The sequence below is a fragment of the uncultured Marivirga sp. genome (genome assembly GCF_963974845.1).
GTDB classification, from domain to species: domain Bacteria; phylum Bacteroidota; class Bacteroidia; order Cytophagales; family Cyclobacteriaceae; genus Marivirga; species Marivirga harenae.
In genome coordinates, this window is sequence record NZ_CAXBEQ010000008.1 from 1 (window position 1) to 115,343 (window position 115,343).

The window sequence follows — 115,343 nt, forward strand, 5'->3', positions numbered from 1 at the left end:
CCGTTAATAACACGGCCTTAACCGGATTCGGTACACATTCCCTTATGGTTTCTCTCGACCTTGCGCTATTGGGCAGACATGGTTTAGGTAGAAGATTTTTCTAAAGAAAAAAGGCAGTAAACTATAAATCTACTGCCTTTCCAATATTTAGAACTTATACAAAAATCTATTTGCCTTCTTCATATCTCTTCGATACTTCACCCCAATTAATTACGTTAAAGAAAGCTGAAATGTAATCAGGCCTCCTATTTTGGTAGTTTAAGTAGTATGCATGTTCCCAAACATCGAGACCTAAAATTGGAGTTCCGCCACATCCTACATTTGGCATAACTGGATTATCCTGATTCGGAGAAGAACAAACCTCAACTTTTCCGCCAGCATGAACACATAACCAAGCCCAACCTGATCCGAAACGAGTTGCGGCTGCGTTTGAGAACTCTTCTTTAAATTTTTCGAATGAACCATAAGCTGCATTTATAGCATCAGCCAAGGCTCCAGATGGTTCACCTCCACCATCAGGACTCATTACAGACCAGAATAAGGAATGATTAAAATGACCACCGCCATTATTCCTAACTGCATTGTTATCACTATTATTTTTGAGCAATTCTTCTAAAGATTTGCCTTCCATATCTGTACCTTCAACAGCACCATTTAATTTCGTAACATATCCATTATGATGCTTACCATGGTGGATTTCCATAGTTTTTGCATCAATATGTGGTTCTAAAGCATCTTTAGCATATGGTAATGCTGGTAATTCAAAAGCCATAATATTTATAAATTATAGGTTAAACATTTATTAAAAATTCAATTCTTATTTTTCCTCATTTTCGCAAAAAAATCATCGATCAACTTTTTACTTTCTGCCGCCAATAAACCACTTTTAACTTTAGTTTTAGGATGAATCATCTGAGGATTAATTTTGGTAAACCCCTTTTTTTCATCCTCTAAAGCATAAAAAATTTGATCTATTTGCGACCAATTCAATGCACCTGCACACATTCCGCAAGGCTCTAAACTGACATAAAGCGTACAATCTGTCAAGTATTTACCACCTAAGTGATTCGCTGCTGATGTAATAGCCAACATCTCTGCATGTGCAGTAACGTCATTCAACCTCTCAGTTTGATTATAAGCTTTAGCAATAATTTTTTTCTGGCAAACAACGACAGCACCCACAGGAATTTCTCCTTCATCGAATGCTAATTCGGCCTGACGAAGTGCTTCCCTCATATAGTGCTCGTCAGAATTAACGGTGAGTTCCATTTTATGTTTACCGGAATTTGGTGGTTTCGAACATTTTCTGTGCAATTGGCTCCCACTTAGATTTAAGGTAGGGAGGACATGAAAAGCTTATGACTACCAATCCATTTTTATGAATCGTATAAAGCAAATAGGTATAGCGTTCTTCTGCAGATCGATTTCCTTCAGCATCTGGTTTTCCATCAAATTGATAGGCCACATATTCCTTTTCATTTATAGTCACTAATTCCTTTTGGGAAAAATCAATTTCCTGAAATAAGTTAGGAATACTTGAATCGTAAAATTCTTTGAGCAATGCAACATCTCCATCTTGCCAAAAAGTAGGCGATGCGGTGATGGTAAATTCTACAGCTGATTGCTCGTCAGTCATGGCAATATCTGGAATTCTGGCCCCAAGAAATTTGGCCGAAAGTTCTTGCTCAGTCATTTTCCTAAGCTCAGTGGAAACTTCCATGCTTATGTAATCAGTAAGCTTTTGCTTTTTAAGAGTAGGCTCTTGAACAAAAAAGTACATCAAAAATATTAAACCAATTGATTTAATCATCTACTTATATTTAATAATTCAAAAAAATTATGCTCTAATTGCGATTACAGGGTCTAGTTTCGCTGCCATTCCGGCCGGTACAATTCCCGATAATGTGCCTATAATCACTGAAACTCCAACACCAAGAATTATATTACCCACGGAAAGACTCAATTCTAGACTTCCTAATGAAGCAAAACTCAGTAAATACACCAACAATAATCCAAAAAGACCTCCTAATAAGGAAAGGAATACTGCTTCAAACAAAAACTGAAATAGGATAAAAAAATTCTTGGCCCCTAATGACTTTTGAATGCCTATAATATTGGTCCGTTCTTTTACAGAGACAAACATAATATTGGCAATACCAAAACCTCCCACCAAAATCGAAAAGCTACCAATCACCCATCCTGCTAAAGAAATAACTCCAAAGATTGAGCCTATAACTTCTCCAAATGCTTCTGGTCTATTAATAGCGAAATTTGTTGCCTCTCTGGGACGTAAGCCTCTTTTCTGCCGAAGCAAACCTGTTATTTCCCCTTCTAGGTTTTTAAGTCCTTCGTCATCCGGATATCCTTTTAAGGCAATAATTGATTCTACACCAAAATTGCCTTGGCCTGAATACATTTTAAAGAAAGTATTATAGGGAACATAACAAAAGTCATCGGCACTTGGTGCATCTATGACGCTTGCCCCTTGTTTTTCCATCACTCCTATCACTCTAAATTTCAATCCTCGTAACTTAACTTCATTACCGATAGGATTTGAAGTTGGAAATAATGTTTTAGCAACCTCCGCCCCTATGATGGTTACATTTGCTCCCTTCTCAACCTCTTGCAGTCCAAAATAACGGCCTGTTTCGACAGGAATTTCAAACACGTCTTTATGCTGATATGCGACACCAGAAACTATTGCCCCACTCAAGCTATTACTTTCATGCTTTACTGTCACTCCAAATCTTTCAGCAAAAATGGTAACTGCGCTAGCCTGGTCAGAATTATTTTTCAAAAATTGATACTCACTAAATTGTGCCTTAGGTCGGTTTACATATTTCCACCAGGGATAATTATCTTCGAAAATCCAAGGAAACTTTTCTATACGAATCACATCATCTCCCAAAAAGTTAAGGCTATCTCTAATATTTTTTTCCAAAGAATCCACAAGAGTGAATACAGTAATGATGGAAAAAATCCCTACTGTTACGCCAAGTAGCGAAAGAATAGTTCTTAATAAATTGGCTCGCAATGCACTTAAAGCAAATCGAAAACTCTCCAGAAGCAGATGAATATAAATCATATGTAAATATAAAAATATAAAGCTACAAGTTTACAAAAACTATTCTTAACTTTGCCCTCTTAAATTTTTAAACCTAACCACTTAATACCGTAATATTAAGTATGAAATTATCAGAATTCAAATTCGAATTACCACTTAAATTAGTGGCACAACATCCGGCAGAAGACAGAGACTTAGCAAAGCTAATGGTTTTGCACAAAGATACCGGTGAAATTGAACACAAAACTTTTAAAGACATTGTTGATTACTTTGACGAAGGTGACATATTAGTGACCAACAACACCAAAGTATTTCCAGCTCGTCTTTATGGGAACAAGGAGAAAACTGGCGCCCAAATCGAGGTTTTCCTTTTGAGAGAACTCAATAAGGAAATGCACCTTTGGGATGTATTAGTTGATCCTGCTCGTAAAATCCGTGTTGGTAACAAATTGTATTTTGGAGATGGTGAATTAGTAGCTGAAGTTATTGACAACACCACTTCAAGAGGGCGAACTATCAAGTTTTTGTATGATGGAGATGACCAAGATTTCTACAAATTAGTAGATTCATTGGGTGAAACCCCACTTCCAAAATACATAAAAAGACCAGTAGAAGAAGCGGATCGGGAAAGATTTCAAACAATTTATGCTGAAGAAGTAGGGGCTGTGGCAGCTCCAACTGCAGGAATGCACTTCACGCGTCAGGTCTTGAAGAGAATGGAATTGAAAGGTATTAAAACCAGTCCCATTACTTTACATATTGGCTTAGGCACTTTCCGTCCTGTTGATGTGGAAGATTTAACCAAGCACAAGATGGACTCTGAAAACTTTAAGGTTCCGAAGAAAACCGCAGAATTGGTAAACGAGTCTTTGGACAGCAAGAAAAAAGTTTGTGCGGTGGGTACTACAGCTATGCGTTCAATGGAATCTTCTGTAACGGCCAATAATCATTTAAAAGAAAATGAAGGCTGGACAGATCGTTTCATATTCCCTCCTTACGAGTTTAAAATTTGCAATGCATTATTGACGAATTTCCACATGCCAGAATCTACCTTATTGATGATGGCAGCCGCTTTTGGAGGATATGAAAATGTAATGAATGCATATCAGGAGGCCATTAAGAATAAATATAGATTCCTATCATATGGGGATGCTATGTTGATTATTTAATTTGGAAATCATTAAAATGAGACTGCCATGCACAATTATTAGGGCATGGCAGTTTTATTTTTACTCAGAACAAACATTTCTTCGAAACATGCTGTTAGCCCAATAACAACAGAAAATCCAATTTCAGATGACAGTTTTACCCTACAAAGACAAGGAAACAGGCAAAAAGCAACAGGTGGCAGATATGTTCGACAACATTAGCCACAAATATGATTTCCTTAATCATTTCCTCAGCTTAGGAATCGATATCAGATGGAGAAAAAAAGCCATAAAACTTCTTAAGGAAATCCAACCCAAGCAAATTTTGGATATTGCTACTGGAACTGGGGATTTCGCAATTGAATCTTTGAAATTAAATCCAGACCATGTAACTGGTGTTGATATTTCTGAGGGAATGCTAAACGTTGGACGAGAGAAGCTTAAGAAAAGGAAATTAGATGATAGAATCACTCTAACTTCTGGAGACTCTGAAAATCTCCCATTTGAAGATAATAAGTTTGATGCAATCATCGTTGCATTTGGGGTAAGGAATTTCGAAAATCTGGAAAAAGGATTAGCAGAAATGTTTAGAGTCTTGAGACCGGGAGGAAAAGTAGTGGTCTTGGAGTTTTCTAAGCCAAAAAGCTTTCCATTTAAACAGCTATATAATTTCTATTTTAAAAATATCTTACCTACTTTAGGAAAAACAATTTCAAAAGATAACGCGGCTTATACTTATCTTCCTGAATCTGTAAAGTCATTTCCAGATGGAAAAGATTTTACTTCGATATTGGATAAGTTAAGCTTCAAAAATACAGAATGCAAACCTTTAACCTTTGGCATAAGCTCAATCTATACTGGAATAAAGTAATATTATTCGGACTAGCGATATTGATAAGTTTTCAAGCATCATCTCAAGTTTATGAGCAAGAAAACTTACCCAATTATGATAATGATTTAATTCATTACGGTTTCTATTTGGGTGGCCATACCGCTAATTTAAAGGTTAGATACAATGAAGCTTACCTGAGCAATCAGTTTGATTCTTTACATTCAGTAATACCAGAAAGTGCACCAGGATTTACTGTTGGGTTTATTTTCAATTTAAGAATTGCTCAATATTTAGATTTTAGAACTCTGCCAGGAGTAGGTTTGTATCAATATACGCTAAATTACAACACTTACGATCGAGCAGAGGAAGTTACTTATCAAGGGAAGAAAGAAGCCTTTTATGCCGAATTACCACTATTATTAAAATATAAATCACAAAGAAGAAAGAACTTCAGAGCTTACATGATTGGAGGTGCAAAACCCTCATTTGAAGTAAGCGGTAAAAGACCTTCCGAAATTAATGAAGATGTTTTACTAATCAATACATTTAATTTGGCTTTGGAAATCGGCTTTGGAATAGACATATATTACGAACTATTTAAATTCTCCCCAGAAATCCGTTTTTCAAGAGGTTTGACCAATGCACTTTTTGAAAGGCAGAATAGTTACAGCAGCCCTATTAATGAATTGGTGACAAATAGCGTATCTATCTACTTTCAGTTCCAATAAACCACTGTGTTCTTTCACTGATCTAGCCAATTCTTCATGTTAGCCACCTTTTCCCTGCTAACTAAAATATCATTATCAGTGCAGTGCTTTATATTTATTTTCAGCCGACTGTTAGAGTAGGTGATGATTTCTTCTATTGCGTTCAAGCTTACAATATATTTTCTGTTTAACCTGAAAAACTCTTTAGGATTCATTTCCGATTCCAATTGATCAAGCGTATGATCAATGAGATATTTTTTTTGGTCGTAGGTTTGAATAAAAGTAGCTTTTTGAGCACTATAAAAAAATGAGACATCAGTTGTTGGAACACTATGGATTTTCTCCCCAACCTTGACCATAAAGCGCTCTTTGTATTGCTTCTGATCGCCTTGGATCATGGATTGCAACAATTGAACATCTATAGCAGCTGGTTTCAATTGATTTTTATACTTCTGAACAGCTATGGCCAACTCATCAGGATCAATAGGTTTAAGTAGATAATCAATGGAATTTAGCTTAAATGCTTTAATTGCGAACTGATCATAAGCAGTCGTGAAAATAATAGGACTCTTAATATCTAATTGCTTAAAAATCTCAAAACTTTGACCGTCAGCCAACTCAATATCACTCAAAATCAAATCAGGTGCAGGGTTCGAATTCAACCATTTTATTGACTCTTCAATACTATCGATATGTCCAAATATCTCAGCAGTCGGCAATAACTCTCTCAGCAAATTTATTATTCTTGTCGCGGCCGGTCTTTCATCCTCGATGACTAATATTTTCATTCCTCTAATTTTAGTAAAGGTAATTTAACTGTAAAGAAATCTTCATTTTGATCCACTTCCAACTTGTGTTCTCCCAGTAATTGATATCTTTTCTTTATATTTTCGAGCCCAATTCCTGTATTATTTTGATCGCCTTTCTTTGGTCTCCAATTGTTTATAACAAACAACCAATCCTTATCTTGCTTAATTTCTACAATCAGTGGATGAGCAGCACTTGCAGTCGTATGCTTTACAGCATTCTCCAAAAGCAATTGTAAAGACAAGGGCGGTAAATGATAAGAAGCTATATCTTGTACCGAAATTTCAAATTTCAATTTATCCTCAAACCGTATTTGTTGAAGTCCTAAGTAATTTTTTGCGAAATTCAATTCCTTTTCTAGCAGTACTAATTCCTCGCTTTGTACTTCTAATACATATCTGTAAATCTTTGAAAGTTGCTGAATAAACTTTGAGGATCTCTCAGGACTTTCAAAAACCAGGCTATTTAGGGTATTCAAAGAATTGAATAGAAAATGAGGATTTAGCTGGTCCTTTAAGGATTGGTTTTGACTTGCTAAAACAGTTCTTTTTAGTTGTTCGGCTTCTAAGACAGACTTTCGCCACTCCATCAGCCACGATCTGGTTGTAAAAATACTGTTAATTATTACCGCAATAAAAACAGGGTTTAAAGCTTCTTTAGCAAAATGAAGTAAATTCAATTCTTCAAATGTCAATTCGGAATTTCGTACCCAAACATAACTGGTGATTACGACAAAACTTGCCAAAAAAGAATAAATCGAGTATGTAATTAAGGTGCCAATCAATCGCGTAATAGGTTTCTCAACCCATTTGAATTTTTTTTCAAAAAGCTTATCGACAAGAAACCCTCCATAGGACAATGTGGATGACAATAGAAGTGCATTGACAAAACTGGGAACTATGTATTTCATTTGATCGAGCTTAAAAAAACAGCTCGGACAAAATATGAACACCAATACAACAGAAATTCCTAGATTCAGGATTAAGAACCTTTTCAAATTTCCAAATACAGAAGAAGGAGATGTTGTAGCCTTAGTAGTCATTGATTCAAATATACAGTTTTGTTTTAAAGTCTCTGCCGGAATACAATAATTCCAACAGAGACATTTAGTATTATGGATTTTAGGAATTCAGTCAGCGATTAAAAATAACTGGTATTGTAGGTTCTCTATTATCAGAATATTGAATGACTTTAATTTTCGTTTCCTAGTTTTAGAAGTCAATTTAAAGAACCTGAAGCCATGACTATACCGATTCTAATATCTGTTTTTTTACTATTTACATGAAGCAATTACAGCTTCCGCAGACTCTTTTCCCCACTTAGGTGCAAACGGATCAGAAGAGTCCTGACTGCCTTCATTTTCAAAGTATTGAAGACTTTGCTTTGCCAAGCTACAAGCCTTCTCAGGTCCTTCTCCAAAGAATCTAGCCATTCCTAATTGCATCTGAGCCATCATGGCCATTGCTCGTGGGTTTTCCGGCTCAAGCTTTAATGCTCTGCCAAAGGCTTGCATGACCAATCCAGATAATTGTTGTCCTCTGGTCTGCGGATCGACCGCAAGTTCACCCATTAAAGCAAACCCTTTCAGTGCAACCAGTTCTGCATTTTCACCTGTTCTGGCTATGCATTCATCAATAACTTTCTCAGCAAGTTTGAAATTATCGTCCTGAGCATTTTTATTTCCTTCAAGTATAAATCCTGCCCTTGTATATGCTAAAGCAGCATAATAATCAGGCAACCATTTATCAGGGTTCATTTGAGCTATTCTGGTAAACCCATTTGCCACGGCCTTAAAATCTGCGGGTGTAGTTGACTCATTCATAGCTTTAAGCTGTGCTTCCATAGCTGAATTATAGGCCGGATCAAAAGCCCATAACGAGCTTGACATTAAAAATAAAATTGCGAGTAATGTGAATTTAGTTTTCATAATTATTAAGATTTAGATGTTAAATAGTGCCTCTTAGGCTATTAAAATGTGAAAGTTTTGTATCTATCTGTTTCATTTACCATTAGATAGATTTTAGTGAAATTAATTATCAGCTTCTGCATCATATTTTTATAAGTTATTTAATTGATTAGCACTTTTATCTTTGGAAAGGGTTAAGAACACTCCCAGAAACAGAAATCTCGGAGCTCCTTGCATTATAGGAGAAGAAGCGAAAACACCTTCTTCATTGGCCTGATTCGCATATTGATATCCGAACCTATTGTCCCTTCCTAATACGTTATTGCAGGCAAAATGTATTATTAAATAGGGTTTTGGCAGATAGCTCCAGGACAAACTCAATGATTGAAAGCTTTGGGTTTTTGAATTTTGTTCCCCATCAATATTTGGATTTGTATAAGCGTAGCCATCATTCAAGGAAAATGAACCTCCTAATTGGGAGTTTAAAGCAGTTATAAAATGCTTGACCACTACAGAACCATTATGGCGCGGTGCGTAACTTGGTTGAACCAGTGATTGAAAGTGATTGAATTGTCGCTTGGAATCTACAAAACTGTAAGTAATCCAAAAATCTGTATTTTTTATGCTTTCTCTGTCTCTAAAGAAGAAATCTATACCCTTGGCGTAACCATCTCCTTTCACTTGTAGATTAGTGGGATTTTGATTTGTTCCGTTATAGGTAATCAAATTATTGTATTCTTTATGAAAAGCCTCAGCCCTAAATGTTCGGTTATTTTTAGCAATGAAGTAATTTAAGATATAATGGCTTGCTTCAGTATTACCTAAATCATTATTGAGTACTCTAAAATTAGATTCTGGAAGTTGACTAAATTCACCATATGCCAAAGACAGTTGTCCTTCATTTTTAAATTTATAACTTAAGGAAGCTCTAGGATCAAACCATTGGTCTTTAATTAATTGGCTATGTCCTGCTCTTAGTCCTGCTCTAACTATCAAATTATTGCTCAAATAATAATCTGATTCTACAAATAAATTGACTTGAGGATCCTCAAAACTTCTGCTCAGATCTTCTAAAACTAAGGTCTCCTCATACTTATTCCAATATGATTCTACCCCAAGTTTGGTTGAAAAAGCATCTGAAAAATCCTTTATAGCGACTCCCTTTGCATGAAAAAGTTGAGTATTTTGTTGCACTTCCAAGCCATCAATATCGAAGAAATCGCTATTTTGGGTATATCCGAATCCACCAGTGAAACTCCAATCATCTTTAGCTACCTGCTTGAAAGAAACTTGACCTACATTATAATCATTGTTGATCTTAATTAATTGACCTCTGTCGGAACTACCCGGTTGAGACTGCCAAAGCTGCATACCACTTGATTCTTTCTGGAAAAAAGCTTTTATCATACCACTATTTCCCCATTTCTGTCTGCCTAATATCGAGACATCCCAACTATTGGGAGCACGCTTCCAGTCGAAATCTTGCTCGATCAATTGCTGATAAGGACCCAAATCAAAGTAATTAGCATTTGCAGTTATACTGTTCCTTTTGCCCACTAAAGTCTGCGAAACCCCTCCGCCTAATGACATTAAACTAATATCTGCCTGACTTCTAACTGGCATATCAATACTATTTAAAACTAGTGCTGAGGATAAAGCTTGCCCGTATTCAGCTGAATAACCTCCAGTTGAGAAAAAAGAACCCTTAAACATATTCGGACTGAATCGAGTGCGAGTGGGAACATTTCCCGCGGTCGTCCCAAAGGCATTGCTCACTTTTAATCCATCTATGAAAATAGCTGTTTCTGAAGCATCTCCACCTCTGACAAATAATCTGCCGTCATTACCTACAGTGCTTGTTCCAGGCAAAGTCTGAAAAGCCCCCACTATATCACCAATAGCAGATGGAGTGGTCACTATATCGATAGGCTTCAATACCACAGCTTTTCTTTCATCAGAAGCTTCCATGGCCCCCGCTGTTATAGTCACAGCTTTCATTTGATCAATGGCTTGTTTCAATGAGAACTGAAAATTTAAAGGCTCACCTGTTAAGTTGACTGTTAAGGTTTCCTTTTTAAAACCAATAGATTGAACTACTAGGGTTTTTTCGCCTGTAATTTCAGTAGAGAACCGAAAACTTCCATCAGCAATAGTTGATGTTCCTTCATAAGTTCCTTCAATGTAAATATTGACACCAGGCAATGTCTCTCCGCTTTTATCTGTTACGATTCCCTTGATTACTGTCTGTCCGTAAACTATCGAAGTAAATAAAAATAAGGCTGTTAGGATTAAATATTTCATACCGCTTTTGTTTTTTTCAAAGTTGCGGTATTTGAAGGCTTTTATAAATTAATACTTACCCAACTCTAATTTGGTTGGGATGAAGTGTAGAAATTAAGGAATGAATTGATTTTTGTTGAATTTGATTAGGCCCTTTTTAATGGTCAAAATTAATAGGCTGCATAGAAAAAGAGTCTTCTTTATCGGATGGGTGAATCATGAGAACATTGGAGACTACCAAATTAACCAAGATTTTTGAGGCATTGTATCTATTGAGTTTAGCCAATTCCTGAAATTGACTGACCGTTATTTTATCAAACTCACCTAAATACTTGAGGAGTAGTTTCTCCTTCTCATTAATCTCTAGCACTCTAGCATTTTTCCGTCTAGAAAACTTAATTACGTTCCGGACTTCTTTACTTGCTTGTATGCTTTTGTCTGCCAAGCGTACATAAGCTTTTCCCCACTCGGCATTTTCATCAGGCAAGGCATAATGAGGTTTCTTTGTACTTTCGGCCACTTCATAATGTACTACTGCTCTGCTCTCATGCTCATCTAATGGGATGATCGTGTACTCGTATTGTAATCTAGGCTTGCATAAGTTGGCAAGTGCTTTATCCAGGACATATATCTCCTCCTCAGCATATTTTACTCCTGGAATATTTCCATTATCATCTACACCAATTAAGATATCTCCTCCTTTGGTATTAGCAAAAGCGACAAATTCACGCACAATCTTCTCAGGATGAGCAGCTTTTCGTTTAAACTCCAATCTGTTGCCCTCTCCACGCTTTACCAGTCGATATAGTTCTTTTAGCTCCATTTCCAAAAAGTAATATAGGCCATAACCAAAAGCTTAAGCTATCGGTTTTGTTAATCTGCATTTCGTATGAGAAAATTATGAAGCGAAGATATCTTCGTCTTTCTTGAAGGATTTAAATTCTAGTGCATTGCCACTAGGATCTAAGAAGAACATGGTAGCTTGTTCACCAGCTTCACCCTTAAAACGAATATAGGGTTCAATTATGAAATCTGTTTTTGCTTCTTTTAATCGATCTGCCAGTTGATGCCATTGTTCCCACTCCAAAATAACTCCAAAGTGCTTGATAGGAACTGATTTTCCATCTACCGGATTAGCGGCTGGCTCTTGAATAGGCTCATTAGTGAGATGTGCTGTAATTTGATGTCCATATAAATCAAAGTCAATCCATCTTTCAGAAGTACGCCCGATTTTGCAATCTAAAACTTCTTCGAAAAACTGGCGAGTCGCTTTTAAATCAGTAACCGGGAAAGCAACATGAAAGGGTCTGATATTTTTCATCTACAAATATTTTTAAAGAATCGTTCTATAAGATTACCAAATGCAAAAAGTCCTGTCCGGTTTAAATGCCTTACTAGCACCAAAGTGATTATCGTGCATCATTTCAATTCTACAATCCGACAGACTTTTTATATAATTCGCTAAAAAATAAAAAAGCAGTCATGAATACTTTCACTAACTGCTTTAAAATCTAAATCAATAATTTAAACGCCTTCCGCCTCTACTTCCTTCACATCATTCGGCAACATTCTTTTCAGCAGGTTTTCAATCCCAGCTTTCAACGTGATTGTAGAAGAGGGGCATCCACTACATGACCCTTGCAATAGAACTTTTACTTTTTGAGCTTCCTTATCGTAGGAATGAAAAGAAATAGCTCCACCATCTTGCTCTACTGCCGGCTTGATATATTCCTCTAAGATATTTTTAATTTGCTCCTCTAACTCTGCATTCTCGCTGGTATTAGTTTCCTCAAATAGATCTTTGGCTTGTAACTCAATTACTCGCTTACCAGACTCTAAAAACTCCTTAATGGTATCCTTTACATCATTTTGTATCTCTACCCATTCGTATTCTGGCTTTTTGGTAACCGTCACAAAATTACTCATGTAGAATACTCTATCTACATATTCTTTGTGAAAAAGAATTTCTGCTAATGGCGCTTGAGCTGTGTCTTCAATAGATGGAAAATCAAAGGAATCACCTTCAGGCACCAACATCTGGTTAGTAGCGAATTTCAATGAATTCGGATTCGGATTGGCTTCCATATAAATGGTAACAGGTTGTTGTGTCTGTGTACTCATCTTCTTAATTTATATTTTTCTAAATTTATTTATTTGCAGGAACGTCATCGGGAACATTTAGTTCACCTTCTGACTTTGCAATTAATGTAGAAACAGTAGCATCGCCTGTAACGTTCACCACCGTTCTGAACATATCCAAAATTCTATCCACTGGGAAAATAATGGCTACCCAAGCTGGATTTAACCCAACTGAATTCAATACAATGATCATCATCACCAATCCTGCACTTGGAACAGCTGCAGAGCCGATAGAAGCTAAAGTAGCTGTTAAAACTATGGTCAACTGCTGACCTAGCGTTAAGTCTACCATGTGTAATTGTGCTAGAAAAACCACGGCAATCGCTTGGTACATACTGGTCCCATCCATATTAACTGTTGCACCGATTGGTAACACAAAACTGCTAATCTTTTTTGAAGCTCCCATATTTTCTTCCACGCATTCCATAGTTACAGGAAGTGTTGCGGCACTACTTGAGGTAGAAAAAGCTAAAAATTGAGCCGGACTGATTCGCTTTAAAAATTCTCTATAGGTTAATTTCTTAATGAAGATTGAAACAATCAACGGATATAATACAAATATCATGAAAAGTAAGCCCACCAATAAGGTAATCGAATAGCTTCCCAGTCCTTTAAATATTTGTAGTACTTCTCCTGGTGTATCCGCCATTTTAGCAATTACCCCCGCTAACAAGGCAAACACAAAGAAGGGTGCCGCTTTCATAATGATATCTACCATTTTAAGAATAACCTCATTGGCACCGTTTACAAAACTAATTACCCCTGCTACTTTACTGCTTGGTAGCATTGCTAAACAAATCCCGAAGAACAAAGCAAAGAAAATAACTTGAAGCATATTGGCATTACTATGAAAGGCGCCAAAAACGTTTTCGGGAACCATATCCACAAAAAACTTTAGCGGTCCTTGACTACTTGTTTCATCTGCAGATTCTGCCAACTGATCAACTCTGGCGTTAGAAGCTTCCGCTACATTTTTCAAGGAATCCATGGCGGACTCATTCATTGTTGAACTCACTAAATCTTGATATTGCTGCTCCTGCAAAAAGGACCGACCATCTTTAGGCTGTGGAACATCAGGGTTTTCACTAACCCATAATTCATATTTGATTCGGTTTTTTACTCGTTGTTCCTCATTGACAAATTTTCCGGGTTTAACTAAATTGACCAAAGTCAATCCAATTCCTACTGCCAAAACAGTTGACATCAAATAGAATACTATAGTTTTCAGCCCTAGTTTCCCTAATTTATTGATGTCGGTCAAACTGGAAACCCCACTTATAATAGAGAGCAGTACCAGAGGAACTGCAATTGCTTTCAACACTCTTATAAATATAGTTCCAAAGGGATCAATCCAATCAATAGTGAATTGGTTCCAGCCTAAGTAGCTAGATATAAAGGCCCAGGCAATTCCTAGTACCAGACCAATTATAATTTTTATATGTAGTGGTAATTTTTTCATCAAATTTTATTCGTTTTAGCCCTTAATAAAAAGTCCGCAATCGTAATGGCGGCCATTGCTTCTACAATAGGCACTGCTCTTGGTACCACGCAAGGGTCGTGTCTTCCTTTGCCTTTCACAGTGACTTTATTTCCATCTTTATCTATACTCTCTTGATCACTCATGATCGTGGCAATAGGTTTGAAAGCCACATTAAAATAAATATCTTGCCCATTTGAAATTCCACCTTGAATTCCACCTGAATGATTGGTAGTTGTTTTGACTATTCCATCTTCTGTTTCGAAGCGATCGTTGTGTTCCGAACCGTACATTTTCACTCCTTCAAACCCACTACCGTATTCGAAACCCTTTACTGCGTTAATACTTAACATGGCTTGACCAAGCACTGCATGTAATTTATCAAATACTGGCTCTCCAAGACCTACTGGAGTTCCCTGGATTACACAACTTACGATTCCTCCAATGGTATCTTTATTTTTTCTCGTTTCATCTATATGCTGAATCATTCTTTCAGCCATTTCAGGATCAGGGCAACGAACAATATTTTCTTCCGCTTTACTTAAATTCATTTCCTTATAAGCCCTCTGAAGCCTTAAACCACCCACTTGTGATACAAATGCTTGAACCACAACTCCAATTTGCCTTAAAAACATTTTAGCAATTGCCCCAGCGGCTACTCTGGCGGCAGTTTCTCGGGCTGAGCTTCTTCCCCCTCCTCTATAATCACGTACACCATATTTTTCCTGATAAGTGAAATCAGCATGTGACGGACGAAAACTATCCTTGATATGAGAGTAATCTTTGCTTTTCTGATTAGTATTACGAATGCTAAGTGCAATTGGCGTTCCTGTTGTTACTCCCTCAAATATTCCAGATAGAACCTCTACCTCATCTTCTTCTTTCCGCTGCGTGGTGATTTTAGACTGACCAGGTTTTCTTCTTTGCATTTCAGATTGAAGAAATGTCTCATCAACCTTCACACCCGCAGGACAACCATCGATGATAACACCGATTCCTACGCCATGAGATTCACCGTAAGTAGTAATTTTGAAGATTTTACCGAAACTATTGCTCATTTATACAAAAATTGATGCGCAATTTAGGATTTTTTCAGCAAGATGAACAAAGAAACAGAAAAAGCCACTATAAGAAATATGTTAAACACCCATTTCCAGATTTCAGTGGCTTGATGAGATTGTAATTTATTGGACATTTCATCGATTCGATCATAGAATAACCCATCAGAAGAAGCTTGTTCAATATTAACGTTAGCCATGCTTTCTCCCGTAATTTTAATTTGATAATTTGGCTTTAGTGTATCGTATTTTTCTGTGCGTGTATTGAAAAATATGAATTGGAAATAGTCAGACAAATCATATTCTCCTGGTTCTTTAGGAATCATATAATACCGAAAGGCTTTAGAACCCCTCACTGATACACCACTTCGAGTAATGTTCTCACTTATATTAGGTGAGTATATTTCTAGCTCTTTTTTATCTTTAAGCTGAGGTTCAGCAATTCCTGAAATATTCCCAGTCCCCCTCACGTCAAATTCATATTGAAAACTTTCGCCAGTATTTAGCTCAGTAGAGTTTATATCTTCAGACAATTTATAATCACCAACCGAAACCTGATCCTTTAATGGATGATCTGGCAAAGGGTTTACCTTTACCGTTTTAGGTTTAGAATAGAATTTCTTAAAACTCTCTTTTCTGTTTTGCCCGAAAAAGCTTCTGCTTTTTGCTACTTGATACTTAATCATTTCCAGACCAACTGTTGGAAATTTGATATCCTCTTCTCCTAAAGGGAAAAAAGTAGCTTGATATATTTTATAAACAGTATATCTCTTCCCCCCTAAATTAACTGGCTCTCCAGCAATATTCTCAATATTAAAATTTTCCTCCCAGACATTATTTGGTCTTACTTCTTTTAGAATTTTAGTTAGTTGGTTTGTCAAATCATGAAACTGCAAAGGAGCCCTATTTTCGTTTGAAACATAAAAAGCCAAAGTCGTATTCACTCCTTCACCAACATATATTTCTTCTTTATCAGTAGTCAACGCAAAAAATGCATCTTCTTTGAGGTCAACAAACTCCTCGGGCTCGTCTCTTCTTCCAAAGAAATCTTCAAAAGGATCACTCCCAAAAGGGTCATATCGCCTGTTTTGGTTCTGTTGTTTTGCAGGCCCAACCTCTACAGTCTTACCGGCTGAACTTACCACTTTGCCGTTGACATTAATACTAAAAGCAGGGATATTGATCGTTCCCTCCCTCTCTGGAACATAGCTTTGGGTAATACTTTGACTTCTGGTCACCTGACCATTAAAGATATTAGTAGAGGAACTACTGGAAGTACCTCTCTTCACTAATCCGTTAATATCTGGGAATTTATCATAAGATTTTAAGGTCTCACCTTCTACTTTAACCGTAATCGTAAAAACTTGATTCAAAGCAATTCTGTCAGGTCCTAATTCTATAGATATGTCCTGTGCCTTTAAGCCCACGACACTGCCGGAAAATACTGAAAATATAATTAAAATTTTTACTAACCTTATTATCATTTTATTCGTATTTTGATTCAAATACTTCAAGAAATCGAACGTTAAAATTAGTGTTTAATTTTCGATTTTAATAAATTTTTGTTACTTTCAAGATACCATAAAAATTAAGTTCTTTAAAGTACTAACTACAACCCAAACCATAATAGCTATGTTAGATTATGCAAAGTCAATTCTTTCAAAGGTAAGCTTCGACAGACGTTTATTTGAAAAAGAATTGAGAAAAGCTATTGCTCTGTTGGTAGAACATGAGCTGAATTTGTTGAAGGAATGGTGCTATAGAAATTTTAGTTCTAAGTACCGTGATGTGTTAAACAAACATTTCCAAACCATTTAATATTAGAAGCCACTTTTTAAGTGGCTTTTTTGTTAGTAATAATCCTAAATATCCTACCTCATATTCGCAATTCACTTGCATTTAATGTAATTTCGCATCAAATTTAATCCCATGAACAATAGAACGAAGAATTCAATCTATTCTTTAATTTTAGTGGCCATTGTGGCTATAGTTTGGTTTTACCGAGACAGCCAAAATCCGAAAACGGATATACTACCTTATATTTTTATTTCAGGAGAAGCGCAAGGTACAACCTATAATATCACCTATTCTGATGTGGAAAACAGAAACTTTAAAAATGAAATAGATTCTCTTTTAAGAAAATTTGACCAAAGTTTATCAACATACCTGAAGAACTCAGAAATCGTTCAGTTTAATAAGTCAGACAGCCTTCAATTCCAATCCCCTTATTTTTATCCCGTTTTAAGAAAATCAAAAGAAATATATGAAGCATCTGGTGGTGCATTTGACCCCACTGTTTATCCCTTTATTGAAGCTTGGGGGTTTGGTCCAGAAAAAGTAGATTTTCCAGACAGTAGCCGAATTGAAGAAATAAAGAAATACGTAGGCTTTAGCTACATTCTATTCGATAAGAAAAAAGTGAAAAAAGAAAAAGAAAAAGTTTCTCTTGATTTTAATGCAATTGCACAAGGATATTCTATAGATGTGCTTTATGATTTTCTGGATTCAAAAGGAATCAAAAATATGATGGTTGAATTAGGTGGAGAGCTTAGAGTAAAAGGCGAAAATGAAAATGGGGATTTTTGGGCTATCGGAATCGATGACCCTCAGCAGAAAGTTGGACAACAGCCCGAGAGAGTAGCGATAATCCATTTAGATAATGAAGCTATCTCCACATCAGGTAATTATAGAAAATTTTTCGTTTACGAGGGAAAAAAATACGGACATAGCATCAATCCTAAAACAGGCTATCCTATTCAAAGAGATATTATAAGTGCTACAGTTGTTGCCCCTAGCTGCATGGAAGCCGATGCCTGGTCCACTGCCTTCATGGTAACTGGATTAGAAGAGGCAAAGAAAATCCTTTCTTCTCAAGATCATCTGGAAGCTTTTTTTATCTATGAAGATGAAAATGGAGACTTACAACACTACAATACTGACAACCTAAACGGAAAAATCATATTGTGATCATGTCAGAAGCTAAAAAAGAGTGGTTCAATGAATGGTTTGGTTCTCCTTTTTATCATATTCTCTATAAAAATAGAGATGAAAAAGAAGCACAGTTCTTTCTGTCCAAACTATTATCATTTTTAAATATCCCTAAAGATGCGAAATTGCTAGATGTAGCCTGTGGCAGTGGTAGACACTCCATCTTCCTAAATAAGCAAGATTTTGAGGTCGATGGAATAGATATTTCGGAAAGAAATATTGAACTGGCCAAGTCTTATGAGAATGAGAAACTGCACTTTCACGTTCAAGATATGCGTGAAAGCATCAAAGAAAATTATTTTAACTACGCCTTTAATCTTTTTACAAGTTTTGGCTTTTTCAAATCTGAAGATGAAAATCAAAAATGTATTAACTCTATTTCAGATTCGCTACAATCTGGAGGCATATTTACATTAGACTTCCTGAATCCTTATAGAGTGATTCATAATCTAGTGAAAGAGGAAATAAAAACAATTGATGGTATCGATTTTCATTTGAAAAGAAATTTTGACGGAGAAAGTATTATCAAAGAAATTGATTTCCACGCAAATGGGGAAAACTATCATTTTGAAGAAAGAGTAAAAGCTATCAGACGTTTATCATTTTTAGAATATTTCCGTAACGCTAACTTTATGCTGGTGCAAACCTTTGGAGATTATGAGCTAAATGAATACGTACCCGAAACCTCTGAACGCATGATATTTATAGTGAAAAAATTATGATCATCAATTCAATCATATTATTTGTACTTACCTTTGGTACAGGTTATTTAGTCTTCTTTCTGCCAAACGTTAATAATCATTTTTTCAAATTCGCTTTGGTTTTTGCCGGGGCTTATCTGTTTTCGGTAACCGTCATCCATATTTTACCTGAAATTTTTTCTCAAGGGGAAAGTGTCTCGCATATAAGTCTATATGTGCTGGCTGGTTTTTTTATCCAAGTGATATTAGAGTATTTTTCCGAAGGAGTAGAGCACGGACATTTACATACTGTTCATGAAAATCATCAGCATGGACAAAATAAATGGTTGGGATTGTTAATTGCACTTTCCATACACGCCTTTTTGGAAGGCACGCTTTTGGCACATCCTGATACTATCCATTCTCACGACAACTCAAACTCAGTCTTTTTTGGAATTCTGATGCACAAAATGCCCGCTGCTTTTGCACTAATGTCAGTCATGATTTGTCACCTGCATACTAAATGGAAAACAATATTGATTCTAGTTATTTTTAGTTTGGCTAGCCCAGCAGGTCTAGGATTGAGCCATATTTTGCACGATGCTGAAATTTTTTCAGATAAAGTGTTCTTAATTCTATTTGCTTTGGTGTCGGGGAACTTCTTACACATATCAACCACTATCTTTTTTGAAAGCAGCCCCGATCATAGCTTTAATTTCAAGAAGTTATTTATTTCTCTTTTAGGGGCACTGGTTGCCGTATTGGCTGAGTTTTCTTTTTAAGAATAGCTATTTGCACGATGGTAGTGTAGAGTAAATAGTAACAAGGCAATAAAAGCAAATGACTAATCACATTCTGGTCCATCCATTTATTGAAATTGAGCCCAAAACTGTGAATCATGGCAGGGCCTGCAAATAGAAGGATAGCCAAGGGAATTTTTAAATAAGTTTTATCTCTCGATTCAAAGTATTTGTAAATGTGAATGCATGATACAAAGCCAATTAATCCCACAATAGAATTCACCTTTACCACATCAAAATGCTGAACCGAATAAATCTGAGCAACAAATATTCCGAAAAAAGCGAATATCAAAGCCCTCAAAAAGAATTTTATTTTAGAAGATTGGATTAACTTCAAACTTGCCAGTTGAAAAAATAGGATAGAAATGCCTTGCAATGTCCAAGCAACTAAATGTGGCGTTTTTCCCAAATACAAATCCAATAAATGAGAAGTACCCCCAAGAAAGGCCGACACTCCCAAAAACAAGAAAAAATAGGCTGATAGCTTTGCGTATTTAGATTTAAAATCGTGGAATAGTCTGTGGCCCAAAAAAGCACAGACCATAGCCATCATAATATCGGAAATAAAAGTTAAGGGATCGGCTAGTTCCAATCCCAAAAATTCTATGTAGGTATGTTCAATCAATTTAAAAGAAATTCAAAAACCAAAAATAAATAGAGAATTGACTCCAAATAGATCAACTTTCTATTCAGCAAAAATCAAACTGATGAACAATATATTAATTTTATTTTATACTCAAGTGTAATTCTTTTAATTGTTCGGCAGAAATGGTAGATGGTGAATCAATCATCACATCTCTTCCTGCATTGTTTTTAGGGAATGCAATGTAATCTCGGATTGAATCAGAGCCACCAAACATAGCACACAATCTATCAAAACCAAAAGCAATTCCACCATGAGGCGGAGCTCCATATTCAAATGCCTCCATTAAGAATCCGAATTGCTTTTGCGCCTCCTCTTCAGTAAAACCTAATGCCTTGAACATTTTCTGTTGCAATGATTTATCATGAATCCTTATACTTCCACCTCCTATTTCCACTCCATTAATCACCATATCATAAGCATTCGCTCTTATTCTTCCTGGGTCAGATTCAATGAACTGCATATCTTCTAACTTAGGACTTGTAAACGGATGGTGCATAGCATGGAATCTCTTAGTATCTTCATCCCATTCTAAAAGAGGAAAATCCAATACCCAAAGTGGTTTAAAAACATTTCGATCTTTTAAACCTAATTCAGAACCCATTTTTAAGCGTAGTTCATTCATCGCTTTACGGGTATGGTCAACATCTCCACTTAAAACCAAAATCAAATCTCCTGCTTTGGCATCAGTTGCTTGTGCCCATTCTTTTAAATCTTCTTGACTATAAAATTTATCCACAGAGGACTTGAAGCTTCCATCTTTATTGCATTTCACATAAACTAAACCTTTGGCTCCGATCTGCGGGCGCTTTACATATTCGGTCAAAGCATCCAATTGTTTACGAGTATAATCTCCAGCACCCGAAACATTGATACTCACCACTAATTCGGCCTGATCGAATACATTAAATCCTTTGCCTTGAGCATATTGATTTAATTCCACGAAAGGCATTCCAAATCTGATATCAGGCTTATCCGATCCATACAATTTCATAGCCTGATCATAGGTCATTCTTTCGAAATCCTCTATTTCAACTCCTTTCACTTCCTTAAAAAGGTATTTTACCATCTCCTCAAAAGTGTTAAGGATGTCTTCCTGCTCTACAAATGACATTTCGCAGTCGATTTGAGTAAATTCAGGTTGACGATCTGCTCTTAAGTCTTCATCACGGAAACATTTCACTATCTGGAAATATTTATCAAAGCCGGACACCATCAATAATTGCTTGAAAGTTTGCGGGGATTGCGGCAAGGCATAAAATTCGCCTTCATGAACTCTTGAAGGCACTACGAAGTCACGGGCACCTTCTGGTGTGGATTTTATCAGAACAGGAGTTTCAACTTCTAAAAAACCTGCGCCATCCATAAACCTTCTTGTAGCTTGCATCAATTGATGACGCAATTTTAATTTCTCTCTAACTGCAGGCCTCCTTAAATCCAAATAGCGATATTGCATTCTTAATTCTTCTCCGCCATCTGTATCATCTTCTATGGTAAATGGAGGGGTTTTAGCAGCATTTAAGATATTCAATTCTTCAACAAAAATTTCGATATTACCCGTAGGCATTTTATCATTTTTGGAGAAACGCTCTACCACCTCACCTTTTGCTTGAAGCACAAATTCACGCCCCACTTTTCTCGCTGTTTTCAGGATATCTTCATTGGTTTTTCCTTCTTCACATAAAAGTTGTGTGATTCCGTATCGGTCACGCAAATCGATCCAAAGCAATCCGCCTTTATTTCTAACTCGCTGTACCCAGCCGCTCAATACTACTTGCTGACTTTTATTTTCTATTCTTAACTCTCCGCAGTGATGTGTCCTATGCATGATAAAATCTTAATTCAAATTTTGGGCAAAGGTAAGCAATTAGCCGAATTGATGAAGTGGTTTTCAGGATTGAATTAACTGAATGAGCAAATATTGAAGAAAAAAGGGGTGATTTCACTTCCTCTTGTGAATCCACCCCAGACAATCTTATTAACTAATTTTATTTGGAAGAAGCGGTTTCTTTAGCTAAAATCTCCTCAATCACCGCTTTCATTTCATTTTCAGGTCTATAACCTCTGGCTATCAAATATCCTTGCTTACCAATACTTAAAACCACAGATGGAAATCCATTTATCCCCATTTGCTGACCGATCTGAAACTCTTGATATGTTTTTTCTTTATAAACTGGATCTTCCAATTTACCTTTAAAAACTTCCCAAGGCAGGTCAAAATCTTCTACCAACTTTTTATAGTTTTCAATTTCATTTAGATTGACACCCTTTTCATACAAAGTGGATTGTAAAGCTGATGCAAACTCTATATTGGATTTTTTACTCATTGATTTGAAAACTGTCATTGCTATGCAAGGCAATTCAGAATTGAGCATTAAGCTTCCTTGATCCAAAAGTTCTAAATAGGGCTGACCAAATTTAACCCCCGTCATTTCTTCTAAGCGTGGCATGGCTTCTTTAAGGTAATCTTTCATCTCACTTAAAGGCTTTACTCTTTTGCCCAATACCATTCCGCCACTAATGGCTTCAAATTCAATTTGCTCCTTGAACTCTTGCTCCAATTTCTTGATTACTGGACTAAACCCGAAGCACCACCCGCATAAAGGATCGTAAAAGTATAATAATCTTGCTTTTTCCATGTAGGTACATACGTTAATGACACTGTCAAGTTCTAGGTTTTTTAAGAACTCTATTTAAACTCTCCTGAAAGTTGATACCCAAAAGATGAGGCATTATCATCAGGACTTAATGCCAACAAATACATTCTAGTTCTTGGTGGCACTGTGAATTTATATGGTAAGTTTTTAGTGCTGATTAAATTCTTCAGTTGTAGTTTTAAAACTCCATTCATTTCCGCATTCATGCCATTATCTACATATATCAATACATAATCACCATACTCTTTCGTATCAAATTCAATTTTGCCTTTGAGACTGGAGGGCTCCATCTTTCCTTCAAATGCTGCCTCTTGAAATTCATCTTCAACTTCAAAATCCGGTTTTCCTGGATGGAAAGCATAGTAACTTTTAGATTCAATCGGAATAAAAAGCTCATCCTCATAATTTAGAAACTTAATCGGTAAGGTGAAATTTTGAAAATCCCTGTTCTGTGTTACCATAAAATGTAAATGAGGGCCAGAACTCCAGCCGGTATTTCCGCTAATTCCAATCAATTGGCCTTCAGTGATTTGGTCTCCCTTTTTGACCAAGCTCCCATTTTTGACTAAATGAACATAACTTCCCAGCGTTCCATCATCATGATAAACCTTTATAAAATTCCCGTACGGTTCATATTTTGGGGCATTCCCCCCTATGTCTGAATCTTGTTTGACTTCAGTCACTAATCCGGCTCTAGCAGCGTAAATACTGTCACCGACTTCAAGATTAAAATCAATGGCATTGATTCCTTTATGGGTTCCAGCACCATTGTTTCCTTGCCCAACCCTGACTCTCTTCCCGTGCTTATAAGGCAACAAATAAGGATAGTTTTCATCTACTATTAATGAAGCATCACCAATTGTAAACAGGAAATTAAAATCAAAGGAGGTACCCTTTTCTTCTTTAATCCTTCTCATCTCGAGCACTTTTACTGAAGAGCTTTGGGCGGGAATCGTACGGATAAAGCTTTTCTCTCCCGAATCACTTGATAAATTCTCTAACTGCTGAAAATTGATCTTAACAGTATACGGAACCTGTTCCTTATTGCTCGCAAAAAAGTCAAAACCATCATTTGATTTTTCATAATAGATATTGATAGGTTTTTGTTGAGCCAGCCCAAGGGAGTTTAAGATAATAAACAGAACTAGGAATAAAATATTTTTCATAATGGGGAGTAAATTAAATCTTCTATGTACACTTCAAAATCACTTAAAATGTTGTCTGGATATTAATATTTAAAATATAAACTTAAAATAGATGCTGTCGTTAATTTTTCCGCAAAGGAAAAAGTAAGCTTATACGAGCTGAAGGAACTTGATTGGTGGAAACTACAGGATTTACCCTAATAAAGTGATTAACAGGCAGAATATTAGCGAAACCAGACTGAAAACCACCTTCTAATTGCAAAATAAAGCTTGAAAAGTTATAGGAAACTCCTGCGCCAACATGCAAGCCAAAGTCACCTCTGTTGTCGTTTTCGATTGAATAGGTAATTTGGTTTTCACTTAAATCTTGATTATTAGTAATGGTTTGTGAAGAACTTAATGCCCAAGCAACATAGACCCCTGCATCTAAAAAGAACTTAAAGTTCTCCGTACCAAACATTTGCCAATGGAAGTAAAAAGGTAACTCTAAATAATTAATTCTTGTAATAAAGGTATTAGTGAACTCAAAAGTATTTTGGCCCCAGCCCTTAGTACTATAATTCAAATCAAACTGCACCCCAATTTTATCGTTCTGCATATAACGATAGGTTAGGCCAAAAGTAGGTCCCACAAAAAATTCACTTCTTATTCTGGTAGTAATGGGGACGTTTGTAAAATCAGAGAAGTTTACAAAAGGTATGTTCACACCTCCCTTAGTGCCAATAAAAGATTGACTTTTGAGTTCGGCACTTAATAAAAAGCATAAAAAAAGTATGAAAACTTTAAAAATATTTTTCATACTACTTCAATTTAAAAGCTATCAAAATTAGGATTCTGATTCTTCTTTATCAGTATTTCTTTTATCAATAAATGCAATTGCATTCACTAAGCCTACTAAGGTTACTACTATCCAAAAAAATGTATTAGCCCCTTCTGTTACCGGAATATCGTAAAACATACTTTATTATTTTAAAATTTGAGTGACAAAAATAGTGGATATGGTAATATCCTACAAGCAAATGTGATTTACTTTTTTAAAGTATCTCTTTCAAGATTAAACAAATCATTTAAGACTCCAATTAAATTCTCCTCCTCACCTCTTTTGCAAGCCGCTTTCAATTGTAAAACCGGCAGCTTCAATATTTTTTGCATCATACTTTTAGTTACCTTATCAACAATCTTACAGTCTTCGCCTTCAATTTCTTTCAAATACCGAGCCAACTCTTCTTGTCTAATTTGCTCCAAAGCATTTTTAAGGCTATTGATTGTAGGAGAAACAGCCATTTCCTTAGACCAATCATTAAATTCTTCAATTGACTCTTCAATGATTATTTCTACTTGTGGAATCGCTTTAATTCTTTTTTCTAAAGCCTCATCCGCCTTACTTTTAACACTATCAACATTAAAAACCAAAGCTGCAGGATTTTCCTCTACTTCATTACTAACTGAGCGAGGAACAGATAAATCGATAAAATACTTAAAACTCAATATATTGAGCGCATCTACTTTATCTTTGGTGAATATTGGCTCAGAAGCACCAACTGATGAAATCACCACATCCGCTTCGTTTACCCCGTCCCATAATTCGGAATAAGGATGCACCGCAAAATTACATTCTGCTGCAAGTTCTACCGCTTTTTCAGCCGTTCTATTAGTTATTTTAACTGATAGTCTGTTATCGCCTACTAAATTCCTGCAAACATCCTCTCCTATTTCTCCAACACCAACCACTAAAACTCTTGGGTTTTTAATATCCGAAGTTAAGGTTTTCACTAATTCAGTAGCAGCATATGAAACTGAAGCAGCTCCATCTCTGAAAGGAGTTTCTTGAACTACTCTTTTATTAGTAAAGAAAATCGTGTGCATCAGTCGGTGCAAAAAGGGACCTGCCAATTGCAAATCGGCTGATTGTTGGTATGCTCTTTTTACTTGGTTTGAGATTTGAATATCTCCTACGACTTGTGCTTCAAGGCCCATTGCCACCCTAAATAGTCTTTGGACGGCTTCTATATGGTCATTGATGATTTCAAAATAAGGTTTAAAGGAAGCAAAATCGCTAATCCCTTTTTCAATCCCAATCAGTTTAATAATATCTTCGGAAAGCTCTTCTTCATTGAAATAATATACCTCTGTCCTGTTGCAAGTGGAAAGTACCAAAACATCGGAAACAGAAGTAAACTCTTTGAAATAGTTCAATAACCTACCAATAGCCTCATCATTAAGTGAGACCTGCTCCCTAATTTCTATGGGGGCATTTTTGAATGATAAACTTATTGCTTTGAAATTCTCTTTCATAGTGCTAATCGAATATGCAAAAATAACTTTAAAGTCACAGGAAATAAAATAGATGTAAGTAGTTATGCTTATTTATCATTTTTCTAAATAAGCTATTCCTGATTATAGCCTGTCAACACATAATTCTGTCAATTCATTCCAATTATTTTTTTAGCAAAATAAAATAACGAAATTCGTGCAAAATTTTACCTATGGAAACGAATACGATACTAGTTATAGGAGCAAATGGACAACTTGGCACTGAGCTCACAGCCGAGTTAAGAGCAATTTATGGTAACACCAATGTGATTGCATCTGACATTCGAAATCCTCACAAAGATCCTCTTCCTAATGAGCCCTTTGAGCAATTAGATGTTATGGATGCAAAAAGGTTAACGGCATTAGTAGAGCAATACAAAATAACAGAAATCTACATGTTAGCTGCTATTTTATCAGCTAAGGGAGAGCAAAACCCAATTTTCGCATGGGATCTTAATATGCAAAGCCTACTCAATGTTTTAGAAGTTGCTAGAGAAAAGAAGCTATCTAAGGTATATTGGCCTAGTTCTATCGCTGTTTTCGGACCAAAGTCTCCGGTAGACAAGACCCCACAGGATTGCATAATGGATCCCAATACTGTTTATGGCATCAGTAAATTGGCTGGTGAAAGATGGTGTGCTTACTACCATGAAAAATATGGAGTGGATGTTAGAAGTCTGAGGTACCCAGGTTTGATTGGTTATAAGTCTTTACCTGGCGGTGGAACGACAGATTATGCTGTTGATATTTTCCATAAAGCATTAAATGGTGAAGATTTTGAATGCTACTTGAGAGAAGATTCCTATTTACCAATGATGTATATGCCAGATGCAATCAAAGCTACTATCGACTTAATGCAAGCACCAGCAGAAAAAATCACCGTAAGATCAAGTTATAACTTAGGCGCTTTAAGTTTTAATCCTGAAGATATCTATCAGGTCATTAAAAAACAGCATCCCGATTTCAAGATTTCCTACAAGGTAGATTACAGACAGGAAATTGCCGATACTTGGCCTAATAGCATTGATGATAGTCAAGCACAGCAAGACTGGAATTGGAGTCCACAGTACAGCTTGGAAGATATGGTGAAGGATATATTGGAGAAATTACCTGAATTTGAGTTCTAATTTCTCAAATCAGGAATCAAAAGGGCTGTTTTCATTATTCTAAAAACAGCCCTTTCTACTACTCATCAATCGCTTCCAACCATAAAGACAGCATTGGAAAACAACATTTTCCCTTGATGCCAAAAAGCCCTAAACAACGGGTCATCTTGAAGATAGACAAGCTCTCCCCTCCCAAAAGATTCCACTCCAAAAACCATACTGTTTTGTTGTTGTTTTTTGGCTTTATAACCAGCAAAACCAGCTATATGGTCATTATCAGATTTTATTACACCTACATTCCAGCCATTTGGTAAATATTCGTATGCACTTCCCGAAGTTTTCAAACTGAAATATTGATTCCCTAAACCAAAAGCTAGAGGATGAGAAGTATCTAATTCAACATCATAAATAGCTCCAAAAATACTACTAGACAATCTTTTTCTTTCTGCATTTTCGTATACAGCTAAAGATTCATCTCCTTTATCAGCTTTTTTACCTTTTAATTGACCATTTTCCAAGTCAGCAAATTTTGATATTGCCGACCCCATCACTATCAGCTTTCCCCCAGATTTCGCAAAATCAAGCAGTTTCGTTTTACCCTCTTCTGTCAATTCACTGTAACTGCCTGAAGGCATTATTAGCTGATCGTAATCAGAAATATTAATCCGGTTCAAATTATTCAATCGTAAACTAGTGATAGGATAGTCTAATGACTGTTCAAAGAAATGCCATATTTCCCCATATGCTAATGAAGAAACTCCATCATCCATCAACACTGCTATTTTAGGCGCTTTCAAATATTGGATTTCGGAAGAACCAATATCATAAATTTGATCAGCAAAGCCTGAAGTAATCGGAAATATTTGTACGTCAAATTGATTTGATAATTGTGCTAATGCCAAATTCAAATCTTTCACCTGCTCATTATTAGTCTGTGTAATAATCAAACTTCCTTTATTGAAATGCTGATTATCGAATTTTAAGTTTTTGTAAGCAATTCTAATTTTAATTCCTTGTCTTAGGGCCTCCGCCAAAAATTTGGCTGAGTTAAAAGAATTCCATCTAACTGCATAAGCATAAGCAGAATTACTAGTAAGGCTCTCCTCAAAATTTATATCTTCCAAAGAAGTACCATTGACTTTATTTTTTAGACCGTAGGTCTCTAGGCCATAGGCATAAGGAATTGCCCAGGCGGTAATGTCATAGGTTAATGAATCACTATATTTTGGCTTAGGATCAAATAATGCCTGAATTAATGTTGATTTTGGTTGATAGGCACTGATTACTAAATCATTCTTATCGGAAGAAAAATTAGATTCCTTTCTTTTAAAATAGCTGTAGCCACTTAACTTTTGTTGCTTTCCGATCTGTTGAACCTCAATCTTTTGATCTTCCAAAAAGGCTAGTAAAGCAGAAATATCATACTTTTTATTTTCATCCCATTTAATAATATAGGACTTATACTGGTCTGTAGGATTATTGACATTTTGAGAGAAATACTTTCTGAATTCTGTATTTAGTTTGACAGCATTTTTAGACGCGATTTCAATCGTACTCATCCCAGTAGTGAAATGATGTTCTAATCTTTCTTTTAGAGTCAAAGTATCTCCCAAGTTTGTTAAAGCACCCAATCCTGCTCTACCATTACCAGCCTGTTCATAGGTCATCCCTATCGCACCATTGAAAGTTGGATAAGTATCTCCATAACTAGGATAAAACAAATCAAACCGCTCCCTTGTAAAATATAGCCAATTATTTTTATCAAAATATTTAGCATGATTTTGACCTATTTGAATTTGAAAATCCTTTTGCCAATCTGTAATCACTTCATGCAATGGCTCTGCAGCAGGAGCAAAGTAATAGGGACTATTAATGGATTGCTCATGGAAATCAACATGAATATGGGGCATCCATTCATGGTAAACTTTCATTCTAGCTTTCGATTCAATTTGTGTTTGCCATGCCCAGTCTCTATTCAAATCAAATAAATAATGATTAGGACGTCCGCCTGGCCATGGCTCATCATGCTCCACACCCTCCAAATTAGGGTTAAATTCTTTTGCACCGTATCTCCTGTAGAAATTAGCATAGCGATCTCTTCCGTCTGGATTCACGCAAGGATCCATAATTACCACTGTATTTTTCAACCATTCCTGGCCGTCCATCCCTCCTGAAAGCAACTCATATGCAGTTTTCATTGCTGCCTCAGTGGATGAAGCTTCATTTCCATGGATATTGTAACTTAGCCACACAATGGCCTTTTCATTCCCCGCCCTCAATGCACCATTCAATCCGGTTTGAGAAATATTACTTGCTTTAATTTCTTCTAGTTTTTGCATATTCTCTTCAGAAGAAATCACTGCATAATAAAGTGGCCTTCCTTCATAGGTTTCCCCGTATTTAAGCAAGATCATTTGATCTGAATTTTCAGATAGGTACTTAAAGTAATCAACTACCTGATGGTGAAATGTGAATTTATCACCTAATGCATACCCCAGTTTTTCCTCGGGGCTTTGAAGGTTTTGGGCTAAAAGTAAGTTGGTAAAAAGACAGGTTAATATGGTAGTAAATACTTTCTTCATTTGTTTTATTTTAGGAGAATAGAACTGTGACTAAATTGATTGACAATTTACATTGGATTTTTTATAAAAACCACTTATCAATTAGCAGAAGCCTGAATTTCTAAATAATTTTTTGATTCATTTCATCCCAATCAATTTTTAATATTTTAAATAAATGAATCTTGATTTTTACCATCAGTTTCATTGAATTCCATTATTTTAGCCAAAATTTCAAAAAAGTAATGTAATGAGTGGGAAAATAATTAGCGGAATTCAGCAAATTGGAATTGGGGTATCCGATGTTCAGGCGGCCTTCAAATGGTACAGGCAAAACTTCGGAATGAGTGTTCCCGTCTTTGAAGAGGCCGCAGAGGCTGCTCTAATGCTTCCTTATACGGGTGGAGAGCCTAGAAGCAGGCATGCTATATTAGCCATTAATATGCAAGGTGGTGGCGGTTTTGAAATTTGGCAATACACTTCCAGAAAGCCAGAAGCTCCAAAATTTCAACCTCTGTTGGGAGATTTAGGTATCAATATCGCTAAAATGAAAAGTAAGGATGTTGCTGCTACTTATGAACTTTTTAACAGGCGAGGTCTAAACGTATTAGGGGAGTTACAAAATGACCCTTATGGAAAACCCACATTTTTTGTAAAAGATCCCTGGGATAATATATTTCAGATTGTCACATCTAATTCGTGGTTCCAACAACGCAAAACTGACTTACCAGGAGGCCCTAATGGTGCCATTATTGGAGTTACTGACATAGAGAAAGCCAAAACCCTTTACTCTGAAATACTTGGTTACGACACTATCATTTATGATGAAGAAGGCGTTTTTGATGATCTAGTTGCAATTCCTGGTGGTGATAAGAAAGTTAGGCGTGTGCTTCTTCGCCACAGTAAACCTAGAGAAGGAGCCTTTAGCCCACTTTTAGGTGCATCTGAAATCGAATTGGTAGTAGCAATAAATCGTAAGCCGAAAAAAATATTTGAGAATAGATTCTGGGGTGATTTAGGTTATATCCACCTTTGCTATGATATAAATGGTATGGAAGCCCTCAAATCGGAATGTGAAGCAAAAGGTTTTCCCTTCACTGTAGATTCAGCCAATAGTTTTGACATGGGAGAAGCTGCAGGACATTTTACCTACGTAGAAGATCCGGATGGTGCTCTAATTGAATTTGTGGAAACCCATAAAGTGCCGATTATGAAAAAAATTGGTTGGTACTTAAATTTGCAAAAAAGAGATCCGAAGAAGCCTTTGCCAAGGTTTATGTTGAAAGCGATGGGCTTAAGCGAAGTTAAGGATTAGTTATTAGTTGGAAGGCAAAAGTTCGAAATTGGCAAGATAATGTCAGTACTGAAGGTCGGACATTCTGCGAAGGAAGATGGAAGCTGGGACTCTTTTAAAGAAATTGTCCTCCAGCCCACATTCTTCGAGCAAGCTATATTTGGCTAGCAAAATTTCAAGCATTTATCAAGAGCACCTTATTTGATCAACTGAAAGTTGGGTTAGCGATCTTGGAAATTTTTCGAATGAATATTTAATTATTGAGCAGAGACCTGTCAGGTTTTGAAAACCTGACAGGTCTCTAAACAAAGTAATCAGTTAATTACCTTGTTAATTTTTTATATTTGATCCTTTTAGGAATAGCATCATCTCCTAGTCTTTTCTTACGGTTTTCTTCATAATCAGAGAAGTTTCCTTCAAACCAATATACTTGAGAATCACCTTCGAAAGCAAGAATATGCGTGCAAATTCTATCTAGGAACCATCTGTCGTGGCTAATAATTACCGCACAGCCTGCAAAATTCTCCAAACCTTCTTCTAAAGCTCGAAGTGTATTTACATCCAAATCGTTGGTCGGCTCATCTAATAAAAGCAAATTGGCTTCCTGCTTGATAGACATAGCCAAATGAACTCTATTTCGCTCACCACCAGATAAAACACCAACCTTCTTTTCCTGATCAGCTCCAGCGAAATTGAATTTACTGACATATGCCCTGGAATTGATTTTACTATTTCCTAGCTGAATCCATTCATTGCCTCCAGAAATATTCTCCCAGACTGATTTATTTGGATCCAAATTATCATGCGCTTGATCTACATAGGAAAGTTGTACCGTTTCTCCAACCTCAAAATTTCCAGCATCCGGTTCTTCCTGACCCGTAATTAATTTGAATAAGGTAGTTTTACCAGCTCCGTTTGGCCCAATGATCCCAACTATTCCCCCTTGCGGTAATGAAAAGTTTAAATTTTCATACAATAACTTATCACCATAGGCTTTGGAAACCCCGTTGGCCTCAATCACTTTGCTGCCTAAACGCGGACCAGGTGGAATAAATAGCTCTAATTTTTGTTCTTTTTCTTTGCCCTCTTCGCCTAACATTTTCTCATAAGAACTTAAACGAGCTTTAGATTTGGCTTGTCTGGCCTTAGGTGCCATTCGTGACCATTCCAATTCCCTTTGCAGAGTTTTTTGACGTTTAGATTCAGTTTTCTCTTCTTGTGCTAGCCTCTTCTGTTTTTGGTCTAACCAACTCGAATAATTGCCTTTCCAAGGGATTCCTTCTCCCCTGTCCAACTCTAAAATCCAACCCGCCACATTATCTAAGAAATAACGATCGTGCGTTACGGCAATTACAGTTCCTTTATATTGCTGTAAATGATGCTCAAGCCAGTGAACCGACTCGGCATCCAAATGGTTGGTAGGCTCATCAAGTAGCAATACATCTGGTTCTTGAAGAAGCAATCTACATAATGCTATTCTCCTCTTTTCACCACCTGAAAGATTTTTGACTGGTGAATCTGCCGGTGGAGTCCTAAGTGCATCCATAGCCTGCTCCAATCTGCTATCTAACTCCCAGGCATTAGCATGATCCAACTTTTCTTGAACTTTGGCTTGTTGTTCAATTAGGTCATTCATTTTATCAGGATTGTCCAGCACTTCAGGATCAGCAAATTTTTCATTAATCTCCTCAAATTCCTTTAGAAGATTTACAGTTTCTGCTACCCCTTCTTCTACAACTTCCTTCACTGTTTTGTTGGGATCCAATTCTGGTTCCTGTTCTAACATGCCCACTGAGTATTCTTTGGAAGCCACGACTTCTCCTTGATAATCATTGTCAATTCCGGCAATTATTTTCAACAAAGAAGATTTACCCGAACCATTAAGTCCTAAAACACCAATTTTAGCACCATAATAAAAGGAAAGGTATATATCTTTTAATACTGTCTTTTTGGGAGGATAAATCTTGGATACCCCCGCCATTGAAAAAATTATTTTTTCGTCACTCATATCTGTTTTTTTGCTAAAATTTTTCTTTTATCTTCAATAGAAATTCAAATTACGTGATATCATCAGTAATAACATAAGAGCCTTATGGCTTTATTGCAAATTAAATTTAATTTTGCATCAAATTTTACAAAAACCAAATTATAACATTTTGACTGATTTACAGCAAGAATTGGCTTTCATTGAAGGCGGCAAAGTGATTTTAAAGGAACAAGAAGGATTTCCGCAGAGAGAAATTGGAGAAGTAAAGGACGATGAGACAACGGCACTGCAGTTTTTTCAAGACCGATTTGAACATCTTAAAGAAAAAGTAGACAAAGTTCAGCTTCAGATTGAAACCGAGGATAACAAAGGATCCTTTCTTATGAAAGTGCTTAATTTAAAAGAGTCTCTTTCAAATTATGATGGAATAGGTGACTTTACTGCACTAAAGGATCGTCTTGAAATGTTGGAAAAAATGCTGGAAGACTACATCAGTCAAAATAGAAGACGTAATCTGGAAGTAAAATCTACCTTAATCGAAGAAGCTAAAAGCTACGCTAGTAATCCTGATTGGAGAGAAGCTACTGAAAAACTTAAGGAGCTGCGTCAAAGGTGGATTAGAGTAGGTGCAGTTGAAGAGGACAAAAAAGAGGAGATAGAAAATTCATTTCAAGCCATTTATGATGGGTTTTATGAAAAGAAAAAAGCTTTTCATGAGGCTAAAAAAGAAATGATGGCAACAAGGGAAAAGCAATATGAAGCCTTAATTGCCAAAGCTAAAAAACTGCAAGAAAGTAAAGGAGATGATTTAGCTCAAAAAAGCAATGCCCTGATTGAGGAATGGAAAGAATTAGAAAATATTCCCAAAGAAAAATATGCTACTCTTCTAAAAGAATTTAAAAAATATACTCAAACAGGAAAGAATGCTGGTACGAAAAAGCCCCATGGGCCCAATGGCAAAGCCGGCAATGATGAAACAAAGCTTTCCTTAATTCAAGAGTTAAAAGAAGCTAAAAAATTAGATTCCTCTGCCGCAGTAGAAAGAGCCAAAAGCATTCAACAAAAATGGAAGGACTCGGGCAAGACATTCAATAAGGATTTGAATGAAGAATATTTCACCTTAAATGATTACATCTTTGAGAAAAGCTTTATTGACAACTTATTTGAAAGAAAAGCCAAAAAAGGACTAGAGGGCAAAGAGGCCGTAAAATTAAAAATGAGTTTGTTGAGAGATCTGATATCAAGAGATCAAAGGGAGCTTAATGTGTTTGAAGAAAATCTAGATAAGTTTAATTTAGGCACTCAGCAGTTGGATAAAATGGTAGGCTTTAAACATGAAAAACAAAAAAGAAAGCTTGCCGTAAAGCAACAAATCATGGAAGAACTGCGTGATTTGAACAAAAATTTAAAATAATTTGAACTTTGCGTATAATATTTTAGTATGCAAGTAAAGTCAAATGCAATTAAAGCTTTGATTTATAAATTTTTATCATACTTTTGCGCATCAAAAAAATACGGTAGAATATGTATTGGACATTAGAATTAGCTTCATACTTAGAAGATGCTCCGTGGCCAGCCACGAAAGACGAATTAATCGATTTTGGAATTCGTTCTGGTGCGCCATTGGAGGTAGTAGAAAATTTACAAGAATTAGAAGATGATGGTCAACCTTATGAAAATATTGAAGAAATTTGGCCTGATTATCCATCAAAAGAAGACTTCTTCTTTAATGAAGATGAATATTAGCAAGGTAAGCTCATAAGCTTATCTTGCTTTTAATAAAGCTTCTGCAATTATTAAATCCTCAGGAGTAGTTATTTTAATATTTTGATAATCTCCATCTATTAAGGTGATTTCATGTCCACTAGCTTCCACAACAGAGGCATCATCGGTGAAAGAGGGATTAAATGTGACTTTATAGGCGGCCTTCAAGAGCTTTGCATCAAAAGTCTGCGGAGTTTGTACCATCCTCAATGAACTCCTGTCAATGTTTTTATTTTTACCGTTAGCATTAACTTGACGCACTGAATCTTTCATTAATACAGCGGCAACCACTGCTTTCTTATCCTTTGCCATTTCAAATGATTGATTCAACGTATTTGTAGAAACAAAAGGTCTCACACCATCATGAACTGCTACCAGGCCATTTTGTACATGCTCTAGAGCATTTTTAACAGAATGAAATCTTGTTTCCCCACCTTCTACGACTGTATGCTCTATATAATTCTGATGCCAAATATTCAATTCATCCCAAAACTGTATTTCATCTTGAGGGAGCGTAATAATGAGTTCAATTTCTGGGTCAGCTGAATAAAAAGCTTGTAAAGTATGAATCAAAATTGGGGTACCGCCTAACTTAAGAAACTGCTTAGGCAGACTTTCCCCCATTCTTTTTCCTGTTCCCCCTGCTACTATGATTGCATACTTCTTCATTTCAATCTAGATATATAAATGTTTAGAAATAAAAAAGGGATGAATAACATCCCTAAGTTAACTGGTATATGTAATCTTTTTATTCTTTCACAATAAACTCAACCCTTCTGTTTATTTCTCTACCCATCACCTCATCGTCATTGCTCACAATTGGTCTTTCTTCTCCATAGCCTACTGCATTTAACCTTCTCCTATCTATACCTTTTCCTGTTAGATATTCAACTACCTTATTGGCTCTTAATTGAGATAATTTCTTATTGACAGCATCCGAGCCGATATTATCAGTATGCCCAGCTATCTCCACATTTACACCAGAGTTCGCTTCCATAAAGCTGACCATTTTATTCAGTTCCTCATAAGACGCAGAAGTAAAAGTCGCTTTTCCGAATTCAAAGAATATATTTCTCAGCGTCTTGGATGTACCAACTTCCGGCTTACTTAAACTTAAGGTTTGTCTGATGGTTTGCTCTTCACCACTTGAGGCAGGAATTGTAATTCTTTTATTAGCGAAAATATAACCCGGCATTTCAGCTGACAGCATAAACTCTGTAGCTTGCTCTCTTATCACAACATAGGTGGAAACACCATTTTCTTTGCTATCAGTAGGTACATTTATATTATCTGCTTGTCCTTTTAATTTAACAGTAGCATCTATCACTTTATTAGTTTTAGCATCCAAGACCCTCACTAACAATTTAACTGGAGCACCCGTATCACTTTTCTCATCCTCTTTAGATTCTACCACGTTAACATTCTCCAGCTCTCTCTTTGATTCATCTTCTCCTTCATCCACATTAGCCTCTTTACTCGCTATTTTCTTATTTGTGTTATCTTCACTTCCTCCAATCGTTACTTTATATATATCATTGTAGCCCATTCCTTCTTCACGAACTGTAGCATAATAACCAGTTTTACCATCTTTAGTCATGACAAAATAAATATCATCATCAGGTGAGTTAAGAGGGTATCCCATATTTTCAGGAATGCTCCATTCATTACTTGCACTGTCATACTCTGACTTGAAAATATCGAATCCACCCATTCCATTGTGTGCAGTAGAACTAAAATACAAAGTCTTCCCATCAAACTGAATAAACGGTCCATCTTCATCCCCTTCCGTATTGATTACCTTTCCTAAATTCTTTGAAGCTCCCCATTCCCCTTTTCTGTTTTTTGTAGAGAAGTAAATATCAAACCCCCCAAATCCTCCCGGACGATTACTAGCAAAGAATAAAGTATTCCCATCTGCCGATTGAGAAACAGATTTCTCATTATATCCACTTGAATTAATATTATCGCTTAAAGAAACTGGCTCAGACCAGGTATCCTCAGACAGATTATTGGTAAAATATATGTCTCCATTGCCTTCATCACTATAAATATAAAGTGTCTTCCCATCAGGTGAAAAACCCAAGTTTGAGTCATGGTATTTTGTATTGACTACTGGCCCTATGTTTTCAGCAGCTTGCCATTTACCACCTGATTTCTTAGAAATAAATATATCCTCATAGAAGAAGTTATCCTCGAAAACATTTTCGTTTAAGTTTCCTTCATTTGGACCTCTTCTTGAAGTGAAAATCATCACTGTCTGATCGGAATTAACCACAGGGGCATAGTCCCATAATTCAGAATTAATTGCAGTGCCAACATTAGTAATTGAATAATTAACAGGATCCTCCATCAAATTCTTTCCTGTAATACACTCTTCTATTCTTCTTTCAACAAATGACATTGGGGTTTTATCTGATCCACTGTAGCCTGTGTTGCTTTCAAGCTTCTGCTTATATTTTCGGTAATACTCAATCGCATTATCAAACTCGTAACCGTACTGATATGCTTGGCCAATTTTGTACAGCATATCGAACTTGTAATCAGAATCTAACTGATAGGCACGTAATAAATATTGAGTAGCTTTAGATTTTTCAGTAGTTTGTAGATAGGTATCGCCTGCCAAATAATTTGCTTTAACATTATTAGGATCTCCTTCAGCGGCTACTTTATAATACTCCAAAGCTAATGTCAAAACTTTTGTACTGCTCATAACTTCATCTGCCATTTCCAAGAAGTCATTTGCCAATTCAGGATTGGGTTCTTGAGCTTTTACTTGAGAAGCAAATAAAATAGAAATTAAAATGACAGCAAAGAATCTAAATTTATATATCATCGTATTCTTTAATTCGGTAAATTATAGCGAGTTAGGTCGCTTCACTAAAATAATCACTTAAATTAAGCTACTTTTTATGTTATATCAAAAAAAGTTGGCTAAACTTCCTGTTTTTATTCAATATTTTTAAGAGATGGAAGGATAAATATAAAAATGTTATCCCGAATTTATCAAATTTAAACACTTTTTATAGAAAATATTCAAGCCCCTAATAATGAATAAGGCATGATTTAGGCATTACAAAGGCACTAAATTATCATAAATCTAATAATTCTTTACCAAAGTTCGGCCCGATGCAATAGAAAGCCTTTATATTTGCAAAATGAAGCGGATCAAAAATGCGGAATTTATTATAAGTAATACGGATTACAGAAAAAGCCCTGAAACCGGCCTACCTGAGTATGCATTTATTGGTCGTTCAAATGTAGGCAAGTCATCTTTGATCAATATGCTTACAGATAGAAAAAGCTTGGCAAAAACTTCGGCTAAACCTGGTAAAACACAACTAATCAACCATTTTTTAATGGATGATAAATGGTATTTAGTGGATTTACCTGGATATGGTTATGCTAAAGTGAGCAAAAAAACCAATGAAAATTGGGGTAAAATGATCAGCGATTATCTGATCAACAGAGAAAATCTTGTTTGTATTTTTGTTTTGATCGATTCGCGTCTTCCTCCCCAAAAAGCAGATGTAGAATTTTTGGATTTCATCGGAAAAAATGGACTACCCTTATCACTCATATTTACCAAAGCAGACAAGCAATCCTTCAATAAAACCCAGCAAAACATATCAGTATTCAAGAAGAAAATGCTAGGCTCTTGGGAAGATTTCCCTCCATATTTTGTGAGCTCTGCTCAAAAACAAACAGGAAAAGAAGAGATTTTAGGAATTATCGATCAAATGAACCAGGCCTGGGAAGAGCAGAAAGCAAACTAAGCGCTCTAATCCACAACAAGCTTGAAGTAGCTACCAATTAATTTAGGATTTAAGGGCTTTATTTTTAAATTTCAAAAAAAATAAATTATGTCCACTACCATCCAATCTAAACTCCCAAATGTGGGGACTACAATTTTCACCGTCATGTCTCAAATGGCAATGGAGCACAGTGCCATTAATTTGTCTCAAGGATTCCCCGATTTTCCCGTATCAGAAAAATTAATTGATTTAGTTTACCAAAACATGCAAATTGGGCATAATCAATACGCCCCGATGCCAGGACTTCCTCAACTACGTGAAGCCATTGCAAATAAAATCAAAAACACTGGTGGGATTTCTGTTAATCAAGATTCTGAAATCACGGTTACAGCCGGAGCAACTGAAGCCATATTTTCCAGCGTACTAGCAACAGTAAATCAAGGTGATGAGGTGGTCGTCTTAGAACCAGCATACGATTGCTACATTCCGGCTATAGAAGTAGCTGGTGGTAAAGCCGTTCCAGTTGGGCTAAAATTACCTGACTTTTCTCCTGATTGGCAAAAGGTGAAAGACAGTATCACTGATAAAACCCGTATGATCATGATGAACTTTCCTCATAATCCTTCGGGAGCTATTTTAACTGAAAATGATATCTCAGCCCTAAAAGAAATCTTAGAGGAAAACCCTCGACTGCTGGTTTTAAGCGATGAGGTCTATGAACATATCATATTTGATGGCAAGACAAATTTAGGGGTACTAAAAGATGAATTTTTAGCCAGTAGAAGTATAGCTGTTTCTTCTTTTGGAAAGACTTTTCATGCAACTGGCTGGAAAATAGGCTACATGGTGGCCCCAGAAGCAATTATGAAAGAAATTAGAAAAGTACATCAATACAATGTCTTCTCCGTTCATACCCCAAGTCAATACGCAATGGCTGAATTTTTACAGGATGAGCAAAACTATCTGGGTGTGAGCTCCATGTATGAAAAGAAACGAGAATTCTTTCAAAAAGCAATGCAAGACTCTAAATTCAAGGTGATTCCTTCCTACGGAACCTATTTCCAGGTTTTAGATTTTAGTGAAGTATCCGATATGGGAGACATGGAATTTGCTCAATATCTCATTAAAGAGAAGGGAGTGGCCTCTATTCCTGTGTCTGCCTTTTATTCTGATAAACAAGACCATCATTTACTTCGATTTTGTTTTGCCAAAGGCGAGGAAACATTACAAAAAGCATCAGAAATATTATGCAAGATTTAAAAATAACGCTTATTCAAACGCCTTTGCACTGGCAAGATAAACAAGCTAATATCTCCATGTTGGAAGAAAAAATTTGGGAGATTGAGGAAGAAACGGACTTGATCGTTTTGCCGGAAATGTTCAATACAGGCTTTAGTATGGAAGCTGAAAAGATGGCTGAACCTATGAACTTGCACACATTTAAATGGATGAAGCAGATGGCCGCCCAAAAAAAGGCAGTGGTGACAGGCTCTTATATCGTAAATGATAATGGAAACTTCTATAATCGTCTTCTTTGGATGCAAGCTAATGGTGAGTATCAAATTTATGATAAAAGACATTTGTTTCGCATGGCCAATGAAGATGAACACTACTCAGCAGGACAAAAAGAATTAGTAGTAGAATTAAAAGGATGGAAGATCAAGCCGTTGGTTTGCTATGATTTAAGATTTCCTGTTTGGTGCAGGAATAAATCCAATGAGCAAAATGAACTGGAATACGATTTGATTCTTTTTGTTGCCAATTGGCCTGCTGTTCGTGTAAACGCTTGGGACACTTTACTGCAAGCCCGCGCTATAGAAAATGTAAGCTATAGTTTGGGACTTAATAGAATTGGTAACGATGGAAATGGAATCCCACATAATGGGCACTCTGCTCTTTACGGGCCGAAAGGAAACGCTTTATATTTCGCTGATGATAGAGAGGAGATTAAAACAGTAAGTTTATCAGCAAAAGAATTAATTGAGTTTAGAGAGAAGTTCCCCGCCCAATTGGATGCTGATGGGTTTGAAATTAATAATTAATACTTGGATGATTCGTAATTTAATACAAAACCACTTTTCTACTCACTCGCTCTCCATTCTCAAAAACAGCACTTACAATATAAATACCGCCTTCTAAGTCTGAAACGTCAATAGCTTGATTGGAAAAAGCTTGGTAGGATTGTGCTGTTAATACCTTTTGACCGTTTAAAGTGGCAATGGAAATTGAAATATTTTGATTGGTTCTAATAAACAGTTTTCCGCTTTGATTAGGATTGGGATATAGCTGAAAAACCAATTCCTCTCCACTTTGAACAGGAAATTCCTCAGTATTTCTAAAAATCCTGATTCCTCCTGATACTGTACCTAAAACTAATGCAGGATAATCATCATTGAAAAGCGGAGCAAAAACCAAATTATTTCTCTTCCCAAAATATGTATCTTCAAAACTCTGCTCAAGAGAATTATAGATACTTAAAGAATCAAATGCTCCATCATTAGTTGCTAAATCAGAAAACACCCTAATATTTCCACTTAAATCGGATGTCACTAAGTCCGCTTGACTATCACTATCAACATCTGCCACATGAACTCGCAGTGCGGAACGAAAGAAATCATCTCCTATACCTAAAAATCCATCATCTTTCATTTGAAATTGCGGATTTCTCCCCTCTCCCGTATTTTCATACAATATTAATCCTCCAGAAGATTTTCCTACCAGCAAATCAGGATGATCGTCACCCACTATATTGGCAAAATGCACAGAAAAACCGAATCCAATAAATACATCGTTCACAGAAATAGTAGAATTTAAATCCAGACCGGATGCTTCTTGAAAAATGATGCGTAATTGATTATTGTTTTGAAGAGTTGCTTGCAATATCAAATCCTTTCTGCCATCTAAATCCACGTCTGTCCATTGAATAAACATATTAGCTAAACCTTCTTGAGACAAACCGAGATAATCATCTGTAATCAATTCAAAAACAGGATTTTGTGAAGTTCCAGTATTTTCATATAATGCAATAGCACTGAATAATTCCTCATTCGCACTTAAATCAGTATATGACAAAAACAAATCTAAATCGCCATCCTGATCATAATCGTAGAGTGCAGGGCTAGCCTGAGCTCCCCAGTCAATCATATCTTCTTGTAAAAATTCTTTTGTAAGCAATTCATATTCACTTCCTGATTTTTGATAGAGCCAATTTGAAGAAGAAAAATCTACTGGGCTTCCCAAATTTGCTTCAATATTCGGACTAATGATTAATTCTTCCTGAACACCGTCCAGAAGATCCATGACCATGGTATTCGGATAGAAGTTAAACTGCGCAGGATCATCTTGATTTGGAAAATCAGCTGTAAAACTATCAAAATTCGGTTCTTGATTAGCTGAAGCCTCGTTATTGAAGTAATAAAGTTCACGACACTCTTCATGACTAGAAACTAATTCTAGCTTTCCATCTTCCTTAAAATCAAAAACTACAAGGCTCTTCCCCCCTGCATGCCTAGCATTGCTCATCATCCTACCGAAAATATCCTCACAGTTTTCTCCATTGAATGCAAAAACACCGCAATCACAATCCTCCACGCTGCCCCAATAATTATCAACCAATTCAAATGGACCTAAGTCAGGATTTCCACCATTATCAGCGCTTTTATTTTCATAAAAAATAATTCGGCTTTGAATGCCTGAAAAATTAAAGTTTAAAATGTCTATATCTCCATCTTTATCAATATCGCCTATATATGGATAATCATTAAAATTCACTTGAAGATTAACCTCATTTCCCGAAAGGCTTTCATAACTAATAAAATCAACAACTCTTTCCCATTGCAAAGAATTTCCGGAGCTCACATTTCGATAGGCCGTAATCCCTAAATTTCCAGCCGTGAAAAGGTCGTTTTTTCCATCTCCATCGTAATCATTCAAGATAAAGAAGTTTTGAATTTCAGATGGAAAAAACTTCTCGTATTGCGGAGCATATTCATATTCGTTTCCACTTTTGAGAAAGCAGACAATTCTTCCAGAACTCCTGTCAAATCCAACGACATCAATAACATTATCATTATTTAAATCAATTTTCCCGTATTGTACACCATTAAGACCACCAGCCCAGGGGAAAGTCTTTACAGTTTCATTAGGATGGCCTATAGGAATATCCTGATAGGGTACAAATCGATACTGAGCATAACCCATATATGATAAAAAGAAAAGAAAAATAAACAGCCAATTACGCATCTCACAAATTTAACGTACTTTATATTTTTTCTATTATAAAACAATTAGAAGCTTTTACAATTTTATAGATTTGTGTAAACCTATTGAATGATGACTCAAATAGAAAAGCTATACGAAATATTCTTAAAAAGCACTGGCATTTGCACAGACACCCGTGAGCTAGAGGAAGGAAATCTTTTCTTTGCCTTGAAAGGACCCAATTTCAATGGAAATAAGTTCGCCCAAAAAGCACTTGATGAAGGCGCTTTAGCCGTAGTGGTAGATGAAAATGAATTCCACACTGCTGATGAGAATAATATTTTGGTGGACGATACTTTAAAAACATTACAGCTTGTGGCAACTCATCACCGTGAGCAACTGACCATTCCTATTATTGGCATTACGGGCTCAAACGGAAAAACGACATCCAAAGAATTGATTCTTGCGGTTTTAGAAAAAAAATTTAAGGTTTTTGCAACTGAAGGCAATTTAAACAATCACATCGGAGTGCCATTAAGCTTGCTAGCAGTAAACAAAACACATGAAATAGCTATTATTGAAATGGGGGCTAATCACGTAGGTGAAATTGCTTCCTATTGTAAAATGGCCCAACCAACTCACGGTTTAATTACAAATATTGGGAAAGCACATATAGGAGAATTCGGAGGTTTTGAAAACATCATAATCGGGAAAAGTGAACTATTTGATTTCCTTAAAAAAAATGATGGGGTGCCATTTATCAATACCCAAGATGCTGTATTGAAGAATATGAAAAAACGCTTTTCTAATGCGTTTACTTTTCCAAATGAAGGTGATGATCTAGAACTACGTCCTGAAAAAGGCACTGCATTTTTAAGATACTCTACAGAAGGATTTAGCCATATTGATACTCATTTAGTGGGTCAATTCAATTATCTTAATGTTGCTGCGGCATTATGCGTGGGGAAATATTTCGAAGTTTCTATGGAAAAAGCCATTGAGGCTACCCAAGAGTACATGCCTGAAAATATGCGTTCACAGATGATAAAAACAAATAATTACACCATTCTCTTGGATGCTTATAATGCTAATCCTGATTCTATGGAATTATCCATCAAAAGCTTGAGCGCTATAGAAAATACAGAATCAGTGGTTATTTTGGGAGATATGTTTGAATTAGGTGAATCTTCCGAATTAGAGCATGAAAAACTAGGTGAATTGACTGTTGATTTAGGCATTAGTAAAAGATATTATTGCGGAAAGCTTATAAAATCAGCGTCCAAGCTAGATACTTTTGGAAAGTATTTTGAAACCAAAGATGAGCTGATTGAGCATTTAAAGAACAAACCCTTAAAAAAAGGAAGTACAATTCTCATTAAAGGATCAAGAAAAAATGCTTTAGAGGAAATTGTCCCATTCCTAGTGAAGTTTGATGGGAAGTAGGGTTATGAAACGGGGTTTCAATACCAATGGATACCTGTCTCCCGACTAAAGTGCGGGACAGGTTACGCAGGTATGACGCACTGGACAAGGCGATGAGCAAGTAAATACTAGAATAAAGCACGAAATTAGATTAAAACGCCACCCCTGTGAAGAAAGGGGTCTATAAAATTTAATCTTTGATTAAAATTCTGTAACCGCTAAAAACCTACTCCAATTTCACCTTCCACATTTTTCCATCTCTGCCGGCCATCAGGGCCGTTCGACTATCAATAAAAGTAGCCGTCCAAATATCTTCTTCACTTAAAATTTGCCACTTCTCTTGATCTCCTAACCAGATTTCAGCTCCATTTGGACCACACAGCAATACGTATTCATTATCTAAATAATTAGTGACCGCCATACCGTAGAACGAACCTAGTGTTTGATGTGAAGGAAGAGCCTTCCAGTTCCCTCCATTATCATCCGAAAAATAAACATTCTCCAAAACGCTATCGGAAATTCCTAAATCACCACCTGTAATCCATAATTTACCTTTCGATTTCTTGATAGCCGTTAAGCCTGCAAACTCACCAGTGGTCATGGGCGTATTTTTCACCTCCCAGCTTCTACCATAATCAGCTGTATAAAAAACTCTAGCACTTCCGTTTGCGCCCGTGGCAATCCAAGCTTTCCCCTCTTCACCCATTAAGATATTACTGCCGCTCGAAGCAAATCCCCCTTCACCTTCATTAGCGAGTGGTGCTGTAGGAATTCTGTTCCAGCTCCTGCCGAAATCAGTGGTTTTGAGAATATATGCCAATGAATCAATCGCATCACCATATACCAATCCTTGTCCATTTTCCCAAAATTGAACCGCATCAATGAAACCCAACTCATGATTCATCTGAAAAACCCTTCCCCATCCTGATTCTTCATGGAAATAAAATACTTGGCTTAACTTGCCCTCGCCAGCGCTCAACACAATAGCTTCTTTATCACTAATGGGATGAACATCTCTAAACTGTAAGCTGTCCACCGCAGGATAAGTAAATATCTCCCAATCTGCTCCAGCATTAGTACTTTTCATGAGAGTGGAATAGGTTCCACTTGCCCACACAATCGAGTCATTAAAAGACTGCAAACCAATAATCAAAGCATCGGTTTTCGGATCTACTGTTGCAACTTTAGGAATGACTGCTTTCTTCCCGCATGACACCACTAAAAACAATCCAAGGATCAACACACTATTGTTGAAAAATTTTCTACCAATCAAAGTATTCCTCTTCATTTAATTCTGCTTCTTTTTTATCTTTATCGGGGAGTTTTTCTCCCTTAATAATTTTCTTTAAGGTTTGACCTTCTTCTCTTATTCTCTCTGCTACTGACTGTAAAGAGCGCTTTTTATCCCAACTTACCTCAAAATCGTCAGTTGTGCCAATTATCTTCAAATATAGGTTCGAATACTCTCCACTGTCTTCAATGGCACCAAAAGCTGCATCACTATCTTCTTTTTTATAATTCTTTAAAGGTACTAATAATCTATAATTAATTTCCTGATTAAAAGTATGGGTACCTTGCAGGAGAATATTAGACACATTGGATTGAATAGACATTTCAGGCAAGTAAATCACCTTGTTTCTAATTTGGATCGTGTTACTCAATTCACCAAAGTTCAAATGAGTCAGCTCGTCTTCCTTAACATAATCCGACAAGCTCAACATAGGCTCGAAATCATTTAATTCCCCATTTTCTATTTTGGCATCTATAGTAGCGGTAAAAGCATCAGATTGGAAATTCAATCCCTCATCCAATAATATAAAAGCATCCACATCAGCATCTATTTTTCCCTTTAGGTGTTGGTCTGTAAGGAAATCCTGCTGAAAATTTTCAAAAGTGTAAAAAATGCTATCAATATTTAATCCTTTGAAAGTTGCTTGTGTATTTATCCGTATTTCCCTTTCTTTTTTAGCATTTACACTTCCTCTTAAGGTCATTTTCCCACCCCCACTTTCTAAACCCAATTGAGGTGCTTCCAAAATTTGATTAGCCAATTTAATCTTACCCGAAATATTTCTGGCTTGAAAGCGCTTAAACTCCAATTTTGAGATATGAGATGTCAAATCCAATTTTAACTTTGGACTTAAAGCAAATTTGAATGATTCTTCCTGCTTCTCAATGGTATTTTCTGCATTTGATAAACCTGAAAGCAATTCATTTAGGTTGATATTTTCACTTACAGTCTCAGCCTCAATCAATAAGGACTGATTATCTTTCAGCAAATAGGGAATAATATTCAGAAAAAAACCACTCAATTCCATATCAGAGTCTCCAATACTACCTTGCAAATGGTTGATAGCCACATCATTTCTATTAAACATCAATTGGCCATTGACACCTTTGATTGGTAAAGGATAATCAGCATAAACTCCTGCCAGATTTGTCAAGATTATTTCTCCAGAATTATTGATACGAGAAGCAGTAGAAGCTTGCTTGAAGTCATCTAAATAGCCAGCCAAACTAATATCGAAATCAATCAATCCCTCCAATTTTGAATATTTTTCATGATTGGGAAAGAAAGTGAATAAATCTTGAGTGGAAATTTGACCTTCAGTAGCTAAGCTAATAAGGTAATTTTCAAAATCTTTTATGCTTATATCAGCTGTGAAGGCTTTGTTTTTCAAACTTCCTTTTACATCATTTAAAACCAATTGAGAAGTTCTTAAACTTTGGCTTGATCCATTACTGAAATTCCCCTGAAAGCTTAAATTTTCAAATCTAGTATTGTATTCTGGTTGAAATAGAGACGCATTTTCCACTCCAAAATTGAAAACAATTTTAGGACTTTCTTTAGCAGTCAGTTTCCCGATTAAAGTACCCTCAAATTTAGCCTTTCCTGTACTTTCATATTCCGCCAGTTGCTTTCGATAATTTTCGGGCAACAGAGAAATTAAGGTCGTGAAATCAGATTCAACCCCCTGAACTTGAATGTCCATATAGCTATCCAGAATCTCATAATCTCCTGCAATTTGAAATTCATTTCCAGCCAATAATAGTTGAGAAGGCATAATCTCTACCGTTTCGGCACCTTGTCTATAGTTCAGTTCAGTCTTAATATTCAAGTTTTTATTCTCGAAATAACTATATTCCCCAATTTTGATGGCTTTAGAATTGAGCTTTCCCGATGCATTGATATGATATGCATCTCCTTTCTTAATTAAACTAGCTTTTAGCTCCTCTGCATATTGCAAATAGGATTGTTCAAGGGCTTCATCTACATAATTAACCTGCACCGATTGAATCTGTATGTTTTTCAGATTGAAATTGACATCTTGACCTGAGCTGCTCTCAGTAGTTTTAATAATGTCATAATTTCTTTCTCCAGCACGAGTGGTTCTTATTGTGACCTCTCCTCTTTTTAAGATGATCTTTTCAAAAGAATAGTCTCCTTTCAAGAAATCCAATGTATTAAAGGATAAAGCTAGTTCCTCCAGCTTAGCTAAGGGCAAGCTACTTCTTTCTATGGATTCTTCTATAAAAACATCTTGAAAGCGCAATGAGATATTAGGAAAATCAGTCCACCAATTGATATCGATTTTTCCCACTTCCACCGGAGTCTGGACTGATTTATTGATTTCGGATAAGATTTTATCGATTAATTGGTCTTGATTATAATACAAATAAGCAGAGCCCCCAGCAAAGAGCAGGATAAAAAATAGAAAAAGGTAAAGAATAAACTTTCTGATACGCTTCAAAGTATTGCTTTTGATTGATGAACGAAAATTGTGAATAAGCGGTATAAATCCAAATTAAATTTTTTAAACATATAACCATTTGATTTTCAGAAATATAAATCTCCTATTGAAAAAAAGTTGAATTATTTTACAAAATCAATTTGTAAATATAAAAAGCCGTACTACATTTGCATTCCCAAAACACAACAAAAGGTTGTGAATTATTACAAAAGAAATAAAATTTAATGGGGATATAGCTCAGTTGGTTTAGAGCATCCCGACTCACAAAGTCGGGAGGGTCGCAGGTTCGAATCCGAACTATCAACTGATTTTTGATATAAATGGGGATATAGCTCAGTTGGTTTAGAGCACCTGCCTTACAAGCAGGGGGTCGTAGGTTCGAATCCTACTATCCCCACCACTAAGAAGCCTTTCGATTGATTTCGGGAGGCTTTTTTACATTTATAGCATTTATAAACTCATCCGTTATGTGCAATTTCTACATCATCTTCTCCCCATCCCTAGATAAATATTACTACGGCCACACCTGTGATGAACTTACCGAAAGAATTAGTAAACACAACTCTAATCACAAAGGATTTACTGGAAAAACAGATGATTGGAAATTGGTCTATAATGAAGAATACTCTTCTAAAACCGAAGCTCAGAATCGAGAACTTCAAGTCAAAAACTGGAAAAATAGAAAAAGAGTTGAGGCTTTAATCAAGAAGTAAATTGCATACCTAGCCCAACAAAAACCCTTTAAACCCATCATAATCAACCTCCATTTTCACACTTTTCTTCTCTTTCTGTATTAACTCTTTAGCTCCTGCAGGATAGATATCTTCACTTACTATTTTGCAGACCACATCCATAAATTTGCAAGGGTGCGCTGTTTCTAATACAATACTTTTTCCTTCTGATGCCTTCAAATATTCTTTTAAAGCCAAATATCCCACTGCTCCATGAGGATCTAATAAATACTCATGATCTCGATAAACGGTTTTCATCGCTTTCAGTGTTACTTCATCTGAAAAAGCAAAACCCTTGATCTTTTCTCTTATTTCCTCCTCGGGGAATAAATCAATCATCCGCTGAAAATTACTGGGGTTCCCTACGTCCATTGCATTGGAAATCGTTTGAACTGTAGGCCTAGGGTCGTAATACCCATCTCGTAAAAACCGTGGGACTACATCATTACTATTGGCTCCTGCCACAAATTGCCTGACAGGCAAACCCATTTTCTGCGCAATCAGACCAGCAGTAAGGTTCCCGTAGTTCCCACTAGGGACAGCAAAATTCAAAGGTGCATTTCCGAATTCTATAAATGGAACAAAATAATAGACCATTTGAGGTAGAAAGCGGCCTACATTGATGGAATTGGCAGAACTGATATTGAGTTTTCTCCTTAAATCACTATCCAAAAAAGCTTGCTTCACTAATTGCTGGCAATCATCAAAATCCCCTTCCACTTCTAATGCTTTCACATTTTTATCGAATGTGGTTAGTTGCTTTTCCTGCAAATCGCTCACCTTTCCAGAAGGGTATAAAATCACCACTTCAATATTTTTCACTTTAGAAAAAGCAGAAGCCACTGCGCCTCCTGTATCACCAGAGGTTGCCACCAAAATAGTGCACTTCTCTTCTGCTACTTTGTAAAACTCCTCTAAGCACAAAGCTAAAAAAGTGGCACCTACATCTTTAAAAGCATAACTTGGCCCATGAAATAATTCAAGCGCATAGTTATTCTCCTCAATTTTTTTCACCGGAAAATCAAAGGAAAAGGTCTTATGGATGATATTTTTCAATTGATCATCTTTCAAATCCTCCCTCACAAATGGTTTTAAAACATCAAAAGCGATTTCAAGAATGTTTTTTTCCTGAATATTATCGAAATAATCTTTCGATAATTGGGGGATAAACTCAGGCATGTATAGACCATTATCAGCTGGTAAACCTTCCATTAAAGCTTCCCGGAAGCTTTTCCGCAAGGTTTTATTTTTAGTGCTATAATATTTCATTCTGATACGACTTTAAATGTTCCTCTTGGATTTATTTTGGATAAATAGATTTTGGAATCAATTTCCAAATCCGCATAAAATTGCTTCCAAGCATCCCCAATTTCTTTAGCTTGATGCTCATTTTCACAAAAAGCAAAAATAGAGGGGCCTGAACCGGATATACTGCAACCTAAGGCACCAGCCTCAATCGCCAGCGATTTGGCTTGCGCAAATCCTGGGATAAGGTAGGAGCGAATTGGTTCGGCTATTAAATCATGCATTCCGGACTTTATCCAGTCGTAATTAGAAGTTGTCATACCAGCAATCAAAGCGGCAATATTCCCCATTTGAGTAATTACATCCGGCAGCGCCATCTCCTTTTTCAAAATTTTCTTAGAATCAGCCGTTTTTACTTCAATCTGCGGATGAGCCACTACTATTTGTAAATCTTTTGGAAAAGGGATACTTAATATTTCCAGTGGGTTGTAACTTTTGATGATACAAAAGCCACCCATTAAAGCTGCTGCAACATTATCTGCATGGGCTTTACCGGAAGTTGCTTTCTCTCCTATCATGGCAAACGCTACCAGTTCCAAAGTAGAAAAAGGGTTGTCCATTAATTCATTAACGGCAAATGCAGTAGCAGCAGCTGTACAGCCACTGGAGCCCAATCCGCTCCCCGGCTTCACTTCCTTTTCAATTCTAATACTCAAACCAAGTTTTACTTCTAATTGATTGAGCATAGCTTTCGCCACTATGCCCGCAATATTCTCTTCAGGGCTTAAAGGTAAATCGGGATAATTGGGAATTGGATGAATTATAATTTCATCAGAATCCAGCAGCTCCATTTCTAGATATTCTCCCACACCTTCCAATGCTAATCCTATGATATCATAACCAGGACCAACATTGGCGATAGTAGCAGGAGCAAATACTTTTATTTTTTTCATCTTGTTCGACCTTTTGGTTTATTTTCAGTCTGACTATCGTCTGACCGCATGAGAATAGCACTATAATTCATTCGCTATCCGAATAATATCTCCAAAAATACCAGAAGCAGTTACAGCTGCGCCCGCACCAGCCCCTTTAATTACCAAGGGTTGTTCAGGATATCGTTTCGTATGGAAGAGCACTATATTATCTTTCCCTTCCAGATTGAATAAAGGGCTATCAGGGGCCACCTTCTCCAAACCGGTATTAGCTTTTCCATTCTCAAAAGTAGCCACGTATTTCAACTTCTTCCCTTCTTCATTTGCTTCCTCTACCAATTTTTTGAAATATGCTTCTTCTTGAGCGATAGCATCAAAGAAACTTACAACATTTTCGGCTTGCATGCACTTTTCAGGAATAAAAGGAATGGTATCAATATCTTCCAGTTCCATTTCAAAACCACTTTCTCTCAACAAGATTAAAATCTTTCGTTTTACATCAACTCCACTCAGATCTATCCTCGGATCAGGCTCTGTGAAACCCTGTTCTTGCGCTTCTTTTACTACATCAGCAAAGGAATCACCCTCACCTGTATAATTATTAAAAATGAAGTTCAGACTTCCAGATAAAACAGCCTGAATCCCCAACACTTCATCCCCACTTTTCACCAAATCACTTAAAGTGTTGATCACTGGTAGCCCTGCCCCAACATTGGTTTCAAATCGAAAATGACTTCTAAATCTTAAAGCTAAGTTTTTCAGATTTTTATACTCTTGATACTTCCCAGTACATGCAATTTTATTGGGAGTCACCACGGAAATGCTACTTTCCAAAATACCTCCATAGGTATTAGCCACTCCTTCATGTGCTGTATTATCAATGAAAATGCTATTCCTCAAGTTTAGCTCCTTCATCTCGTTTAGAAAATGATCTAAATTCATCTCCTTGCCCTTTTCCATTAGGATATCCACTGCTGTGTCAAAGGGAACTCCATTCAGGTCAAAAAGCATCTTACGAGAGTTTGCAATACCACTGATTCTTAAGTCGATTTGATTGTGCTCCTGCAAATATTCAGCCTGCTGATTTAATTGATCAATCAAGGTTTTACCAACATTTCCAGTCCCTACGATAAACAAATTAATTCTTTTGAGATCAGACAAAAAGAAACTTTCATGTAAAGTATTAAGGGCTTTTTTGATCTGCTTCTTTTCTATAACAGCAGAAATATTCTTCTCTGAAGACCCTTGTGCTATGGCTTTTATATTAATTCCATTTTGCCCTAGTACACTAAACATTTTGCCGCTCAGTCCTATGTGATTTTTCATTTGCGAGCTTACTAAAGCCACTATAGCCAAATCAGTTTCAACGTGAAGCGGATTCAGCATTTCCTGTTTAAATTCTAAAGAAAAAGCCTTTTCTATAGCCGTTTTCGCTTTCTCTACGTCTTCCAAATCTATAGCCACACAAATACTATGCTCTGACGAAGCCTGAGTGATAAGGATCACGCTGACTCTAGCTTGAGCCAAAGCTTCAAACAAGCGGTGTGAAAAATACGGGATTCCAACCATACTGCTTCCCGACAAATTGAAGAGCGCAATATTTTCAATACAGGAAATCCCTTTAATTGACTGAGCATCTGGTTCAGGGAAATAATGAATTTTAGTACCTTCTGCATTTGGATCAAATGTATTTTTTATGAAAATCGGAATCCCTTTTTTATAGACTGGATGAACAGAAGGCGGATAAAGCACTTTGGCACCGAAATGAGTCAATTCCATTGCCTCCTCATAATCTATCTGAGGAATCGCAAAGGCCTGCTTTACATATTTTGGGTTGGCCGTCATCATCCCGCTTACATCTGTCCAGATTTCTAACTCAGGTGCATCCATAGCTGCCGCTATTAAAGCTGCAGTATAATCTGAGCCACCTCTCCCTAAAGTGGTGCTATTGCCATATAAGTCTTTACTTACAAAACCGGGACAAACCAAAACATTAGCTTTTTGATCTGTTAAATAAGTTTTTATCCTCTCTTCTGTAACGGACATATCAACATTTGCCTTGCCAAATTCACTATCGGTCACAATAAATTCTTGTGGATTGATCAAGTTGCTTTTCATTCCTTCCTGAAAGAAAAATTCATTGAGTATCAGTGCAGACAAAACCTCTCCGGAGCCGAGCACTCTATCTAAAGTTTTGCTGGACAACTCTTGAATTAAGAAAACGCCTTTGAGAATATCCTCGATCTCATTTAGCACCAACCTCACTTTAGCCATAATTCCGCTCTGCGCTTTAGCGCCTAATAAATCTTGAACTGCTTCGAGGTGGCGATTAATTAATGCATCGAGTTGAGCTTTATAGCTTTCGTCTCCTTTTTCGGCCATTTGGCTGCATTCATGTAGCTGATTAGTGACCCCACTAAAAGCAGAGAGGACTATGATCAATTGGTCATTTTGAGATTTACTAGTCACTATGGCTTTTACTTTCTTTATTTTTTCAGGGCTTCCCAGGGAAGTACCTCCGAATTTTAATACTTTCATTTTTATTAGTTTTGATTAATGATTTGGTAGAATCAATTGTCCCAAATTGCTCTGCGGTTTGACGGTTAAAACCATCTAAACGCTATTCTTCGATAATGCCAGTCCATTATCGGTCTGACTTTCGTCTGACTTACTGCATCAATTGATTGGAAATTACGGCAAAACATGCCTTATGGTGATATGATATTCTTAACCCCGCAATGGGGTTGTAATTGTAGTGGTAGTAAAAATAAATGAAGTCATAATCATTCCATTATGCAATTGGGCAATTGCATCTTCTTGGAACTGATATGTTTGATTTATCGACTTCATTTTGACTTTGATAAAACAAGCATATTGATTTAAAATGAAGAATCAAAATTTGTTAGTCAAAATTCATAAAAAAACCCTGACAAGCAATGCCTGTCAGGGTTTGAAATAAAAATACTATGTTTATCAATTTCCAGATCCAGAGTAATCTCCTTCACCTTCATTATCCAAAAGATATCTGATCTCAACATCTCCCAAAATAGGGCTGCTTAAATTCTGGACAAAGTGGCCCTTTGAATAAGTAAGTGTTACAATATTTAAAACTATTGCTTCACCCTCTGCAGGAGTTAAAGTCAAAGCCGAATTGTCAGCTGACCAAGTTCCTACTGTTAAAACCCCATTTCCATCTTCTAGGATGAATTTACCATCGCGCTCGATAATCAAATGTTCGATTAGGTCACCTTCATTAAAATCTTGGCCTTGAACGTAGTATTCCACTACCGACCAGTTTCCAATTACTTTCTGACCAGCAGATGGCTCTTCCGGTTCAGCACAGGAGATAGCCAAACTGGCTATCCCTATGAACATCATATAATTTAATAATCTTTTCATGATTCTTATTTTTTAATGATTCTTACATTTTGAGTTAAACCGTCATGACGGATCTGAACATTGTAAATTCCTTCTTCAAGGTTCGCAACATCCATAGCGTGTTCAGCCTCAAAGCTTGATTTCTCAAAGCTAGACTGCATCATTACCTGACCTGTCATTGAAGTGATGATTACTTCATGTCTACCCATATACTGGCTATTTACATTTAAAGTAACATCTGCTTGTGCAGGGTTAGGATAAGATACCACTTTCATGGCCATCGCATCATTATTGCCCAATACTTTACCAGCAATATCTGCAGAGCTGGCAGAGATAATACATCCGTCATTATACTCCACTTCTACTACATATTCTGCTGCATCAGAAATAGTTATTTCTGAATCATCTGCATTGGTTAACAATACACCGTCTCTCAACCATCTAATATCACTAACTCCTCCAGTAGGATATTCCGCAGAAAGCAACGCTCCTTGAACTTCCAAGGTAATTGTTCTGACAGTAGCATCTGTAGTGATTGCTGGATCAACAAACGAACATCCAGTTCCATCTGCATACATTACTTCAACATAGAATGGAATACCATCTTCTGTTAACACATCCGTAAAGATTGACCCTGATTGACCAGACTGAACTGTAACAGGATTACCTGAAGCCTCTCCAGTTTCACCATTATACAATTGATAGATCATTGCCGAACCACCATTATTATTGTTAGTGATATTAAATTCGGCAGCGCCTTCTCCACAAGTAGTATTTACTTGGAAAAATCCATTAGGAAGATTCGGCTCAGCAATCACATTAACTGCAATCGCATTTGACTCTGGTGACCAACAACCAGCTGCATTTCCTACTTCAACTGTATAAGTACCTCCAGTAGAAACTTCTAACTCATTAGAATTTGTTTGACCTTGGTTTGAATTAGTGATTGTACCACCGTTTCTTCTCCATCTGTAGTATTCAAAGCCTTCAGCAGCAGTTAAAACTACTGTTCCTTGACCTTCACAGAAAGTCAAATCTCCAGTCGCTGTCAGTGCTGGTGAAGCAGTTGGAGCTTCAACGATTGTTACCACAAAATCAACGGATGTTGCAGAACATTCTGTTACATTAATAGCATCAAAATTCCACACAAATGAATAAGTACCAGACTCGTCAATATTGAAGTCTTCAGTACCCGGTTCCATTACAGCATAGTCTGCTCCGTCTTTCAAGACTTGAACAACTCCATCATTATCATTTGAACCATCCTCAAGTAATTCAATATTTACATTTCCACAAGCCAAGATTTCTTCGCCTGCACCAATTATTTCATTGGTGATATCATTTCGAAGAGAAATTTCTGGAACTTCATAACGATCAACATCTACTGCTGATGAAGAAGGACTTGTACATCCTATTCCAAACGGCAAGTTAGAAACTTGTACAGAGTAAGAACCTTGATCCTCAACTGAAATTGATCTAGACGTTTTACCGTTACTCCATAGGTAGTATTCAAATCCTTCAGGCGCTTCTAATACTACAGGATCTGCAGAAGTACAAGCAGCTAAATCACCACTTACAACCGTCACTGTTGGTTGGTCAGGAGTTGGCTCTAAATTAATTTGGATTCTCTCCGTTGTATAAACACAACTTTGAGTAGTAACTCTAGCGAAATACTCACCTGACAATTCCATGTCAGTATCATTTATTGAAGTTGTATTGATTGCAACTTGATTATTCAAGTCATCTCTAAACCATTCAACTAATGTAGTACCGCCAGCAGTTGTGCTTCCATTTTCTAATAACCTTCTTACACTTAACTGAATTTCACCAGCTGCATTACAAGAATTTAAACTAGCGCCAGTTTCTACCAATTTCCAGTTCTGGTCTGGATTTGCGTAAGAATACAATTCGAAATTCTGTAAAACCTCAACTGTTTCTTCATCAGTAATCAATGTATTACAAACCGTTCCTGCAGAAGACTGAGCTGTAACTCTTAGCTCTAAGTCAGTTGTTGCAGTGATTTGACCAATATTGATCATATTTTCCGGCATTTCAGGGTCTCTCGTTAAGCTACCCAAAACAGTACCATCAGCTGCATCAAGAATCTCGTACATGAAATAATCCTGTAAATCAGCATTATCCAATTCTACCATCGTATCCTCAGTTTCACATGCCAATGGATCATTGACTGTAAATGATGCTTCCGTATTTAGAGGAGCGACAATTTCGGTAGATTCCTCAGTTTCCGTACCATTTATTTGAATGAATGATCCAGCATTCTGAGTTTCTACATTCCCTTCAAGTTCAAACTTAAGCATTTGATTGTTTACACCAGCATTCACAGCATCTGAAGGAAGTTCAAATACAAAATCGCCTGTTGTTCCATCAGCCATAAATTCAGGTGAAAGTTCATTAGATGAACCGAATGCATCTGAATATGAAATTTTGATGAAATCATTCTCACCTAATCTACCTCTGATCTCATACGAAACTGTAATCTCATCAGAGATACATGCTTCAGATGGGATAGAAGTTATTAAGAAAGCTTGCTGATTGATAAACTCGCTAGCGTTGATATAATCAAATGGAATTGTTTCACCAAACAAGAATGATAAGTTGTCTAAAGTGACATTTCCTTTATTTTCTTCTTGTCTCCATCTGAATTTAACACCGTTCTCTTTCATATCAGTTGAAACTGCATATAAGAAACGTTCACCTACTAGCGTCATGTCAGCATCCATTTCAGGATATTGCTGCATTTCAGTATAGGTAGCACCGCCATCAGTAGAATACTCAAAGATCACATATTGATCAGCTGTCAAATCTCCAGGCAATTGATCAAAACTTAAATCAAAACCGAATGAAGTCGTATTCTCCAATTCTTCCACTGTAAAAGTTCTAGTGGTCACTAGTCTTCTACCAGAAGTGTTATCAAAATCAATATCTGATTTTGTAGCGTTTCCAATAGTGAAATTAGCTGGATATACCTCTAGATTAGTATCATCAAAAGACTGACCAGAAAAGTTAATATCAAGATCATCCACATTAAACTCTCCTTCTGGAGATTCTTGAATCCATCTTAAAATGAAACCATTCTGTTCCATTACATTTTGAACGCCTACGGACAATAATCCACTGTAAACCTCATTATAAAAACCATCACTATAGTTATTGTTTTCTAAGGTACTCCAGCTTTCTCCATCGTCAATAGAGTACTGAAATTTCACATTGGTAGTTCCAGTTATATTAGAAAAATTGTAATCCCATTCAATATCCCAGATGTCGCTGAACTCTTCCTTACTGAACTTACGAGTTTGCACCATTTGGGCAGTTCCATTCATCTCTGCTTCTACATAATCAGAAAACAATTCGGAAGTGAAATTACTAACATTCGCCTCTAAATTTTCTAATTCAGAATCATTGATGATTGTCCCCACATCACCTACTGCTTCGTTTTCTGTTAGCTGAAGCTTAAAGTTTGCATTTCCATTAAACCAAGTAGGTAAAGTTGCCATAATGTTGCCTAAACCTTGCTGAGCTGCTAGTAAGTAATCGCCTTCATTAGTTTCTAACAATAAATTAGCGAATAGATCAGCAGTTGGTGCATTATTTGTTTCATCGTTCTCAAGTTGAATAGCAAATTCTACATCTTGTCCAGCATAGATATTTGCATTTTCATCTCCTTGATAAACCAATTTAGCTGCTCTCAAGAACACATCTAAGTCTCCAACATCAGTCCCTGTCTCTTCATCGCCATAGAAGTAATAGTCTTCAGGACCATTTTCGCCCTCTATTTCGATAGAAGCTGACAATCTCACATTGTAATTTCCATTAACTACAAAGAATGGCACTTCTGCTTCAAATGAACCTAAGGATGTTGTAGTTCCTACTACGTAAGGCATTCCCGTTTCCGGATTCAATACATAATCACCACTTTCTTCTAAATAGAAGGTAAAATTAGTTCCAGCAGGGAATGCATCTACATCAGCAGCATTAAATCCTTCTGCTAAATCCCATGAATAATCAAATGTTTCACCATTAAATACAGCATCATCCAAATCAGCTTGCATCCATGCATAGCCACTTAAATCAGGAGCAGTAATGGTTATTGTGACAGGATTATTACCATTGATATTATCATTAAACTGGAAATCAGGTAATCTATTATCGTCATTCAATGTCAATGAAATATTGTCAACACTCCAACGATTAGCATCAGCACCCAAATTCAGTGGTTGAGAGAATCTAAAATGTGTAGCTTCTGTCAAGGCAGCAGCAGGCAATTCTACTCCATAACCTTGTGCTAAATACAATAAGCCATCATCATAGATTTGATCCTCCCCGTCTTCTAATTCGTAAACAGGTACTACTTGGAAAGTAGCTCCACCATCAGTTGAAATCTCTAATCTTGGAACAGTATTTTTGTTTGCATTAACGGCAAAACTACCATATCCGAACCAAGTGTTAAAATTAAAATTTAATGTTGCTGAAGCAGTATTTGATAAATCATAGGCTTTAGTAAGCAATTCTCTATCTCCAGCTTGATCGAAATCAAAAACATTATAATTATTAGCTGATCCTGGATCTTGTCCATTTATAATTAAGAAATCCTCTTCATTATCAATAAGAATTGTTTCACCTTGCTTATAATCACCACCTGCAGTTGCTGGTTCAAATGGCACAATTCGTAAATCATAATTGTTCATTGGGTTTTCAAAAGCAATAGGCATAATTGCAGTGATAGTTCCAGCATCTTCATCAGCAGAAGTTCCTGCCACATAGAATTCTCCACCTTGTTCTACCACAGCAGCATACTCTGTACTTGCAGGGAAACCAACAGCATTATAATTGATGCTCACTTCTTCACCCATTGCAAAAGCAGTTTTGTCATAATCACTAACTGATAAAGAAGGAATGATTAAATTAAAGGGCTCGTCATCAAAGGAAGCTTCCATGAACTCAGGTGTTTCAATAATAACTTCATTGATTTGAATAACATTTTCATTTACTCCAAATGCCTCATCCTCATTATAAATAATTCTAAATTGGGTGTTAGCAGACCATAAAGAATTAGGTACATCTGCAAACAATGTTACAATACTACCTGCACCAACTCCTTCTTCATCTAAATCTTCCCAATTAGTTCCATCAATTGAACCTTGTAGTTTGACATCATATGTTCCTAAATGATTCCCATTATCTTCATCAATCTCAATATCTACCTCACCACCATATGAAAAATCAAATGGAACAGTAGTAGCAGATCTCACTCCCGAGCCAGTAAAGCTGTCTGGCTTGCTTGGGAAGTTATTGGATGTACCAGTTGAAGATTCAAAAATTGAAGCTGGCAAAGGGTCCCCTTCAAATTCTTCCGATACAATAGTTTCGAAAAAGAAATTATCGTAAGTCCCACTAGTACCAATACTTAATCTTACATCAGGGTTGGCATCATAGTCTATGCCTGTAGGTAAAGTGGCAGTAACTGCACCATCTAGAGTTGTCGTTGAGCCAATCATTACCCAATCATCAACATCCGGATTGTTATCATAAACACTAACCATTAATTCAGCTCCAGTTCCTGGAGTTCCTTGTAAAGTGTAATTGACTGTTATAGCTGAACCAGGATAAGTAAATTCGTCCTCTGCTACCAACACCGGATCATTGTAATCAATACTTGTAATGTCTAATCCTAAATCGAAGATTGATAAAGTAGTACTAAAATAATTTTGACCATTTAAAGTACTGAAATATACTGTATAATCTCCTGCTTCAAATGGAGGTACAGTAATCGTAATTGTTTCGCCTGCAACATCAGATGTAGTTCCAACCTTGACGTCAAAATCAGGATCTCCCACTCTTTGAATATATGCTGTTGCTTCAGTATTTGCAGGAAATGCTCCTTCATTGATTGTGTAAGTTAAATCAAGTTGTTCCATAGGGAAAGCTAAACCATCACCACCCACAACAAAATTATCCAAAGTAATATTTGGACTCAAGATGGTATAACTTGCGTCTGCATTAGATCTATCAACAACATTACCAGCAATAACATTTGTCTCATTTTCAATTAACAAATCTTCAATAATAAAGGCATCTAAATTTGAACCATTATTTGATTCTTGTCTAAATCTGAATTGAGTTGTTGAAGATACCACACCAGCTGGCCATGTATCAAATACCACCTCAGTTAATCCAGTTGCAGTCAATGAATTTAAACTCAAACTTACCAATTCCGTGTATGTTTCGCCATCAGTTGAATACTCAACAATTAAGTTTGTTCCTGGAGGACTTAATACATCATCTTTTCTAGCAGCATTAAAAGTCAAGACTCCATCTGTACTAGAAATATTATAAGGTATGGTAGTCAAACTTCTTTCTCCAGCTTCATCAAACACTAATCCATCTACACCATTTTGTGTACCACCAACTTGCTCAAAGTCCATTGGTAAACCACCTGTGAAATCATAAAATGCTGAAGTTCCTAATAAAAGTTCACTTCCGTTGTAGGCATATAAATCAACGTCCCAACCATTTCCTGCATTATAGTAAGTAATATCAGTTGGAATTGTACCGTCTAGGACGATAGTTTTAACGCCCGCAGTATTATCTATGGTAATATCTCCAGCACCAGCATCTAACAGATATGTTTCACCATTATCTGTATTAGTAATTGTAGCTGCAAAACTTAAGGCAGTTAAATCTGCGTTTAATAAGGTGGCTTCGATAGTTAAATCTTCGCCAGCATATGCATTTCCAAATGATATAACATCATCATTTAAAATATCAGTTATAACCAGTTGCGGAGTAGTTATGTTGATAAATTGATCAACCTCTAATCCAGGAGGAGTAATTAAATTGTATGTTTCACCAATTTCAACTTCTAAGGTCGTAATATCTACAGACCAAACTTGAGAAGTACCGTAATCAATTGTTCCTGTTTGCTGGATTCTAAATTTTGTAGTTGCAGTTTTCGCACCACTTGGTAGGGTAAATTCTAGATTTCCTCCATTCTCAAATTCAGTTAATCCTGAATTATCTTCTGTTAAAGCAGTTTCAGTAGAGAAGTTATTTGTTGAAAAAACAACCTCAATTGGATTAGTCGCATCAAATCCGAAATCACCTAAATTAAAAGATAATGTTACAGGATCAGAAGTATCTAAATCAATTTGATTTGTTGTCAAACTTCTTTTACTAGACTGACTAAAGAATTTAAAAGTGCCTCCGCTAGTAGTACCTAATGTAGTGACATCAGCATTTGTAAAGCTTATAATTTCACCCTCTACAACATTACCAGAGAATCCACCTAACTTCAATTGCACATTGTCACCTGGCCAATTAAAATCTATGTCTTCAGAGGCATCTTGAACTGTTGACATACCAAGTATAGCTTCATCAGCATCAATATCATCATTATTATCTGTATCATCCCAAAGGATAAATCGAGTACTACCTGGGAAACCGGTAGCTTCATAACTTACAGTTACAGCTGCTCCTGCATAATAAGGACCTGCAGGTACACTTGAGCTTGTAAAACTTTGCGCACTCCCCTCAAACGCAAAAAGGCCTACGAGCATCGTAAGCATCAGTGCTTTGAGGTAGCGTGTTTTTTGTAGTATTATATTTTCCATTGTATTTATCTATTTTCGTTTTAAAATGTTAAAAATCTAAATCCAATTTTGAGCACATTCGTAGTGTTTAAATAGCCAAAGCTAGTAGAGGTTGGCGCTTGAAAGCTTTCTCCATCCACAAATACCTCTTTATTATTTCTACGAACATATTGAAAGCCTATTTCGCCTCCAACATAAAAGCGCTCACCAAAGAAATATTCTGCTCCTATTGATACTCTACCACCAAATTGGGTGTAGCCTCGACCTCCTACAAATGAAGCCGGATTATTGGGTACTGAAGTAGCGCCCAGTACCGTTGGCCCAGTACTTGATTTTCGACTTGCAATTCGCTGACCAATCATTAAATCACCAGCCGCATATGAGCGAAATGAGCCTTCATTTATAAAATGATATTCAAAACCTGGCATTAGGTTCCACTCGCTATCATTGATCACTACATCAGGTGTTTGCTGATTATTGTTCAAATCCATATCCATTCCTAAGCGAACCGCCATTTCTTCTGTAATAAAATAGCGTGCCCTAAACTCAGAAAAGTTCAATAAGCTACTCCCGTCAAAGGGAGTTCCGGTCACCTCAAAGAGGAGATCTCCTGCCCCAGCCATTCCTCCCGAACTACCTTCTTCCTCAGAACTTTCATCCTGAGCGAAAATAGGACATGAAAGCAATAGCAATGCAGATAAAAGCATCAATTGTTTTCTCATAGTCATTGTTTTAATTTAATTAAACATTTATTTTTATTATTATTTTTGAATGATTTTGCACTAAATTAATAAATATTTCAACTAACACAATTTTTTTTGTCGAAAATAGTTGCAAATACCTATATATAGGTACATCAATATTACATTTCCCTATCCTATACTTTTGTATATCAGCAAATTACAATGTTTACCACCCTTATTGTTAATAAATTATTACCTAGAACTGAGCTGATATTGGAATTATACTATTTTATATAGGAAGATAGTACCAAATAAATCCAATGTTTAATGATTTTCAAATTAAACTTGAGTAAATGACCTTAAACACCCCCCCCCTTTGATTTCCAAAATTCTATCTCAATTTTCCCAATGTCACTTTCACTCAAAAAAAAAGGGACTGGCAATATTATTAAGGTCGAAAACAAACCTAATGAGACCTAAAGAATTATGCTTTTAAGTATTTCCGAATACCGAAAAAACACATCTAATAAGGAATAGGGAAGCCTGATACTTTTAATGTTTAAAAAGCAAAGAGCCTGGAAATTCCACAAACTTTTAGCGGGAGAAAAGAAGAAAAAAAATTGAGGGCGAACACCACACCCTCGATTGCACCTGCCTTCGAAGAGAGACTCAAAGGCAGGGCAGAAGGGCAGCTATTTGTGGAGACATGTTTGAACAGAGAAGGAAAAAAACGAGCAGACGAGGCAGTTTTGTAGAGATCTGTCTGCTCAGACAAATACAAACGCAAGAACCAGTGTGCCCACGATTGTGTCTCCACAATCGTTACCGAAGATAGAAAGATATAACTGAATTGTATTGAAAGCATTCTCAGCTTTACTGCTACGAATTCTCTGTATTTCATTTGTGTGGACTTGCCTGAGCAAGCCGGTACAAATGCGGGCGGAAGGATCTATTATGAAGATTCATCTAATTAGTCAAGGACAATTCTAGAACATAGAAACTTGACAAAGCAAGGAGAATTTGAAATTTTAATAAATTCCACCTATCGCTACCATTCATAAAAATATTTTCGGATTTAGATTAAAGCATTGGTATATTCCAACATAAAATCAAAATACTATGAAGAGACTATATTATCTTATCTTAGCTATTTTCTTGACGCTTCCATATGGCATGGAAGCTCAAAAAAGAAAAGCTCAGGACACAAAATCTTATGACGAAAAGCTTTATGACGCTTTAGAATGGCGAGGTATCGGCCCATTTAGAGGGGGTAGGTCTGCCGCTGTAACTGGTGTAGCAGATCAGCCTAATTTATTCTATATGGGTGCAACTGGTGGCGGGGTTTGGCGCACCAAAGATGGTGGAAGTACTTGGGAAAGTATATCTGACGGTCATTTTGGAGGATCAATTGGAGCTGTTGCAGTAGCAGAAAGTGATCCAAATGTGATTTATGTTGGCGGTGGTGAAAAAACTCTACGTGGAAATATGTCTTATGGCTACGGAATGTATAAATCAGTTGATGCTGGTAAAAACTGGGAGCATATTGGCCTTGATAACAGTCGTCACATAAGCAGAATTAGAATTCACCCTCAAAACCCTGATATATTATATGTGGCCGTAATGGGTGATATTTTTAAGGATTCAGAAGAAAGAGGGGTTTATAAGTCAACCGATGGGGGCAAAACCTGGCAAAGAAAATTATTCGCCAATAAAAGAGCTGGAGCAGTCGATCTTATTCTAGACCCTAACAATCCTAGAATTATGTACGCCTCCACTTGGAATGTTCGTAGAAGCCCATCTAATTTCTCCAGTGGCGGACCTGGATCAGATATATGGAAATCTACTGATAGTGGGGAAAATTGGGTAAAATTATCAGTGAATAAGGGATTACCAAAAGGTGTTTGGGGAATTTCAGGCATTACAGTTTCTCCCAAAAACTCTAATCGATTATGGGCAATAATTGAAAATGAAAACGGTGGGGTGTTCCGATCCGATGATGCAGGTGAAACTTGGCAAAAAACTAATGATGACAGATCACTAAGACAGAGAGCTTGGTACTATACTAGAATTTATGCTGACACCCAAGATGAAGATATGGTATATGTAGTTAATGTAAGTTATCATCAATCAAAAGATGGAGGGAAAACTTTTACTTCACATCGCGCCCCACATGGAGATCATCATGATTTATGGATAGATCCAAATGACAATCAAAGGATGATCATGGCGGATGATGGGGGTGCTCAAGTGAGTTTTGACGGTGGAGAAAACTGGAGCACCTATATGAACCAAAACACAGCCCAATTTTACCGAGTAACTACTGATAATCATTTCCCTTTCAGAATATATGGAGCTCAGCAAGATAATTCTACGGTAAGAATAGCGCATAGAACTACGGGCTCTGTAATTGGGGAGCAAGATTGGGAATCGACAGCTGGTGGTGAAAGTGCCCATTTGGCGATTGATGAAAAAAATAATGATATTGTTTATGGCGGGAGCTATGATGGTTTTTTAACTCGATACAATCATAACTCAGAGGAAATCAGAGCCATTAACGTTTGGCCTGATAATCCGATGGGGCATGGTGCAGAAGAAATGAAATATCGTTTTCAATGGAATTTCCCGATTTTTACTTCTCCCCATGATCCCAATAAATTATATACTGCTTCCAACCATTTACATGTTACCACCAATGAAGGTCATCAGTGGGAAACCATCAGTCCGGATTTAACAAGAAATGACCCAAGCAAATTAGGTCCTTCTGGTGGACCTATCACAAAAGATAATACCAGTGTTGAATATTACTGCACTATATTCGCAGCCATTGAATCTCCTTATGAGGAAGGTCTATTATGGACAGGATCTGATGATGGCTTAGTTCATGTCAGCAAAGATGGGGGTGAGAATTGGGAAAATGTTACACCTAAAAATATGCCTGAGTGGATTATGATCAATAGCATTGAAGCAGATCCATTCACCAATGGTGGGGCCTATATTGCCGCAACTTCCTACAAAAACGGAGATTACCAACCTTATTTATATAAAACCAAAGATTATGGGAAAAGCTGGACAAAAATTGTAAACGGGATCCAAAATGACCATTTCACAAGGGTGGTTCGTGCAGATCCTGAGAAAAAAGGCTTGCTTTACGCGGGAACAGAAACCAAAATGTATATTTCATTTGATGATGGGGCTAGTTGGAAAGATTTCCAATTAAACTTACCAATTGTTCCAATTACTGATTTAACTATTAAAGACAATCATTTAATTGCCGCCACTCAAGGTAGGGGGTTTTGGTTAATTGATGACTTGACAGTCATGCATCAATTAAGTGATGAGGTAAAACAAAATGATTTTTACTTATTCCAACCCAAGAAAACATACCGGATTGGAGGAAGAAGTTATGAATCTAAAACTGCAGGTAAAAATATGCCTTCAGGAGTGATTACCTATTTCCATTTAAAGGACACGAGTGCAGCAGACACTGTGAAAATTCATTTCAAAGAGAAATCAGGAAAAGTGATTTCCACCTTTAGTACTCATCCTGATAAGAAAGCCAAAGAAGAAAAACTAACAGTTGAACCGGGTAGCAATCAATTGATCTGGAACATGCGATATCCTGATGCCGAAGATTTCGATGGGATGATCTTGTGGTGGTCATCAACTAGCGGACCAACAGCCTTGCCAGGGAAATACGATGTAGAACTTTCTTTGAATGGAGAAATACAGACCCAAGAATTTGAAATCGTGAAAGACCCTAGATCAAGTGCTACTCTAGATGATCTAAAAGCCCAGTTTGATTTCCAAACTGAAGTGATCACAAAACTTTCAGAAACGAACTTAGCCATAAAAGATATCCGAAAAGCAAGAACTCAAATTGAGGATGTGATTAAGAAAGCCGAAGCCGATACCATTAAAAATATGGGGAAAAGCATTTTGGACGAAATGAAGGAAATAGAAGAGTCTTTGTATCAAACTAAAAACAGAAGCGGGCAGGATCCATTAAATTACCCAATCAGACTAAATAACAAATTGGGACACTTAAATAGTTTAATGGGAATGGGCGATAATAGACCAACAGAATCAGCTATCGAATTTAGTAAAGAGGTCACAGCCAGAATTGACAAGCACTTGGAGGCCTTAGAGGTAATATTAGATAAAGACGTCTCAGCATTTAATGATTTGGTGCAGGCCAATCAAGTTAAAGCTGTGAAGTTAGATTGACAAAAAAGATATTTACAATTTAAAAATGCCAGTTGAAATGCTGGCATTTTTTTTATGCTTTAAATTCAGATGAATAATAAGAATATAACTTTCCAGAAATTTGCCGTTTATTTCTGATATGAAATTTCAACTCATTCTTATTTCATTGATTTTTGGATGGTATTATTCATTTTCTCAAATCCAAAACCAAGCACATGCTGAGGAATTATATTCCAATAGCCTTTTGCATATCAATAAAGGGCTTGCATATTTGAAAGCCGCGCAACAAAAAGAAAATGACTCTATTTTTAAATTTAAAGGAGAATGGGAAAGCCAGATGAGCATGAATTTTTGGTTTCCATTACTAGGAGGAGAAAATAGTTATTATGACTCTAATTGCTTTTCGGTTTCCACCATTCATAATATTCTGGCTAACATTTATTTAGAATATCCTGAGTACAGCGAAATGCTGCCGATGCTCGATTTGGCTTTCGATAGGATTATGGAGTACCAATCAGACGGAACTTTTAATTTCTGGAACTTATTACCTCCAACCAAGCCCCATCGATGGTTTGAAAAAGATACAGATCAACTGGTAAGAAGACCTAACAACTTTCCCCTTAAGACTAAATTTATGCTCAAAGCTGCCAATGTAACCAATGATGCGGACGACACGGCTGCTGGTTTAATGGCCATTAATTTAAGGAACAAAATAAAAAACAATCAAATCCCAGATAGCTTAAATAACATCCATAAAATATTTGATGGCTACACTGATTCCGACCGGAGGAACAGATTATGGTATAATTTCTGGCAAGGTCAAGGCCCTGAAAGCGGTGCTTATCTTACTTGGTTTGGAGACGAATTTGAATCTGCAAACAGATGGAATCTCGTTCAGGAATTCTTTCATCTTTCGACATTCTTCCTTCCATTTAGTAAAATGTTTCCACACGCCTATCAAGCTTACATACCTTACGGAAGCAATGACTTAGACCCAGTGGTAAATGCTAATGTGCTAAGTGTTTTTAGTGTTTATAATAATCAAAAAAGTAAAGCGCAAGAAGAAGCTATTGATTTTATTGAAGGGGATATTAAAGATAGAAATTATAATTATGCCGCTACCTATTATCCTAATCGATACCACATTCCATATTATGTGTCTAAAGCTTATAAAAATGGGGTTGGTGAATTACATAAGAGCTGTGAATTAATTGAGTCTTTTGTTCTAAATAAATACTTTGAAGAAAATAAATGGGTGTCACGAGATATCATTAATAAAGAAGATCAACTACACTCCACTATTTTAGCCGTAAATAGCCTTTTGAATATATCTGGTATCGAATCTGAAAAATCAGAAGAAGCTATTATTTCTGGTATTGAATATATTTTCTCAAATGCCATAGAAAATGAAAATGAAGTGTTTTGGGAAGGAGGAGTGTTCTTCTCAGGTGGAACTTTAGTCAGGCATGTACTGCACTGGAAGTCGGATGCTGTCACCACTTCTTTAGTTCTGGAAGCTTTAGTCAATTTCAGGAGTCAGCTAGAATCTAAATATCCAGAACTTAATAGCTTCAAATCAGCAGATATTCAAAAATAAAAATGCAACACAGATCCCTACCATGTTGCACTTTCATTTAATTTTAATTTCCTGATCTTGAATTAGAAGAATTTCTGCTGCTCGAATTTCTGCTTGAACTATTCTCTCTGTTAGAATTACTCCTAACTGAACTGCTTGGTTTTCTGGTATTATTATCAACTCGCGAATTAGAGTTTCCTCTGCTTGATCTCTCAATCACGCTGGCATTGGAATTTTCTCTCTTCCAACCATTATTTATTCTTGGACTAGAACTCCTGTTTACAGTATTTCTATTAGCAGAATTTCTAGAATTAGAACTTCTAATCACTTCTTTCCTGGAATTATTATAAGCATAATTAGCTCTTACATTTCTATTGCCTGCACTATTTTTAGCCGCATATGTATTATAATTTCTTCCACTTCTATAGGCAATATGGTTATGCCCATTATGCCGTGCATGGCCGTGGCTTCTATGATTACAAACTACCTGATGAGTTCTGTAAAAGTTTCCATGATATCCACAATGCGCACTACAAATATGCTGAGCAAGTGGGTAATTATGATAATAATTGATATCCAAGATCATGGCATATCTGCCAAAATACAATTCTACGAACTGACCTCTCCTTTCCAATAATACATTGTAGAAAAGGTTTCTTCCTCTTCTCTCCCGATTGATGTGTACAATCTGATGAAAAGGATAGTAATAATCAATTTCATAAAGTACTGCATTTGGAACTGCCCAATTGTGTGCTGTACCAAAAGAAGCCACTATTTGAAAATTTTGAGATTTTGCTGAATTAGCGAAAAATAAGAATCCCAATACTAAAACAAACGGAAGTAAAATGTGCTTCTTCATAACATTAATTGTTTGGTGTTATGATCATATTACCAAGTATTATGCCAGAACCGACAAAATATTATTAAGTAACTGATTATCTGATAGATGACAGAAAAGAATTTACCAGTCTTAGTTTCTTAAAATAGAGGCTATTTACTTTTTTGTTCGTTAAGTGCTAAGGAATGACTGCTATTCATAAGCAGTCCTGCTTACAATACTTCTGCCCAAAGTAATTTCATCGGCATATTCTAATTCACCACCAATAGGAATTCCCCTGGCGATTGTACTAGTTTTAATCCCGAAGGGCTTTACTTTTTTACTAATGTAAAAAGCAGTGGTATCTCCTTCCATCGTGGGTGAAAGTCCGAAAATTATTTCTTTTACCTCTGAATTCGAGGCTGAAACCCTTTCCATCAAACTGTCGATGGTCAAATCCTCGGGTCCAATCCCCTCGATTGGAGAGATAATACCTCCCAAAACATGATAGAGCCCGTTATATTGAGAGGTATTTTCGATAGCCAGCACATCACGAGTATCTTCTACCAGGCAAATGATTGAAGCATCTCGCTTGTGACTTTTACAAATATTGCAAAGCTCCTCATCTGAAATATTATGGCATTTTTTACAATATTTGATGTTTTGACGCATCTCTACAAGGGATTGCGCAATATCTGTTGTGAAGTCTTTTTCTTGCTTTAGTAAATGAAGGACTAATCTTAGTGCAGTTTTCTTTCCAATACCAGGAAGTTTGGAAAATTCATTAACCGCTGACTCAATTAATTTTGAGGAAAACTCCATATTATTCTATCTCCGCATTAATGCCTGCATCGACAATACCTTGCCTGTAGGGTATTAAGTCGACAAATGAACCTTTTTTCACCGCACATTTCCCTTTGTAATGCACTAATAATGTACATTGTTCGGCTTGCTCAGGAGAGTGCTTACAAACTTTTATCAAGGTGTTAATTACATGGTCAAAGGTATTGATATCGTCATTATAAACAATCAAATCATTGACCTCCTCATCAGAGACAGATTCTAGGATCTCCTCTCTAGTATCTTCTTGATATTGATAAAAAATATTAAAGTTGTTCATTACAGTCTCAATAACTTTTAAGATAGCCTAATGTTACAAATAAGCAATTTTCGCATGCAAATTTACAAAAAAATCAGCAACTTGGAATTTCTTGTAAAAAGCAATTGCGGAAAAAGCATAATAGCTCATTTAACTTTAATAAATTTACTCATTGAAGTCGTTCTTCTTCCTAATCAGATCATAAAATCAATATATGAGTCCAATACTTGTTATTAGTGTCATATCCATCTATTTTATCGTTTTAATGGGTATTTCCTATTTTACATCTCGGGAAAATGATAATCTAACTTTCTTTACGGCCAACAGGCAGTCTCCATGGTATTTGGTGGCTTTTGGAATGATAGGTGCCTCGCTTTCCGGAGTTACTTTTATTAGTGTTCCTGGAGAAGTTGGAAATACGGCTTTCGCATATTTTCAAGTTGTCTTAGGTTATTTAGTGGGCTATTTGGTGATTGCTACAGTGTTGCTTCCCCTCTATTATCGCTTAAATCTTATTAGCATTTATACTTATTTAGAACAGCGATTCGGTACGTATTCCTATAAAAGTGGTGCATTTTTCTTTTTACTTTCACGAATTGTAGGCTCCTCCTTTAGACTCTTTCTCGTGGCGGGTGTTTTACAAATAGCTATTTTCGATGCATATGGATGGCCTTTTTCAGTCACAGTAGCTATTACCATTGCTTTAATTTGGTTATATACTTTCCGAGGGGGCATAAAAACAATTGTTTGGACAGATACTTTACAGACTCTTTTTATGATTTCTGCAGTAGCAATCAGCATATATTTAATGAAAGATGCATTGGATATGACCTGGCTGCAGCTAAGTGATAAAGTTTCATCATCAGGCTATTCCGAAATATTTGTTTGGAACTGGCAAAGTGGTCAGAACTTCTTTAAGCAATTTATCAGTGGGGCTTTTATCGCGATTGTAATGACCGGTTTAGATCAGGATATGATGCAAAAAAACTTGACCTGTCGTTCTTTAAAAGATGCTCAAAAGAATATGTTTTGGTTTTGCGTAGTGCTCGTCATCGTTAATTTCATGTTTTTAAGCATGGGCGCTCTGCTTTACATTTATGCGGGAGAAATGAATATTGCCATTCCTGCAAGAACTGATGATTTATATCCGATGCTTGCTTTGGAACATTTTCCATTAATAGCAGGGGTAGTTTTTCTACTGGGAATAATTGCTGCTGCCTATTCGAGTGCCGATTCAGCACTAACTGCTTTAACCACCTCCTTCTGTGTTGATTTTCTTGGTCTAGGCCAAGAGGACAAGCCTATTTCCAAGAAAATCAGAATAAGAGTGCACTTAGTTTTCTCAGCGATTCTGTTTCTGGTTATCATAGCATTCAAAGCTATCAACGACCAAAGTGTGATAACAGCTGTTTTCAAAGCAGCAGGTTATACCTACGGCCCGATTCTAGGCTTATTCACCTTCGGGCTGATCACCAAATATCAGTTAAAGGACAAATGGGTTCCCATTGTAGCAATCCTTTCCCCCTTGGTATCATATATCATCAATGACAATTCTGAAGCATGGTTCTTTGGCTACCGATTTGGATTTGAGATATTGGTAGTCAATGGATTACTGACTTTTCTAGGCTTGTTTTTAATCAAAAAAGAGTAAGAATTTTTTGAAAATTCGACATCATGGTATTACATTTGTAATACTAAAAAGAATGAGCGATGCTTACAACAAGGTTAACAACATCCGAAGAAAAAAAATTGACAGAATATTGCTTACAACATGGGCTTTCTAAATCTCAGGTTGTGAAAGAAGCCCTTGCCCAATACTTGACTAAAAATTCAGATGTCTCTGCCTATGAATCTGGTCAAGATTTATTTGGTTCGGCATCAAGCAATGATACTGATCGCTCTACAACTTATAAAGAACGCTTAAAAAAGATGCTGAATGAAAAACATTCTCATTGATGCAGGCCCGCTTATCGCACTTTTCGATAGAGGCGATAAATATCATCTAAAGGCTATTTCATTTCTAAAATCACTGGACAGGGGTCTCCTTACTACCTGGCCAGTGATTACGGAGACTTCTCATATGTTGAATTTTAGTACGAAAGCACAAGCCAATTTTCTTGAATGGATAGAAAGAGGTGGCCTGAAAATATTTGAAATGGAGCATGAGCATGTCAATCGACTTACTGAATTGACCAAAAAATATGATGATGTTCCGATGGATTTGGCTGATGCAAGTTTGATATTAGTTTCAGAGGTTAAGGGCATTCATCAAATTGCGAGTATAGATTCAGACTTTTATATCTATCGAGATATTAGAAATAAATACCTAGATAATATCTTCCTCTAAACATATTCCAAACTTATTTTCAACAAAATCACAAATCCAACTCTTCCATTGGATTCCAAAAAACCTTTTTAAAATCTTGAATCTGATCTTTCTTAACTGTTATCCCTTCCCCTTCCAAGGAATTTTGCATAGCATCTGGAGTTTCAAAATGCATTTTACCACTTAGTAAACCATTTCGATTAACTACTCTATGAGCCGGAATATCTTCCATTGAATGTGAAGCATTCATTGCATAACCCACTACTCTAGCACTTTTTGCGGCCCCAAGGTATTTAGCAATTGCACCATAGGAAGTTACCCTTCCTTTTGGGATTAATCGGACAACTTGATACACCTGGTCGAAAAAATCATTCTTTTCTTTCATAAAATATGCAGACTGCTTTAACTTTTCTATTTTTGAAACTTGTTGAAACGAAACTTTTGATCTAAAAATCATTTTTTAACTCTAGTTAAAATGTTAGTGCAGGAGTCTCAAAAATTAAGTAGGTCATAGAATGACAAAATTACTCTATATTTTCTTAATCCCATGGTCTTTGTTTGCTTATGCCAGTCAGGCACAAGCTTATGCTAATTTTCCGCTAGATAGCACTTTGGAAGTATTTTCAAAAAAAGGTAAGAAAGGGGTGAAAAATCAAACAGGCAGTATCTTACTGGATCCAAAGTATCAGGACTTTGGTTGGTCTGATGGAAAAAAAAGAAATAGTACTGAGATCATCGGGTATCGACAAAATGACTTATGGGGTCTGATGGCAAATGATTTTGAGGAGGTATCAAAACCAAAATACAATTCCATTGTGCCTTTTGGAAAAGAATTGTTGATCATTTCCGAAAAGAGTAAATATTCAAAAGTACTATTTTACGGTCTGATAAGGTCGAACGGGAAAACTAAAATTAAATCTAAGTATAGAAATCTTAATCCGGCAGGCGATTTTCTCATAACCGCTACAAAAAAAGAACAAGAGATATACTTCGGAATTATCAATTCCAACGATAAGTCTATTGTACCTTCTGAATATTTTCATATTAGTTACTTGGGATATAACAACTTCTCATTAACCCACGAAAATGGGGATAGGGAATTAATAAAATTGACTCCCAAACCAGAAAGCATTTTAAAGAATATAGATAGTGTTTCCACTTTCCGGGATGGGGTTGCTATTGTATTCAAAAACGGAAAACAAGGGTTGATTCGTCAAGATGGAAAAATTTTGCTGCCTGTAGAATACAAAAAGATTGAATGGAATAATGGCAAACATATCTATGTTACACAATTAGATGAGTGGACCGTCCATGACACTAATGGGAAAGAAATAAATACATATAGAGCAGATTCAGTCTTTTATCTTAATGACAGTTTAATTGTCAAAAACACCTCCTCCTTTGCGCAGGTCTATAACACTCAAAGCGAAAAAGATCTTCAGGGATTTCGAGCTGATATTAAAGATGTTTTCGGTGAAAATTACATTCTCCAAACGCCAACTCAAACGTTCATTGCAAAAGGCAGCAACCAACTGATTAGTCAGAAATTCACAGGAGATGTTCACTGGAATAAAAAATTCTTTGTGGCAAAAGAAAAGACTTTTAAGGGATTTGAAAACATAATCATTAATAGAAACGGCAAATCAATTGTAGCTCAATCATACAATTTTTCGGAAGAAATAATCGAATTAAAAATCAAATCTTTCTGGGGGATTTTCAATGAAGATCTAAACGAAATCATTCCACCTATGTATGAATCCATCAAGAAAAATGGCGAACATTTCATTGTAAATTTCAAAGGACAATTCGGAGTAATAGATCAAGAAAATGAATGGGTGATTCCTCCCCTATATTTGTCAATTGAAGCTATTGATGACTCCAACTATAAAATGGTGGACAAATACTTAAGAGAGTATATTTCTGATGGGATAGATAGAAAAGAGGCTAAATTATACTATGACTTTTACGGTCAATTTGGAGTGGAACAAAATGTAAGCAACCAATTTAGATTAATTGATCAGACAGGCTCTGCCAAAACTGACTTTCGGTCTGGTAGGTATAATGGCCATGGCGAAAATGGAATTCTTTTCAAGAATCAAAAACAACATATTCTTATAAATCAAGAAGGTAAAGAACTATTTAAAATTAATAATTATGACACCATTGTTTTTTCTAATGATGAATATTTAGCGATACAACGGAATGGTCAGTGGGGCTTTATCAATCAAGATGGAATTTTGAGGATTGCTAATCGATATGACACGGTTCGGCCATTTTTTAATGAACGCTCGGCAATTAAAATCCGGAATTCCTGGGGATTTATCAATCGACAAGAAGATTTGGTAATTCAACCCTATTTTTCAGAAGTCTCAGATTTCGAAAACAATACAGCTTTTGTAAAAATAAATAATAAATATGGTGTAATTGATTCTACTGGACAGTTCATTATTGAGGCAGAATATGATGAAATCCTTAAGGAAAAAGGGTTCTATTTATTACGCAAAGCTACTAAATGGGGTGTTGCAAAGACTAATGGAAAGATTATTACTTATCCTACCTATGATAGTATTAGAGTTGGAGAAAATTTTCTTACTGTCGAGAAATACGCTTCGTACAGAATAGTAACTGCAGAAGGAATTAATCTCATTAATAATCAATTCGACAAAATTTATTTTGATCAGCAGCAGAAAGTTTTTCTTGCAAAAAAAACTGCTAAAAGAGAACAAGTTTTTCTCACAGATATATTAAGTGGGAAATATCCATAAATAAACCCATCCCCTATCATTTTCAAAGAAATTGACTTCGAACTACTAAAACCTCCTCCTTAAAAAAAATATTCATCTCCATTTTTTTCGATAAGATGTGATTTTTAGCGTATATTTAAGTTGTTTTTAGGGACGAAACAAAATAATTTTAATTCCTTAGTGGTTTTTATGGGTTACAAATTAGAACATACTGCTGAAATATCTTCCGAACTTCCAGGTGAACTTCTTTTAAAAATCATGACCGTAAGTTCCTTGGTGGAGGCCAATGGTGTACCTATAAAAGCATTGAACAATATGCTAAACTTTATCACCCACGAGTTTGGTGCTGATGAACATTGGGTAGTTGAAGAAAGCAAAAAGGACAACTGTCTTAAATGGGATTTGGAAAATCCTCTAATAAAAGAAAGCATCCCATTTAATCATGAACTGAAGGACAATAGCCAGCATCCTTTTTTTACAGTAGAAATTAAGAAGCCCTTCCTTCTTTTTAAGCATCATTTGATTTTCCCCATTGAGCTTAATAATAAAAAAATATATGTTGGATTTTCATCACAGCAAAAATTTGACTTAACGACTCAAGACCAAAAGTTCTTTGATGTTATTTCGGAACGGCTGAAGGAGTTGATCCTCTTAATTAACAATGAACGGAAAGAAAAATCAAAAACTCAACGTTTAGAAACTATTCTAGATAGACTACCTCAAGCTATTGTATTTACAGAAAATAGGAATGGCGATACATGGCTCAATAATGAGGCATTGGAAATCTTTGGTTTAAAGAAAAATGAAAAAACTATTCCTTCCGAACTTTTTACTGAAAAATTAGCGGAGCTAAAAGTTAAAGTCACCAACAAGGAAGAAGTTGAAATGGTAGGTAATAATTTACTAAGTTTAAATGCTCTGCCGTCTAGCTTTGGTGAAGATTGGATATGGAAATTTGAAAATTCTGTATTAAAGGTAATTCGTAAAAATGCCTACATAGGTGGAAAAGAAGGCGAATTATGGGTTTTTGACAATGTAAGTGAATTATATTTTGCCAATGAGCGATTGAATTCACTATTCAGAAAACTTAATGTGGCCTATAATGAAATTAATGCCAACCTTACTGAATTTCAAAGTAAATCAACTAGCAAAAGCATAACTGATTTAGAGGCCGAAGAATCCCGGATCATACAGCAATATGATGATAATGATATCTTAGGTAAAGTTACCCACGATCTAAGAACCCCTTTTGCCAAAGTTTACACCATCGTGCAGTTGCTATTGAGCGATAATCAAGAAAATTTGAGCGACCAACAGGTTGAAAGAATTAATCTAATCAAGCAAGTGGTTGCAGATGGTTTACAAATTGTAAAAGGCTTTTTGGATACTGGAAATATGGTATTGGATGATAACAAATTCAATCCTGAACTTATTGATATCCAAGAATTTGTAGATAATAGCTTAATGCCATATGAACTTTTATCTGCCAAAAAGAATATAATTTTTATTACTCAAGTATTGGACAAAAATCTCCAAATTGACGTAGATCGAACTTACTTGCGAAGAATTATCGATAATCTGGTGTCTAACGCCATAAAATTCTCTCCTGATGAAACTCAGATCAACTACACGATTCATAAAGTAGAGGATGAAATTATATTTTCTGTAAAAGACCAAGGCCCTGGACTTACAGATGATGACAAAAGTCGATTATTTAAAAAATACCAACAACTCTCTGCTAAGCCAATTGGAACCGATGAATCTACCGGTTTAGGTCTTTACATCGTGAAAACTATGGTAGATAAAATGGGTGGAAGAATTTGGGTAGAAAGCGAAAAAGGAAAAGGTGCTGATTTCAGAGTAGCATTAAAAGCAAGTAATTAAGCTCCTGTCAAAGAAATTAACACTCCCTTCTATATTTATCCAAAAGTGTTTTACTTTAGAGCTAAATCTTAAACCCATAATCTCTATTTTAAGTTAAATCATCATGAAATATTTATCCCTATTAGCTTCTGTATTATTGTTAGCTTGTTCACCTCAGCAAGAAAAAATCGAACTATCAGGTGGATGGATTGGCGAAATAAGCATGCAAGGCAAAACAATGCCTTTTGAAATGAAAATTCAGGAAGAGCAGGAAGGAGACATCACTGCGACTATTATTAATGGTGAGGAGAAAATAATATTAGATGAAATCGCAAGGAATAACGATTCACTTCATATCCCATTACACATTTTTGACATCACATTAGATTTAAAAATTGGAAATAATGTATTAGCAGGAAGTTATACAAAGCATTACGAAACAGATTATGTGTTACCAATCACATTTCACAAGGGGGAAAATAGGTTCATAAGAAACTCGCAAAAGAAACCCGCAGATTTTAGCGGAAAATGGGAGGTGACTTTTATAGAACCTAAAGAACAGGACACTACAGAAGCTGTGGGGATTTTTGAACAAAATGGACAAGATATTAAAGGCACTTTCCTGACTCCACTGGGAGATTATCGCTATCTAGTTGGATTTGCAGACGGTAATCAAATGAAACTAAGCACTTTTGACGGCAATCATGCTTTTCTCTTTGAAGCACAACTGGAAAATGATAATACGCTTACAGGAGATTTCTATTCAGGAAAGGATTGGTATGAAAGCTGGACCGCCTTTAGAAATGACGATGCCGAATTACCAAATCCAGATTCCTTAACCTACTTGAAAAAAGGTTATGATAATATTTATTTCAGCTTCCCAAATTTAGAAAAAGAAAAAGTGAGCATAAATGATGAAAAATATCAGGATAAAGTAGTGATAGTGCAAATATTCGGCACATGGTGCCCAAATTGTATGGATGAAACCAAATTTCTCACTAAATGGTATGATGAAAATAAAGACAGAGGAGTTGAGATTATTGGATTGGCTTATGAAGCCAAAGATGATTTCGAATATGCCAAAAGCAGGGTAGAAAAAATGATTAATAAATATGAGGTAAAGTACGATTTCCTTATAGCAGGAACCAACGATAAAGAAGAGGCCTCCAAAACTTTGCCAATGCTTAATCAAGTAATTTCATTCCCGACCATGATCATCCTTAATAAAGACGGAGAATTAGTGAATATCCACACTGGATTCAATGGACCTGGAACGGGAAAATACTACGATGATTTTGTTGCTAATTTCAACGCTAAAATGGATAGTTTGCTACACCAATAATGAAAGTTTTTCACAAATACATGGTCATTGTTGTTGCTCTGTTAGCATATGCAAGTGCGGTTTCTGCTCAGGAAATAGGTGAAAAGCATGAGAATGAGGAGCAGATAAAACAAGAAGAATTTCCAAAACTTGCTTTAGAATTAATTAAACCAATTCTCGAAAAGGGAAAAAGGACTAGATTTTTCAAAGAGTATGAGAAAGACACTTACTTTTTTGAAGTGAAAACTATCTACAAAAAAGAGAAAATCAGTATAAAGTTTTATAAAGATGGCAACCTCTTGGATATAGAAATCTTGAAAGATTTCAAGGATTTACCTGAAGAGATCCAAACCGGAATTAAGCAATATTTTCAATCCAACTACAAAAACTACAAGTTTAACAGAATCCAAATCCAATATAATAGAGAAGAAGAATATGAAGATGGGCAGCTGGAAATTGACGATGACGAGGAGTATGTAGAAGAATTCCTAGAAATGGATTTAGAAGATTTAATCATCAAATACGAAATTGAAGCGGAAGTTGTCATCGAAAAAAATGAGCGAGGCTTTTTTGAGTTTCTTTTTGATGCGGAAGGAAATATAGAGGGAATCAAAAAAATCATTAAAAGGGCTGATGACAACGTACTTTACTAATTTTCTCTTAGTGTCTTTCCTTTTTATATCCCTTTTGGGAAAAGCTCAAAACAAACCTTCTCTTCGGTGGGAACCCGGTATTTCGATGACCAAAAAAATTGATTCCAGATGGAGCTATAATTTGTCGCTCTCTGGCAGACAGCGATTTACAAATTATGGAGAAGGTGAAAAAAACATAAAAACGGATCGCTGGGAAATAAAATCCTTTGGTACCTATACCTTACTGGGAGGTAAAAAAATAAGCTTGGGTTATATGTATAGGACCGTTGATCCATTCGAACAAGAAAGTGGATGGGAACACAGAATAACACAACAATTTGCCTTTATCACCAATTTTGGTGGGTACAGGTTGGGAAACAAATTCAGAATAGAACAAAGAATCCGGTCTAGTAATTATTTGACTAGACTTAGATATGCTATTAGCAATGATTTTCCTCTGCAAGGAGAAAGCCTTGACCCAAAAGAATTTTACTTGATCAGTGGAAACGAACTAGTTTATGCATTTAACAGAAGAGGAACTGAATTGGAAAACAGATTTTCTCTGGGAATCGGTAGACTGATTCAAGGAGGACAAAAAATTCAATTTTCCGTTGCGAGTCGTTATAGTGACTTAGTAAGTGATAATCGAGACCATATCATTCAATTCGAAAGCGTTTATTACTTTAGTTTATAATATAATAATGCCCCTGTGGAAAACTTTCCCTCATGTCTTCTTGTTTGACCTTTTAAAGCTGTAATTTTGCAGTATCCTCAGGGTGTTAAACAAATTTTGGTGAACCTAACAAGTATGACAATACCGGGTGAAGCAAACCTGTAAAGCCAGGCCTCATCCCGACTTCGGTCGGGACCTCGTTTCCCGTAAGGGATTCAGGATAACAGTGGAAGGCTGATCGGGCAAGCAGCCCAAATCCTGTAATAATCGGGGTTCACGCAATTTCTTTGATGCTCTGAGGTTTTTTTGTTCTAATGTAGGGTGAAGGATGTTGGATGTTTGAAATTCAACGACTATTCAACCACATTTCTATTTATTTCAACTTATCTCTACTTTGTTTCCTTTTCATAGTCCGTTGCAGTCCTTAGATACTGACCAAATTTCGAGCTATTGCATTCATCAGCAGATCAGCACATCAGCACATCAGCACATCAGCAAATTAATAAATCATTAAATCCCCCACTCATCAAAGATGAAGTTCATTCCGCAACAATTTTCTTACTTTTTGCTTTAGCAATTCATATATTCAAAAAAAAACATTCCAAACTATGAAAAAATATATATTTACTTTGACCTTGGTCGGACTTTCTTACTTGGGCTTTAGTCAAGTCCCACAGGAAATAGATGTGCGACAATATGATATAGTAGAAGCAGTGTCTGCGGATAGAATTGAAAGTGATATCAGAACTCTAGCAGGTTTTGGTACTAGAAATACTTTTTCGGATACAGTTTCCAACACCAGGGGAATTGGCGCTGCCAGGCGCTGGATCAAAGCTGAATTCGACAAAATCTCCGAAGAATGTGGTGGGTGCTTGGAAGTCTTTTACCAAAAAGATTTTGTAACAAAAGAAGGTAATGGAAGAGTGCCGAAAGACGCTTGGGTAGTAAATGTAGTCGCAATTCAAAAAGGGACTGATTATCCAAACAATCATGTTTTAATGTCAGGAGATATTGATTCCCGCGCTAGCAATACGATGGATTATGAAACAGATGCACCAGGCGCCAATGATAATGCTTCCGGTATGGCGGGCACTATTGAAGCCGCCCGAGTGCTATCTAAATACAAATTCAAAAACAGTATCGTTTATGTAGGCCTTTCGGGTGAAGAGCAAGGCTTATTTGGTGGAGCTGGATTAGCAGAATATGCCAAAAAGAATGAATGGAACATCATTGGTATATTAAACAATGATATGATAGGCAATATTGAAGGTGTAGATGGTGTTATCGACAATAGAACTTTCAGGATATTTTCTGAACCTGTACCTCCTACTGAAACGGACAGAGAGAGAACAATGCGCAGATATTATGGCGGGGAAGTGGACGGAATATCCAGACAATTAGCTAGATACGTTCATAATCAAGTGAAAACCTACATGCCAGAAATGAACCCAATGATGATATACAGATTGGATAGATTTGGAAGAGGTGGACACCACAGACCTTTCAATGACTTAGGCTTTGCAGGAATCCGAATAATGGAAGCACATGAGAATTACAACCGACAGCATCAGGATATAAGAGTCGAAGATGGTATTGCATATGGTGATGTGGTTGAAGGAGTAAATTTTGATTACGCCAAAAAGCTAACTGCTGTCAATGCCATTTCACTTGCTGGTTTAGCTTGGGCACCACCTGCTCCAAAAAATGTGGGGATAGGAGGAGTGGTAGAACCTTCTGCAAAATTGGCTTGGGACAAGTCAGATGATGAAAATATACTAGGTTACAAAATCTATTGGAGATTGACCACCTCTCCAACTTGGGATAATTTCAGATATGTTGGAAAAGTTAATGAGCATACTTTAGAAGGTATTGTAATTGACAATTATTATTTCGGAGTGGCGGCAGTAGATAAAAATGGAAATGAATCGGTAGTGGTATTTCCAGAAAGAGTAATTAGGTAAATAGTTTAATTTATGAATTTTTAGAAAGGCTTGCTAAATCAGCAAGCCTTTTTTATGCAACTGCAAATATTAATCGATGAAAATATGTAATTTATCTTAATTAATTACATTAGTCAACATTCTGATTATTAGTTCGTTTGATTATCATCACCAAAAAATTTAGATGATGAGAAAATCAATTTTTACTCTAGGAATTCTATTCATATTAATCTCGCCTGCCTTAAACGCGCAAGTTAACAACTATAATGTGATGAATATTGTGGACTTCCATAGTATCAGCGTGAATTCAGCTTATACCGTTTATGTGAAACAGTCCAACAAAGAGGAAGTGAGAGTAGAAGCTGAAAAAGAGATTTATGATTTAACTGAAATCACTGTACAAGAAGGAGTATTACATATAAATATTAAAAGAGACGATTCCAAATCAAGTAAAAGTATATGGCAGAAAATTGATAATATAAAATTGATGCCCACCTTAAAAGTTTATGTTTCGATTAAAGACGTACAAAGCTTGTCGGTAAATGGCAATGGAAAACTCATAACTGAAAATTCAATCGCATCTGACAAGCTCTCCCTTTTAGTCGCAGGAACTGGTAGTATGGAAGTAGATATAAAAAGCAAAAGCATAGACGCTAAATTAACAGGACCAGGGAGTTTAACTATTAAAGGATATGCTGATAATATGGACATAGAGAACAGTGGCGCAGGAAGCATTGAAGCTTATGACTTTGAGGTGCAAAATTCAAATGCGAGACTATATGGTTTAGGATCAATGAAAATTAATGTATCGAATAAATTGGATGCTAAAATTTACGGAAGCGGTAATTTGTTGGTAAAAGGAGCTACCAAAGAAATCGTCAAAAAAGAATATGGCTCAGGTTTGGTAGAAAGAAAAAATTAATTCGTTTTGCAGAATACAGCCTTAAAATTTGAAATGTAACCATATACGCTTCAATGCTGTATAATATAAGACAGAAGTTTTTATTTTAATCCTTTAAAACAAAGTAAAATGTCAACGATAAAAGATAGAACGCTTAAAGAACTAGAAAATAAAGTGCACGATTTAGAGAACTTTATTGCGAAAAAAGGAATTGGCTCTAGTTATTTATCCAGAGCCGAGAAAATTCAAAGAAATTTCAATATCGGACTTTTCGTAGGTGGAGTCGCCTTAGTTGGTGGAGTAGTAGCCTATACGCTATTGAAATCTGATGATGAATAGATAAATTATAATTGAAAAGAAAGGGAGCTTGTTGAAAATAATCAACAAGCTTTTTTTATAACATCTCAATAAGATTCTATAATTAAACAGTCCCTAACTATGCCTAAGCTGTCCCATCCATTTAAACACCCCTTTTTTATGAAGAGAATATTTTAAAATATAGAATATCTAGACTAAATTTACTTAAAATTGGTAAATGGACAGAATAGATATTTTAGGCGATGAATACGATCGTTACAAATTATTTACGAAGGATCTACTAGATGAAACTGACGATGCCGAGCTGCAAGAAATAGTAAAGGAAGCAGCGAAAGAATTAAACACGCCTATGGGATTAGTGAGCCTAATCCTAGAACAAATTCAATTCTTCAAAGCTCAGACTGGCTTACCAGAAATTCTAGAAACTTCCAGAGGAACACATAGAGACGCATCTTTTTGTCAATTTGTAGTCCGTGATGAAGAAATATTCGAGGTGACTAATGCTGCTGAAGACCAAAGAATACCTCAACATGTTGTTAAAGAGTTTAATATCCAATCGTACCTAGGAGTTCCTATAAAAATAGATAATGTCGTTATTGGTTCGCTCTGCGTGCTGGATACCAAGACTAGGAACTTCACTCAGAAGGAACGTCAGATGCTTTACAAATTATCTGAAAAAGTTAATCAACGACTTGAGACCCTCACTAAAAGTAGGAAACAAACTAAGCTCGATCTTACTTACCGAACATTAAATCCTGCTTTTAGCGAAATATCGGATTCGATAAGACCAATTCAAAAACTGATTGATTCAGGTCATTCTAACGTAGCTACAATACGGTCTTTTCTAAACATCGCTAATCAATTCATATCGATTAAGAGCCAAAATTCAGAAACAATCAAAATGTCATTAGAAGCCGCTATTGAGGCTAATGAGCTAATAGAAGATAGAATTCTTAACATTGAAATGAACGTACTGAATAGTATTGACAGTTTAGACGCACTAAAAAATCTACTTTCCAATTTTTCAGAATCAGAAATCACAAAAATTTTAATTTCTGCTCAGGACTTAACTCGTAATGCAACAAAAGCCGTAGGCGGATTCCCTATGCCAGATATAGACGATGAAGTCATCATTCAAGCGAAAGCTGATCTAGCTATTGCTCTAATTTCAAATTGTTTATTGATAGTGTCAGCAGAGCTTAAAGAAGTAAACTCTACTGCCGGAATTCAGCTACATGTGAACCAGAAAAATGAATTTATTGATTTAGAGTTCACATCAACAGACTTAACTAAAGAAGCGGCACATAAACTTTTTAATCAGCTTAATTTACTAATAGGCACAAGTCAACGTTCAATTGTATTAAAAGAAAAAAGTAATGGAATTACTATCAGCTTGAAAATAGTCAAAAGCAGCACCTGATACTTTTCTTGAGACAGGGAAAAACGACCTCCATTTTCTCTTTTCAACCAATCCCAAAAATAGTTAACCAAATAAGGCTCAAAATTAACTACATCTCTTCTCGATAAAACCATAAAACCTATAAAGAAATTAGTAAACTATAATAATTGATTGCACTGATGGCAATCAATTTTAGTGATTTTACCCAATAGGACGAAGAGGCAGATAACCCTAAAAAACAGCTAAAGCCGGAATGAACTATTGAATCCGATGCAAAGAAGGCGGTTTTGATGCTCAATTAATTAAAAATTTCAAAATCTCATACCATATTAATCCTAAGCAGACTATTTCATGGGACGTTGACAACACATTATTTCAAAAACACTTATGTAATTTCAAGCGAGCTTCCTTTTAATCAAAAAATAGCTGCATATTTCGATATACAATCATTACATTTAAACTGATCAACTAAACTTATGAAAAATCTATTTATAGCGGTATCCATCACCTTATTATGTTCATGCCAAACGCAAACTAAAGAACAGCAACCCATTACTGAACAAGAAATTCAGATTGCGAAAGACCTCATTCAAGGATCATTCGATGATTTGTGGGCAGGAGTAGATTCAACTAAGATTAGTAACTACCATACCGATGATTTCATTATTTTAGAACAGGGCGAAATATGGGATAATGATAGAATAAAAGAATATATGCGGAAGCAGTTGGCTCGGACTGAAAGACCCAAGCGAACAAATCGAATGGAATATATTGCGATAGACAAATACGGTGAGTCAATTCAAATCGCATACTATAACTTCGCTGAATTTACTCAAGCCGATACTTTAGTGGGTGAAGCTAAATGGCTAGAAAGCGCACTGGCCGTTTCAACAAAAGAAGGCTGGAAATTAAAAATGATGCATTCCACCTGGGCTGGTGATTGATACTTCAACTTCATTTTAAAGATCGACCTACTAATTCCAAAGATAAAATCTTGTGAAAAGCCATTTATTCAGATAATTCAATATTTTTATAAGTGATTTAAGTTTTAGATAAAAAAGATATGAAAAAGGAACAATCTAGAAGAGAATTTATTGTAAAAGGGATTAAATCTGCAGTTGTTATTCCCTTTTTATTTACGGGTTTAAATGCTTGCAATAATAGTTCTAAAGAGAAAAGAACTGATTCAACTTCCGAAACAAAAGCAAAGTCTTTAAAAATTCTGATTCTCGGTGGCACAAGTTTTTTAGGTCCGCATCAAATTTCATACGCGATGAAAAGAGGACATTCCATATCTACATTTACAAGAGGGAAAACAAAACCAACAGTTCATCAAGATTTATTTGATCATGTTGAGCAGCTTATAGGTGACAGAAAAGATGATTTAACTGCTTTGCACAATCGTAAATGGGATGTAGTAATTGACAACTCAGGACATGATGCAGAATGGACAAGAAAATCAGCAGAGTTGTTAAAAGAAAATTGCGATTTATATGTTTATACCTCGTCAACAGGAGTTTACTATCCTTATATAGATAGCGATTATAAAGAAGGTGCAAAAGTATTGCTAGAAGAACCGGAAGTCATTACAGATGAGGAAGAGAAAATAGAGTATTGGTATGGCGTAATGAAAGCAAACTCTGAACTAGAAGCGATAAAACAGTTTGGAAAAGATAAATCTTTAATAGTTAGGCCAACTTATATGATAGGTCCAGCAGATAAATCAAACAGATTTATACATTGGACTATTAGGTTAAGCCAAGGAGGAGAGGTTTTAGTGCCCGGAAAAGAAAAGGACCTAGTTCAATATATTGACGTTAGAGATGTAGCGGAGTGGATGATTCGCTTGATAGAAGATAAAAAGAATGGAACGTACAATGCGGTAGGGCCAAAAGAGAAGCAGACTATGTATTCTTTTGTTGAAGAAGCAAAGGAAGCATTCCCTGCAAAAACCACCTTGGTTAAAATAGATGATTATGAATTTCTGAGAGAGCACAATATCTCTGACCTAGTTCCTTGGATCATGCCTACAGGAAAAAATGCAGGATCGGCAAAAGTAAATAATGAGAAAGCAATCGCAAACGGTTTATCGTTTAGACCACTTGCAAAAACGGTGAAGGATACTTATGACTGGTGGAATTCCGAAACAGTGTCTCAAGCGCAACGAGATAAAGTTGAGCTGGATCCAAAATCCGTATTAGTAAGAGAACGTACTATTCTTACCGCTTGGCAAAAGTTGACAGCTACAACATAAGGCAACTTAAATCCTTAGGAAACTAGTGGGATAAGGATGTAAGATTAGCTAGGATTCTCTTGAGAAATAAAATATGCCTTAAAAACAGCTTTCAAACATATTTAGAAGGTCTTCTTACAGAGTCGATCATGTAGAAACCCTGAAATCAAAAGGTTTTTACATATTTTGAGGTTTTAGATTCTATTTATAGAAATTAAACATCAAATTATATTTTGTAGTTTCTGTTTTTTCTTTTGGCTACTATATAACAAGACTAAAAACTAGCTAAAGCTGGAGATTTAACCACAGAAGAATCAAAAGAAAACAAAAGAACAGCCAAAGGCTGTTTAACCCTGGCTCATATCCTGTAACACAGGACCATTTTGTTATCTTCTTTGAAGTTCAGTTCAATAGACTGCGGTTACTTGATCAAAAAGAAAGAAATAATCAAGACAAAAATAAGCTTCAACCCACATCCTCGTCTGGCTTGTCTGCACAAGCAGGCACGCATTCCTGCCTGCCAGCAGGCAGGTTTGTCCTCCTACCCACACTCACAGATCAAAATTTTATTTGGATCAATGGAGTTGTAGTATTTTTCATGAGTCCCCTAGCTAACCGTGCCTTTGCAACAGTGAATAGCTACTTTACTACAGTCTGAGAACATCTTATTTTATGTACGGAGAATTATATGTTATCTTAGCCATGAATAAATTTCAGAATTAATAAATCCAGCCATTTGAAAACTATAAATGCACTCCTCCTATTCCTAAGTATTATTATTGTTGGCTGCCAAAATAATGATAGAGCAAAGAATGCGGAAAGCAGCTCCAAAGAAGTAAGCTACTCCTCCAATGATTATGAGGCTTTGGTTTCTCTATTTAAGGAATGGCGAACATTTGAAGAACCTCCCCTACTTGACGGTGCTCCTGATTACACCAAATCTAGCTTTGAAAAGCGCTTGCCAGCATTCAAAGAGTTACAAGCCAAGCTCCAATCCATTGATACCAGTGGCTGGTCAACTGAAAATCAAGTAGATTGGATGATTATCTGGGCTGAAATGAATGGATATGATTTTAACCATAGAGTGTTAAAACCTTGGACTCGTGACCCTACTTATTACAAAACAGTTTGGAGTCATCGAAGTGATGTGCCTGCACATGAAGGTCCTACTCATCATGCTACAACAGAATTATGGACATATACTTTTCCGCTTTCCACTAAAGAAAGAGTCCGTTTAATGGAGGATTTAAAAGTCATCCCTCCACTGAATGCACAAGCGCAGCAAAACTTGACAGGAAATGCCCGAGAATTGTGGATTGCTGGCATAAGAGATATCAAAGAACAAAGTACCGTACTTACCGAATTAAAAAATGATTCGCTGATTAAAGAGGATAAAGAATTAGTCTCCATTATCGATCAAGCCATTACTTCCACTGATGACTTGGCTAGCTGGTTGGAAAAAGAAGGGCAAACTAAAACAGGTCCTTCAGGAATTGGTAAAGAAAATTATAGCTGGTACTTACAAAACGTACACCTGGTTCCTTTGAGCTGGGAGGATGAAGTAATGCTCCTTAAAAGGGAGCTCGCCCGTGCCTGGTCTTCGCTAAAATTAGAAGAACATCGAAATAGAAATTTGCCCGAATTGAAAGATGCTGATTCTCCAGAAGCTTATGATAAAATGGCAGATGAGGCCGCAAAAAGTTTGATCCAATTCCTGGACGAACAAGAGATAGTGACGGTGAAACCTTATTTTGAACCGGCACTTCGAGAGCATTTGGGCGAGTACTTACCAAAGGATGAACGAAATTTCTTCACGATCGGTGAGCATTACGATCCACGTCCCTTATACTCTCATTTTTATCACTGGTTTGAATTAGCCAGAATGGATACGGAACCGCATCCAAGTGAAATTAGAAAAGGTCCCTTGTTGTATAATATTTTTGATTCCAGAAATGAAGGAACTGCCACAGCAGTGGAAGAAATGTTTATGCAGGCTGGTCTTTATGATGACTCGCCAAGAGTCCGTGAGATTGTTTACATTATGATTGCCCAACGGGCTGCCAGAGGCTTGGGGTCCTTATATGCGCATGCTAATGAAATGACCATGGAAGAGGCCGGTGGTATTCATACGAAGTACACTCCGCGTGGATGGATGAATACTGAAGAAGAACTACTCATTTTTGAGCAGCATTTGTATTTGCGCCAGCCGGGTTATGGCACCAGCTATATCACGGGTAAATATTTACTAGAAAATGCGATGGCTGAATATGCCAGATTAAAGGAAACTGATGAAGAACCATTTCAACTTAAAGACTTCTTTGATACACTAAATAGCATCGGAAATATTCCGATTTCATTAGGACAATGGCAAATGACGAATTCCAAAAGTCATCTGGAAGAGATTTCTGAGTAGAAGTAAATGCTGAGACCACAAGAAATCATTCTAGCGGCTGATAAAACTTTAAATTTAAGAGCTCTCAAAAAGCTATTTCAGCAGTAACTTTTGGAAAAAACTGATCAATTTTCGGACAGTCCTCCTGTACAAAATTGAACGATCAGTTTCAAGAAAGCCTGCCTAAATGAATTCAAAGCGGATGGCACCACTCTTGAGGGAAGCTAATATTTCATAAAAACCATCGTTTACTGCTCATGGAAAAGCTTCAACGTTTCTTTTGGTATTGCTCTGGTGCCAATACTGAATTATTAAACCAGTGCCCTACGGATTCCAGCAAATATGTAGGCATTGGAGCCACTATTCTCTTTACCGGATTATTTGCTGCCCTATCTGCTGCCTACGCCTTTTTTACCGTTTTCGATAGTTACCTAATCGCCAGTATTCTGGGTTTAGTCTGGGGATTGATGATTTTTAACCTGGATCGCTTTATCGTCACAAGCATGCGCAAGACAACAAAGAAAGAGGAATTCGTAATGGCAATTCCACGCTTGATTTTAGCAATCTTAATTTCCATCGTGATTGCGAAACCTTTAGAGCTGAAAATATTTGAAAAGGAAATCAATAGCGAACTTTCGGTGATGCAAGATGAAATGAAAGCAACACAAAAAGAAAACATTTTTGAAGAATATGCTCAGCAAAAAAGCACAGTGGATCAAGAATTGACTGACTTGAAAAGCGAAATTAAAGCGAAAGGACAAGAGCGAAATGAATTGCGTGACATTGCGCGCAAAGAAGCCGATGGAACTGGTGGAACGATGAAAAGAAACCCTGGACCTATCTACCAAATCAAGAAAGCGAATGCTGATCAAGTAGAAAAAGAACTTCAAGAGTTAATTCAGCAAAACAATCCAATCATCGCCAATAAAATCTCTCAACTTCGTCAATTGGATTCCTTGCAAACTGCAGCTCTTTTAGCTGTTGACAGTAAAGACATAGGCGGTCCAGCGGCAAGACTGGAAGCTTTAGATCGATTAGCCACCAAAAGCAGTGCTATATGGTGGGCCAATGCCTTTATCGTATTGCTTTTTATCGTAATTGAAACCAGTCCGATATTCGTAAAACTCATCTCTAAAAAAGGCCCTTATGATCATTTGCTATTTCATGAAGAATACAAATTCGAGACCGGAGCCTATAAAAACAGAGCTTTTATTCACGATGAACTCAAAAAGCAATCTGCCTCTTTAGCTCATAAAGAAAAAGAGTTCGTCACTAATCGCTTAGATGTAGATTTAGACAAGGCTTAAAAGCAAGGCATTTTCATTTATTAGGATACTGTTCTGGAACCACTTAACTTACTAACATTCAATCCGTACCCATAACAGGAGCATTAGCGACTTAGCTAATAATTCAATAATCACTTTAAATGAAAAACATGGAGAATCTCAAAAACCTCCCTTCACAAGAAGGACGAACCATAATTGTAACCGGAGCGAATACAGGCCTAGGGTATGAAACTGCGCTATTCTTAGCGGAGAAAGGCGCAAAAGTGGTTATGGCTTGTCGTAATTTGAAAAAAGCCACTGCCGCCAAGCAAAAAATTGAGCAGGAAATCTCCACAGCTGACCTAGAAGTAATGGAAATTGATTTAAGCAGTTTGGACTCAGTCCGTAATTTTGCTAAAAATTTCCTATCTCAATATGATCGATTAGATGTTTTGATAAATAATGCGGGTGTGATGATGCCACCCTTTACCAAAACGGATGATGGCTTCGAATTGCAGTTTGCGGCCAACTACTTAGGGCATTTCCTACTTACAGGTTTGTTGCTAGATACAATGCTTAAAACACCCGATTCAAGAATTGTTTCCTTAAGCTCTATCGCCCATAAAAACGGCAAAATCAATTTTGATGATTTGCAAAGTGAACAAAAGTATTCTGCCTCTGATGCTTACGGACAATCTAAGCTAGCTTGCTTGATGTTTGCCTTTGAATTGCAAAGGAGATTGGAAAAAGCAGGTCACCAAAACACCATCTCCACGGCTGCCCACCCAGGCGTTTCAGATACAGAATTGGGCAGGCACATGCCTAAATTACTATTCAATATTTTAAGATATACAGTGGGACCTTTTCTTACTCATGCTCCAAAAGAAGGTGCTAAACCCACTATTGTGGCCGCCATAGGAGAAACAGAAGGAGGCGATTATTTTGGTCCGACTGGCTTTAGCGAAATGAAAGGGAAGCCAGGAAAAGCCAAAAGCACTAGCTTAGCAAATGACGAAGCTCAGGCGAAAAAACTATGGGAAGTATCTGAAAAATTAGCAGATTTAAAGTTTTTGTAAATAAAATCTCTAAGCTTTAAGTGACAATAAGCTTCTAATTCGTGATATTTACTTCGTATTATCACTTTTTAAGATCAAATGGACAAGAAAAAAGCGAAGCTAATTGTAAGGATATTATTGTTTGTCGGCACCGCAATCTCTTTATACTTTGTACCCTGGCCAGTAGTTTTTGCATGGCTTAGCCCTTTACCGAATTCCCTACAGGAACAAGTCGATAGAGCTGGCGATTATGGTTTTGATGGCATTATAGTTTATGTAGATAAAAAAGGAGAAGCACCTAGGTCATTCACTTCTGGTTATAAAAACAGAGCTACTAAAACTCCTGCAGATCCGAATTCGCTTTTCAAAATCGCAAGTGTGGACAAATTATATACCGCACTCGCTATTGCCAAGATGTCAAGAAGCGGACAGCTATCATTAGACCAAAGTCTAGCTTTCTATTTACCAGAGCTCAAGGGTAAAATAGAATATGCAGATGAGATCAGCTTGAAAATGATGGTGCAACACCGATCAGGCATTCCCAACTATACCAATACCCACCTTTATTGGGTGGCTCCAAAAGAGTCAGACGAGGAAAAGTTGGGTTTAATACTTAATTTACCTGCGAACTTCAAGCCTGGCGAAGATTACCAATATTCCAATACCAACTATCTCCTCCTAGGTAAAATAATGGATGAAGTCTTGGGCTATGACCACTTCCAGTATATTCAAGAGGAAATACTAAAGCCATTGGACCTCAAAAATACTTTTGCCTCCATTCAGGATGTGGATTTAGCCGATGTCATGAGTGGATATTATGTTGGCTATGAACAAGATTTAAAAACTGACAATGTAGGCTCTATGCTGGCAACTGCTGCAGATCTCAGTACATTCATTAGAGCTTTAAATGAGGGCACAATATTTACAGACGAGGAAGAGCAAAAAATTTATGCTTCCATCTATGAATTTGAACATACGGGTTTAATCCCAGGCTATCAAACCATCGCAAAATATCACCCTGAAATGGATGCTGTAGTGATCCAATTTACCAATACGGTTAACTTTGACGGTTACAACTGGAATTTATCTGAAGTGATGTATAGTCGTGTTGTGAAAATTTTAAAAGATTGAATCTTACAATTTGTAGATTAATAACTAAGCTGAACATCCTGTATAAATCATGGCTGTAAGTAGGTTATTGTTAGTTTCGTTCTTTGTAGATAGCCCACCAATCTGCAGGATTGACTTATTTGTAAAACGTAATTTAATCAGCCAATCCTGCGGATTGCCTCAATAGTTAGCGCGAATTTTTATATATTTAAACAGCCATGAATTTATAGAGTGGCGTTAGCGGGGATTATCCCCTCACCCTAAAACCACCATATAAATGCATAAGAATTCTATTTTTCTATTCCTCGTATTGTTGACTTTACAACTCTCATGCTCCAAGCCTGAGAAACCACCTTACGAACTCCCAACGAATGCGAAATTTCTGTTAACCGGAGACTCAACTAAAACATGGAAATTAGCCCGTAGATTCAATAATAAAACTCGGATGAACATGGGAGATTGTTTTTTATCTCACAGAGAAACGTATAAGGGTGACATGACAATGCATAACAACTCTGGTGAAAATAGAGATTGCGGAGAAAGTCTTAACGCGACATGGGAATTTGCGAAGGACAAGAAAGGAAACTACTACATTAGAATTGAAAGCCAGCAGTTACCAGCACTGATGAACATTGAAAAGAATTACAAACTTTTTAAGGTTCTGCGACTAACGGATGAACAGATGACATTGCAGTTTAATCACAAGCAATTTTCCAGCAAAACAACAACTATTACAGACATTTATGTTCCTGAGAATGCTTTGATCAATGACCGAGAATTTCATTGGTAAAATCTCGCTAACAAATGATATGAATGAAGGGGTTTCATCGGTCAAGAAATTTTAGTGCTACTTGGAAAGTCCGCCACAAATTGTAAATTTATACTACTGTATGGCTATCTGCGAGAGGAAAGGCTAGTGCTTTCTATTCCCCACTCATCATGGCCTAAACGTCAAGCCTGATTAAGCTGAAATGACAGAAAAGGAGAACCATATAAAATCAAATCTTGAAATTCTCAGAAATGAACTTGATCAGCTTTTTGACTTTTTTGAGAATGGCCTAGACTATCATAAAATGGTTTATGAATTCTGGAATGCAAAGGACATTCTTGGACATATAACCTTTTGGCACGAGAGTTTTGCGAGGAATATTTCAGATTTAGGCAAGGGCATTCAACCCAAACCCTTAAAAGGGAAACTTTCAGAAGTTAACATACAAAGTGTCGAAACCACAAAAAACGAATCCATCGCAAGTCTAATCAAACGATTGAAAGCGGCCCAAGCCACCATTGAAGAATTCATATTTGATGATACCATAAACCTAATACCCTATAAGAAGGGTTCACGGGATTATTCAAGGAGCGAGCATTTAGAAGTAGTATCCCACCACATTCATAAACATTTAACAGACATTTCTAAAAAATATGGCACGACCAAAGAATAAAGCTGATTTGCTGAATTTGAGCAAAAAGAACTTTGAACTTCTGATGGATTTCATTGAAAGTTTATCCGAAGAAGAACAAAAATCTCCTTTTCCGAAAGGAACAATGAATCGAAATATTGGAGATGTACTCATGCATCTTCACCATTGGCATTTAATGATGATTGATTGGTACGCGCAAGGAATGAAAGGAGAAAAACCAGATATGCCAGCCAAAGGATACACTTGGAAGACAACTCCTGAATTAAACAGCTGGATTTGGGAAAAATATAAGAACACCCCTCTTGAAGATGCCAAGAAGAATTTCAAATCAAGCTACGAAAAAATTAGGAGTTTAATTGAGAAACATAGTGATGAGGAACTATTTGAAAAGAAAAGATACAAATGGACTGGAACTACCTCACTAGGTGCCTACCTTGTATCGGCTACTTCAAGCCATTATGACTGGGCTATAAAACTTATTAAAAAGGCGAAGAAGTGAAAAGGAGAACTCAGAATGTCAATGCGATAATGCTTCCTAAACGGTCCCGCTATGAATATACAAACCGTTATAATCCTACAGAAATATGAAAAATATAGGTCTTATTATATTTTTACTGATATTATCGACTACAGCTCAAGGTCAAGCTAATGAATTCAGAAATCAAAGGGCCCAGTTCACTGCTTTGAATATTGGATTTAATGGGCTAATTGGCGGGCTAGGTGGCTTAATCAATAACAATGGAAATAAATCAGGTTTTCAAGCATTTACCAAAGGATTTTATCAGGGAGCTATAGGAGGTGCTGTTAGTCATATTGGATTCTCATTAACGCATCAAGTACAAAAACAACGCAATATTTCTTATGCCTGGCCCGCAAGAATTGTGAACTCCCTGGGAAGCTCGATTATTCAAAATGCTGCTGAAGGCCATAGAATGTTCGAACGCTTACACCTCAACCTGTATATTACGCGCTTGGAATATTATCCTTACCAAAAGAAATTTAGGGGAAGGCTCTTCACATCATCCATTTATGGTATTTTGGTTGCTGGTAGGAATGCAAAGCTCGATGTAAAAAAATCCCTGCAAACGGGAATCCTATATTTTGAGACTTCTCAATATTTTTCTTCTGCAATCGGCAGCGGAAGTGCCACTGGCCAAGTAAGCTCAATCGGTATGAGCAGTGGCTTTTCTGATGATAGATATTACAGCACCTACGCTCACGAAGTAGCTCACATCCTTCAATATGACAGAATGGTAGGGCCTAATGCCTTTTTATACTCTTTTGATCAAAATTTAAAATCTAAATACGCGCTTTACAAAAACCTCTCAAAATTCATATACTTTGATTTAAACGGCCCTATATTCTTTCTGGCCTATAAAGCTGCAGGATCAACACATAACTGCAACTTTTTTGAACAAGAGGCAGAAAATTATAGCAACAGGGTAGCCTATACATGTAATTAAGTTCTTGAATAGACGCTATTGGGTCAATTCTATATTTGTAAATATCTAGCTAAGGGATGAAACTTGACTCATCTATATACACAATGAACAAACTGACAGGCTAACATACCATAAACACCTCCTTCAAAACCAACTTCCGTCATATCATTTCGCATTTCCTTTAAATTATTTGTCTGATCCTGAAATAGCGAACTCTAATCAAGCAATACCCTCAACCCAAAAAATTGAGAATCTCATAGACCAGCGGAAAAACCAATCATGAAGCATCTGTTGAACGTTCGCAAATCAATATTCATAGCTATATTTAAGCCGTTCATAGAAATAATAAAGCCGATCCAAGGAAAAGTATAAATAAATCTCGTAATTAGAGTATTCAACTAAATCCTACAAAGCCCGCCTGACGAATATTCAAAATGGTTTTTAGGGGATTTAGGGTGTATTAATAATGTAGATATACTGAATATATTGGGCTATCGACAATTGAATAATAATATTTATCAGCAATTTTGATAGCCAATTGTTGTGTAGCATTAAAAACAAAGAGACTAAATGAACAGTAAAAATATCTCAAGAACAGCAGCAATTATATTTTCTGAAGAAAGCTCTGCAATAAAGTCAACTACTGTTCAACGTAAGATAATTGAATCCCTTTTTGTTGAGAATGACAATAAAGAACTCACTATTGACCAAATAATTGATGAACTTAAATCGTCACTAGAATTAGACTTTGATACCGAAGAAATTTACAGCCTGATCAACGATGAAAAGAAATCCAACTTTGACATAAGGCTTGACAACTCATTCAAGGAGAACTACTTAAAACTTGAAAATAAAAGATTCGCACTCTTAAAAGAAAGAGAAAAAGAAAATTCCATATTCCCACATATTGAGAGATTTCAATCATCAGTTTATGAAGGGGAATTAAATACTAGTAAACTTGATGAGATTCTACACAAATACCTATATGAACTTCTAAATAAGAATATTCAAGCATTTAAGAAAATTGCAAAGAGCTCTAATTCTACTGACAATCTGTACATTGATCCAAGCCTCTTTACTGTAGCGGAGCGACTAGCTATAAATCAATTCATTGAATGGGAAGATAATGAGAAGAACAAAGCAATTTTTGCCCTAATTAGTTACTCAATTGAATATGCGGTTATTAACAACCATTACGAAAGTTCAGATATTTTTCTCAAATCTATTAAGGATAAAATATTTTATTTGGACAATAACGTCCTTTACAGAGCAATAGGAATAAATGGTGAAAACCGAAAAAATCGAATTACAACATTCATAGAAAAGTGTATTTCAGCAGGACAGAAATTTAAAATTTCGTCATTCACAGAAAAGGAGTTCAAGGAAACAATAAAGCATCATATTAAGAACCTTCAAAAAGTCCCTTTCAAAAGAATCAATTATCGATTGTTTTCTAAGTACTCATTAAACCCAAGTATTTATGAATACTATCATAAATGGAAAACTAATAGAGCAACATATGGATTTGACCTTTTCACAACCCATCTTTTTTCGGAACTTGAATCATTTAAGAAGAAGTACAACGTAGAAACGGTTTACAAAATTCCCTTTGATCCAAAAGCAAAAGAACCCGAAAAGAAAATTTCAGAATATCAGGATGAAATAGCGGCTGCGAAAGGTTATGGTTATGAACAATCACATTATTTTGACGCAATAAACACTTACCTCGTAGAAACACTTAGGGGACAGAATCAGAATTCAATAACAGATACTAAGTATTTCTTTGTTTCGACCGACCAAAAGCTAAGGGATTGGGATTTTGCCAGAAATGAGTTTCAACCAATAGCACTAATCCCAAGCCAATGGATGGCTATACTGCTTAAATATCATTCAAGAAGTTCAAACGATTACTCAAGCTTTTTATCTTTTCTAAGACTCAAGACCAATACCCCTGTTATCAAAGAAGACGATTTGCAGACAGTGCTTGCGGGAATAAGTGAGATAACTGAAGATTTTGAAAAACAAGAATCTATCTTGGATAAAATGGTCGAGTTGAAATTTGACGGAATCATGAATGGGGACAATAACCCAGAAGAGATTTATAAGAAAACAATTGATTTCGTTTCTCGCGAGTATGAAAAAGAGCTTGAGGAATTAAATAGAGATAGAAATAAAGCAGAAGAAAATTTCAACTCTGAAAAAATTCAATTTAAAGAAAACTTGTTAAGTGAAAAGGAGAATTCAATCAGTGAACTTGCCAAGCAAAAAATCCCGATTCAAAGACAGGCTGACAAAAGATTTAATCGCTATAAATTAAGCTTTTCACTTATCGTCATATCCTACTTTATAATTTTGGGAATAATAACGTATAAAGTGGGTTGGGAAACTATGGAACCAATAACCTACTTTTTAGGGGCAATTGGGATAATTGCGACCTACCTATACCCTGCTATTTACGGAAAAGACATAAATCCAAAAAAGTATTTTGAAACCAAAGAGTCAGAGATAACATCTAAGGTCTTTTCTGAATTCAATTTTGACTTAGGTCGTTACGAAGAACTTCAAAACGAAAGAGATAATCTTAAAAATGAAATTGAAGAATTAACAACGCTACACAACAATGTATATAAAAAATAGGCGAAACAGCAATAAAATCAAAGCTTTTAGCTTGAATCAAAGTTCGTGTTCAACTGAAAGTTCCGTTCTTCAAATTCGCCTACTTTTCATATACTAAACGTCACCCCCAATAATTAAAACAGCAGAATTACTCACAACCATTTTCATCGAAGGCCCCATAAATTTCCTATTCAGTTTCCCAGGTGCAGTTATCCGTTAGCTTTTAGGCGGAAGAAAGAGGTCTCTTAAAGCCTATTGGAATGAAAATATATTTTTAAACGCATTCATTGGAATTGCCTTTTTTAGCATAATAATTTTAATTGTGATGGTTTCAAGCAACTCATAAAAGTGAAAGTAGACCAAGTGAAAACAGAAGTTTGAAATTAATAAATTGCTTTATAACTACTTAGATATCAAATATTAAGATATATTTAGCAAATCTTTTGCAATAAATCATACCGTCATGAAAATCATAATCCTTGCCACTTCGCTAATATTATTTCTGCATTTTGAAAGCAGTGCACAAACCAAATTCGTGTTGGAACCCTCCCAGAGCATGATTATGACAGGAAAAGGTACTGGTCAAGATGCCACCATAAATCCTTATTTCGGACAAGATTGCTATGCAATCGTGAAAAATATTGGGAAGAGAGAATTCTTTATAAGAGTCCAGCAGGAAGGGAAAGTCATCAAAAAAATCCCGATCCTGAAAGATGAAGTAAAAAAAGTAAAACTCTTAAAAGGCTACGAACTCTACTTAGACCCAAACCCAGAAGGCAGAGCAAAAGCCAGCGTGGACTATGAAAAAATAGTGGCAGAAAAATAGGCTAAACTAGCACACACAAGTAGTGGGTACCCATTTAACCCTCTATTTCTCTCACTATTCAGCCACCTTCACGGCCCCTTCTTTCTTATCAAAAATAGAAGCATCATCTGAGAATTGAATATTAGAAATAGTCGCTTTTCCCAGCTGCTCTGCTAAACCGTTCTTCTCACTCCAGTTCCAGAATTTCCATTGCTGCGCAAAGGGAATATCCTCCACTTTCTTATAATCAGAGTAACTAATAGCATGTGGGTTTTGGGCGGCTTTGGCTTGATCACGTCCACCAAAAGTTACGATATAGGCCATCGCTTCCAATACCTGACTTTCTTCATTCTGATAGACTACATACCAATCATCAGGCGCATCTCCGATATTTTCACCGAATGTCATTTTAGTGGTCATCAAACTGTCATTTTCCTGATAAGGTAACTTTTTAGGTTCCGTATGATGCGTTCCTGGGTCGTTCAATTTAAAAGGCGCCATAAAGAAATAGGACCAAGTCAAGGCATCGAATCTTGCTCCCTCATATAAGCTGTCTTTAGGATGAACCCATATATCATTTCCATCAAATAATAATCGAGTATTCTCTGAATTCTCCACCAGTACTTTAGAAGAATTAGTAGTGGAATAAATCCTAGCATCCAGGCGCTCATTACCTCCAAAAATCAAATTTATGTCAAAGGAAATAATCTTTTCCTCCATAAACGCATCAAGATTATGAGCTTCCTGAATGGATTTAATGATCGGATTAACTTGTTGTGGTACAGCTAAGCTCTGAGGTGAATTCTCTTTTTTATTATCCTTTTGACCTGAACAGGAAACAAATACCAAGGCAATAAGGACTACTAAATTTCTCATAACATTTTTCTAATTATATAAGCGAAGGTACTATCATTATTTGAACTGAATTGTCAGCTAACTAGCATTTTTGCAAATGATTCAGCTTAACAAATCAACCATTCCTAAAATAACTCTGCACATAATGGGCAAATTTCACTACATTTCTACTATAAATAACCATTTAATCTATGAAGAAATATAGCATACTAAGCCTGTTGATTGCGGTAATCGCAATCAATTTTAGTGCTTTTGCCCAGGAAGATGAAAAGGCAGATAGCACTAAAAAAGCAACCAAAGAACTTCCGCTAGAACCGGAAAGAACCATCGAGTTTACCACTAAAGAAGGCACCTGGCTTTCTGTGGATGTGAGTCCGAATGGGCAGACCATCCTTTTTGATATGATGGGGGATATATATTCCATTCCTTTTACGGGTGGAAAAGCCACGAAAATAACAGAAGGTATGCCTTATGATGTGCATCCTCGTTACAGCCCAGATGGAAAATCAATTGTTTTTATCTCTGACAAAAGCGGTTCAGACAACATCTGGACGATGGATTTGGAATCGGAAGAGATGAAGCAAATCACCAAAGATGATAACCAAAATTATTTCTCAGCCGACTGGACCCCAGATGGCGAATATATTGTAGGTTCAAAGGGTAGAAGAAATGCCAAACTACATATTTACCACAAAGAAGGCGGCTCTGGTGCTCAATTAATCGACAAACCTGACAACTTAAAAGCCACTGATCCCGCCATCAGTCCTGATGGGACTCTGATCTACTTTTCACAAAGGAGATCTGCATGGAACTACAATGCGCAATTCCCGCAATATCAAATCGGTACTTACGATATGGAAGATGGTGATATGGCAAGCATCACTTCACGCTACGGATCAGCCTTTACTCCTACCTTATCACCTGATGGAAAATGGTTGGTGTACGGAACTCGTTTTGAAACTGAAACGGGTTTAGTAAGAAGAGATTTAAAAACAGGTGATGAAGAATGGTTGGCCTATCCGGTACAGAGAGATGAGCAAGAATCAATCGCTCCTTTAGGCGTTTATCCGGCTATGTCATTCACGCCAGACAGTAAGTTTATAATTGCCACTTATGGGGGAAAAATCCATAAAATCGACATCAACGCAAAAACGGCTTCAGAAATTCCATTCGAAGTAGATTTGAAATTGGAATTGGGCCCAAGATTGAAATTCGAATATCCGATTTCAGATAACAAAGAAGCATTTGTTACCCAAATCAGAGATGGTGTACCGTCTCCTGACGGAAGTAAATTGGCTTTTACTGCTTTAAACCGATTATATGTGATGGATTTGCCTGATGGAGATCCAAAAAGATTAACCAAGCATAATTTCACTGAAGCGATGCCAGCATGGTCACCAGACGGTAGTCAAATTGTATTTTCTACCTGGGAAGAAAAAGAAGGCGGACATTTATATAAAATTAATTCTAATGGCAGAGGAAAGCCAGTAAAGCTGACACAAAACCCAGCGCTATACCTTGATCCGGAATGGTCTTATACTCAAAACCGAATCGTATTCAATAGAGGAGCGAATCAGGTCTATAAAGATGCTATTGACCCATTCGGTTCATTAACGATGGAAGATTTAGCTTGGATTTCTGCTGAAGGTGGAAAAGTAACCTTAATTGATAAAGCAAAAGGAAGAAGTACTCCTCATTTCTCAAAAGTGTCGGACAGAATTTACCTCAATCATGGGTCTAAAGGTCTGATTTCAATCAGATGGGATGGTACTGATGAGAAGGAACATTTACAATTGACTGGAATTACCACTTATGGTTCTTCTATTGATATGATTCATGCGCACGATGGTTCTCATAATATTTTGCCAGGTGATGAGAAAGCATGGAGAGAAAATAATAAAGCTTCGAAGCCATCGGAAATCAGAATTTCTCCCGATGGAGAAACGGCTTTGGCAAAAATCAATAATGATGTGTATTCGGTAACGATTCCGAAATATGGTCAGACGCCTAAAATCTCATTAGCGAAAGCAGATAATGCTGCTTTCCCTGCCATGAAATTAACCGTTATGGGAGGCGAATTCCCTGCATGGTCTGGTGATAGTAAAAAAGTACATTGGTCATTAGGCGCCAGTCATTTCATTTATGATTTAGCTGCTGGTAAAGCTTATGCGGATAGTGTTGCAACGGCTAAAAAAGAAGCTGCCAAAAAGAAAGAGGAGGAGAAGGACGAAGATAAAGATTCTGAGGAAGACAAGGAAGAAGAGGACAAGGAAGAAAAAGCAGATGAGAAAAAAGACAAAGAAGAGAAAGAGGAAGGCTTCACGGCTAAAGAGATAAAAGTAAAAGTAGCTTATGAAAAAGATATTCCAGAAGGCACTATCCTGTTAAAAGGTGCGAGAATCATCACCATGACTGATCAGGGTGTGATTGAAAATGGAGATATCTTAATTGAAAACAACCGAATTACGGCAGTTGGTGAAAGTGGTAGTTTAGAAGTTCCAAAAGGAGCTAAAACCATTGAGGCTGGCGGTAAAACCATCACACCAGGATTTGTAGATACACACGCGCATATGTGGCCAAATTGGGGTTTACATAAAAATCAGGTTTGGATTTACTCAGCTAATTTAGCTTATGGGGTAACCACTACTCGTGACCCGCAAACGGCTACCACCGATGTTTTGACCTATTCAGACATGGTGAATTCAGGGATGATCCACGGACCTAGAGTATACAGTACTGGCCCTGGTGTTGGCTATTGGATGTATAAAATCAAATCTTTGGAGCATGCCAAAGAAGTATTGAAACAGTACAGTGAATACTATGATACCAAGAGTATCAAAATGTATTTAGTGGGTAATCGTCAGCAGAGACAATGGATCATTATGGCCGCTAAGGAATTAGAATTAATGCCAACCACTGAAGGAGGTTTGGATTACAAACTGAATATGACGCAACTATTGGATGGATATCCTGGTCATGAGCATAGTTTACCCATTGTAGGCATTTACAAAGATGCCGTTCAAACTATTGCAGAATCTAAAATGGCTGTAACCCCCACCCTATTGGTATCTTATGGTGGACCATGGGCGGAAGAGTTTTACTATGCTACTGAAGACCCTTACCATGATGAGAAATTAAAATACTTCACGCCTTATGAAGAGTTGGCTCAAAAATCGAGAAGAAGAGGCGCATGGTTTATGGAAGAGGAACACGTTTTCCCTAAGCATGCCAAATTCATGAAAGATTTAGTAGAAGCAGATGGTATAGGCGGAGTCGGTAGCCACGGGCAACTGCAAGGCTTAGGTTATCACTGGGAGTTATGGTCTGTTGCAAGCGGTGGCATGACCAATCTCGATGCTTTAAGAACGGCTACTATTCTAGGAGCGGAAGCTTTAGGCTTAGAAGGTGACTTAGGAAGTATAGAAGAAGGTAAATTAGCTGATTTATTGATTATGGATAAAAATCCATTAGAAGAAATCAGAAATACCAACACTTTGACGCACGTAATCAAAAATGGTAGAGTTTATGATGCCAATACTTTAGATGAAGTAGCCCCAAGAGAAAAGAAGGCTGAGAAATTTGAGTGGCAAACGAAACGTCCTGAGAATGTACCAGGTGTTCAGAAGGATTAAAATTTGATCTTAAAATAAATTCAAAAGGGATTCTGGTGTTAGATCAGAATCCCTTTTTTTGTTGTTACTATAAATAGAGCCCTTTCGGTAAATAAAAAACGATATTAATATAGCTTTAAATATACTTAAAGACTTTTTATTTTGAATCTAAGTCATTTATAAAACTTCAAAATTAAATCTTTTGATTGAAATTTGAGGTTTTAGAGATATTTGACAATACTATTTCCCAAATTATACTTTGTACTTATCTACCTTTCTTTTTGATTGAACAAAAAGAAACAAAAATTCAAGACAAAACAATGCTTCTACGCACTCCCCAACGCTGGCTTGCTGTTTTGTCCTCCCTCCCGCTCCCTCCGAGCAAAGATTATTTGGCTTTCAAGCTATGCGGTATTTATCAAGAGTTCCCTAAGTACTAATCAAAAAAATTAAGAAAGTACCGCAGAAAACTGATCCTTCTGATGGTCATTTGAAACTTCACTTGAGCTCATCACCTTAAAAATCATCACTAGCATTAAGATTTCAAAAACGGTCAAAGTAAAGAGCGCAGGAATTGCTAGTAAAATACTTACAAAACCCAAGCCGGAGACAATACCGAAAATTCCGGTTACCAATGAAAGTGTACCCAAGGATTTTTGCTTTAAGGCAAAAGCTGTCCCTAATAACAAATAACCAATTCCAAAGATCACACTTCTCATGATCAAGAGTGTTTCTACAGATAGATAGCCAGAATAAAACACAGCTATATCATTAATATTACTGATCACTATAAGTGCTATCATAAATAATGCACTAATCTTTAAAAAATCATCATTTAATGCTTTCCCAATCAAAAAGAAGGAATAGTAAAAGAAAGCGAATGAAAGCATCACTCCAATTTTTACAAGGCTATAATTCAAGCCAGAGACATCGCTCATACTTTCGTCATAAAAGCCTATTTCCATAAAGCCTTCAACAAATGATAGACATAGATAAATAATCCCTACAATTGCGCCCCACTTCAAGAATGACCTTTTACTTTCCAGTAAAACTGATAATTGATTTTTCTGCTCTTCTTTTAGATTCAGTTCAGAAAAGTCCACCTTTAGCACTTCCAAGATTGATTTCACGGTATAGCTTCTGGGTAGTACCTCACCCGCTTCAATTCTTTGAAGGGTACGAACATTTAAATTACATTTTTCTACAAGCTCTTCTTGCGTAAGCCCTTGCGCCTTCCTCCAATTTTGGATTTTATGGCCTAATTCAGGTTGTTTCATGTTATATATTGTTTTGTTGACCATGGCAAGTAGCTTCTTTGTACACTAAAATAAAATGAATTAATCAATATTAACCCCGACTTTTACACGACAATCTCCGTTAATCACTAATTTAAGCTATTTTAAGCAATATTGAACATAAAAAAACCCTAATTCATAATCGAATTAGGGTCTGTAAATTAAGAAATTTAAATATCAACTGGCTGGCTTTGGCTCTCCGTAAATTTCGGCAAGTTTCTCGTGTAACCTCTCTCCTCTTAGATTTTTAGCTACAATTTTTCCCTCGGGGTCCAGTAATAATGAATACGGAATACCATTGATTTTATATTCTTGTACTATTGGAGTTTGCCAAAATTTCAACTCCGAAACCTGAGTCCATTGCAAATTATCTACTTCAATTGCCTTTAACCAATCTTCACGTTTTTTATCAAGGGAAACTCCTAAAATCTGGAATCCTGCATCTTTATATTTGCTGTAAGCTTCTACAATGTTTGGATTTTCCTGTCGGCACGGCTTGCACCATGCAGCCCAAAAATCAACCAATACGTAATCTCCTCTGAAGTCTTTCAAACTTACCGTGTCTCCTTCAGGTGTTGGCATACTAAAATTAGGAGCTTGAGCTCCTACAGAAATCTTAGCCATCTCATCCATTTGCTGTTTATAAAAAGTAGCCATTTCGGAATTTGGATGTGCTGCTGCAATTTGATCTGCTACTTTTTTCATAAATTCAAAATCTTCATTTGGATTGAAAAAATTCATTCCTTGAATAGCAGCCAAAGAAGGTAACATTTCCTCAATCTGTTTCTTGATATTTTCTTTCTTCTTTTCTTGCATCAAAAGGAAATCATCCTGGATGTTCTTCATTTTTTCTTCATCCTGAGCATTTCTGGCAGCCATGAACTCTTTATTGATTTCTTCAACCTCTTTTTGTTGCTTCTTCATGATATCCTGCAGCTGGGTCATATACTCCATATCTTTTGAACCGGAAATCTCCAACTTGCCATTTCTATCTGCTCCATCAACGACCACTTTTAAATCATCTTCACTGACGATCAGGGTTGCAACCTGATTATTATAAAAATTCAATTGAAAAAATTCTGGACCTGTAACATCCACCGAGGTTTCAAACGTATTATTGGCGTCCAAATAAAGGGTATCCACCACTTCTCTTTTACCAGCACTAATTTTAGCTAATGAAATCACACCCTGGTCCTGTGGATTTTCTACCCTACCACTAATCGTAACTCCTGACTTATCTTCTTTTTCACTTCCGCAGGAAACAAAAAATAAAGCTGCAATAATAGCTAATGCACTATTTCTTAAGATAATCTTCATATTCTATTTTAAAGTTTGTTGTAATAATTCATTTGTCTTTTTAGGATCTGCCTTGCCCTTGCTCCTTTTCATTACTTCGCCAACGAACAATCCTATTAATCCTTTTCTTCCAGATTTATATTCTTTCACTTTATCTGAAAGCTCACTTAATACTTCATCAATTATTGGCTGAATATTCTCAGACGAACTTTCTTGAATTAAGTTCTCTTCCTCTGCAATAGCCTGAGCATCAGATCCCTGGTTTTCCAACATTTTACTAAAAATTTGCTGGTTTGCAATAGTATTACTCACTTTGCCTTCATCAACCAGTTTTATCAATCCTGCTAATCGCTGCGGAGAGATAGAAAACTGATCAATACTTGAACCATGTTCGTTCAGGTACGACTTCACTGGCCCCATTACCAAATTAGATGCAGATTTGTAATTCTGGGTCTCTTTACAAAGTGCATCAAAATAAAGAGCTACTTCTTTTGAATCAATTAATACCTGCGCATCATAATCCGGAATACCATACTCAGTTACAAACTTCTGATATAGTTCACGTGGAAGTGCTGGCATCTGAACTTTAATTTCATCAATCCAGTTCTCATCAACAATTAAGGGAGATAAGTCCGGCTCTGGGAAATAACGATAGTCATTCAATTCTTCTTTTGTCCTAAGGCTGGAAGTTGTTCCGCTGCCCGCATCAAAATCACGCGTTTCTGAGATGATAGTCTCTCCTTTTTCCAGCAAAAGAATTAGTCTTTCTGCTTCATGTTCAATAGCTCGATGTACATTTCTGATGGAGTTCATGTTTTTAACTTCTACCTTGCTTCCGTATTGCTCGGCATCTTTCAACATCACAGAAACATTGGCATCGCATCTCAAGGAACCTTCTTCCATATTACCATCGCATATTTCTAGGTACCTCACCAGCTTTCTTACTTCTGTTAAAAAGGAGTAAGCTTCATCTGCACTTCGCAAATCTGGTTCAGTTACAATCTCAATCAAAGGAACTCCTGCTCTATTATAATCGACCAAAGTATCCATTGCATCTTCAGTATGGATTGATTTACCAGCATCTTCCTCCATGTGGATTCTATTCAATGCAATGGCTTTTTCTTCTATAGCGCCTTTTGGCTTTATCCACACTTTGCCACCTACGCAAATTGGTGCTTTATCTTGAGTGACTTGATACCCTTTAGGCAAATCCGGATAGAAATAATTTTTTCTGGCAAATATATTTTCTTTTGTAATCTGGCAGTCACACGCCAATCCCATTTTGATGGCGTAATCCACAGCTTTTCTATTGAGCTTTGGTAAGGTGCCGGGATGACCCAACGAAATTGGACTTATGTGAGTATTCGGACTTGCTCCAAATGCCGTTGAATCACCGCAAAACAATTTGCTTTCTGTTAGCAGCTGCGCATGAACTTCAAGCCCAATTACGACCGTATATTTATTTCTTATAGATTCGTCTAAAGACATATTTTTATAATTCCTTAGCCATAGTTTTGGCTTGTGCTACTACATCTGCTAAACCTTCCAATTTCTTCCCACCTGCTGTGGCAAAAAAGGCCTGACCACCGCCTCCTCCTTGAATATTTTTAGCCAAATCTCTTATGATTTTTCCCGCATTCAAATCTTTGTTTTCAACCAAATTGTCTGAAATCACTACAGAAATCTGCGGTTTTCCATCGATCTCGCAAGCTAAAACTGCAAATAACGAATCGACCTCATTTTTAAGCTCAAAGGATAATTTCTTTAAAGCATCGGCATTAGGCAAAGTAATCTCGCTGATGATCACTGTAATATCGCCTTTCTTCTCAGCATTTTTGATTAACTCATCTTTCAATTGACCTGCCTGCTTTGATTGCTCCTTCTCCAAAGATTTTTGCAATTCATTCTTCTCTTTCATCAACTGCTCTACTGCCTGAGCCAAATCTTTCGGGCTTTTCAATAAAGCATTCACTTGCTTTAGAATTGCTTCTTGATTTAAGTGATATTCTTCTGCCTTTTCTCCTGTTACAGCTTCGATCCTTCTAATTCCAGCCGCTACAGAAGTTTCAGTGGTGATTTTAAATTGCCCTATATTTCCAGTAGCCGACACATGGACACCACCACAAAGCTCTACTGAATAATTCGGATCGAATGTAATCATTCTTACATTATCTCCATATTTCTCTCCAAAGAGTGCCATAGCTCCTTTGGCTTTTGCTTCTTCAATAGGAATATTTCGTTCCTCTTGTTGCGGAATGTTTTCCCTGATTTTTTCATTTACCCTGCGCTCCACTTTCAGTATTTCTTCATCAGTCATTTTAGAAAAATGAGAAAAATCGAAACGTAATATTTTGTCTGAAACCAAAGAACCCTTTTGTTGCACATGATCTCCTAAAATTTCCCTTAAGGCCGCATGTAAGAGGTGGGTAGCGGAATGATTATAAACAATTTTCCTTCTGCGCTCATTATCTATTTCAGCATATACCTTAGCATCTAATCGCGAAGGAATTTTATCCACAAAATGAACAATCAAGTCGTTTTCCTTTTTGGTATCCAATACCTTAATGGTTTGATCTCCAATTTTGAGATTACCAGTATCACCTATTTGACCACCACTTTCCGCATAGAAAGGGGTTTTATCTAGTACCACCTGAATTTGTTCTTTATTCTTAGTTTTTACAGCACGGTATCTTAAAATTTTGGCTTCCGATTTATTTTCATCGTACCCAACAAATTCTACATCACTGCCTTCGTTCACAATTTTCCAGTCGCCTGTTTCCATTTTAGCTGCTGATTTTGAGCGATTTTTTTGCTCAGTCATTGCTTGCTCAAAGCCTTTTTCATCAACAGTTAATCCATTCTCTTTCGCAATCAAAGCAGTTAAATCCAATGGAAAGCCATAAGTATCATACAATTCAAAAGCCACTGCACCAGATATAGCTGATTTGCTACTTTGCGAAAGCTCGGCTTTTATGCTGTCCAATCTTCTCAATCCATTCTCCAATGTTCTTAAGAATGCTGTTTCTTCTTCTTTAACTACTTTCTCGACTAATTCTTGCTGTGCTTTCAATTCAGAAAAAACCTCTTCAAACTGCTTGGCTAAAATTGAAACCAATTTATAAAGGAAAGGCTCTTTTAAATCTAAGAAAGTATAGCCATAGCGGACTGCTCTTCTTAAAATTCTTCTAATTACATAGCCCGCTTTATTATTGGACGGCAATTGCCCATCAGAAATAGATAGGGAAATTGCTCTGATATGATCCACAATTACACGGAATGCAATGTCTATTTTGCTTAGTTCACCATACTTTTTTCCAGAAATCTTGGCCACTTCATCTAATAAAGGAGTAAAAACATCTGTATCGTAATTAGATTTTTTATTTTGGATGGCCATGCAAATACGCTCGAAGCCCATACCCGTATCAATGTGTTTTGCCGGCAATGCATGCAAACTTCCATCGGCCTTCCTGTTGAATTGGATAAAAACCAAATTCCAGATTTCTACTACTAAGGGATGGTCATTATTCACCAAATCCTTCCCAGGTATTTTTGCTATATCCGCTTCATCTCTCAAATCCACATGAATTTCAGAAGCAGGACCACATGGACCGGTATCACCCATCTCCCAAAAATTATCACTTTTGTCTCCTTTTAATATTCTGGATTCATCAATATGATATTTCCAAAAATCATAAGCCTCTTGATCAAAGGGTATATTATCTGCTTTATCTCCTTCGAAGACCGTTACATACAATCTTTCTTTCGGGAGCTTATAAACTTCGGTCAATAATTCCCAAGACCACGCTATAGCTTCCTTTTTGAAATAATCTCCAAACGACCAGTTTCCTAGCATTTCAAACATGGTATGATGGTAGGTATCATGACCTACTTCCTCCAAATCGTTATGTTTTCCAGAAACCCGAAGACATTTCTGTGTATCGGTTACCCTTGTTGCTTCAGCACTTTTATTTCCTAAAAAATAATCTTTAAACTGATTCATACCGGCATTGGTAAACATCAGAGTAGGGTCATCTTTGATCACCATAGGCGCTGAGGGCACTATTTTGTGCTGCTTTTCTTGGAAGTAATTCAAGAACTTTTTACGTATCTCACTGGAAGTCATGGAGTAAAGTATTTGTATTTAATGTTTTACTTTAAAATAAAATGTTTATATTTGCTTTTATCAATGAGATTTATCAAAAAATTTGATTTTTGATGAACCTTTGTGCAATTTTGCGGATTAAAGAATCCGAATACAAAATTAGAAGTTTTTAACGAGTCTAAAACGGAATGGCAAGAATTAAATACTATTACGACACCGAAACTTGCAGATATGAGCGAGTTAAGGTTTCAAAGTGGGACATATTTTTAAACTTATTAGGCTTTTTGTCTGTAGCTTTAATTTTAGCAGTCGGAATTATTATTGTTTATAATTCATATTTCGACTCTCCAAAGGAGGCTCAACTCAAAAAAGAAAATAAAGAACTCCAATTCTATTATGAAATGATGGAAAAGGAAGTTAATAATGTTCAAAAGGTTTTATCGTCTTTACAAGAGCGAGATGATGAAGTTTACCGAAATATAATGGGTGCTGAACCCATCCCATCTAGCATCAGAAGCGCAGGTGTTGGTGGCGCAGAAAGATATAAAAACATCATTGAAAGTGAATTAGAACGTGAAAATTTAATTCTTGGGATGATGCAAGATTTGGATAAGGTGAAGAAGCAAATGTACATTCAGACCAAATCATATGATGAAATCTTGGAATTAGCAGAAAATAAAGAGGAAATGATGGCCTCGATTCCAGCTATCCAACCTATTCCCAATAAAGAATTAAAAAGGTTAGCTTCAGGATATGGGATGAGAATGCATCCGATTTTGAAAGTAGTAAGAATGCACGAAGGTTGTGATTTCTCTGCCCCAAGAGGAACTCCAATCTATTCCACAGGTGACGGAGAGGTTGTTCTAGTCAGAACTACGTTTGGTGGTTTTGGAAAATTAGTTGTAATAGATCATGGTTTCGGCTTTGTAACGAAATATGCTCACATGTCATCATTTAATGTGAAAATAGGTGATAAGGTCAAAAGAGGAGATTGCATAGGATTTGTTGGGACAACAGGAACTTCAACCGCACCTCACTTACACTACGAAATCCATAAAGACAACAAACCCATTAATCCTGTACACTACTTCTACCAAGATGTATCGGATGAGGAATATGAAAAATTGTTAGAGCTTTCATCTAGAGAAAATCAATCGTTAGGATAATCTTTAAAGAAATTGAAAATTTAAAAAGCAGTCAATAGGCTGCTTTTTTTAGCCTCAGTCCGTATGAATAAATCCGTTTTTACATTTCTTATTTTGTTTATCGTCCTTTCGGGCTGTAAATCCCTGCAAAAAACATCGAAGCAGGATAGCAAAAAGGATTTACAGGAGAATGCGCAAGCACAAATTGACAGCACTGAACTGAAAAAGGATTCAATTATAATTGCTCTACAAGATACAGTAAAAAGGCAGGAAGAAGTTGTCATTAACATCCATCCAAAAAAGGCAGATACTATCACTGTAATTGGAGTTGGTGATATTATGATCGGTACTAATTTCCCAAATGAAGGTTATTTACCACCAGATTCAGGAAAATACATGCTTTCTTCCGTGGCTCACGTTTTGAAAGATGCAGATTTAACTTTTGGTAATCAGGAAGGGGTTATCCTAAACGAAGGAGGAGAAGCAAAAAGTTGCTCTGACCCATCGTTATGTTATATCTTCAGGAGTCCAGAGCATTTGGCGCAGCATTATGTAAATGCTGGGATTGACATGATGAGTTTAGCTAATAACCATGCCGGGGACTTTGGAGACACAGGTAGAAAAAATACAATGAGGGTTTTGGACAGCTTAGGAATTCACCATGCCGGCCAATTAGCTCAACCTTTTAGCATTTTTGAAAAGGATAGAATAAAATACGGATTTGTTGCTTTTTCTCCCAATAACGGGACTCAAAGCATCAATGATATGGATGCAGCCGTAGGCTTAGTTCAACATCTGGATAGTTTGACAGATATCATTATCGTTTCATTCCACGGAGGAGCCGAAGGTAAAAAGTATCAGCATGTGACCCGTGAGAGAGAATACTTTTATGGGGAGAATAGAGGAAACGTATATGAATTTTCGCATGCTATGATAGATGCAGGAGCCGATATTATTTTCGGTCATGGCCCTCATGTTGCTAGAGCAATTGAAGTGTATAAAAACAGATTTATCGCATATAGTTTAGGGAATTTTGCTACCTACGGGAGATTTAATTTAAGAGGAGAAAATGGGCTTGCTCCCATTGCAAAAGTTTGGATTCTGGAAGATGGAAGTTTTATAAAAGGAAAGATAATTTCAGCCTTGCAAAAAGGAGCAGGAATACCTGAAATAGATGTAAATCATGGAGCTTCGCAAAAAATAAAAGAATTAACAGATGCTGATTTTCCAGAATCAAAGATTTTCATTGACCCAGAAGGGAATATTCGCTATATTCAAGAACAATTTTAGATAGTGCTTTTATAAGGCTATTTAATTTCTTGACGTTAGCATTTTTATTTTATCCACGCTAGTTATAGCGGAATGAATTTTTTTTTAACATTAGCATATTGAAAATATCGTGCCATACAAGGAAAAAACCATAGAGAAAAAATACTACACCATAGGTGAAGTAGCTGAGCAATTTGATGTTGCCACCTCATTGATTCGATTTTGGGAAGGAGAGTTTGATATTATCAAGCCAAAGAAGAACAGGAAAGGAAACAGACAATTTACCAAGGAAGATATCGATAATGTAAAATTGATTTATCACTTAGTAAAAGAAAAAGGCTTTACGCTACAGGGCGCCAAGGATATGCTTAAAAACGATTCTAATGAAGTTCGTGATAAAATGGAAATGTTGGACTCTCTTAGAAACATCAGAAACTTTTTAACCGAAATAAAAGAAAATATATAAAACCAAAAATCTCCCCGTATGAATGCAGAGGAAAAGGCACTTTTAAGCCTGCATTTGATCCCCAAAATTGGTAACCTTACCATTAAAAACCTTATAAGCCATTGCGGTTCCGCCCAGGCAATCTTAGACCTACCTTACTCCAAACTGTTGAAAATTCCTGGCATAGGACAAAAAACCATTGACAATATTAAAAGTAGAGTAATTACTGATTATGCTGAAAAGGAGTTTGCCCTTGCAGAAAAGAAGGGAGTCAAAATTATAAGTTATTTAGATAGGGACTACCCCTTTCGGTTAAAACAAATCCCTGATGCACCAATTCTAATCTACACCAAAGGCCAATTCCCCATTGACAGAAAACAACCCACTATTGCAGTGGTGGGTACAAGAAATGCTACTAATTATGGGAAGAAATTGACTGAGGAAATGGTTGAGAAGCTGAGCCCACTAAAGCCAATTATTTTGAGTGGTTTGGCTTACGGAATAGACATACATGCTCACCGTGCCGCCTTAAAGAATCATCTTTCTACATATGCAGTGATGGGATCTGGAATGGATGTCATCTATCCATCCGCTCATCAATCTACAGCCACAGAGATGCAGAAAACAGGTGGAATAATTACGGAGCAAGCGTTTGGAACAAAACCAGATGCCTTCAACTTCCCAGCTAGAAACAGAATAATAGCGGGTATGGCAGATTTAGTGATTGTTGTGGAAGCCGCCAAAAAAGGAGGTGCATTAATTACTGCAGAATTAGCTAATTCTTATGACAGAGAGGTAGGTGCTTTTCCTGGAAGAATTGGCGACAGCTACTCTGAGGGATGCAATAAACTCATCAAACAGCATAAAGCGCATTTAGTGGAAACCGCAGATGATGTTTTGTATATCATGAACTGGGAATTGGAAAACCAAGCAGCTATAAAACAAAAAGTATTGGATCTGTCTTCCTTGAGCGAGGAGGAACAAAGCGTAATGAACACCCTGCTACAAAATAACAAAGAGCTTCCCATTGATATTCTAAGCATCAAAAGCCAAATAAATCTCAATCAGCTGGCCCGTATTTTACTGAATTTGGAAATGCAGGGCCTAATTAAATCTATTCCTGGGAAACGGTATCAAGTGGCCTGAAAGCAGGCACAATTTACTGTACTAAAAGAACAGGAATAGACCTGTCAGGCTGAATAAGCTTTTCTGCCACAGAACCAATTAATAAGTCATCGTCATCCGATTTTCCTTTGATCCCCACTACTATTAAATCTACATGATGCGTTCGGGCATAATTATAGATCACCTTATCCGAAGGCTGATCATTAGCATATTCCACCCACGCATTGGACTGAGGTTGTTTTGTGTATCTTTCCCTAAAGTGATCTAATGCCTTTACCGCTTTTTTCCTCTCTTCCTCTACAAGTTCTTCTGATTTCTGCTTCACAAATGGGAAATAAATAGCAGGCACTTTATAGACATGAAATAAACTAAAATTTGAACTAGAATCGGGAATGAAATGATTTAGAAACTTCACAGCTTTCTTAGAATATGTAGAGAAATCCACACAGAGCATAACATTATCGAAATGAGGACGGGATGTTTCTGTTGTGAATAAAATAGATTTATCGATCAAACGAGCAATTTTGGAAGCAAAAATACCAGACCCTGGATTTATTACCTTTTTACCGAAAACACAAAGATTATACGCACTAGTATTCACCCAATTGGTTAAGTCATCCTTTCCACCTTTATTATGGATTTTAACTGAATAATCTTCAGCTCCCCATCCAGCCTGTGTAGCTTTTTCAACGATTTCATCTTCAAGGATTTCTTCCAATGGTTTATCCAAGTCAGGAAATTGGGAAGAAAAATCATCTGTCAATTCTTGCAACTCAATGTAATGAGCCAGACATATTTTATCAAAGCCCCAAACACCTTCCAGTTGTTTTACTTGTTTCAGTACTATTTCGTCCATTTTGGACATATCCAAAAATACTATTACATTCTTCATCCCTCTTTGTTTTTAGTGTTTTTCTCACTTCTCTTTCCCAGAACAGATTTTAACTTTTCTTGGTAAGATTCAAAATCAGTCTCTTTATCTATGGCTAAGTTA

93 protein-coding genes and 2 tRNA genes (1 of these 95 running past the window's edge) are annotated in these 115,343 nt (G+C 36.5%); 50 read left to right on the forward strand and 45 right to left on the reverse strand.

Annotation, left to right across the window (positions count from 1 at the left end):
- Positions 1-166: 166 nt before the first annotated feature.
- From AAC601_RS16005 to AAC601_RS16020, 4 genes are read right to left on the reverse strand one after another with little or no spacing between them, the layout of a single operon-like run.
- Positions 167-772, reverse strand: coding sequence for a superoxide dismutase (locus AAC601_RS16005; RefSeq protein ID WP_303270651.1), 606 nt, complete (start codon positions 770-772; stop codon positions 167-169).
- Between the two features lie 38 nt (positions 773-810).
- Positions 811-1,269, reverse strand: a complete 459-nt coding sequence (locus AAC601_RS16010; protein ID WP_340153819.1) for a nucleoside deaminase — start codon at positions 1,267-1,269, stop codon at positions 811-813.
- 7 nt (positions 1,270-1,276) lie between these two features.
- A complete protein-coding gene (locus AAC601_RS16015) occupies positions 1,277-1,810 on the reverse strand; it encodes a hypothetical protein (RefSeq protein WP_340153820.1) in 534 nt (177 codons plus the stop codon).
- A 27-nt stretch (positions 1,811-1,837) separates the two neighbouring features.
- Positions 1,838-3,085, reverse strand: coding sequence for an ABC transporter permease (locus AAC601_RS16020; protein ID WP_340153821.1), 1,248 nt, complete (start codon positions 3,083-3,085; stop codon positions 1,838-1,840).
- Between the two features lie 101 nt (positions 3,086-3,186).
- Here AAC601_RS16020 and queA point away from each other — a divergent pair, with 101 nt between their 5' ends.
- The 3 genes from queA to AAC601_RS16035 all read left to right on the forward strand — a co-directional run bounded on the left by queA (position 3,187) and on the right by AAC601_RS16035 (position 5,772).
- Complete coding sequence (queA, locus tag AAC601_RS16025; RefSeq protein WP_303270656.1) at positions 3,187-4,233, forward strand: tRNA preQ1(34) S-adenosylmethionine ribosyltransferase-isomerase QueA; 1,047 nt, start codon at positions 3,187-3,189, stop codon at positions 4,231-4,233.
- 127 nt (positions 4,234-4,360) lie between these two features.
- Positions 4,361-5,083 carry a bifunctional demethylmenaquinone methyltransferase/2-methoxy-6-polyprenyl-1,4-benzoquinol methylase UbiE gene (ubiE, locus tag AAC601_RS16030; RefSeq protein ID WP_303270657.1) on the forward strand — a complete coding sequence of 241 codons (723 nt, stop codon included), beginning with the start codon at positions 4,361-4,363 and terminating at the stop codon, positions 5,081-5,083.
- On the forward strand, positions 5,032-5,772 hold the full coding sequence (locus tag AAC601_RS16035; protein WP_303270658.1) for a porin family protein: 741 nt from the start codon (positions 5,032-5,034) through the stop codon (positions 5,770-5,772). Before ubiE ends, AAC601_RS16035 begins: the two co-directional genes overlap by 52 nt.
- Before the next feature lie 14 nt (positions 5,773-5,786).
- Here AAC601_RS16035 and AAC601_RS16040 read toward each other — a convergent pair whose 3' ends face one another.
- From AAC601_RS16040 to AAC601_RS16085, 10 genes are all read right to left on the reverse strand, one after another.
- Positions 5,787-6,539: a LytTR family DNA-binding domain-containing protein gene (locus AAC601_RS16040; protein WP_340153822.1), complete on the reverse strand. Its 753-nt coding sequence runs from the start codon at positions 6,537-6,539 to the stop codon at positions 5,787-5,789.
- Positions 6,536-7,468, reverse strand: coding sequence for a histidine kinase (locus tag AAC601_RS16045; protein WP_340153823.1), 933 nt, complete (start codon positions 7,466-7,468; stop codon positions 6,536-6,538). Before AAC601_RS16045 ends, AAC601_RS16040 begins: the two co-directional genes overlap by 4 nt.
- A gap of 363 nt (positions 7,469-7,831) precedes the next feature.
- Positions 7,832-8,485 (reverse strand): hypothetical protein, encoded by a 654-nt coding sequence (locus AAC601_RS16050; RefSeq protein ID WP_303270661.1) that lies wholly within the window; start codon positions 8,483-8,485, stop codon positions 7,832-7,834.
- 129 nt (positions 8,486-8,614) lie between these two features.
- Positions 8,615-10,765 (reverse strand): TonB-dependent receptor, encoded by a 2,151-nt coding sequence (locus AAC601_RS16055; protein WP_303270662.1) that lies wholly within the window; start codon positions 10,763-10,765, stop codon positions 8,615-8,617.
- 136 nt (positions 10,766-10,901) lie between these two features.
- Positions 10,902-11,567, reverse strand: a complete 666-nt coding sequence (locus AAC601_RS16060; protein ID WP_303270663.1) for an ATP-binding protein — start codon at positions 11,565-11,567, stop codon at positions 10,902-10,904.
- 75 nt (positions 11,568-11,642) lie between these two features.
- The gene (locus tag AAC601_RS16065) at positions 11,643-12,065 is read right to left on the reverse strand and encodes a VOC family protein (RefSeq protein WP_303270664.1); all 423 of its coding nucleotides are present in this window, start codon (positions 12,063-12,065) and stop codon (positions 11,643-11,645) included.
- A gap of 203 nt (positions 12,066-12,268) precedes the next feature.
- Complete coding sequence (locus AAC601_RS16070; protein ID WP_303270665.1) at positions 12,269-12,865, reverse strand: NifU family protein; 597 nt, start codon at positions 12,863-12,865, stop codon at positions 12,269-12,271.
- Positions 12,866-12,890: 25 nt separating this feature from the next.
- Complete coding sequence (locus AAC601_RS16075; RefSeq protein WP_303270666.1) at positions 12,891-14,342, reverse strand: dicarboxylate/amino acid:cation symporter; 1,452 nt, start codon at positions 14,340-14,342, stop codon at positions 12,891-12,893.
- Positions 14,342-15,418, reverse strand: coding sequence for a chorismate synthase (aroC, locus tag AAC601_RS16080; RefSeq protein WP_303270667.1), 1,077 nt, complete (start codon positions 15,416-15,418; stop codon positions 14,342-14,344). The genes AAC601_RS16075 and aroC overlap by 1 nt, the downstream gene beginning before the upstream one ends.
- A 23-nt stretch (positions 15,419-15,441) precedes the next feature.
- Positions 15,442-16,902 (reverse strand): BatD family protein, encoded by a 1,461-nt coding sequence (locus tag AAC601_RS16085; RefSeq protein WP_303270668.1) that lies wholly within the window; start codon positions 16,900-16,902, stop codon positions 15,442-15,444.
- A gap of 148 nt (positions 16,903-17,050) precedes the next feature.
- Here AAC601_RS16085 and AAC601_RS16090 point away from each other — a divergent pair, with 148 nt between their 5' ends.
- The 4 genes from AAC601_RS16090 to AAC601_RS16105 all read left to right on the forward strand — a co-directional run bounded on the left by AAC601_RS16090 (position 17,051) and on the right by AAC601_RS16105 (position 19,868).
- Positions 17,051-17,236, forward strand: a complete 186-nt coding sequence (locus AAC601_RS16090; RefSeq protein WP_340153824.1) for a hypothetical protein — start codon at positions 17,051-17,053, stop codon at positions 17,234-17,236.
- 111 nt (positions 17,237-17,347) lie between these two features.
- Positions 17,348-18,385 carry an FAD:protein FMN transferase gene (locus tag AAC601_RS16095; protein WP_340153825.1) on the forward strand — a complete coding sequence of 346 codons (1,038 nt, stop codon included), beginning with the start codon at positions 17,348-17,350 and terminating at the stop codon, positions 18,383-18,385.
- Positions 18,386-18,387: 2 nt separating this feature from the next.
- Complete coding sequence (locus AAC601_RS16100; RefSeq protein ID WP_303270671.1) at positions 18,388-19,128, forward strand: class I SAM-dependent methyltransferase; 741 nt, start codon at positions 18,388-18,390, stop codon at positions 19,126-19,128.
- A complete protein-coding gene (locus AAC601_RS16105; RefSeq protein ID WP_340153826.1) occupies positions 19,125-19,868 on the forward strand; it encodes a ZIP family metal transporter in 744 nt (247 codons plus the stop codon). The genes AAC601_RS16100 and AAC601_RS16105 overlap by 4 nt, the downstream gene beginning before the upstream one ends.
- Here AAC601_RS16105 and AAC601_RS16110 read toward each other — a convergent pair.
- The 7 genes from AAC601_RS16110 to hemA all read right to left on the reverse strand — a co-directional run bounded on the left by AAC601_RS16110 (position 19,816) and on the right by hemA (position 26,626).
- Entirely contained in the window at positions 19,816-20,511 is a 696-nt protein-coding gene (locus tag AAC601_RS16110) for a hypothetical protein (RefSeq protein WP_340153827.1), read from the reverse strand. The genes AAC601_RS16105 and AAC601_RS16110 overlap by 53 nt on opposite strands.
- Positions 20,512-20,611: 100 nt before the next feature.
- The gene (aspS, locus tag AAC601_RS16115) at positions 20,612-22,357 is read right to left on the reverse strand and encodes an aspartate--tRNA ligase (protein ID WP_340153828.1); all 1,746 of its coding nucleotides are present in this window, start codon (positions 22,355-22,357) and stop codon (positions 20,612-20,614) included.
- Between the two features lie 160 nt (positions 22,358-22,517).
- Complete coding sequence (locus AAC601_RS16120; RefSeq protein WP_340153829.1) at positions 22,518-23,168, reverse strand: DsbA family protein; 651 nt, start codon at positions 23,166-23,168, stop codon at positions 22,518-22,520.
- A gap of 50 nt (positions 23,169-23,218) precedes the next feature.
- Positions 23,219-24,352, reverse strand: a complete 1,134-nt coding sequence (locus AAC601_RS16125) for a M23 family metallopeptidase (protein ID WP_340153830.1) — start codon at positions 24,350-24,352, stop codon at positions 23,219-23,221.
- 100 nt (positions 24,353-24,452) lie between these two features.
- Positions 24,453-25,130, reverse strand: a complete 678-nt coding sequence (locus AAC601_RS16130) for a porin family protein (RefSeq protein ID WP_303270677.1) — start codon at positions 25,128-25,130, stop codon at positions 24,453-24,455.
- A 27-nt stretch (positions 25,131-25,157) separates the two neighbouring features.
- Positions 25,158-25,289 (reverse strand): hypothetical protein, encoded by a 132-nt coding sequence (locus AAC601_RS16135; RefSeq protein WP_303270678.1) that lies wholly within the window; start codon positions 25,287-25,289, stop codon positions 25,158-25,160.
- Positions 25,290-25,357: 68 nt separating this feature from the next.
- Positions 25,358-26,626, reverse strand: a complete 1,269-nt coding sequence (hemA, locus tag AAC601_RS16140) for a glutamyl-tRNA reductase (RefSeq protein ID WP_303270679.1) — start codon at positions 26,624-26,626, stop codon at positions 25,358-25,360.
- A gap of 191 nt (positions 26,627-26,817) precedes the next feature.
- Between hemA and AAC601_RS16145 the strand changes: the two genes are divergently transcribed.
- Positions 26,818-27,771 (forward strand): NAD-dependent epimerase/dehydratase family protein, encoded by a 954-nt coding sequence (locus tag AAC601_RS16145; protein WP_340153831.1) that lies wholly within the window; start codon positions 26,818-26,820, stop codon positions 27,769-27,771.
- Positions 27,772-27,836: 65 nt separating this feature from the next.
- Here AAC601_RS16145 and AAC601_RS16150 read toward each other — a convergent pair whose 3' ends face one another.
- On the reverse strand, positions 27,837-30,332 hold the full coding sequence (locus AAC601_RS16150) for a M14 family metallopeptidase (protein ID WP_340153832.1): 2,496 nt from the start codon (positions 30,330-30,332) through the stop codon (positions 27,837-27,839).
- 226 nt (positions 30,333-30,558) lie between these two features.
- Between AAC601_RS16150 and AAC601_RS16155 the strand changes: the two genes are divergently transcribed.
- Positions 30,559-31,623, forward strand: coding sequence for a VOC family protein (locus AAC601_RS16155; RefSeq protein WP_340153833.1), 1,065 nt, complete (start codon positions 30,559-30,561; stop codon positions 31,621-31,623).
- Between the two features lie 301 nt (positions 31,624-31,924).
- Here AAC601_RS16155 and ettA read toward each other — a convergent pair whose 3' ends face one another.
- Positions 31,925-33,610, reverse strand: a complete 1,686-nt coding sequence (gene ettA / locus AAC601_RS16160) for an energy-dependent translational throttle protein EttA (RefSeq protein ID WP_303270683.1) — start codon at positions 33,608-33,610, stop codon at positions 31,925-31,927.
- 148 nt (positions 33,611-33,758) lie between these two features.
- Between ettA and AAC601_RS16165 the strand changes: the two genes are divergently transcribed.
- Both AAC601_RS16165 and AAC601_RS16170 read left to right on the forward strand, forming a co-directional pair.
- On the forward strand, positions 33,759-35,003 hold the full coding sequence (locus AAC601_RS16165; protein ID WP_303270684.1) for a DUF349 domain-containing protein: 1,245 nt from the start codon (positions 33,759-33,761) through the stop codon (positions 35,001-35,003).
- A gap of 110 nt (positions 35,004-35,113) precedes the next feature.
- Complete coding sequence (locus AAC601_RS16170; protein WP_013454973.1) at positions 35,114-35,335, forward strand: DUF2795 domain-containing protein; 222 nt, start codon at positions 35,114-35,116, stop codon at positions 35,333-35,335.
- Between the two features lie 18 nt (positions 35,336-35,353).
- On the opposite strand, the gene AAC601_RS16175 is transcribed toward AAC601_RS16170, so the two are convergent.
- On the reverse strand, positions 35,354-36,022 hold the full coding sequence (locus AAC601_RS16175) for a 2-C-methyl-D-erythritol 4-phosphate cytidylyltransferase (RefSeq protein ID WP_340153834.1): 669 nt from the start codon (positions 36,020-36,022) through the stop codon (positions 35,354-35,356).
- 79 nt (positions 36,023-36,101) lie between these two features.
- Complete coding sequence (locus tag AAC601_RS16180) at positions 36,102-38,186, reverse strand: OmpA family protein (protein ID WP_340153835.1); 2,085 nt, start codon at positions 38,184-38,186, stop codon at positions 36,102-36,104.
- 322 nt (positions 38,187-38,508) lie between these two features.
- Between AAC601_RS16180 and yihA the strand changes: the two genes are divergently transcribed.
- From yihA to AAC601_RS16195, 3 genes are all read left to right on the forward strand, one after another.
- Entirely contained in the window at positions 38,509-39,126 is a 618-nt protein-coding gene (gene yihA, locus AAC601_RS16185; protein WP_303270687.1) for a ribosome biogenesis GTP-binding protein YihA/YsxC, read from the forward strand.
- Positions 39,127-39,213: 87 nt separating this feature from the next.
- Positions 39,214-40,365, forward strand: coding sequence for a methionine aminotransferase (locus AAC601_RS16190; protein ID WP_340153836.1), 1,152 nt, complete (start codon positions 39,214-39,216; stop codon positions 40,363-40,365).
- On the forward strand, positions 40,353-41,147 hold the full coding sequence (locus AAC601_RS16195; RefSeq protein ID WP_303270689.1) for an amidohydrolase: 795 nt from the start codon (positions 40,353-40,355) through the stop codon (positions 41,145-41,147). Before AAC601_RS16190 ends, AAC601_RS16195 begins: the two co-directional genes overlap by 13 nt.
- 19 nt (positions 41,148-41,166) lie before the next feature.
- On the opposite strand, the gene AAC601_RS16200 is transcribed toward AAC601_RS16195, so the two are convergent.
- Positions 41,167-43,347, reverse strand: a complete 2,181-nt coding sequence (locus tag AAC601_RS16200; protein ID WP_340153837.1) for a T9SS type A sorting domain-containing protein — start codon at positions 43,345-43,347, stop codon at positions 41,167-41,169.
- Between the two features lie 87 nt (positions 43,348-43,434).
- Between AAC601_RS16200 and murF the strand changes: the two genes are divergently transcribed.
- Complete coding sequence (gene murF, locus AAC601_RS16205; protein ID WP_340153838.1) at positions 43,435-44,748, forward strand: UDP-N-acetylmuramoyl-tripeptide--D-alanyl-D-alanine ligase; 1,314 nt, start codon at positions 43,435-43,437, stop codon at positions 44,746-44,748.
- Positions 44,749-44,953: 205 nt separating this feature from the next.
- On the opposite strand, the gene AAC601_RS16210 is transcribed toward murF, so the two are convergent.
- The gene (locus AAC601_RS16210) at positions 44,954-46,015 is read right to left on the reverse strand and encodes a hypothetical protein (RefSeq protein WP_303270691.1); all 1,062 of its coding nucleotides are present in this window, start codon (positions 46,013-46,015) and stop codon (positions 44,954-44,956) included.
- Positions 45,990-48,479 carry an AsmA-like C-terminal region-containing protein gene (locus tag AAC601_RS16215; protein ID WP_340153839.1) on the reverse strand — a complete coding sequence of 830 codons (2,490 nt, stop codon included), beginning with the start codon at positions 48,477-48,479 and terminating at the stop codon, positions 45,990-45,992. The genes AAC601_RS16210 and AAC601_RS16215 overlap by 26 nt, the downstream gene beginning before the upstream one ends.
- 229 nt (positions 48,480-48,708) lie before the next feature.
- Between AAC601_RS16215 and AAC601_RS16220 the strand changes: the two genes are divergently transcribed.
- The 3 genes from AAC601_RS16220 (at position 48,709) to AAC601_RS16230 (ending at position 49,192) form a co-directional block, all read left to right on the forward strand.
- Positions 48,709-48,782: transfer RNA gene (locus AAC601_RS16220), tRNA-OTHER, on the forward strand.
- A gap of 19 nt (positions 48,783-48,801) precedes the next feature.
- Positions 48,802-48,879: transfer RNA gene (locus AAC601_RS16225), tRNA-Val, on the forward strand.
- A 67-nt stretch (positions 48,880-48,946) separates the two neighbouring features.
- Entirely contained in the window at positions 48,947-49,192 is a 246-nt protein-coding gene (locus AAC601_RS16230) for a GIY-YIG nuclease family protein (RefSeq protein ID WP_340153840.1), read from the forward strand.
- 9 nt (positions 49,193-49,201) lie between these two features.
- Here the strand turns inward: AAC601_RS16230 and thrC are convergent, their stop codons facing one another.
- The 6 genes from thrC to AAC601_RS16260 all read right to left on the reverse strand — a co-directional run bounded on the left by thrC (position 49,202) and on the right by AAC601_RS16260 (position 63,094).
- A complete protein-coding gene (thrC, locus tag AAC601_RS16235) occupies positions 49,202-50,479 on the reverse strand; it encodes a threonine synthase (RefSeq protein ID WP_340153841.1) in 1,278 nt (425 codons plus the stop codon).
- Complete coding sequence (locus AAC601_RS16240; RefSeq protein ID WP_340153842.1) at positions 50,476-51,408, reverse strand: homoserine kinase; 933 nt, start codon at positions 51,406-51,408, stop codon at positions 50,476-50,478. Before AAC601_RS16240 ends, thrC begins: the two co-directional genes overlap by 4 nt.
- Before the next feature lie 60 nt (positions 51,409-51,468).
- Positions 51,469-53,925, reverse strand: coding sequence for a bifunctional aspartate kinase/homoserine dehydrogenase I (gene thrA, locus AAC601_RS16245; RefSeq protein ID WP_340153843.1), 2,457 nt, complete (start codon positions 53,923-53,925; stop codon positions 51,469-51,471).
- 435 nt (positions 53,926-54,360) lie between these two features.
- The gene (locus tag AAC601_RS16250) at positions 54,361-54,786 is read right to left on the reverse strand and encodes a lipocalin family protein (protein ID WP_303270696.1); all 426 of its coding nucleotides are present in this window, start codon (positions 54,784-54,786) and stop codon (positions 54,361-54,363) included.
- Positions 54,787-54,791: 5 nt separating this feature from the next.
- Positions 54,792-62,393 (reverse strand): T9SS type A sorting domain-containing protein, encoded by a 7,602-nt coding sequence (locus tag AAC601_RS16255; RefSeq protein WP_340153844.1) that lies wholly within the window; start codon positions 62,391-62,393, stop codon positions 54,792-54,794.
- Positions 62,394-62,413: 20 nt separating this feature from the next.
- Positions 62,414-63,094 carry an outer membrane beta-barrel protein gene (locus AAC601_RS16260; RefSeq protein ID WP_340153845.1) on the reverse strand — a complete coding sequence of 227 codons (681 nt, stop codon included), beginning with the start codon at positions 63,092-63,094 and terminating at the stop codon, positions 62,414-62,416.
- A 581-nt stretch (positions 63,095-63,675) separates the two neighbouring features.
- Between AAC601_RS16260 and AAC601_RS16265 the strand changes: the two genes are divergently transcribed.
- The 3 genes from AAC601_RS16265 (at position 63,676) to AAC601_RS16275 (ending at position 68,855) form a co-directional block, all read left to right on the forward strand.
- Positions 63,676-63,810, forward strand: a complete 135-nt coding sequence (locus AAC601_RS16265) for a hypothetical protein (protein WP_340153846.1) — start codon at positions 63,676-63,678, stop codon at positions 63,808-63,810.
- A gap of 364 nt (positions 63,811-64,174) precedes the next feature.
- Complete coding sequence (locus AAC601_RS16270) at positions 64,175-67,279, forward strand: glycosyl hydrolase (protein WP_340153847.1); 3,105 nt, start codon at positions 64,175-64,177, stop codon at positions 67,277-67,279.
- 118 nt (positions 67,280-67,397) lie between these two features.
- Positions 67,398-68,855: a hypothetical protein gene (locus AAC601_RS16275; protein WP_340153848.1), complete on the forward strand. Its 1,458-nt coding sequence runs from the start codon at positions 67,398-67,400 to the stop codon at positions 68,853-68,855.
- 43 nt (positions 68,856-68,898) lie between these two features.
- On the opposite strand, the gene AAC601_RS16280 is transcribed toward AAC601_RS16275, so the two are convergent.
- From AAC601_RS16280 to AAC601_RS16290, 3 genes are all read right to left on the reverse strand, one after another.
- On the reverse strand, positions 68,899-69,693 hold the full coding sequence (locus AAC601_RS16280; RefSeq protein ID WP_303270702.1) for a hypothetical protein: 795 nt from the start codon (positions 69,691-69,693) through the stop codon (positions 68,899-68,901).
- 171 nt (positions 69,694-69,864) lie between these two features.
- Positions 69,865-70,473: a recombination mediator RecR gene (gene recR / locus AAC601_RS16285; protein ID WP_303270703.1), complete on the reverse strand. Its 609-nt coding sequence runs from the start codon at positions 70,471-70,473 to the stop codon at positions 69,865-69,867.
- 1 nt (position 70,474) lies between these two features.
- A complete protein-coding gene (locus AAC601_RS16290) occupies positions 70,475-70,771 on the reverse strand; it encodes an ATP-dependent Clp protease adaptor ClpS (protein WP_303270704.1) in 297 nt (98 codons plus the stop codon).
- 193 nt (positions 70,772-70,964) lie between these two features.
- Here AAC601_RS16290 and AAC601_RS16295 point away from each other — a divergent pair, with 193 nt between their 5' ends.
- The 3 genes from AAC601_RS16295 to AAC601_RS16305 are packed head-to-tail and all read left to right on the forward strand — an operon-like array spanning position 70,965 to position 73,097.
- Positions 70,965-72,401, forward strand: coding sequence for a sodium:solute symporter (locus tag AAC601_RS16295; RefSeq protein ID WP_340153849.1), 1,437 nt, complete (start codon positions 70,965-70,967; stop codon positions 72,399-72,401).
- A gap of 59 nt (positions 72,402-72,460) precedes the next feature.
- Positions 72,461-72,706: a hypothetical protein gene (locus AAC601_RS16300; protein WP_303270706.1), complete on the forward strand. Its 246-nt coding sequence runs from the start codon at positions 72,461-72,463 to the stop codon at positions 72,704-72,706.
- On the forward strand, positions 72,687-73,097 hold the full coding sequence (locus AAC601_RS16305) for a PIN domain-containing protein (protein ID WP_303270707.1): 411 nt from the start codon (positions 72,687-72,689) through the stop codon (positions 73,095-73,097). The genes AAC601_RS16300 and AAC601_RS16305 overlap by 20 nt, the downstream gene beginning before the upstream one ends.
- A 28-nt stretch (positions 73,098-73,125) precedes the next feature.
- Here AAC601_RS16305 and AAC601_RS16310 read toward each other — a convergent pair whose 3' ends face one another.
- Positions 73,126-73,461: an MGMT family protein gene (locus AAC601_RS16310; RefSeq protein ID WP_303272089.1), complete on the reverse strand. Its 336-nt coding sequence runs from the start codon at positions 73,459-73,461 to the stop codon at positions 73,126-73,128.
- A gap of 130 nt (positions 73,462-73,591) precedes the next feature.
- On the opposite strand from AAC601_RS16310, the gene AAC601_RS16315 reads away from it, so the two are divergent.
- The 21 genes from AAC601_RS16315 (at position 73,592) to AAC601_RS16415 (ending at position 99,227) form a co-directional block, all read left to right on the forward strand.
- Positions 73,592-75,841, forward strand: coding sequence for a WG repeat-containing protein (locus AAC601_RS16315; protein WP_340153850.1), 2,250 nt, complete (start codon positions 73,592-73,594; stop codon positions 75,839-75,841).
- Between the two features lie 168 nt (positions 75,842-76,009).
- Positions 76,010-77,704: a HAMP domain-containing sensor histidine kinase gene (locus AAC601_RS16320; RefSeq protein ID WP_340153851.1), complete on the forward strand. Its 1,695-nt coding sequence runs from the start codon at positions 76,010-76,012 to the stop codon at positions 77,702-77,704.
- Between the two features lie 103 nt (positions 77,705-77,807).
- Entirely contained in the window at positions 77,808-79,025 is a 1,218-nt protein-coding gene (locus AAC601_RS16325) for a TlpA disulfide reductase family protein (RefSeq protein ID WP_303270710.1), read from the forward strand.
- Positions 79,025-79,657, forward strand: a complete 633-nt coding sequence (locus tag AAC601_RS16330) for a hypothetical protein (RefSeq protein ID WP_303270711.1) — start codon at positions 79,025-79,027, stop codon at positions 79,655-79,657. The genes AAC601_RS16325 and AAC601_RS16330 overlap by 1 nt, the downstream gene beginning before the upstream one ends.
- On the forward strand, positions 79,638-80,330 hold the full coding sequence (locus AAC601_RS16335; protein ID WP_340153852.1) for a DUF2490 domain-containing protein: 693 nt from the start codon (positions 79,638-79,640) through the stop codon (positions 80,328-80,330). The genes AAC601_RS16330 and AAC601_RS16335 overlap by 20 nt, the downstream gene beginning before the upstream one ends.
- A 587-nt stretch (positions 80,331-80,917) precedes the next feature.
- A complete protein-coding gene (locus AAC601_RS16340) occupies positions 80,918-82,270 on the forward strand; it encodes a M28 family peptidase (protein ID WP_303270713.1) in 1,353 nt (450 codons plus the stop codon).
- Positions 82,271-82,433: 163 nt separating this feature from the next.
- Positions 82,434-83,171, forward strand: coding sequence for a head GIN domain-containing protein (locus AAC601_RS16345; RefSeq protein ID WP_303270714.1), 738 nt, complete (start codon positions 82,434-82,436; stop codon positions 83,169-83,171).
- A 108-nt stretch (positions 83,172-83,279) separates the two neighbouring features.
- Positions 83,280-83,489, forward strand: a complete 210-nt coding sequence (locus tag AAC601_RS16350) for a hypothetical protein (protein ID WP_303270715.1) — start codon at positions 83,280-83,282, stop codon at positions 83,487-83,489.
- Between the two features lie 196 nt (positions 83,490-83,685).
- On the forward strand, positions 83,686-84,888 hold the full coding sequence (locus AAC601_RS16355; protein WP_303270716.1) for a GAF domain-containing protein: 1,203 nt from the start codon (positions 83,686-83,688) through the stop codon (positions 84,886-84,888).
- 455 nt (positions 84,889-85,343) lie between these two features.
- Positions 85,344-85,811 (forward strand): DUF4440 domain-containing protein, encoded by a 468-nt coding sequence (locus tag AAC601_RS16360; RefSeq protein WP_303270717.1) that lies wholly within the window; start codon positions 85,344-85,346, stop codon positions 85,809-85,811.
- Positions 85,812-85,930: 119 nt separating this feature from the next.
- On the forward strand, positions 85,931-87,121 hold the full coding sequence (locus tag AAC601_RS16365) for an NAD-dependent epimerase/dehydratase family protein (protein WP_303270718.1): 1,191 nt from the start codon (positions 85,931-85,933) through the stop codon (positions 87,119-87,121).
- Positions 87,122-87,836: 715 nt separating this feature from the next.
- Positions 87,837-89,513, forward strand: a complete 1,677-nt coding sequence (locus tag AAC601_RS16370) for a hypothetical protein (protein WP_340153853.1) — start codon at positions 87,837-87,839, stop codon at positions 89,511-89,513.
- Between the two features lie 236 nt (positions 89,514-89,749).
- Complete coding sequence (locus AAC601_RS16375) at positions 89,750-90,799, forward strand: DUF4407 domain-containing protein (protein WP_303270721.1); 1,050 nt, start codon at positions 89,750-89,752, stop codon at positions 90,797-90,799.
- A gap of 128 nt (positions 90,800-90,927) precedes the next feature.
- Positions 90,928-91,833 (forward strand): oxidoreductase, encoded by a 906-nt coding sequence (locus tag AAC601_RS16380; protein ID WP_303270722.1) that lies wholly within the window; start codon positions 90,928-90,930, stop codon positions 91,831-91,833.
- Between the two features lie 78 nt (positions 91,834-91,911).
- Positions 91,912-92,943 carry a serine hydrolase domain-containing protein gene (locus AAC601_RS16385; protein ID WP_303270723.1) on the forward strand — a complete coding sequence of 344 codons (1,032 nt, stop codon included), beginning with the start codon at positions 91,912-91,914 and terminating at the stop codon, positions 92,941-92,943.
- Positions 92,944-93,199: 256 nt separating this feature from the next.
- Positions 93,200-93,712: a lipocalin family protein gene (locus tag AAC601_RS16390; protein ID WP_303270724.1), complete on the forward strand. Its 513-nt coding sequence runs from the start codon at positions 93,200-93,202 to the stop codon at positions 93,710-93,712.
- Positions 93,713-93,893: 181 nt separating this feature from the next.
- Positions 93,894-94,364 (forward strand): hypothetical protein, encoded by a 471-nt coding sequence (locus AAC601_RS16395; RefSeq protein WP_303270725.1) that lies wholly within the window; start codon positions 93,894-93,896, stop codon positions 94,362-94,364.
- Positions 94,345-94,842, forward strand: a complete 498-nt coding sequence (locus tag AAC601_RS16400) for a ClbS/DfsB family four-helix bundle protein (protein WP_303270726.1) — start codon at positions 94,345-94,347, stop codon at positions 94,840-94,842. Before AAC601_RS16395 ends, AAC601_RS16400 begins: the two co-directional genes overlap by 20 nt.
- An 85-nt stretch (positions 94,843-94,927) precedes the next feature.
- Positions 94,928-95,806, forward strand: coding sequence for a hypothetical protein (locus tag AAC601_RS16405; protein WP_303270727.1), 879 nt, complete (start codon positions 94,928-94,930; stop codon positions 95,804-95,806).
- Between the two features lie 549 nt (positions 95,807-96,355).
- Positions 96,356-98,422, forward strand: coding sequence for a hypothetical protein (locus AAC601_RS16410; protein WP_340153854.1), 2,067 nt, complete (start codon positions 96,356-96,358; stop codon positions 98,420-98,422).
- 442 nt (positions 98,423-98,864) lie between these two features.
- On the forward strand, positions 98,865-99,227 hold the full coding sequence (locus AAC601_RS16415) for a hypothetical protein (RefSeq protein ID WP_303270729.1): 363 nt from the start codon (positions 98,865-98,867) through the stop codon (positions 99,225-99,227).
- Between the two features lie 54 nt (positions 99,228-99,281).
- Here AAC601_RS16415 and AAC601_RS16420 read toward each other — a convergent pair whose 3' ends face one another.
- The gene (locus AAC601_RS16420) at positions 99,282-100,082 is read right to left on the reverse strand and encodes a hypothetical protein (protein WP_340153855.1); all 801 of its coding nucleotides are present in this window, start codon (positions 100,080-100,082) and stop codon (positions 99,282-99,284) included.
- 170 nt (positions 100,083-100,252) lie between these two features.
- On the opposite strand from AAC601_RS16420, the gene AAC601_RS16425 reads away from it, so the two are divergent.
- The gene (locus AAC601_RS16425) at positions 100,253-103,693 is read left to right on the forward strand and encodes an amidohydrolase family protein (protein ID WP_340153856.1); all 3,441 of its coding nucleotides are present in this window, start codon (positions 100,253-100,255) and stop codon (positions 103,691-103,693) included.
- 428 nt (positions 103,694-104,121) lie between these two features.
- Here AAC601_RS16425 and AAC601_RS16430 read toward each other — a convergent pair whose 3' ends face one another.
- The 4 genes from AAC601_RS16430 to alaS form a co-directional block, all read right to left on the reverse strand.
- Positions 104,122-104,949, reverse strand: coding sequence for a helix-turn-helix transcriptional regulator (locus AAC601_RS16430; protein WP_340153857.1), 828 nt, complete (start codon positions 104,947-104,949; stop codon positions 104,122-104,124).
- A gap of 195 nt (positions 104,950-105,144) precedes the next feature.
- On the reverse strand, positions 105,145-106,284 hold the full coding sequence (locus AAC601_RS16435; RefSeq protein ID WP_340153858.1) for a redoxin domain-containing protein: 1,140 nt from the start codon (positions 106,282-106,284) through the stop codon (positions 105,145-105,147).
- 3 nt (positions 106,285-106,287) lie between these two features.
- Positions 106,288-107,751 carry an Asp-tRNA(Asn)/Glu-tRNA(Gln) amidotransferase subunit GatB gene (gene gatB / locus AAC601_RS16440; RefSeq protein WP_340153859.1) on the reverse strand — a complete coding sequence of 488 codons (1,464 nt, stop codon included), beginning with the start codon at positions 107,749-107,751 and terminating at the stop codon, positions 106,288-106,290.
- 4 nt (positions 107,752-107,755) lie between these two features.
- Entirely contained in the window at positions 107,756-110,386 is a 2,631-nt protein-coding gene (gene alaS / locus AAC601_RS16445; RefSeq protein ID WP_340153860.1) for an alanine--tRNA ligase, read from the reverse strand.
- Positions 110,387-110,553: 167 nt separating this feature from the next.
- Here alaS and AAC601_RS16450 point away from each other — a divergent pair, with 167 nt between their 5' ends.
- The 4 genes from AAC601_RS16450 to dprA all read left to right on the forward strand — a co-directional run bounded on the left by AAC601_RS16450 (position 110,554) and on the right by dprA (position 114,370).
- Entirely contained in the window at positions 110,554-111,531 is a 978-nt protein-coding gene (locus AAC601_RS16450) for a M23 family metallopeptidase (RefSeq protein WP_303270737.1), read from the forward strand.
- 63 nt (positions 111,532-111,594) lie between these two features.
- Positions 111,595-112,800, forward strand: a complete 1,206-nt coding sequence (locus AAC601_RS16455; protein ID WP_303270738.1) for a CapA family protein — start codon at positions 111,595-111,597, stop codon at positions 112,798-112,800.
- A 109-nt stretch (positions 112,801-112,909) separates the two neighbouring features.
- The gene (locus AAC601_RS16460; protein ID WP_303270739.1) at positions 112,910-113,245 is read left to right on the forward strand and encodes a MerR family transcriptional regulator; all 336 of its coding nucleotides are present in this window, start codon (positions 112,910-112,912) and stop codon (positions 113,243-113,245) included.
- Between the two features lie 18 nt (positions 113,246-113,263).
- A complete protein-coding gene (gene dprA / locus AAC601_RS16465) occupies positions 113,264-114,370 on the forward strand; it encodes a DNA-processing protein DprA (protein ID WP_340153861.1) in 1,107 nt (368 codons plus the stop codon).
- A gap of 13 nt (positions 114,371-114,383) precedes the next feature.
- On the opposite strand, the gene AAC601_RS16470 is transcribed toward dprA, so the two are convergent.
- The gene (locus AAC601_RS16470) at positions 114,384-115,241 is read right to left on the reverse strand and encodes a universal stress protein (protein WP_340153862.1); all 858 of its coding nucleotides are present in this window, start codon (positions 115,239-115,241) and stop codon (positions 114,384-114,386) included.
- Positions 115,238-115,343, reverse strand: the 3' end of a protein-coding gene (locus AAC601_RS16475; RefSeq protein ID WP_303270742.1) for a BCCT family transporter. It continues 1,508 nt past the right edge of the window; 106 of the gene's 1,614 nt are visible here — the last part of the coding sequence; the start codon falls outside the window, past its right edge; it ends in the stop codon at positions 115,238-115,240. Before AAC601_RS16475 ends, AAC601_RS16470 begins: the two co-directional genes overlap by 4 nt.

Bases quoted from the DNA above. Each gene is read 5' to 3' on its own strand.
- AAC601_RS16005 (WP_303270651.1), bottom strand. From the start codon at position 772: ATGGCTTTTGAATTACCAGCATTACCATATGCTAAAGATGCTTTAGAA.
- AAC601_RS16010 (WP_340153819.1), bottom strand. From the start codon at position 1,269: ATGGAACTCACCGTTAATTCTGACGAGCACTATATGAGGGAAGCACTT.
- AAC601_RS16015 (WP_340153820.1), bottom strand. From the start codon at position 1,810: ATGATTAAATCAATTGGTTTAATATTTTTGATGTACTTTTTTGTTCAA.
- AAC601_RS16020 (WP_340153821.1), bottom strand. From the start codon at position 3,085: ATGATTTATATTCATCTGCTTCTGGAGAGTTTTCGATTTGCTTTAAGT.
- queA (WP_303270656.1), top strand. From the start codon at position 3,187: ATGAAATTATCAGAATTCAAATTCGAATTACCACTTAAATTAGTGGCA.
- ubiE (WP_303270657.1), top strand. From the start codon at position 4,361: ATGACAGTTTTACCCTACAAAGACAAGGAAACAGGCAAAAAGCAACAG.
- AAC601_RS16035 (WP_303270658.1), top strand. From the start codon at position 5,032: ATGCAAACCTTTAACCTTTGGCATAAGCTCAATCTATACTGGAATAAA.
- AAC601_RS16040 (WP_340153822.1), bottom strand. From the start codon at position 6,539: ATGAAAATATTAGTCATCGAGGATGAAAGACCGGCCGCGACAAGAATA.
- AAC601_RS16045 (WP_340153823.1), bottom strand. From the start codon at position 7,468: ATGAAATACATAGTTCCCAGTTTTGTCAATGCACTTCTATTGTCATCC.
- AAC601_RS16050 (WP_303270661.1), bottom strand. From the start codon at position 8,485: ATGAAAACTAAATTCACATTACTCGCAATTTTATTTTTAATGTCAAGC.
- AAC601_RS16055 (WP_303270662.1), bottom strand. From the start codon at position 10,765: ATGAAATATTTAATCCTAACAGCCTTATTTTTATTTACTTCGATAGTT.
- AAC601_RS16060 (WP_303270663.1), bottom strand. From the start codon at position 11,567: ATGGAGCTAAAAGAACTATATCGACTGGTAAAGCGTGGAGAGGGCAAC.
- AAC601_RS16065 (WP_303270664.1), bottom strand. From the start codon at position 12,065: ATGAAAAATATCAGACCCTTTCATGTTGCTTTCCCGGTTACTGATTTA.
- AAC601_RS16070 (WP_303270665.1), bottom strand. From the start codon at position 12,865: ATGAGTACACAGACACAACAACCTGTTACCATTTATATGGAAGCCAAT.
- AAC601_RS16075 (WP_303270666.1), bottom strand. From the start codon at position 14,342: ATGAAAAAATTACCACTACATATAAAAATTATAATTGGTCTGGTACTA.
- aroC (WP_303270667.1), bottom strand. From the start codon at position 15,418: ATGAGCAATAGTTTCGGTAAAATCTTCAAAATTACTACTTACGGTGAA.
- AAC601_RS16085 (WP_303270668.1), bottom strand. From the start codon at position 16,902: ATGATAATAAGGTTAGTAAAAATTTTAATTATATTTTCAGTATTTTCC.
- AAC601_RS16090 (WP_340153824.1), top strand. From the start codon at position 17,051: ATGTTAGATTATGCAAAGTCAATTCTTTCAAAGGTAAGCTTCGACAGA.
- AAC601_RS16095 (WP_340153825.1), top strand. From the start codon at position 17,348: ATGAACAATAGAACGAAGAATTCAATCTATTCTTTAATTTTAGTGGCC.
- AAC601_RS16100 (WP_303270671.1), top strand. From the start codon at position 18,388: ATGTCAGAAGCTAAAAAAGAGTGGTTCAATGAATGGTTTGGTTCTCCT.
- AAC601_RS16105 (WP_340153826.1), top strand. From the start codon at position 19,125: ATGATCATCAATTCAATCATATTATTTGTACTTACCTTTGGTACAGGT.
- aspS (WP_340153828.1), bottom strand. From the start codon at position 22,357: ATGCATAGGACACATCACTGCGGAGAGTTAAGAATAGAAAATAAAAGT.
- AAC601_RS16120 (WP_340153829.1), bottom strand. From the start codon at position 23,168: ATGGAAAAAGCAAGATTATTATACTTTTACGATCCTTTATGCGGGTGG.
- AAC601_RS16125 (WP_340153830.1), bottom strand. From the start codon at position 24,352: ATGAAAAATATTTTATTCCTAGTTCTGTTTATTATCTTAAACTCCCTT.
- AAC601_RS16130 (WP_303270677.1), bottom strand. From the start codon at position 25,130: ATGAAAAATATTTTTAAAGTTTTCATACTTTTTTTATGCTTTTTATTA.
- AAC601_RS16135 (WP_303270678.1), bottom strand. From the start codon at position 25,289: ATGTTTTACGATATTCCGGTAACAGAAGGGGCTAATACATTTTTTTGG.
- hemA (WP_303270679.1), bottom strand. From the start codon at position 26,626: ATGAAAGAGAATTTCAAAGCAATAAGTTTATCATTCAAAAATGCCCCC.
- AAC601_RS16145 (WP_340153831.1), top strand. From the start codon at position 26,818: ATGGAAACGAATACGATACTAGTTATAGGAGCAAATGGACAACTTGGC.
- AAC601_RS16150 (WP_340153832.1), bottom strand. From the start codon at position 30,332: ATGAAGAAAGTATTTACTACCATATTAACCTGTCTTTTTACCAACTTA.
- AAC601_RS16155 (WP_340153833.1), top strand. From the start codon at position 30,559: ATGAGTGGGAAAATAATTAGCGGAATTCAGCAAATTGGAATTGGGGTA.
- ettA (WP_303270683.1), bottom strand. From the start codon at position 33,610: ATGAGTGACGAAAAAATAATTTTTTCAATGGCGGGGGTATCCAAGATT.
- AAC601_RS16170 (WP_013454973.1), top strand. From the start codon at position 35,114: ATGTATTGGACATTAGAATTAGCTTCATACTTAGAAGATGCTCCGTGG.
- AAC601_RS16175 (WP_340153834.1), bottom strand. From the start codon at position 36,022: ATGAAGAAGTATGCAATCATAGTAGCAGGGGGAACAGGAAAAAGAATG.
- AAC601_RS16180 (WP_340153835.1), bottom strand. From the start codon at position 38,186: ATGATATATAAATTTAGATTCTTTGCTGTCATTTTAATTTCTATTTTA.
- yihA (WP_303270687.1), top strand. From the start codon at position 38,509: ATGAAGCGGATCAAAAATGCGGAATTTATTATAAGTAATACGGATTAC.
- AAC601_RS16190 (WP_340153836.1), top strand. From the start codon at position 39,214: ATGTCCACTACCATCCAATCTAAACTCCCAAATGTGGGGACTACAATT.
- AAC601_RS16195 (WP_303270689.1), top strand. From the start codon at position 40,353: ATGCAAGATTTAAAAATAACGCTTATTCAAACGCCTTTGCACTGGCAA.
- AAC601_RS16200 (WP_340153837.1), bottom strand. From the start codon at position 43,347: ATGCGTAATTGGCTGTTTATTTTTCTTTTCTTTTTATCATATATGGGT.
- murF (WP_340153838.1), top strand. From the start codon at position 43,435: ATGATGACTCAAATAGAAAAGCTATACGAAATATTCTTAAAAAGCACT.
- AAC601_RS16210 (WP_303270691.1), bottom strand. From the start codon at position 46,015: ATGAAGAGGAATACTTTGATTGGTAGAAAATTTTTCAACAATAGTGTG.
- AAC601_RS16230 (WP_340153840.1), top strand. From the start codon at position 48,947: ATGTGCAATTTCTACATCATCTTCTCCCCATCCCTAGATAAATATTAC.
- thrC (WP_340153841.1), bottom strand. From the start codon at position 50,479: ATGAAATATTATAGCACTAAAAATAAAACCTTGCGGAAAAGCTTCCGG.
- AAC601_RS16240 (WP_340153842.1), bottom strand. From the start codon at position 51,408: ATGAAAAAAATAAAAGTATTTGCTCCTGCTACTATCGCCAATGTTGGT.
- thrA (WP_340153843.1), bottom strand. From the start codon at position 53,925: ATGAAAGTATTAAAATTCGGAGGTACTTCCCTGGGAAGCCCTGAAAAA.
- AAC601_RS16250 (WP_303270696.1), bottom strand. From the start codon at position 54,786: ATGAAAAGATTATTAAATTATATGATGTTCATAGGGATAGCCAGTTTG.
- AAC601_RS16255 (WP_340153844.1), bottom strand. From the start codon at position 62,393: ATGGAAAATATAATACTACAAAAAACACGCTACCTCAAAGCACTGATG.
- AAC601_RS16260 (WP_340153845.1), bottom strand. From the start codon at position 63,094: ATGAGAAAACAATTGATGCTTTTATCTGCATTGCTATTGCTTTCATGT.
- AAC601_RS16270 (WP_340153847.1), top strand. From the start codon at position 64,175: ATGAAGAGACTATATTATCTTATCTTAGCTATTTTCTTGACGCTTCCA.
- AAC601_RS16275 (WP_340153848.1), top strand. From the start codon at position 67,398: ATGAAATTTCAACTCATTCTTATTTCATTGATTTTTGGATGGTATTAT.
- AAC601_RS16280 (WP_303270702.1), bottom strand. From the start codon at position 69,693: ATGAAGAAGCACATTTTACTTCCGTTTGTTTTAGTATTGGGATTCTTA.
- recR (WP_303270703.1), bottom strand. From the start codon at position 70,473: ATGGAGTTTTCCTCAAAATTAATTGAGTCAGCGGTTAATGAATTTTCC.
- AAC601_RS16290 (WP_303270704.1), bottom strand. From the start codon at position 70,771: ATGAACAACTTTAATATTTTTTATCAATATCAAGAAGATACTAGAGAG.
- AAC601_RS16295 (WP_340153849.1), top strand. From the start codon at position 70,965: ATGAGTCCAATACTTGTTATTAGTGTCATATCCATCTATTTTATCGTT.
- AAC601_RS16300 (WP_303270706.1), top strand. From the start codon at position 72,461: ATGCTTACAACAAGGTTAACAACATCCGAAGAAAAAAAATTGACAGAA.
- AAC601_RS16305 (WP_303270707.1), top strand. From the start codon at position 72,687: ATGAAAAACATTCTCATTGATGCAGGCCCGCTTATCGCACTTTTCGAT.
- AAC601_RS16310 (WP_303272089.1), bottom strand. From the start codon at position 73,461: ATGAAAGAAAAGAATGATTTTTTCGACCAGGTGTATCAAGTTGTCCGA.
- AAC601_RS16315 (WP_340153850.1), top strand. From the start codon at position 73,592: ATGACAAAATTACTCTATATTTTCTTAATCCCATGGTCTTTGTTTGCT.
- AAC601_RS16320 (WP_340153851.1), top strand. From the start codon at position 76,010: ATGGGTTACAAATTAGAACATACTGCTGAAATATCTTCCGAACTTCCA.
- AAC601_RS16325 (WP_303270710.1), top strand. From the start codon at position 77,808: ATGAAATATTTATCCCTATTAGCTTCTGTATTATTGTTAGCTTGTTCA.
- AAC601_RS16330 (WP_303270711.1), top strand. From the start codon at position 79,025: ATGAAAGTTTTTCACAAATACATGGTCATTGTTGTTGCTCTGTTAGCA.
- AAC601_RS16335 (WP_340153852.1), top strand. From the start codon at position 79,638: ATGACAACGTACTTTACTAATTTTCTCTTAGTGTCTTTCCTTTTTATA.
- AAC601_RS16340 (WP_303270713.1), top strand. From the start codon at position 80,918: ATGAAAAAATATATATTTACTTTGACCTTGGTCGGACTTTCTTACTTG.
- AAC601_RS16345 (WP_303270714.1), top strand. From the start codon at position 82,434: ATGATGAGAAAATCAATTTTTACTCTAGGAATTCTATTCATATTAATC.
- AAC601_RS16350 (WP_303270715.1), top strand. From the start codon at position 83,280: ATGTCAACGATAAAAGATAGAACGCTTAAAGAACTAGAAAATAAAGTG.
- AAC601_RS16355 (WP_303270716.1), top strand. From the start codon at position 83,686: ATGGACAGAATAGATATTTTAGGCGATGAATACGATCGTTACAAATTA.
- AAC601_RS16360 (WP_303270717.1), top strand. From the start codon at position 85,344: ATGAAAAATCTATTTATAGCGGTATCCATCACCTTATTATGTTCATGC.
- AAC601_RS16365 (WP_303270718.1), top strand. From the start codon at position 85,931: ATGAAAAAGGAACAATCTAGAAGAGAATTTATTGTAAAAGGGATTAAA.
- AAC601_RS16375 (WP_303270721.1), top strand. From the start codon at position 89,750: ATGGAAAAGCTTCAACGTTTCTTTTGGTATTGCTCTGGTGCCAATACT.
- AAC601_RS16380 (WP_303270722.1), top strand. From the start codon at position 90,928: ATGGAGAATCTCAAAAACCTCCCTTCACAAGAAGGACGAACCATAATT.
- AAC601_RS16385 (WP_303270723.1), top strand. From the start codon at position 91,912: ATGGACAAGAAAAAAGCGAAGCTAATTGTAAGGATATTATTGTTTGTC.
- AAC601_RS16390 (WP_303270724.1), top strand. From the start codon at position 93,200: ATGCATAAGAATTCTATTTTTCTATTCCTCGTATTGTTGACTTTACAA.
- AAC601_RS16395 (WP_303270725.1), top strand. From the start codon at position 93,894: ATGACAGAAAAGGAGAACCATATAAAATCAAATCTTGAAATTCTCAGA.
- AAC601_RS16400 (WP_303270726.1), top strand. From the start codon at position 94,345: ATGGCACGACCAAAGAATAAAGCTGATTTGCTGAATTTGAGCAAAAAG.
- AAC601_RS16405 (WP_303270727.1), top strand. From the start codon at position 94,928: ATGAAAAATATAGGTCTTATTATATTTTTACTGATATTATCGACTACA.
- AAC601_RS16410 (WP_340153854.1), top strand. From the start codon at position 96,356: ATGAACAGTAAAAATATCTCAAGAACAGCAGCAATTATATTTTCTGAA.
- AAC601_RS16415 (WP_303270729.1), top strand. From the start codon at position 98,865: ATGAAAATCATAATCCTTGCCACTTCGCTAATATTATTTCTGCATTTT.
- AAC601_RS16420 (WP_340153855.1), bottom strand. From the start codon at position 100,082: ATGAGAAATTTAGTAGTCCTTATTGCCTTGGTATTTGTTTCCTGTTCA.
- AAC601_RS16425 (WP_340153856.1), top strand. From the start codon at position 100,253: ATGAAGAAATATAGCATACTAAGCCTGTTGATTGCGGTAATCGCAATC.
- AAC601_RS16430 (WP_340153857.1), bottom strand. From the start codon at position 104,949: ATGAAACAACCTGAATTAGGCCATAAAATCCAAAATTGGAGGAAGGCG.
- AAC601_RS16435 (WP_340153858.1), bottom strand. From the start codon at position 106,284: ATGAAGATTATCTTAAGAAATAGTGCATTAGCTATTATTGCAGCTTTA.
- gatB (WP_340153859.1), bottom strand. From the start codon at position 107,751: ATGTCTTTAGACGAATCTATAAGAAATAAATATACGGTCGTAATTGGG.
- alaS (WP_340153860.1), bottom strand. From the start codon at position 110,386: ATGACTTCCAGTGAGATACGTAAAAAGTTCTTGAATTACTTCCAAGAA.
- AAC601_RS16450 (WP_303270737.1), top strand. From the start codon at position 110,554: ATGGCAAGAATTAAATACTATTACGACACCGAAACTTGCAGATATGAG.
- AAC601_RS16455 (WP_303270738.1), top strand. From the start codon at position 111,595: ATGAATAAATCCGTTTTTACATTTCTTATTTTGTTTATCGTCCTTTCG.
- dprA (WP_340153861.1), top strand. From the start codon at position 113,264: ATGAATGCAGAGGAAAAGGCACTTTTAAGCCTGCATTTGATCCCCAAA.
- AAC601_RS16470 (WP_340153862.1), bottom strand. From the start codon at position 115,241: ATGAAGAATGTAATAGTATTTTTGGATATGTCCAAAATGGACGAAATA.